We start from the raw sequence: 115,343 nt of genomic DNA, 5'->3' as shown, positions 1-115,343 counted from the left end.
CTCTTCCTGGGTTTCGCCGGTGTGGCTGCCATATTTTATAATTACCTGCCGAGCATGATGAATCCGGATTTCCGCTTTGGTATCCTCTTGTGTGTATTCGCTTCTTTATGTTGGGCGCTGGGTTCTGTGCTCACGGCCAAGTGGGCGCTCGATATAAATTTCCTGTACGGGGCAGGGTATCAGATGTTGTTTAGCGGGGGGGTGATGCTGCTGGTGTCGACCCTGATTATGGGAGAGCCGCTGCATTTTGCCAGCTTCCCTGCCGAACTCTGGGAGAGCCTGTTGTACCTGATATTGTTTGGTTCCCTGCTGGCATACGGCGCCTATGTGTATGTGTTAAATAATATGCCTACTTCACTGGCATCTGTGTATGCATACATCAACCCTATTGTGGCGGTGCTGCTGGGATGGATCTGGCTGAAGGAGAGTCTGACCTGGATGATGGGGATCGGCACGCTGATCACGCTGGCAGGGGTATACCTGGTAAACGGCGCAGTGGCTAAAAACAAGCAGGTGATGGTAACGGAATAATAACGTCTACCTATATACGAAAAATTTTAAGGTAGAAGTATAGTCAGATGCCGCCCCGGTTTTTACCGGATCAGGCATCTGAACTATTTTTTTAAGGAAAAGGGGTTAACTTGAGTACTATTAAAACTATTCAAATGGAAATCATCCAGGCAAGCACTTTGCACCTCAATGAAGTGGCTGTATTATTCGATACTTACCGTTCTTTTTACAAGGCGGCACCTGATTTTGAAGGGGCGCTGAAATTCATTTCCGAGCGTATGGAAAAAGGGGAGAGCCGTATTTACGTGGCGTTGGAATCGGACGAAATCATAGGTTTTATGCAGCTTTATCCGATTTTCACCTCTCTTGGCATGAAACGTGCGTGGGTGCTCAACGATTTATTTGTCCTGGAAGCCCATCGTGGCAAAGGAGCCGGTGGTATGCTCGTGGATGCTGCCCGCCAGCTGGCCATAGATACGGAAGCAGGATATGTAGCGTTACAAACGGAGGTGACAAATGAAACCGCACAGCGGCTGTACGAAGAAAAAGGATTTAAGAAAGATACCGATTTCTATTACTACTATCTGTCCGTTTAATCGTTGATTTTTCATTTTACATTTACAGGATGGATAAGCATCAGAATCCCTGGAAAATACATTCCAGTGAAACGAAGTACGAAAATAACTGGATCAGGATCACACATAACGAAGGGCTGAATCCCGCCGGCAATCCAGGTATCTATGGTGTCGTGCATTTTAAAAATGTGGCCATTGGGGTATTAGCTTTGGATGAGGAGATGAATACCTACCTGGTAGGGCAGTTTCGTTTTCCGCTGAACCGCTTCAGCTGGGAGCTGCCGGAGGGCGGCGGAGCGCTGGACGAGGACCCGCTGGATGCCGCCAAGCGTGAATTACTGGAGGAAACAGGCCTCGTAGCCTCGGAGTGGGAGCTGCTTACCCGCATTGATACCTCCAACTCTGTCACCGACGAAACAGCGGTGGTATTCCTCGCCAGAGGACTGCACCAGGGGGAGTCGGAACCGGAAGAAACCGAACAGCTCACCGTACGGAAGGTGCCTTTTGAGGAAGCCTACCGGATGGTGCAGGACATGGAAATCACGGATTCCATATCCGTAGCGGCTATCCAGCGAATGAAGCTGCGACTCCTGGGGTATTAGATCGCTATTTCCCAAAGGACTAGTATCTTTGTGGCAATGGAAAGGAAATTTAAGAAGCACACGAGCCCGCGTCCGAAGCAGTCCTCGCTGATTATAGGCCGTCAGCCTGTTATAGAAGCTATCAACAGTGGCAAGCCTATCGAACGTATATTCATGCTCCGCAGTGCTACGGGAGACATTATCCCACAGATCAAAGAAGCGGCACAATCTTACAATATACCTGTAAACCTGGTACCGGTGGAAAAGCTCAACGGGTTTACCCAGGCTAATCACCAGGGTGTTATCGCCCTGGCCGGTAATGTTACCTACCTGGATTTGCAGGATGTTATTTCTCACGTAACTGAACAGGGACAAACACCATTGTTCCTCCTCCTGGATGGTATTACGGATGTTCGTAATATCGGCGCCATTGCCCGTAGTGCAGTGTGTTGCGGTGCCCAGGCCATCATCATCCCCGACAAAGGCGTGGCTGCTCTCAACGAAGAAGCCATGAAATCCTCTGCCGGCGCCCTGGAACGCATTGCAGTATGCCGTGTAAACAGTTTGCTCAAAGCCATTGATACCCTGCATCTCAACGGTATCAAAGTGATGACCAGCGAAATGGAAACCGAGGCCGTACTGCATGAATGCGACCTTACCGAACCGGTGGCCATTATCATGGGCTCTGAGGATAAAGGCGTATTCCCGGCCCTGCGTAAAGCATCCGATGTACTGTTCCGCATCCCGATGGCCGGTAAGTTTGAATCATTCAACGTATCCGTTGCCGCAGGCATCATCCTGTACGAAGCCATGAAGCAGCGGATGTAACCGGATCTTATCTGCTTATTCCAAACTATGCATATGCTTAAACTGATAGAATGTCCCAGAGATGCCATGCAAGGATGGCACCGGATCATCAGCACGGAAGAAAAAGTGGAGTACCTCAATGCCCTCCTCAAAGTAGGCTTTGATACGATCGATTTCGGCAGCTTTGTATCGCCGAAAGCGATTCCGCAGATGGCGGATACCGCAAAGGTATTGCCGCAACTGGATCTTTCCGGCTCTAAAAGTAAGCTGCTGGCTATTGTTGCCAATGTAAGAGGAGCGGAGGAAGCAGTGATATTCGATGAAATCAGTTACCTGGGCTTTCCCTTCTCTGTATCTGAAACCTTTCAGCTGAGAAATACCAATAAAACTATTGCAGAGTCCCTGGAGCAGGTGCAAACCATCCAGGAGCTCTGTATTAAGAATAAAAAAGAGCTGGTCGTGTATATTTCCATGGGCTTCGGCAATCCTTACGGGGACGCCTATAGTCCGGAAATAGTGCTGCGCTGGGTCGAAGAAATGGTGAAGATGGAGATCACCACCATTTCACTGGCCGATACCGTAGGCGTTGCAGATCCGGTGGCCATCCGCAACCTGTTTAGCCACCTCATTCCGGCTTATCCCCAGGTGGAGATTGGCGCTCACTTTCATGCGGCGCCCAACAACTGGCAGGAAAAAGTAATGGCAGCCTGGGAACATGGCTGCCGGCGGTTCGACAGCGCGCTGAAAGGTATTGGTGGCTGCCCTATGGCCAAAGATGAGCTGGTGGGCAACCTGGCCACGGAAAACCTGATCGCTTTTTGTGAACAGCACCAGGCCCCATTGCAGCTGGACCACGCAGCCCTGCGCAAAGCACAGGCCCTGGCCGATATCGTTTTTAAGAATTAAGCAGATTACATGCAATTTCACCTGAGCTTTCCGGTAGATACGTTGGAAAACGCCATACAGCACAGCGATAAGCTGCTGCTCATGGGTTCCTGCTTCGCAGAAGAGATAGGCCGCAAACTGGAAGCAAATTATTTTGATACCCTTATCAATCCCCATGGGATACTATTTAATCCACTCAGTATCACCCATGCCCTTACCACTTACCTGGACGGTAAGGTATATACGAAAAATGACCTCTTCCTCCACGATGATCTGTGGCATAGCTGGGATCATCACAGCCGCTTTTCAGGTACTGAGCCTGAGCAGGTTTTGGGAGAGATAAACCGCTACCAGCAACTGGCGGCCGCGCAGCTGGAACAGGCCGACTGGCTGATCCTCACCCTCGGTTCAGCCCACGCATACCACCTGAAAGATGGGAACCGCCTGGTTGCTAACAATCACAAAGTGGCCGGCGCCAATTTCTACAAACGCCTTTGCACGGCGGAAGAAATCATTACCTCGCTGGATAATGTCATGCATCGCCTGTTTTTCAGAAACCGGAAGGTGAACATCCTGTTTACCGTTAGCCCGGTGCGCTATATCCGCGACGGTGTAGTGGAAAACAACCTAAGCAAAGCGGTGCTGCTACAAGCAGTGCATCACCTGGTGAATAAGTTTGCGCGACTCTATTATTTCCCGGCTTATGAGCTGGTGATAGATGATTTGCGGGATTACCGCTTTTATAAGGAAGATATGGTGCACCCGAATGAGCAGGCGATCAGTTATGTGTGGGAGAAGGTAGTGGAGCATTGTATTCATCCGCAGAGTCAGCAACTGCTCAAGCAACTGACCGAACTCAATAAGGCCGCGGCTCACCGGCCATTTAATCCGGACAGTGTCCGGCATCAGCAATTCGTGGCCACCCAGTTGGAAAAGGTCAGGAAGCTGATGCAGGAACATCCGGAACTGCAGCTGCACAAGCTATTGCAACAGCTGCAGTCGCAACAACTATAACGGTTCTCCTTTACGTTCGCGGATCATTACCATGCCAAATACAAAGCAGATCAGCGCTATGGCAATAGGATAAATTAATCCTGCCAGGTGATTGTTGTATTGTGTAACGAGAATGGTGGAAATCGTGGGCAGGAGTCCGCCGAAAACCCCGTTGCCGATATGATACGGCAGCGACATGGATGTGTACCGGATACGTGTGGGGAAGAGTTCTACGAGGAAAGCCGCAATAGGCGCATATACCATCGTTACAAACAGTACCTGGATAAATATCAGCAATACCAGGAATGTCATGTTTTTCGTACTTACGATGATTTCTTTTTTACCGTCAGTTTCATTCATGATGGTAGCATCATCGTAGGTATGTACCCTGGTAGTTACCGTTACCATTTCACCGGCATCCGTGCGGTGGCTTTTGTTTTCAATGCGGAAAGCATCTTTCAGTTCCATTTTTTTGTCTACGTTGCCGATGTTGTCCATGGCAGCATAAATAGGATAATAGGCGAGAGCGGCTATGAGCATGCCTGCCATCATAATCTTCTTGCGGCCGATGCGGTCGGAGAGTCCACCGAAATAAATAAAGAACGGCGTACCCAGCAACAGGCCTATTGCAATAATGATATTCGACTGCACAAACTCTATATTCATCGTTTTTTGGAGGAACGACAGCGCATAGAACTGACCCGTATACCATACCACGCCCTGGCCCATGGTAGCGCCAAACAGCGCGATGAGCACGAGTTTCAGGTTTTCCTTGTTGCCAAAGCTTTCTTTGATGGGATTGGTACTGGTTTTGCCTTCCGACTTCATCTGCGCAAACAGGGGCGATTCCTGGAGGCGGATGCGGATGTAGTACGACATCACCACCAGCAGAATGCTGAGCAGGAAGGGTATTCTCCATCCCCATTCATTAAAAGCCTCAGACGACATGCTGGTGCGTGTGGCGAGAATTACCCCCAGCGATACAAACAAGCCCAGCGTGGCTGTTGTCTGTATAAAACTGGTATAGTATCCTCTTCTTTCTGCCGGTGAATGCTCGGCTACATAGGTGGCTGCACCACCGTATTCACCACCAAGAGCAAGGCCTTGGAGGAGTCGTAGCACCAGGATCAGCGCAGGTGCTACCAACCCCACGGTGGCATAACTCGGAATAAGGCCTATGGCGAAGGTAGAACCACCCATGATCATGAGCGTGAGCAGGAACGTGTATTTGCGTCCGGCTTTATCCCCGAGGTGACCAAACACAATAGCGCCAAAGGGCCGTACGATAAAGCCCACCGCAAAAAAGGCGAGCGTGGCAATGTAAGCCAGTTCGGGATTGCTGGGGGGAAAGAATTTTTCAGAGATAATAGACGATAAGCTACCGAAAATGTAGAAGTCGTACCACTCTATCAGCGTGCCTGCCGACGAGGCGAAGATTACCTGCCAGATGTTCTGCTTAGCAGTTAGTGTTTTCATAAACGTGTAGACGGATTGGATGATAAAAAGTTACCGTAAAAGTTAATGAAACTTTATTATGTTTCATAACCGCATACAATCTTTCTTTATCTTTAGAGAAGAGCTGTTTATATCCATGAGATTCCGTCGTGTTACCTTACTAACCTTATTGTTATGTGGAGCCCTGCTGGTGTCCGCACAAAACGCCCAGCGGCCAAAGATCGGACTTACGCTGAGTGGTGGCGGTGCGCGGGGGCTGGCTCATATCGGCATTCTGCAGGCGATTGACAGTGCCGGCCTCAAGATCGATTACCTAACGGGAACGAGTATGGGCAGTATTATCGGCGGGCTGTATGCCATTGGTTACTCCGGCGATTCCATAGAGTCGGTGGCAAAAAATATGGACTGGAATGTACTTTTCAGTAATCAGCCGAATATCTCCGACATCTCCTATGAAGAAAAGAGCGAGTACAATAAATACATTATAGAGATTCCGTTTGAATATGGTAAGCCCAAACTCGCTTCCGGCGTGATTTCCGGAGAGGCGCTCTGGCTGCAGCTGGCAAAGCTCTGCTGGCCGGCGAAAGATCAGAAAGACTTCACCAAATTCAATATTCCGTTTAAATGTATTGCCACCAATGTGGCCACAGGGGAAATTGTAACGCTCGACAGTGGTGAGCTGGTAACCAGTTTACGCGCCAGTATGGCCATTCCTTCAGTGTTTACCGCGGTAACCATCGATGGCCGTAAGCTCGTGGATGGCGGTGTGGTACGCAATTTTCCTATTATCACCGCTAAGGAGATGGGGGCTAACCTGGTGATAGGTTCCAACGTAAGCGGGGGATTGCAATCGGCGGACAAGCTCATTACGCCCATCGATATCCTTTACCAGCTTGGGTTTTATAAAGATGCGGCCGACTTTGAAGAGGCCAGAAAGCAATGCGACATTTACATCTCCATAAATAAAGAATTAAAAGATTATTCCGCCGCCAGCTTTGGTAGTGTGGATTCCATTATTGCTGCCGGACAAAGGGTGGGCCGGGAAATGTACCCGATGTTTAAGCACCTGGCGGATTCGCTGAATGCTTTATACCCGCCGCAAGACAGCTTTGTAGTGAACCGGCTGCCTTTTACCGCCGATATAGAACTGAGTAGCATCCATGTAAACGGGCTGGTACATTCTGATGAAAAGTTTTTTAAACAGCGTCTGAGACTCAAGCCTGGCGGGTGCTACAGCTCCCAGCAACTGAAAGAGGCCGTGCAGAACGTTTATGGTACCAGGTTTTATAAAATCATTACCTACAATCTTACCCCTGAAGGGTATGGACGGAGTCGCATGGATATTAACGTGGAAGAAAACGCCCTGACGTACGCTAAATTTGCCCTCAACTACAACAGCTTTACCAATGTAATGGCAGTGCTGAACCTTACCCAGCGCAACTTTATCGTGAAAAACTCCCGTAGTTTTGTGACGTTGGGAATCAGTGAAAATCCGCGGCTGGAAGCGCAATACTTCAAATACCTGGGTAGGCGCAGGAATTTTGGCTTCGGTTTGCAGGCCTACTATGAGAATAACGGGCTGAATTTCTACGATGAGGAGTTTGAAAAACTGCAAAACTACCGCAATAAGTATGCGCATGTGGGCATGAATGTACAGTTTACCTTTGGTGGCACCATGGCTATGGGAGCAGCCACCAGGTGGGAGTACATCAAGTACCTGCCACAGTATTCCCCTATGCTGGAGCTGAGGGGGAGTACCAATCAAATGAACAGCTTTGTTTACTTTGGCATTAATTCTCTCGATAGAAAAATATACCCGACACAAGGTATGCTGCTGGATTTCCAGACCGGTTACATTTACAGTCAGCATTCCGGTATTCGTGTGAACATTGATGGTCAGCCGGTGAATCCGGATAGTGTGGGCATCAGTTTCCGCGATTTCCAGCACGCGATGCTGAAAGCGAAATATTACCTGCATGTGAATGATAAGTCGGCCATAGAGCTGAATGCCGCTGGTGCCGTGAATTTTGGTAATCAGCAATCAGGGGTAAATACCTACTTCATTGGCGGTATGACTGATGTAATGCACAACCAGATCCCTTTTGTGGGATTGTTTGAAGGGGAAGCGATTACTACCAGTGTGGCGGCTTTGCAGGTGGCCTGGCAGTGGGAGTTTCTAAGAAATTTGTTTGGGATGCCGAGAGTGGGTGCAGCGGTATACGACCTGAATGCCAGCACTACCGGGAAATATAAGTACCTGAGCGGATATGGGCTGGGCATGGGCTATAGTAGCAGGTTGGGGCCGATTGAGGCTACGATGATGTATAGTGATCAGGTGGGGAGGGTAAGGTTTTATGTGAATATGGGTTTTAATTTTTAATGATTTACGTAGCGTGGAGGGCTGCGCCCTCCACGCTACGCGTCTTTCCAGGCCGAAGGCCCTGGAAAGACGCGTACCAATCAATGCATTCTATCCCCTCTTACTTCAATTTCCTTTAAAATATCCGCTTCGCGCGCCAGCCATTCCTGCCAGCGGTTGCGCACCTTTTCTTCATCAAAATATTCATTGGCAAGATCTATAAACAGGCGGTAGTGGCCGGCTTCGGAGATCATGAATTTGCGGTAGAACTCGCGCAGGTATTCATCTTCGAGGCCTTCGCTGAGCAGGCGGAAGCGCTCACAGCTACGTGCTTCGATGAGGGCGAATATGAGGAGGTTGTCCAGCAGGGCGTCTTCGGCACTGCCACCTTTTACTTTAAATTCCAGGAGCGCATTAACATAATCGTCCTTTCGTTGTTTACCCAGTTGCAGGCCTCTCTTTTTCAATTCGGCCAGCACCTGGCGGAAATGCCCCCATTCTTCCGTAACGATGGGCGCCAGTTCTTCTACCAGGCGGGTCCTGTTCGGATTGCGCTGGATGAGGGAGATGGCGGAGGATGCGGCTTTTTGTTCGCAGTAGGCGTGATCTGTCAGGATATCTGTCAGGGATATAGCTGCCAGGTTCACCCAACGGGGATCTGTTGGGAGTTTCAGGCCTAATATGGAAACTTTACTCATGATATTTTTGAAAATGTAATTTTTGCGAAGATAAGTTTGATTTTTAACTTGACGGGTATTATGGACCACATCTTACAACAACAGCTGCAGGAGCGGCTGGCGCAGCATTCCTTCCGCAGCTTGCGGCAAACGGGCAATCTGGTGGATTTTTGCTCTAATGATTACCTGGGAATGGCCCGCAGCGGGGCTATGCAGGAGGCGGTGCATACACTCCTGCAGGAGCGGCCGCATTGGCAGGGCAGTACCGGTTCCAGGCTGCTGGCTGGTAATTATGCCTGGATAGAAGAGGTGGAGCAGGACCTGGCGGCGTTTCACCAGGCAGCTGCGGGATTGATTTTCAATTCCGGCTATGATGCCAATCTGGGATTTTTTAGTACAGTGCCGCAGCGCGGGGATACGATTGTATATGATCAGCTGATCCATGCCAGTATCCGCGACGGGGTGAGGTTGAGTAAAGCCCAGTCGTTTTCTTTTCAGCATAACGACCTGGTTGATCTAAGGGCGAAAATAGAGCGGGCGGCGGGGCGTGTATTCGTGGCTGTAGAGTCGGTATACAGCATGGATGGCGATATGGCGCCGCTGGTGGCCATGGCTGCTATGTGCCGCGAGCTGAATGCTTTGCTGGTAGTGGACGAAGCACATGCTACAGGTGTGATAGGAGCGAAGGGAGAAGGGCTGGTGCAGCAGCTGGGGCTACAGGAGCAGTGTTATGCAAGAATACATACGTTTGGAAAAGCGGTGGGTTGCCATGGTGCGGTGGTATTGGGTTCCAAAGTGCTGCGTGATTACCTGATCAATTTTTGCAGGGCTTTCATTTATACGACGGCGTTACCACCGGCCTCTATCGCAGCTATACAGGCCGCATATAGTTTATTCCCTTATATGCCTGAGGCGAGGCAGCAGTTACAGGAGCTGGTAGCCTATTTCAGGGCAGGTGCTGCCAGATTGGAATTAATTGCCAGTGATACACCGATACAGGCGGTGGTTACTAAAGGTAACGAATATACGAGAACAGTGGCGGCGGCGTGTCAGTCGGCCGGACTGGATGTACGTGCCATCCTGCATCCTACCGTGCCCAAAGGAGAGGAGCGGTTGCGCATTGTATTACACAGTTACAATACCAAAACGGAGATAGACCAGTTGTTGCAGGTCTTAAAACAGTGATGGTAATAATCTAAAATTGGTGTACTTTAGAAAGTACATTCTGTGAAATCATATGAGAATTATCCCCGCAGTAATCGCAGGCGCTGTCACCTTATCACTGACCTGGGCGCTCAACACCAAAATAGGATCGGTTCCGCCACTAGGTAAGTTATTGAGTCCTCAGCAAGGCTTCTGGATGAACGCCGAGCCAATCGACGCTACCCGCGACCTTGTGCAGCTGCCGGGTTTCAAGGGTATGGCCGAAGTGTGGTTTGATGACCGGATGGTGCCGCACATCTTCGCTAAAACAGAGGCAGATGCGTATTATGTGCAGGGATATATTACTGCCCGTGACAGGCTTTGGCAGATGGAGTTGCAGACTTTTGCAGCGGCTGGCAGGCTGTCGGAGATCCTGGGGCCTTCCATGGTAAATTATGACCGGGAAACGCGCAGGCGTGGGATGGGCTATGGTGCGGAGCAGGCGCTGAAGGAGATGCTGGCGAATCCTGAAACCAAGGTGGTGCTGGAGTCTTATGCCGAAGGTGTGAATGCATATATCGCTACGCTCACGGACGCTACTCTGCCGGTAGAATATAAAATCCTCGACTATCAACCGCAAAAGTGGGAGCTGATTAACTCCGCTTACCTGCTGAAATATATGGCGCACGACCTCGCCGGCTTTGCTAACGATCTCGAATATACGAAGGCGCGTCAGTTGTTTGATATCAAGGACTTCAATCTCTTATATCCTGATTTCCTGGACAGCACAGATCCTATCATTCCGAAAGGGACGGCTTACCAGGCAGCTACGGTAAAGGCGGTAGCGCCGCCGGACAGCGTGCTGGCGCTGGATGCAGCGTTTATGAAATACCGTACCAACAACCCGAACCCTGCCAATGGCAGTAACAACTGGGCAGTGGGCGGAGCTAAAACCAGGCTGGGCGCGCCGATTCTTTGCAGTGATCCGCATCTGGGATTAAGTTTACCATCGCTGTGGTATGAAGTGCAGATCAATACACCGGATATGAATGTGTATGGTGCGAGTTTGCCGGGAGCGCCGGGGGTGATTATTGGCTTCAATGATAATATTGCCTGGGGGGTAACCAATGGAGAGGAAGATGTAAAGGACTTTTACCGCATGGAGTTCCGCAATGGCCGTAAGGAGTACTTGTTCAATGGTGCTTATCGTGCGGCGGACCAGCGGGTGGAAACAATCAAGGTGCGGGGAGGTGCTACGGTGTACGATACAGTTGCTTACACCGTGTGGGGACCGGTGATGTATGATAATACTTTCCCAGAGCACACTGCCAGCCAGCAGTTCCTGGCTATGCGCTGGAAGGCGCTCGATCCATCCAACGAGTTTCTGACCTTTTACAAGCTAAATAAAGCCAAAAATTACGATGATTACCTGCAGGCGCTGAGTACTTACCAGTGTCCGGCCCAAAACTTCGTATTTGCGTCTAAAACGGGCGATATTGCTATCTGGCATAACGGGCAGAATCCGGTGCGCTGGAAGGACCAGGGTAAGCTGATTATGCCTGGCTCCGACAGTATCTATGCCTGGCAGGGCTACATTCCGCATGACCAGCTGCCGCATATCAAGAATCCTGCGCGTGGCTTTGTCAGTTCCGCCAATCAGCGTGCTACTGACAGCACCTATCCTTATCGTTTGTATGGCGAGTTCGATCTTTTCCGCGGCAAGCGCATCAACGAAAAGCTGACGGCGATGTCCGGCATAACACCGCAGGACATGATGACGCTGCAAAACGACAACTACAATGATTTTGCGGCTACGGCGCTGCCGATGCTGCGTAGGCATATAGACACTGCCGCTTTAAATGATCAGCAGCGTGCGTACTGGCGGGAGCTTTCCGGCTGGGATGCGGTGGCTTCGGCGGAGAGTCGCGGCGCTACGCTGTTTAACCAGTTCTGGATGCACTTTGAAGATACCATCTGGCTGGATGAGCTGCATCCGAACGACAGCGTGTACCTGCCGTTTCCGCAGTCGGCCGCCACGTTGATGCTACTGTTAAAAGATACTTCCTTTAAATTCATCGATAACATTCACACCCCGCAGCGGGAAACCTTATCCGACCTGGTGCGCGATGCTTTTGTAGCCACTGCTGCGGACGCCGCTGCGGCTGATAAAGAGGGTAAGTTGGCACTGGGCAAGTACCGCGGTACTGATATTCGTCACCTCACGCGGGTGCTGAAGCCATTCGGTGCTAATAATCTGAACACTGGCGGAGGTACGCACATTGTGAATGCCACCAAGAAAACCCATGGCCCGTCGTGGCGAATGGTGGTGCAGTTGTCGGATAAAACCGAGGCTTATGGCATTTATCCTGGTGGCCAGAGTGGTAACCCCGGCTCTCCTTATTACGAGAACGCTGTTGGCGACTGGGTAACCGGCAAATACTACCTGCTGCACATTTTCCGCCCGGAGGACAAGGATGATCCGGTGATACGCTACAAGGCTGTTTTTGCCGGCAAATAAAAAATCTTAAAGAAAATTTGGTAGGGAATGAATAATTCCTATCTTTGCACTCCCAATTGAAAAGAGGGTGATTGATTCCGTAGCTCAGTTGGTAGAGCAATACACTTTTAATGTATGGGCCCTGGGTTCGAGTCCCAGCGGGATCACAGGAAAGAACGCTTTAGAATGTAATTCTAAAGCGTTTTTTTATTGTTCTTCTTCATATATTAAAAGCGAAATACGTTATTTTTGATATATGCATATTCAAGCACTTCAACTCAAAAACTTCAAGCGATTTACTAACCTTAAAGTTCAGGATATTCCTGAGAATACTAAACTTGTGTTGCTGATTGGAAGCAATGGAAGTGGTAAGAGTTGTGTGTTTGATGCGTTTGCTCATTTGGAAAATCTTTATGGGAAAGATTATAAGGATGCAGCATTGACTATCCAGAAGGATAAAAAGCAGCCCTCTACAGTTTTGATTCATACGCATGACCATGGAAAAAATGGTATTGAAGAAGGTAAAGGAGTGGAAAGTGGGTTGTTGACTGGTTCGAACTTTTATGGCCGTACCAGCTTCAGGCAGGTGCCACGCTTGACCAGGCGACAATTGGGCGCCGCGCAATTTAATATGAAAGGTGATGGTGATCGGGCTGCCTCATTTATAGATCGTGATGAGCGTTTTGAAAATGACCTTGAACATCTTTTTGGTAAGTTGCTGAAAGAGTTTTTTCGCACTAATGAAGATAAGTCGGAAATAAAGGAAAAGATTATAAACCCTATCAATGAAGCGTTATATCGGATTTTTAACAAGGGAAATGGTACCGCCCTTTCCTTGTTAGAAATAATTCCGCCTTTAGAAGGAAATGTAGCAGAGATAAACTTTAAGAAAGGAAACTCTGTATTTCATTATAACTATCTGAGCGCAGGAGAAAAGGAAGTATTTAATATTTTGATTAACCTTATTGCAAGAAGAGAATACTACCAGGATACTGTCTATTATATGGATGAGGTAGATCTACATCTCAACACAAGTCTGCAATATAATTTCATAAAGGAAATATCAGAAAATTGGATTCCCCCTAATTGCCAGTTGTGGACTGCCAGCCATTCCTTAGGGTTTATTGAATATGCAAACAAGGCGTTGGACGCAGTGGTGATTGATTTTGATGATCTGGATTTTGATTTGCCGCAGGTACTGGTTCCGGAAGCAAAAGATAATGCTGAAGTATATGAGATTGCAGTTGGGAAGGATTTTTTACCTTCCTTATTTAAAGATAAAGACATTTATTTCGTAGAAAATAAAGATCGGGACTTCTATGCGCTGATTGGACTTGATAATGCAGTATTTGTATCCGATAACAACAGGAATAATGTGTATCATAAAGTTCGTACATCGAGCTATAAAGGAATAGTGGATAGGGACTTTTTGTCGGATGAAGATATCATTGAAATTCGTAAGGAATATGAGCGACTGTACATTCTCCAGTATTACAGTATTGAAAACTATCTGTACCATCCTGATAACCTGAATGAGTATTATACTGCAAGGAATGTAATGTTTGATAAATCCCAATACATTTCCGATCTAATCGAGGCGAAGAACAAATGCAAAAATGAAATAATTCCTGGGTTAAGCCTTAAGAGAACGGAATATCCTTACTTTGGTGAGCCGGAGTTTAACGGGAAACCGGTGCAGCATCGCTTTAAGAATAAGCAAGAAAACTTAAATGAAGCTACTAAAGTGGCTGGGTATTTAAACAGCGATGATTTTGAGGTGTTTTATAAGTCTTTACCCATGAAGACTTATTGTACCGCATTATCACAACGACAACATATAAATAAGGCAGATTTGGCGAAGACTGTTTGGTTTAAGCAACAGTTGAGCAAGGTTATAGGTGGATAGAGGCACTTTTGATGCACCTATATGCCTTATCGAAATTTGAATTGAAAGAATCAGAAAAGTATTCGGGACTGTCTCACAAAGTGTGTAAACTTTAAAACCGGGGAGTCAAATTGATAATTATATTCTCACCCTTTTATCAAATATAGTTAAGAACTGATTAAGGATCATGCCCCAATTTTTAATGGGCATGGTCCATTTTTTTGAGGCTTCCCGTAAGGCCAGGTATACTGATTTAAGCACCGCCTCGTCTGTAGGGAATGAGAGTTTATTTTTGGTGTATTTTCTGATTTTCCCATTTAAGTTTTCTATGAGATTTGTAGTATAAATGATCTGGCGGATTTCGATGGGGAAGTCAAAAAAGACAGTTAGCTCGTCCCAATTTTCCCGCCAGCTCCTGATTGCATAGGCATATTTTACACTCCATTTGGCATCGAGACTATCAAGAGCGGCCAGTGCAGCCTGTTTTGTTGGTGCACCATATATGTCTTTCATATCCCTGGCAAACTCTTTCTTGTCTTTTCAGACCACATAGCGGCAACTGTTACGGATCTGATGTACAACGCAAACCTGCGTAGAAGACTCCGGGAATACTGATTTGATAGTACCCGTAAAACCATTTAAGTTATCAGTAGCCGTTATGAGTATGTCTTCTACACCACGTGCCTTAAGATCTGTCAGAACGGTCATCCAGTAAGCAACTGATTCATTTTTGCCCAGCCACATTCCCAGGACTTCTTTGAGACCATCCCGCTTCAAGCCCACAGCTATATAAACGGTCTTATTAACTACTTTGCTGTTCTCCCGTACTTTGAATACAATGCCATCCATCCAAACAATGAGATAAATCGGCTCTAGTGGCCGGTTTTGCCAAGCCACAATATCTTCTGTCACCCGGCTGGTAATGCGGCTGATGGTGGCCGTAGAAACATCAAATTTATATGCTTCCCTTATTTGCTCTTCTATGTCAGATACGCTCATTCCCTTGGCATAGAAAGATACGATTATCTCTTCCAGGCCCTGAACCATCCCTTCGCGCTTAGGAACGATCATTGGATTAAAACTGGCGTCACGATCTCTGGGAACTTTTATCTCTGATTCACCATAGCTGGTCTTAATCTTCTTCTTACCGTAGCCATTGCGGCTATTGCCGCTATCATTGGGTTCATGTTTGTCATAGCCTAAATGGCTGTCTAACTCACCCTCCAGCATCTTCTCTATACCCCGTTTCTGAATCTGGGCAAGAAAATCGTTTAGCTGATCGGCGGTCTTAAACTGCTTCAGAAAGTCGTCTGATAAAAAATCCTCTGTCTTCATAAAACTGTATATGCTTTAAAGTTAAAAAATCGGAGACAATCCCCGATTTTTAACATTTACACAGTTTATGAGATAGTGTCAAGTATTCTGAAAATCACCTTCCTGACAATTTGCATAACATAACTTCATGGTACTCCATAAAACATCTATACCATTGATATGGTTTTTAGGGATTAATTGGCAAGGAACTATGAGTCATCCTTGCCAATATACGTTAAATCAAACTTCCAGGAAACACCTCCACCTGTTCAATCATGTTTACAGCTTTCTCAACTTTTGCCAAAATAGAAAGAGTTTCTCGGTATTCCTTTGCCTCCGCCAACTGTGTAAACTCAATTTCTGCATTAGCGTGTTCTTGTACAAACGCCTCAATTTCTGATAATGATACTTTAAAAAATTCTTTTTTGGTGTTGATCCTGTTTAGCCTTCTGTCGGCAAATTTCCTGTGTAACTCATATTCGAGTTGTGGCGCATTTTCTGAGTAGATAATAGCATGGACATCGAACTGAAAAGGGACAGAAGCATCACCTAACTCTTTCACTCTGTCCATTGGGTCTAGACGTCTAGTCATCCCTATCTTATAAATACCATCCCCAAATGATCCCAGGTTGGATATTACATAAATGTGTCCAACTTTGGTAAGCTGTGCTTGCGCAATAGCCCGTTCTTTTCGTTCATGTGCATCCTTAAGCCTCGCTTCTAAGAGCTTTACTTGTTCTGCCAGCTCTACAGCATTTGCCGTACTGGCTCCCTGTAAATCTTTTTGCGCTTTTTCTAAGGCCTTTTGATAGCGGCGCTCTTCATCCTCCGCCTCTTTCTGTGCTTTTTCCAATTCACGCTGCGCTTTTTCCTCTTCTCGCATTTGTTCCCTAATCATTCGTTGTTCTTCTTTTTCGTCGTACTTCTTTTTTTCGTATTCGTAGGTAAGAGAAAGTTCTTCCAGTTTCAGTGTCAGGAACTCATTTGTTATAAATACATTATGGGTTACTCCTAGCTTATTGATTGTTTCAAATGCTTTAATGATTCGTTCACGGGTTTTGACAGCATTATTCCATTTAACTTTGGCAACCAGACCATCTGACTCTCCATTGAATGCAAGTAACATGAGCTTCTTATACTGATTAGTCATTTTCCGCCCTTCAACTTTACTTCCGCCAACAGTCCATTCCATAGTACATACAACAGCCTTATCGTCCTTTATTAATTTCTTCTGTTGATCAAAATTTATATCCAATGCATGTTTGAAATTTTCAGATGTATCAAAAGAATGTTGTGGCTTATGCAGCCCGTAGGAACCGATCTCTAGATTGTCTTGGTAGAGACTTAGTTCTGCCTGTAATGCTTTGTGAAGTTCCAAGCCCACTTGATATTTTTCATTTAGCTTTTTCAGTTTGTCTTGGGCTGTGTCTAATAGAGCCGCTTTTTCTTCAAGCAATACATTCTTGTCTATTACATCTTTGAACTCATTTTCATATGAGTGGATTTTGGTTAAGGCAGATGCGAGTTTAAGCTCTGTCTCTAGCAGTAATTTTTTGGATTTGTTGAAAAACATAGAGGTGCTTCTTTTTAAGTGCAATTAATTTATGAAAATTGAAATGTTGCTGTCAGCGGTTTTATTGGGTGGTGGGATACATCATCTAATGACTGATAGCCCACTTAGGCTTTACGTCATTTGGTATGCCAATTTGGTATAAGTTGAGGAATATATTACATAGTATTTTGAGATGGTAGTTTTTACATAACGTATAACTAAAATACGGATTTTCTAATATTACGTCTGTCCAAAATTTATGAACATTAATTTTACAGGCCAGACAATCCGCTTGTTTGTATTAATCTACGAGATTCCGATACTAACCAGCCTAACCATTGTTATCTAGTCGTAATACGATTAGTTTCTTTCTGATCCACCAATTCTCATATCAATAGCATAATTCTTTATATTTGTCATGTCCTTATAGTTAAAAATTCTAATCCGACGGTCGATGTCAGATATAAACACCATTATTGAGGCGCTTGTCCAGTTTCGCGATGAGCGAGACTGGAAGCAATTTCACGATTCTAAAAACTTGGCTACAGCAATATCTATAGAGGCTGCAGAGCTAAATGAACTATTTCTCTGGAAAAATGGTGATGAAGCAGAAAAGGTAGATGTAAACAGACTTAAGGAAGAGCTTGCTGATGTATTGGCCTATTGTCTTCTCCTTGCAAACAAGCATAATCTCAATGTAAAAGAAATCTTACTGGATAAGATTGCCGCAAACTCGAAAAAGTACCCTGTCGATAAAGCTAAAGGGACAGCAAAAAAATATAATCAACTATAGGATAATCTTGTAAACCACCTCCTAAACTCCCTAAAATATGATTATCTATCGCGAAACCAAAAAAGGCTTCAGTCGTGATATGCTGACCAATAATATAGAGAATATTATTGCAGATCAAATCAAAGAAAAAACTGGAAAATCGGTAGCTGCGAACGAACAGTCAATTTATAAACAATCCCTGGGCTTTATGGATCGGCTGTTAAACGATTCAGAAATCCCTGATGATGCAGGTATCCTTATTGAATATCATTTTCCGCAGAGTTCCATGCGGGCAGATTTTACCATCACCGGGTCCAACGGCGAAAAGGAATGCGTATTAATCATTGAACTCAAGGCATGGACCGAAGCAATGAAAACAAACCGCGATGGTGTTGTTGAAACAAAGTTTCGCGGTAAGTTCACGCCAACAAACCATCCGTCATATCAGGCCTGGTCTTATGCCTCATTGTTGAAATTCTACAGTGCAACAGTAGAAGATGAAGGGATTCTAGTACAGCCATGCGTATATATGCACAACTTTGATGATAAGGATGATGTCATAGGTAGTCAGTTTTACGGACACTATCTTGAAAAGGCACCTGTCTTTTACAAGCATGATGCCTTGAAATTACGTGAATTTATAAAGAAGCATGTAAGGGAGGGCGATAAAACAAATGTTATTTCAAAGATAGAAAACGGCAAAATTAGACCCGGCAAACACCTTGCAGATGCAATTGTGGCTACACTGAAAAATAACGATGAGTTTGTAATGATAGATAACCAAAAGGTCGTATTTGAAGTGGCGAAGGATAAAGCATTACATAGTAATGATCAAAATAAGAATGTAATCATCGTAAAGGGTGGCCCGGGAACCGGCAAATCAGTTGTTGCAATTAATTTGTTGGCAAAGCTCGTTCATAAAGGACGAACAGTGAAGTACGTCACCAAAACAGCAGCGCCTAGAGCCGTTTATTTACGGATGTTAAAAGGGAAAATGGACCAGGCATTCTATAAACCACTTTTTGTAAGTTCAGGTACATTTATCAGGGAACCTGAGAATGCTTATGACTGTCTCATTGTGGATGAAGCACATCGCCTGACAGAAAAATCGGGTATGTACAAGGAAGGAGAAAATCAGATCAAAGAAATTATAAACGCGAGCAAATGTTCTATCTTTTTTATTGATGAAAACCAGCGGATACACCTTGAGGATGCTGGTACAGTCAGTGAAATTGAAAAATTTGCAAAAGAAGCCGGAGCTAAGGTTGAAGTATTCGAACTCGAATCTCAATTCAGGTGCAATGGTTCTGATGGATATCTCAATTGGTTGGACAATGTATTGGCTGTACGATCAACGGCTAATTTTGTGTTCGAGAAAAAGGCGTTCAATTACGATTTTAAAGTATTAACTAGCCCCATCGAGTTGTTCAAACTAATTGAAGAAAAGAATCGTAAGAATAATAAATCCAGAATTGTAGCCGGGTATTGTTGGGAATGGAAAAGTAAAAATGACCCTTCTCAGATGGATATAGTATTTCCTGAATTTGGATTTCAGAAGCAATGGAATCTCACATCATATGGTTCTTCTTGGCTTATCGATTCCAATTCTATTAATGAGATAGGGTGTATTCATACGTGTCAGGGATTAGATCTTGATTATGTTGGCGTGATAATCGGTGATGATCTCAGATTTGAAAATGGACAGGTGCTTACAGATGCAGGTAAAAGATCAAAGGATGATCGGTCAGTCAAAGGATATAAAACTCTGGCAAAGCAAAATCTGGTGGGTGCAAACCAAGTGATGGATGAGATCATCAAAAATACTTATCGCACCTTAATGACGCGCGGTTTAAAGGGGTGTTACATTTACTGCACTGATCCTAACCTTGCTGCCTATTTCAAAGGCATGCTGCAAATAAGGCATCAATCATAAGCTGCACAGATACATTTTAATGAACTTGGAATAGCTGGTTTTATGCCAGCTATTTTCATATATTAATGATTATAAGGGACCAAACCGAAACTAGTGCTATCACTATCTCTCCCCCCATGCCGCTCCCTCAACCCCCTCATCTCCCCCTTCACCCACTCCGTACCAAATACCGGCCCGGGATAAAAATCATAATACACCAACATCTCCACCACATCACCTTCCTTTACCCGCAGATTCGCTACGTTTCGCACATACAGATTATGCTCATACAGTGAAGTAATTGTTGGGTAAGTCTCATACATCTCCGGCAGCCTAGGCTTAATCGTTGAAAGGAAAAAACTATACATCTCCTCCTGGTAATCCAACAACCGTTGCTCCCGGTGCAAAACAAAATCCTGGTAGGTAGCTGCGAATTCATCCAGTAAACAGTAGTCAGGACCCAGAATTGGCTCCAGCGGCTTGTAATATGAGCCCGGATGTGCGGCGATGTATACCGGTGTATGACTGATATCACTATCTCCCAGGTACACAGAGAACTTACGCGTTCCAAAGAAGGGATGACTAAATTGCACAGAAGAGGTAAACCCGTTACCACGACTATCAACAATCTTACCCCAATAAGGTTGAACAATATCAGGCAGTGTTAGCATACCTTGAAGATACAAAAAGGCCGGCTTCACAAAGCCGGCCTTTAAAATATCTTAATTCCTCTTCAACCACCCTGCCACTTCCTCGGCATCCTGTTCCCATCCCGGCTGCCCCAGCACAAAATGGTTCCGTTCTTTCACCACAAAATCCGTTACTGAATTGCGGTCCTTGTAGCTGCTGTATACGCGCTTACACAAATGTGCAGGTATACACTGGTCCTCTGTGCCTGCCATCATTAACAGGGGAGGATGTGGCTTTGCAAAATCTACGTAAGCCGCTTTGGTAAGGCCACCGAGGGCCGCCTTGCGTGACTCCGGAATGACCAGCTGCTCATAGGTTTGTTGCTGTACTTCCAGCGGCATGCCATTGGTAAAGGCAAACTGCCAGCGACTAAACGGCATCAGATAGGTGCTGTTCAACGAAGCCAGTAAAGGCAGGTTCGATTTGAGAAAGTTGAATTCATACGGGATAATGCCTTGCGGCATTACTGCATGAATGGCTACGCCTGCCGCAGCATGACCGCGGTTCAGCAACACCTGGGCAAACAGCCCGCCAAACGAATGGCCGATCACAATCGGTTTCTCCGGTAATTTATTAATAATGCCGATATACTGGTTGATCACGTCATCCATCGAAACGGCTGCCAGTTGCTTGTCGGGGTACCTGCCGCGGAGGGTTTTGGTGTCCGCATCTTTGCCGGGCCATGGCGGCGCCATGGTGTTGTAGCCTTTATGCTGAAAGTAGGTCTGCCATTGGTCCCAGCAGGCATGCGATACATATGCGCCAGTAATAAAGACAATAGTGGAGGAGTTGATCATGGTAATAGTTTTGAAAAACGGTATATTCAAAATTACCCGGTCCCCGTCAGGAATTCAATTGACGAATTTACCTTTTACTTGTACAAATCAGTGGAAAGACTTACCGGTATTTATGCCAAGCTTTTTCATGCGGGCGTTGAGGGTAGAAGGAGGCAGGCCCAATAGCTCCGCGGCACCGCCGGGGCCAGATACCTTTCCATTCACACTCTTTAACACCGTTATGATATGTTCCTTTTCATTCTCTGCCATCGTTTTGATAGTATGGGCGTTGTGAACCGCCGCTGCCACCGGCTGTGGCGTAAGCGCAAACTGCGTGATCTCATCTTCCCTGGTTAAAATAACCGTGCGCTCTGTCACATGATCCAACTCCCGAATGTTGCCCGGCCAGGAATAGGCCAGCAATGTTTGCATGGCTGCAGGGCCAATCTTTTTCACTGGCTTGCCAAATTTTGTGCAATACATGGCTACAAAGTGATTGGCCAGTAGCGCAATATCTCCGCCGCGCTCCCGCAAGGGCGGTATCAACACCGGAAATACATTCAGGCGATAGTAGAGATCCATCCGGAAGCGCTTTTCGCTTACTTCCTGCTCCAGGTTCCGGTTGGTAGCGGCAATCACCCGCACATCCACTTTGATCACATTACCACTGCCTAACCGTTCTATCTCCCGCTCCTGCAATGCCCGCAGCAATTTCGCCTGCATGTCCAACGGCATCTCCCCAATTTCATCCAGAAATAAGGTGCCGCCAATGGCCTGCTCAAACTTACCAATACGACGCTCCGAAGCACCCGTAAAGGCGCCCCGCTCATGCCCAAACAGTACAGATTCAATAAGCGTTGGGGGTAGGGAAGCACAATCTACCTTAACAAGCGGTCCCTTGCTTCGGTTCGATAACTGATGAATTACTTCCGCCATCCGCTCTTTGCCGGTGCCGCTTTCCCCCAGCAGTAATACACTGGTGTCCGTAGGACCCACCACCTCCAGTTGCTCCACCACCTGGTTCAGGGCCTGGCTGTTACCATAAATACCATGGAAGTTGCCGTTGGAAGCTGTCTTTTTCCTGACAGGATTTTTTAATAACGCCTCCCGGCCATTGTTATGCTGATACACCGCTATCTCCAGCATTACCAGCACATCTCTTTCCCGGTAAGGTTTTACCAGAAAGCCGTAGGGGCCCGTTTGCTTTGCCTGCTCCAGTGTGTCGCGGTTGGAGTTGGCCGACAAATACAGAAACGGAATCTCCTGCTTCTTCAGCTCCCAGGCCAGGTCTATCCCCGTTTGCGGCCCCTGGAGAAAAATGTCTATCAGTACAAAATCAGGGCTTTCCCGTTCTATCTCTTTCCTGGCACTGGCAACGGACCGGGCAATGCCGGTCACATAGTAGCCGGCTTTTTCCAGGATCATTTCCAGGTTATTGGCTTCAATAAAAACATCTTCAACAATTAAAACTTTTTTGCTCATCAGGATAAATTATACTAGTTGGGTGGAAGATTGTACAGTATCGGCTTTCAGCGTATGGCTAACGGTAAAGGTCAGCATTACCATAGTGCCATGGTCTGCGCGCATCTCCAGTTGTGCATCTATATCTTTTGCCAGTCCGCGAATAAGTCGTAATCCCAGTCCTTTAGCTTTGGTGTGTAGCAAGGCTTTGTCGATCCCTACACCATTGTCAGCAATGGTAAGCGTGGCCAGCCTGCCCGCCGCCATGGAAAAGTTGACGGTGATGCTGTTGCCCGGCTCCGGATGAGGGAACGCATATTTGATGGCGTTGGTAATCGCCTCATTCACCACCAATCCTAAAGGGATCGCCTGCGAAACATCCAGTTCTACATCTTCTACTTTAGTGTAAAAAAGTATGCGGCTATTTATGTTGTAACTTTCGGACAGATATTCTACTAATTCCGGTAAATAGGTGGCCATGCTCACCGCAGATATATTTTCATCATGATATAATTTCTGGTGGATGAGCGACATCGCATGGATCCTGTTCTGGCTTTCCTGGATGGCTTGCAGCGCCTCGTTCTGCAGGTAGGTGGACTGCGATTCCAGCAGGCTCACAATGGTTTGCAGGTTGTTTTTCACCCGGTGGTGTACCTCCCGGATCAGCCACTCCTTTTCTTCCACCAGCTGCTGCAGTATTTTGTTCCTGGCCTCTGTTTCAGCATTCACTTTTTGTTTCAGGCGATATTGATTATACAGTAATCCCACTACTATCAGCAGCACGGCAATACCTGCCATCGTAATGTTTCCTATCAGCGAGCTGCGATTCAGCCTTGCTTCCTGCAGTTCACCATTCCGTTCCAGCAGCTGAAGCTTTTGATCTTTTTGCTGGGTTTCATATTGTACTGTCAGTTCATCAAATTTCTGCCGTTGTGTGATGCTGAATGTAGAATCGGAATAACGGTGATAATCCTGATAATGCTGAATGGCGGAAACATAATTGCCTGCCATAGAATCCAGTTTGAATAAGGTATGACTTGCCGAAGCGAGGTAAGGTGGTGCTACCTTTCCGATTGGATCGTTTATCACTCTGGTAGCATATTTTCTGGCGAGTACCCCTTCATGCTGGCGCACATAAAAAGCCGCCAGCTGGCAGTAAGCATTCAGTAATTCAGTGTACATAAACTGTGGAGGGTATCGCTCCGAAATCTCCAGGAATTCCAGGTAATACTTTAATGCCTGATCACTTTCCCCTACCTTATCATGCATATAAGCCATGTGGTACAGCAGTTGCATTTGGTCAAAGTCGTTATCCGGCGGGAAATCATGTGCAACCGCTTTAGCAGTGCTCAAGGCTTTGGCATAATCATTATTGGCAGCATAAATTCTGATACGCTGTATCAGGCTTTTGTACCATATTATCTGCGTTTCCTTGGTTTTAGGGATACGTTGTGCACGGTCGTTCCAGTAAATAGCCTCTTCCGGATTGCTGCTGTTGATGGTAAGATCGCCCATTCGGGTATTGTAGAGCACCGACAGTGCAGTATCCCTGGTTTGTGCAGCGCTGGCCAGGGAGGCAACGGCATATTCCCTGCTTTTGACCAGGTCGCCCTGGATAACCTTCCAATAGGAAAGGGAGGAATAGACATATTGATGATGCTCAAACCCAATTTGTTTCTCAAGCTCCAGTACCGCCAGCAGGGCAGCTTCAAATTTCGCAGGATGAAGGCGCATCAGGTCCAGCAGCTGTACAATACTTACGCGGTACTGCATTTGTGGTAGCTTTTCTGCCTTTGCGATATGAATGCCTTCTTCCAGTTCTGCCGCACGCTTCGGATCACTCAGGGGCAGATTTTGGGCATGCAGTAAAAGTCCGTTTATCAGCATTTTTTTATTGGGCGACTTCCGCAGCAACGCGATGGCTTGTGAATAGTAGTCATTACTTCTCTCCATATCACCACCCGCACTACTCCACTCAGCCAATAGCCATAGGCTGGACACCTGCCAGTGTTTATCCTGGCTAAGGGCCACCACTTCTGTTAGTTTTTTCAGGTAGATGCCGGCGTTGTTGATGTCGGAAGGTTCCGTGCCGGGTTTGTGCAAATAGTAGGTCGCCAGTTCCGCCAGGAGCTGCATTTGTGGATCGCCCCGGAGGTCCGTTACCCAGGCGGCAGCTTCGTTGATTTTGCCGGCGTCGATCAATGCCTGTCCCGGATAGTTTTTGCCGCTGCTAAATCCTTCGTTATAGGCGAGCAGGCGACTCAGCCCAAATATATCAGCCGCATAAATAATGGCGCTATCCCTGTCCATTTTGCCCTGGGAAACGCCAAATAAATGGTTGGCCGTCGCAATTACCAATATCCGCTTCATATCCTCTGTGTAAGAGGCTGGGATTGGATTTTGTAATTGTTGGGCGCGGGACGTTGCAGCTATACAAAGTAGTATCAGCAATATTATGAATCGGGGCATGCCGGTAGCAGATTTGTTCAGACTGCTAAAGTACGTATTGTATACGGTTCATCAAAGGAGGCCGGCGGTGTCGCAGATATGTAACAGCCGGAAATTCGTGAAATTCACGCCTGCATTGTTTTTGAAGAATTTACTAAAATGCGCCAGGTCATCAAATCCCAGGGCATAGGAAATCTCTTTCATACTTTTCTTTTCATGCACCACCAACCTTTTGGCTTCCAGTATAATGCACTGCTGGATATGATAGCTGGCCGGAAAGCCGGAAGATTTTTTGATCACATGATTGAGGTAAGTAGGGGAGATGGCCAGCAGTCCTGCATACCAGGATACCTTCCGTTCTGTGATATAGTGCTCAGCCAATAACCTGAAAAATTCGCGGGCTATCTCCTGGTCGCGGCGTGTAGCCTTTTCCGGTACCACACGTTCGCCCCAGTTGCAGTAGGCCAGCAATATTTTTATCCAGCCCAAAATTATATTTTTAGGGAGAGATATATTTCTGGCGCATTCCTCGCGCACCAGGCCCAAAATCGGTTCCAGCGCGGCAGCGGCGTCCTGGTCAAGGAGATGGCAACAGGGCCGGTCTATGAAGTTATATTGGTAACGTGTATCCGTTCCCGTAATAGTCATCTGGAAATAAGCCTCAGCAATGCTGATCCGGTAGCCTTTAACATCTCCCTGAATCATACCCGATTTAAACTGACCTGGAATTAAAAGGCATACCATGCCGGGAGACAATATTACCTCATGCCCATTTATGAATAGGGTGTATACTCCTTCCTGCACCCAGATGATCTCCATGCACGACAACCGGTATTCCGTATCGATGGTATGTTGAAGGGAAACAATAGTTACTGGGTTATGTGAACCGGCTACAGTGATACTCATCATATTTCAATCTCATAATGCAATGATGCTTATACTATAAGTATGCCTTACTTTTAACCTGTTGATTCGCAGTTATTTGAATATAGTATAGGCTTAAGCGTTAGCCATATTTGGCTAAACAGTATCGTAGATTAGCGATATTTAACGAGTAGCTTACAGCACAATAGGTACACCTGGTTCGGGAATGATCGTTTTCTCCCACACTGCTTTGTCCTGCTGTAAGGCATTTCTCAGAACAGGCTCCTTTTCCTTGAAATGCGTCCAGCCTTTAAAGTGAACAGGTATCACATGTGCAGGCTTTAGCTCGTGGATGGTTTTTAATAGCTCCCTGCTGTTGAAGGTATATTTCCCCCAGCCGGTGAGGTACCTGAATTGCACCGCGCCCACGTGAAAAATCCCGATATCAATATGGAAACGCCGGCCAATCTCACCCAGACCTTTAAAGTACACCGTATCGCCGGAAATATACAACGCGCCATCTGGTAACTGCCTGCATTCAATCACAAAGCCAATTACTTCTCCTGCAAAAAACTCAGGTACCCACCATGGGTGATGTTGTGCGGGAGTAGCCGTGATTTTTAAGTCCGGAAGGCGCTGATCGGCAATAGTGAAGCTCTCCCAGGCCTTCAACCCGCGTGCATTGGGTAATATTTTAGCCGCAGCGCGGGTAGATAGCACCAATGGCACCTGCTCAGTGAGTTTCCTGCCCTCCCGGTCAAAATTATCCTTGTGCTGGTGGTGACTCAGCAATACCAGATCGATATCTGCAGCAGATATTGCTGCCGCCGGCACTGACGTCTTCCTGGAAAAACCTCCGGAACCATGATAATACAGCTTGCCCGGGGCATCCAGGGTTGGATCAGTCAGTATTTTATAACCGGCAATATCGATGAGCACACAGGCTGTATCGATGTGGGTGATGGTAATCATGCATTTGGGATCAGGTATTTAAAGATAAGTCAACTTGCGGCAACCCCAATGTATAAATCCTGCATGGCGTGGTATATTTTGTTTAACCCCCGTTTTGCCATGTTCATCGTAATTATTTTCCTACCCCCTGATTTCGTATTTCCTTTACAAAAAACTCAATACCATGAAAGATAAAAAAATATTCCTGGTGGTACTGCTGGCGTTCATTGCGCTTAACGGATGTATCACCTGTTTGCACCCACTCTATACGCTCAACGATCTTGTATTTGACAACCGCCTGCTGGGTACCTGGCAGGAAGCATCCGGAGAAAGTATCTGGAAGCTGGAAAACGTGGGTGAATCAAAGAAAGCCGATGGGAATAAATCCTCGTTGTTGGGTCTCGAAACTAAACTTTCGAGCGATAAATCCTACAAAATGACAGTAACGGAAGGAAAACAGAAGGCCGAATTCTTGTTCAACCTGGTAAAACTCGGCAATAACTATTATATTGATCTTTATCCTTCTGATCAAAGCGAGCAAAACAAATTATTGGAGGGGTCATATATCCCGGTACATATTTTTGCCCGAATAAATATCCAAACCAATAGTTTCGTGCTGCAATTTGTGAATGCGGAATTGATTTATAAGTTGTTGTCGGAGAACAGGATAAGAATAAAACACGAAATGCTGGAATATGCGAGCCTGATTACAGCTTCTACACAAGAGCTGCAGCAATTTGTAATCAAATATGCTGACTACAAGGATTTTTATGGTGAACCAGTGACTTACAGGAAAATAAAATAAGGAATGAAGCGTACCAGCGTACTTTGGCAATTATTTCAAAACAGGATATTTCAACATGTCCTGTTTTGGTGTATATCTTATTACTACCTGTTGTACTTCTTTTCAGTGGAGAGCCCTGAGAAAATTGATGTAATTTATAATACGGTTTTTCATCTGCCACTGGTAATGGGGGTATACCTCAATTTAAGTTTGCTCATTCCCAGGCTGCTGCGGCGTAGCCAGTTTTTCGTTTATGCGATAACGGTAGCGCTACTTATCGCAATGATGGCGGGTTTTAATATGTTGTTGTTCAATAAAGTGGTAGACTATATTTTCCCTGGCTACTTTTTTATTTCCTATTACAGCTTTGCGGAGCTGGTACAGTTTTCTCTCATTTATGTGGGACTGACTACCTTGCTGAAGCTTTCCCGTGGCTGGTTTCAACTGATGGAGTCCGAAAACAGGCTGATGCGGCTACAAAATGAAAAGGCCGATACCGAATTGCTATACCTGAAATCGCAGATCAATCCGCACTTCCTGTTTAACACGCTGAACAGCATTTATTCCTTGTCGCTCCGCAAAGATGAGAAGGTGCCGCCTACCTTGCTGAAACTGGCGGCAGTAATGCGTTATATGATATACGAATCCAATGATACGCTGGTGCCACTGGAAAGTGAAATCAACTACCTCCGTGATTATATTGCACTGCACCAGGTACGCCATGCCGGTAAAGCGGATATCTGCTTTGTGGTAAACGGTGATCCCGGTAAACGGAGGGTGGCGCCTTTTATGTTTATCGTATTTGTAGAAAATGGTTTCAAACACGGGGTGGAAGCGGGAATATCGGATACCTTCCTGCATGTAAGTTTAAATATTTCGGGGAGAGAATTATATCTCTCTGTAAAAAATAACAAGGGGCTGGTAGATGAAACTGAGAACGGCGCATACAAAGGCCTGGGGCTGGAAAACGTAAAGCGCCGGCTGGACATGTTGTACCCCGGCCACCATCAGCTGCAAATAACCGAAGATGCAACCACATATGCTGTAGCATTGCAACTGCAACTACACGACCATCAAAATAACTAATTCATGAAAATCAGATGCCTGATAGTAGATGATGAAATTTTGTCGCAGGACGTAATTGAAGCGTATATAAAAGAATATCCCATACTGGAGCTGGTACGTAAATGCGATAACGCTATTGAAGCGCTGGAAGCCTTGCGGGAGCCGGGGATTCAGCTGATTTTCCTGGATATTAAAATGCCAAATCTCTCAGGGCTCAATATGTTAAAAATGATACCGGTGCCCCCCTGTGTGATTTTCACTACTGCCTATGCAGAACACGCTATCGAAGGATTTGAACTGAATGCGATTGATTACCTGCTCAAACCTTTTTCGTTTGAACGATTTGTGCAGGCGGTCAACAAGGCCCGCCATCAGATTGAGCTGGAGCAGGTAGCAGCCAGCAATCGCAAAGCAGCGACTGAATTCATTGTTATAAAAGCAGATAAAAAACTACATAAAGTAAATTTCGAGGACATCTCTTACTTTACTTCCATCGGTGATTACCAGAAAATTTTCCTGAAAAGCGGTAAAGTAATTGTGACCAACGAAACCATGAGAAGTATTGAAGAAGCGTTGCCAGCAGCAAGGTTTCTTCGGATTCATAAAAGCTACCTGGTAGCGGTGCAGGCCATTCAGTATTTGGAAGGGAATCAACTGGTGGTAGATGGAACGGCGTTGCCGGTTGGGTTGAAGTATAAGGATCAGGTGATGGAGAGGTTTGGAGGGAGGGGGTGAAAAAGAACGTTATAGAAAATCAGTATATTAATTATGTTCCTCATTATCTCTGATTTTTTTTATTTTCTCCAATTCTTCAATATCCATTTTATCCTTAGGCCTATTGATCGTTTTTTTGTTTTGAATGAGGTGATTTATATGAAGGAAGGGGACTTGGACCACTTTCAGGTCTGCTATAGAGGCCAGATTAAGACATTCCTGGAATGATAAGTTATCTAAGCCTTTCATTTCTGTCATAATGTCAAGCTCAATATTATTCCCAATATGGAAGCTAGTCCAACCCGGAACAAATTGCATTGTTTCCAACATATGAAAATCATCTCCGAAGCCTGCTGAAGTAAAAGCTTTTATTAGATTTTTTCTATTTTCTAAAGTATCCTCAAGCCACATATCCAAGTCATCAGTATTTCTATTAAAGCCATGAAAACGTGTTGCAAACCCGCCAACCATAATATATCTAACATTGTTTTCTGCCAAAGCTTTCCAAAAGTCAAGCAATTCTGCACTTAAAATATCCATACTAAGCTTTCTTATGAGTGATTTTAGCCGTTTTAAACAAATTATTTCTACGAATCATTTCAACAAAAAGTTCTAATTTTTCTATATCTGAACGATAGATATCTCTTCTCAAACGAGCATCTTCATCAGTGATAATGAACGCAGGTATTTTATCTTTATTAATAGATTTTTTATTATCTGACATACATTAAGGGTTATTTTTACTACTTACCAAAGATAAGAATTTTCGGCTTAAGAACTCATCACCATAAGGGTATGTAACACCCGGCCATAAACAAAAGCCCCACAGGTACAAACCTGCAGGGACTTCACTTCTTCAATAATGCAAACTATACTAAAAAATAAAGTTCGTACTTAAAAAGTCGGAGCTATGCTCTTTCAGGATGTTTTCCAGCAGCTCTTTATTGGTATCGTTGTTTTTTGTTGCTACCAATGACCTGATGGAGAAAGAACGCAGCGCATCATGCACGGACAAAGTACCTTCCGCACTGTCTTTACGGCCGGTGAATGGAAATACATCCGGTCCGCGCTGACACTGACTGTTAATATTCACGCGACTCACCTGGTTTACCAGCGGATCGATCAGGGAAGCTACTTCTTCAGGATTGTTACTGAAGATGCTCACCTGCTGGCCGTGCGGAGATTCGATCAGGTAGTCGATGGTTTCTTCGATATCGTCGAATGGCACCACTGGAATTACCGGGCCGAACTGCTCTTCGCGGTAGAGTTTCATTTTATCATTTACAGGGTACACCACAGCAGGGAATACGAATGACTCGTTGGTGGCGCCACCGTTTTCGTTGATCACTTGTGCACCGTGAGCAGCTGCATCTTCCAATACCTCGCGGATATAGGCAGGCTTCCCTGGTTCTGCCACCGGGGTGAGCTGTACACCTTTTTCCCAAGGCATGCCGAACTTCATTTTAGCAATCGCTTCGCTGAGACTGGCATTGAATGCATCCGCTATGGAGCGGTGTACAAATACGATTTTGATGGCGGTACAACGTTGACCATTATACGATAATGCGCCGAGGATGGTTTCACTTACTGCCACTTTGATATCCGCATGCTCCGTAACGATGGCCGCATTCTTGGCATCCAGGCTCAGTACTGCACGGAGTCTGTTCAGCTTAGGGTGATGCTTGCGCAGGTCGTTGGCTACTTTGCTGGAGCCGATAAACGCCAGTACGTTGATTTTGCCTGTTTGCATGATGCCTGGGATCACCGCAGCACCGCGGCCGTAGATGGTGTTTACCACTCCTTTAGGGAAGGATTCCATGAACGCACGCAGTAGTGGGTAGTGCAATAAGGTACCGTGTTTCGGCGGTTTGAAGAGGATGGTATTGCCCATCAGCAGCGCCGGAATCAGGGTGGTGAAAGTTTCGTTCAGGGGGTAGTTGAATGGTCCCATGCAGAGTACGACGCCAAGGGGCGAGCGGCGGATCTGTGCGATGGTGCCTTCTTTGATGTCGAAGCGGCTGGAGCTGCGGTCGATTTCCTTGAGGGCATCGATGGTAGCGTTGATATATTCAATGGTACGGTCAAATTCCTTGATGGAATCGGCGTATGACTTACCAATTTCCCACATAATCAGCTTCACGATCAGGGTTCGCTGGTCAACCATTTTGCGGGCAAATACAGACAGGCAGTCGATACGCTGCGCCAGTGGCATGGTAGGCCATTCGCCGCGACCATTATCATACGCTGCCAGTGCTGCGTCCAGGGCTTCAAATGCTTCTTTTTCTGTGCCGAGGGGATAGGTGCCTATCAGCTTGCGTTTAAGTCCTTCAGGGGTAGGAATGTTAACCGGTGAATACACTTCGCTCACAGGACCGTCCCATGGCTTCATTTCCCCGTTTACCAGGTACTCTCTCTGGTGAATTTCTGTAATGCGGAATTCTTCGGGGATTTCATTTTCTGCTACAAATATCTTTTGTAGCGCTTCTTGAAAACTCATGTGTTCATAATTTATGCGTACAAAGTACACAAATTACAACGAATTAATAACATAGAATGTTTTGATACCGATAGAGATAAAAACTATTTCTCCTCGCTACAGATACTTTAATGGGACATAACTTTTTTATTTTCAATGATTAACCTTAATTTGGCGGCTTAATTAGCCGGTAAGAATTAATACATTTATAACAAATACAGCATAACGGAAGTCATCTTATCAAGTTGGCCACATTATTACCGGAACCATTGTAAAACGGATACTTTTTAAAAATTTTTTGCATGCCTTTGACGAAAGTTATGATTACTGTGAAAAGTTACCCCACCTTATCTTCCCACTACGATGAGCAGCTAAGCATAGCAGGTTTCAGGGACGATGGTACCTTCATCAGAATCTACCCCATCTCTTTTTCACAAAAAATATACGAGGAACAATACCAGTTGTACGACTGGATAGAAATAAACCTGGAGCGCAATCCACGCGATTTTCGGCTGGAAAGCTTCCGCCCGGTGGACCCGGAACAGCCCGTGAAGAAACTGGGGCACGTTGGTGCCGGCAACTATTGGCAGGAGCGTAAAGCGCTGGTACAAAAGCATGTTTATCGTAACCTGGAGAACCTGCTCATGGAAGCTAAACACGAAGCATTTTACACCTCCCTGGCTGTATTTAAGCCGCAACGTATCCTGAGCCTGGACATAACGCCGGCAGAAAAGGAATGGGACAGCGAACGCCTCGCCAAAATGCAGCAGGAGAAATATTATCCCCACGTATTTATGCAGGAAGAAGAACCTATGGATGCTTTTAAGAAACTCCCGTTCCGGTTCTCATTCCGCTTTTTAGATGATAGTAATAAAGAGATCAGCCTGCCCGTGGAAGACTTTCAACTGGCATCTCACTATTGGAAACTGCTGAAGAAACAGCAGGGACCCGATAAGGAAGCGAAAGCTGCCAGTGAACTCCGCAAGAAATACCTGCAGGAGTATGTCCGCAATACTGACCTCCACTTCTTCCTGGGCACCACCCAAAACGTACATGCTTCGGCCAAACAGCCTTTTACAATTATCGGTTTGTTTCATCCGGTAGTGTTGCCGGCAGTGGTGCAGGGGAGCCTGTTTTAATAAAGTGTTTTATCTTTAAAGTACCATGATTACTGTACCCGATATCAACACTTTGTTTGACGCCTTCGAGAAGCGAAATCAGCCCATTCGCAACCTGGACAAACTGCGTATAGGCGATGCCGATTACCTGCCTTTTGTTACCAACTATAAAAGCCAGGAACTAGGCGCCGATATTATCCTGCTCGACTATGAAGCCACCCTGCAGGAAAACCGCTACCTGACAGATAACTATCCTGACCTGGCACCTGCCATCTGGCTGTTTGCCCGCTCCGGTCAGGGCGACGAATGGTTCATAGACCGTAAAACTTTACGGGTACTGTATTACGATCATGAAAAAGGGGAATATGCCGACCTGAAAGATTTCCTGGAGATGCCGGTGAAATTTGCCGGCTTCGTACAGCTGGGGTTGGTGATCCAACAGCTGGAAGACAGACTGGATACAGACGACCACCTAAAGTTGCAGGCGGAGTACAAGGCAGCCTTGGATCAAATACATCCGCAACTCTATGGGTTATATCCGTATAAGTATTTTGAGGATTAGTCAAAAAAGGGCTGTACCACACGTTGTGTACAACCCTTTCTTAATTTATGAAATTGTGGTTTTACTTCCACCCACCACCTAAATCCCTATACACATTTACCACCGCCGCAAACTGCTGCTGCTTAGTCTCAATCAGTTCCAGCTTAGATTCCAGCGCATCACGCTGCGTCATCAGCACTTCTAAATAATCCGCACGGGCAGATTTGAATAAGTCATTAGAAATATCGATGGACGTTGTCAGTGCAGCTACCTGCCTGGATTTCAGGCTGTAGCTTTTTTCCAGGTTGTCGATATTGGACAGCTGATTGGATACTTCCAGGAAGGCGTTTAAAATCACGCGCTCATAATTATACATCGCCTGCAGTTGACGGGCATTGGCACTGTTAAACTCCGCTTTGATGGCATTGCGGTTAATCAATGGCCCTGCCAGGTCGCCGGCCAGGTTGTATAATAATGATTCAGGGAGTTTAAAGAGATAGGAAGGATTAAAGGCCTGGAATCCTATGCCGGCGCTAATGCCCAGCGATGGATAAAACTCGGCTCTTGCGACCTTCACATCAAGTTTGGCCGCTGCGAGCTCCAGCTCGGCCTGTTTGATATCGGGCCGGTTAGCCAGCAGCTGCGACGGAATCCCTGCGGTTACCATAGTTGGCACTGCATGCAGGAACTCACCTTTATCGCGGTCAATTTGCTGCGGGTAGCGACCCAGCAGGTAGTTGATCTTGTTCTCTGTTTCCTTGATTTTCTGCGCTATGTCAAACTCCAGACTTTGCGACTTCAGCACTTCCGCCTCAAACTTCTTTACGGCCAGTTCGGTAGCGCGGGTAGCCTCTTTCTGTGCTTTCACTATCTCCAGCGCATTTTTCTGCAGGTCGATGTTTTGCTTAACGATGGTCAGCTGGTTATCCAGCGCCAGCAGCTCGTAGTAGGAGTTGGCAATTTCTGCAACCAGGTTAGTGAGCACAAAGTTCCGGCCTTCCACAGTGGCCAGGTACCTTGTTACTGCTGCTTTTTTAGCATTATGCAGTTTTTTCCAGATGTCAACTTCCCAGTTGGCATAGGCGCCAATACCGAAATCTGCCAGCGGATCAGGGACTTCTTTTCCTGGTGTGATTTCGGTGGATGCATCACCGGCGCCCTGGCTGGTATAGCGTCCCACCTTTTCAAGGCCTACGCCTGCTTTGGCGGTAACCGTTGGTACCAGCGCTCCCTGGCGGAAGCGGATATCGTTTTTGGCGATCTCTATCTCCTGTAACGTGATCATCAGCTCCTGGTTATGCGCCAGGGCACTGTCGATCAGATTTACCAGGTGCGGGTCCGTAAAAAACTTACGCCATTCGATGGTGGCAGCAGTGGTAGTATCCAGCCCGTTTCCATAGGAAGCGGGCGTGGATCTGTTTTCTACCTGCTGCGTGCCTGTTGGCACCTTGCAGGCTGCAAAGGCCAAACCAAGGCCCAATATGCCCAGGTATCTATTATACATTGTGATCAATTTCTTCTGTTAATGGATTTTCTTCTTCATCTTTTACAAACATGCGTTTCTCTGCTATCTTCCCGAAAATGAAATACAATCCCGGGATGATCACCACGCCAAACACGGTACCGAATAACATACCGCCCGCCGCAGCGGTACCAATGGTTCTGTTACCCAATGCACCAGGGCCGGTAGCAATCACCAGTGGAATCAACCCGGCGATAAAGGCGAAGCTGGTCATCAGGATAGGACGGAACCTGACCCTGGCGCCTTCCAGCGCCGCTTCCTTCACGGTGTAACCATCGCGGTGCTTCTGCACGGCAAATTCCACAATCAGTACAGCATTCTTACCCAGCAAACCAATCAGCATTACCATGGCCACCTGCGCATATATGTTGTTTTCCAAACCTAATACCTTCAACAGGAAAAAGGCCCCGAAAATACCCACCGGCAAGGAAAGTATCACGGATAAAGGCAGAATGAAACTTTCGTATTGTGCCGACAAGATCAGGTACACGAAACCTAAACATATCAGGAAGATCCACAGCGCCTGATGGCCCTGTGCTACCTGGTCGGCGGAAATACCCGCCCAGTCAATGCCATAGCCTCTCGGCAGGTCCTTCTTTGCCACCTCGTTGATGGCCAGGATAGCCTGGAAGCTACTGTAGCCGGGCGCAGAGGAACCGCTGATCTCTGATGAGGTGTACATGTTATGCCGCGTGATCTCCGACAAGCCATACACTTTCTCCATCTTCATAAAGGCAGAAAATGGTACCATCTCTTCCTTGTCATTCTTCACATATAATTTCAGGATGTCTTCCGGCAAAGCCCTGTACTGTGGCGATGCCTGCACGATCACCTTATACAGGCGACCGAACTTGATGAAGCTGATTTCGTAGTTACTGCCTATCAGGGTCGATAAGGTATTCATCGCATTATCGATGGTAATACCTTTCTGTTGTGCCAGGTCATTATCCACGCTGAGCAGATACTGTGGGAAGCTGGCACTGTAGAAGCTGAATACGGAGGTCAGCTCCTTTCTTTTCTTCAGCGCTTCCACAAAGTCATTGTTTACCTGCTCCAGCTTTTTATAGTCGCCACTGCCTGTTTTATCCAGGAGTCGCAACTCAAATCCACCAGCGGCACCATAACCCGGTACTGCAGGCGGTTGGAAGAATTCGATGTTGGCGCCGGTAATATCCTTTGCCTTTTCTTCCAGCTCCTCCATGATTTCAGTAACAGAATGTTTACGTTCTTCCCAGCTTTTCAGGTTCACCAGGCAGGTGCCGGAGTTAGAGCCAGTACCTTCTGTGAGGATTTCATAACCTGCCAGGGAAGAAACGGATTGTACCCCTTCTACATCTTCTGCAATTTTTTGCAGTCGCTCTGCAATCTGGTTGGTGCGTTCCAGTGAGGACCCCGGAGGTGTTTGTATAATGGCGTAGAACATACCCTGGTCTTCATTCGGAATGAAGCCGGAAGGCACGCTGTTATTCATGAAGTAGGTACCGATACAGAAGATGATGAGCACCCCGAAGGTGACGATGCGTCTGCTCACGATCTTACCCAGCAGCCCCTGATATTTGCCTGCAATTTTGTTGAAGCCGTTGTTGAACCCACCCAGGAACTTATCTACCGGCGTCTGTTTTTTCTTTTTACCATGATTGTTTTTAAGAATCATGGCGCAGAGTGCAGGCGTGAGCGTTAGTGCCACAATACCCGAGAGGATGATGGAGGTAGCCATGGTGATGGAGAACTGGCGGTAGAACAAGCCTACCGGCCCCGACATAAACGCCACCGGAATAAACACCGCAGCCATCAGGAAAGTGATAGCGATGATGGCGCCTGCAATTTCATGCATGGCTTTTTTGGTGGCCTTCAGTGGCCCTATATGTTCTTCTTCCATTTTGGCGTGCACGGCCTCAATCACCACGATGGCATCATCCACTACCACACCAATCGCCAGCACGAGTGCAAACAGGGTGATCAGGTTGATGGTGATACCAAAGAACTGCATGAACATGAAGGTACCTATCAGGGAAACCGGCACGGCCATGGCAGGGATAATGGTGGAACGGAAGTCGCCCAGGAACAGGAATACCACAATACCCACGAGGATAAACGCTTCCACGAGGGTATGCAACACCTTTTCAATGGAGGCATCCAGGAATTTGGATACGTCATAGCTCACCTCGTAGTGCATTCCTTTAGGGAAGGAGGCGGCCTGGATTTCGGCCATCTTGGCTTTCACGTCTTTGATTACCTGGCTGGCATTACTGCCATAAGATTGTTTCAGTACGATCGCTGCGGATGGTTTGCCATTCAGGTTGGAATAGATGTCGTACATGGAGCTGCCAAATTCAACGTCGGCTACGTCTTTGAGGCGCAGCATTTCACCGTTTGGACTGGAGCGCAGTACTACATTTTCGTATTGTTCCTTGGTGGTGTAACGACCGGAGTATTTGAGTACGTACTCGAATGACTGTGAGCGCTTGCCGGAGCTTTCGCCGGTTTTGCCGGGAGAGGCTTCCAGACTTTGTTCTCCGAGTGATTTCATCACTTCGTCCGCACTGATCTTATAGGCGAGCATGCGGTCGGGCTTGAGCCACACGCGCATGGCGTATTCGCGGTTTCCGAGGATATCGGCCACGCCTACACCGGGTACACGTTTCAGTTCCGCGAGGATGTTGATATCGGCGTAGTTAAAAAGGAATTTCTGATCGGCATGCGGATCATCGCTGTACAGGTTGATATACATCAACATGTTGGATTCCTCTTTGGTAATTTTAACACCTTCACGCACTACCAGTGGCGGCAGCTTGTTTACTACAGAGGCCACGCGGTTCTGTACGTTGAGAGAAGCCTGGTTCGGGTCAGTACCGAGGTTGAAGATGATCTGCAAGGATGCTTCCCCATCGTTACCGGCGTCGGAGGTCATGTACTTCATGCCTGGAACACCGTTCATGGCCCTTTCCAGGGGAATGATTACGGATTTGATCATCAGCTCACCGTTGGCACCCGGATATTCCGCCGTCACGTTCACTTTTGGCGGGGAGATTGCCGGAAATTGTGTTACCGGCAGCTGAGTAATGCCCAGCACTCCCAGAAACACAATGATGAGTGATATTACTATAGAGAGAACGGGTCTCTGAATAAATTTATTAAACATACTTAGTTGGCTTTGCCGCTATTCAGCTTTTAATTTCAGGTGAGAAAGCACTTCTTCCGGTTTTTTGAAATCGTAGTTGATTTTTTGGTCGTCTTTAACCTTCTGAACACCGTCGAGCAGAATTTTATCCGTGATGGCAAGACCGGTTCCAACCACATACACATCCGGCATTTCGCCACTGATGTTGATATTGCGGGATTTTACCTCATTGTTTTTATCCACTACAAATACGTATTTCTTGTCCTGGATTTCGTAGGTGGCTTTTTGCGGGATGATGATGGCGCGACTCATAGGCACGGTCATCATTACCTTGCCGGTTTCACCGTTTTTCAGCAGCTTGTCCGGGTTCGGGAAGCGGGCGCGGAAGGCGATGTTACCGGTTTCGTTGTCGAATTCCCCTTCAATCACTTCCACATCGCCTTTGTAGGCGAGGGGGTGGTTGTTGGCCAGGAGCAGGCTTACCTTGCTGTTGGCGCGACCCTTTACATTCGTTTGGTATTCCAGGTATTCCGGTTCGGAAACGTTGAAATAGGCAAACATCTGGGTATTATCGGAGAGGCTGGTGAGCAGTTCACCTTCATCTACCACACTGCCTATTTTTTTAGGAATGCGGTCGATGACGCCGTCGAATGGCGCTCTGATTTCCGTGTAGGAGAGGTGCAGTTTTGCGAGTGATACTTCTGCATTTGCCTGGTCCAGTTTGGCCTGTGCTACTGCCTGCTCGTTTTTGGAAACGATGTTTTTATCCACCAGGGCTTTGGTGTTTTGCAGTTCAATGGTGGCGGCTTTAGCTTCAGCCTCTGCCTTGAGCAGTTCTGCCTGGAAGGCATTCGGCATCAGCTTAAAGAGGACCTGGCCTGCGTGTACGTACTGACCTTCGTCCACGTATATGGATTGCAGAAACCCTCTTTCCTGGGCGCGGATCTCGATGTTTTTAACAGAGCGGATCTGCGAAACATACTCTTTGGTAAAGGAAGTGTCTACTTCCATAGGACTGGTAACCGTATATTTTTCGGTTTCTTCCTTTTCCACTTTTGCGGGCTGGCAGCTGGTGGCGTATACTACACCCACCAGGCCGGTGAACATGACGATCTTATTCATGATTATATCTGGGTAATTAAGGCGAAAATTTTGGTCAGCAGCGTGCGTAGCGGACGGGTCAGGACCTGACTTGTCCGCGATTTACCAGGTGCCGAAGGCGCCGGATGAATCGCAAAAAGCATATTAGTGACCTAAAGTGAGTGGAAACGGTTACCGCACAGCATGCTGGCTATGCCTGCGAAAAGGGCAGGAGCATACCATTGGCAACCGATAATGGTTGATATCAGATTCTGAGTACGCGTTGTGTAATGTAAATGTTGGAAAGTTGTCCCCAGTCGGGCGGTGGGGTATGGTAGCACTTGTGAAGATCCCGCTCTGCAAAGAAGCTGGCAAGTGACAGGTAATAGCAGGCGATGATGCGGTATTTCCTGGCAAGGAAGGTACTGCAGCTGTCGGACTCCACATCATCCGTCATCATCAGTTTTTCCTCATCTTCGAGGCTGGTATCCTGGATAATGGAAGCGTTGAGTTTGGTGAGTTGTTTGTGCTGGAGATTTTTCAGGGTTACATTCCAGAAACTATGCAGGTGGCTGGCAGCATAGGCACGGTCATCTCCCTTAAAGAGAAAAAAAGATAAACATGCGAAAAATATTGCCACTCTCATTTGGGGACCAAAAATAGTAAAAGTTTGAAATGAAAAAAATAAATTGAAGTGGTAGACCCTTCAAATAGTATTTGTTTATATGCAGATGCTACTGCTGCTGAGTCACATGGCAATATTAAATATTAGTTAATACTTAGGAAATGGAGGACTGTAGAGCCGCAATGCTTGTGGCTATCCTTTTAGAGCCAATTGATCAGTAGGTTTAAGGCGAGGAGCCGCAAGCATTGCGGCTCTACGGGAAATTTAATGTCACAGGGAGGATTCCCTCGTTATCAAACTCGACTTAATCACAATATTCTCCATTTGTGAAATATCAATATTCCCTTTCAGGTGTGCCAGCACATTGCGTGCCGCCACTTCCCCCATTTCAATACCCGGGTAATGGATGGTGCTGAGTGCAGGGGTTACGAGGCGGGAAATGAAGTCGTTGTTAAAACCGGTAAACTTCACTTGTTGGGGTACACGCAGGCCAAGGCGCTGCACTTCATTCATGCAGGCGGCCGCGCAGATGTCGTTGGTGACCACCACACCGTCGGCATGCAAACCCACCACTGCTTTGGCAGCGCGTATGCCAGCTGCCTCCGTGAGGTCGTTGATGATAATATGCTCCTGGTTAAATTTGATTTTGGCAGATGTCAGTGCTTTTTTGTAGCCTGCCAGCCTTTGTTCATAAACGTTCCGGCGGAGACTACCGGCTATAAACATGATTTTCCGGGCGCCCTGGTCCAGCAGGTGGCGCGTGGCCTGGTAGCCTGCCAATTCGTTGTTGATGGTGATGCAGAGCTGATCGGTGTTGGCCGGCACGCGGTCGAAAAACACCAATGGTACGCCTTTGGCTTTGCAGGCTTCAAAGGGAGTGAAATCCACGGTATGCTCCGCCAGGGATACCAGCAGGGCATCTACGCGGCTGTTGAGCATGGATTGCACGCTGCGGGCTTCGTTGGCAGCCACCTCGCGGGACTGACTGATGAGCAGGTTGTAACCCGCCTCGCTGGTAACCTTTTCCATGCCGGCAATGATCTGCGACATCAGGTAGCTGTCCAGCCGGGGCACTATCACCCCTATGGTTTGCGTGCTGTTTGTCCGCAAACTGGCCGCGATACTGTTGGAGCGGTAGCCCATGGCCTCCGCTGTAGCTATAATTTTGCGCTGCGTTTTCTGGCTCACCGTATGATGCCCCTTCAGTCCACGGCTGATGGTAGAGGCTGCCAGGCCCAGCTTTTCCGCAATATCGTATATGGTCGTTTCCCTTTGCTTCATGTAGATAAATAACAATCGGTTGTTAAAGGTACTTGAATATTATGCCCAAGCCGCAGTTATTATCTCCCTAAAATAAAAACAATCGATTGTTATTTTTACTATTTTTATTCCCACGTTTTGAAAATATGTTATAATCATACGATCATGATGAAAGATCTTGAACAAACCCTGCGCTGGTTCGGGCCTTCAGACCCTGTAACGCTGGCAGCCATCCGACAAACAGGCGTTACCGGCGTGGTAACCGCCCTGCATCATATCCCATGCGGCGAAGTATGGACACCGGCAGCTATCCGCGAGCGGCAACAGGAAATTGAAGCCCATGGCCTCACCTGGAGCGTGGTGGAAAGCGTGAATGTACACGAGTCCATAAAAATCGCCGGCCCGCAGCGGGATGTGATGATCGCCAACTATATTAACACACTCACCAACCTGGCAGAAGCAGGCATTAAAACGGTGTGCTATAACTTTATGCCGGTACTCGACTGGACCCGTACCCACCTGGATTTCCGGCTCCCCAATGGCGTATCTGCCCTGCGATTCCATCGCCCGGCGCTCATGGCGTTTGACCTCTACCTGTTGGAACGCCCCGGTGCTTTCGATGACTTTACCCCTGCGGAACAGGCATCTGCCAAAAAATACCTGGACGGACTAAACGAAGAAGAGCAACAAACGCTGATCCGCACCATCCTGGCGGGCCTGCCAGGCACTGATGAAGTGTTTACCATCACCCAGTTTAAGGAGCATTTAGCCCGGTATAAAGACATAGACGCGGTGAAGCTCAAGGAAAACCTCGCGTACTTCCTGCAAAATATCATACCGGCAGCGGAGCGACTGGGCGTGAAAATGTGCATCCACCCGGATGATCCGCCGTTTGCCATACTGGGCCTGCCAAGGGTAGTATGCACAGAAGCGGATTTACGGGAGCTGATCGAGATGTGCCCGTCCCCATCCAACGGAATTACCTTTTGTACGGGTTCGCTGGGAGCTAATACCAGCAATGATTTGCCAGGTATGATTGCCCGCCTCGGCAGTCACATCCACTTCCTGCACCTGCGCAATGTGCAGCATGATACGGAAGGTAGCTTCTACGAGGCAGAGCATCTCAAAGGCAGCACAGATATGGTACAGGTGATGAAGCAGGTAGTGCTGGAACAGCTCAGAAGGCAGCAGCTGGGGCGTGCAGATGTAGCCATCCCCGTACGCCCGGATCATGGCCATAAGATCTGGACCGACTTCGATTTTAACACTTACCCGGGATACTCGCTGATAGGCCGTTTGAAAGGCCTCGCAGAACTGAACGGTTTAGAGAAAGGCATCAAAGGGATGCTGAGTCAGTAAAATAATTTTAGAAAAATATACGCAATGAATCTGAACGGAAACGTAATTGTTGTTACTGGTGGTACTGGTATCTTAGGAAAATCATTTGTAGAAGGTATACATCGTGCAGGCGGCAAAGTGGCCATCCTGGGGCGTAACATCCAGGTGGCGGAAGAAAGAGCAGCCCAAATTAACCAGGACGGAGGCAGCGCCCTCGCTGTACAGGCGGATGTACTCAACGAAGCCGACCTGGTGGCAGCCTGTGAAAAAATAGTCGCACACTTTGGCCGGATCGACGGACTGGTGAACGCTGCCGGCGGCAATATCCCGGAAGCTATCCTGCAACCGGACCAGGACATTTTTTCACTGGATATGAACGGCATGCGCCGCGCCATGGACCTGAACCTCTGGGGCACGCTGCTGCCTACTCAGATTTTTGGTCGCCAGATTGCTGCAAACGGCGGCGGCAGCATCGTCAACATCTCCTCCATGAGTGCAAAACGTGTTATCACCAAAGTAATGGGATACAGCCTGGGTAAGGCTGCTATTGATTGCTACACCCAATGGTTCGCCGTTGAAATGGCAAACCGCTACGGCGATAAGCTCCGCATGAACGCCATCGCACCGGGCTTTTTCCTGACAGAACAAAACCGTGCCCTGCTCACCAATCCTGATGGCAGCTACACCGAAAGAGGTAACCTGGTGCTGCAAAACACACCTTACAAGCGTTTCGGCGAGGCGGAAGAACTCAACGGTGCACTGGTATGGCTGCTAAGTGATGAGTCGCGCTTTGTGACCGGTGCAGTCGTAAACGTAGATGGTGGCTTCTCTGTATTTAGCGGTGTATAATCCTGCCCGGCTCAATTGTAAACCTGGAGGTGGATGTATTCAGCGGTGTGTAATCCTTATTCCGGCCAGTGATGCAGGGCTTTACTGTTGAACGTCCATTCCGGCGTTTCGAGCAGGGAACCAAAATTTTCATCGTACCAGCAGCTGCCATCAGCCGGATTTTTCAGAATATGAATATCCTGCGCAGGCATATAGCTTTGCGCCAGCATAAATTTCTTTTTCCCTGTACGATTGGTAATCACGTCCATCACGATTACCGCATGGCCCGGTGATCCACCCTGGACAAACACATCACCTGGCTGTAACGTACTACCGGCGGCAGGTACCAGTTCTTTTTGTAAAGAAGTGGTACCTGCATAGCTGAAAACCAGCTCCAGGTAAGCCTGAAACCCTGTTTTGCTATTCCCTTGTTCCTGATTACATACTTTTACCAGTCGCTGATTTTTCAGCTGAAACCTGCATCCCTGCTGCCATGCGGCGTAGTCGAGCAGCGTGCCGTCCGTTGCGTGAAACGCAATCTGTTTATACTGCTGATGTGCATATAACCACTCGGCACGCAGGCGCATCACGGCATCCGCACACTGCTGCAAATCCTTTTTACCTACACTGATATTGAGTACGGCGGCCTGCGCCTGCTGATTTTGTTTAGGTTGTCCGTTGTAGAGGTACACCGTTTTATCTTGTTTCAGGGAGATGGTACGCAACCATTGCCCAAAGGAACCGTTGGTAACAGCAGTGCGATCAAACCCGGTGGGAGCCGGTATTTTGCCCACGGTTTGGGCGAAGGAGCTGAAGGGTAACAAGAGGAGAAGCAGTAGTTTCATGCAGGATGCTTTTGATAGATAGATGCTAAAGTTGCAAAATTCCATATTTCGACTGGCCAACGTCGCGGAAGCTGCTCTGCAAGTGACCGCCGGCTTACCGCCTGTAAAAAAAGTCAGACAGTAAATAATTGGGCGTATTATCTTAATGCCCATTCCCAAACGAACTGTTATGACTAAAACCGGTACATTACCGTCTAAACCGCATTTTCCTATTCTGGACGGCCTTCGTGGTGTGGCAGCCCTTACAGTGGTGATATTCCACATTTTGGAGGCCCATGCCACCAGCAGCCTCGATCTGATGATCAACCACGGCTACCTCGCTGTGGACTTCTTTTTCCTGTTGTCAGGCTTTGTGATTGGCTATGCCTACGATGATCGCTGGGGCAAGATGACGATGGGAGGCTTTTTCAAACGCCGGCTGATACGGCTGCAACCTATGGTGGTCATGGGTTCTGTGATTGGAGCTATTTTCTTTTATTTCCAGGATTCGCCCCTGTGGCCTAAAATCCATGAGGTGCCGGTGTGGTACCTGCTGGTGATTATGGTGATTGGTGCTACCATGCTGCCGATTACCATCCGTATGGATGTTCGTGGCTGGAACGAAATGCATCCGCTGAACGGACCTGCCTGGTCCCTGTTTTTTGAATACATCGGTAACTTCCTGTATGCAGCGGGTATACGAAAACTCTCTAAAGCAGCATTGGCGGTACTCGTGGCTATCTGCGGCATCTGGCTGGCTTACTATGCCATTACCAGTGAGCGCGGCGAAATGATTGGCGGCTGGACGCTCAGTGTACAGCAGCTGAAAATCGGTTTTATCCGTTTGCTGTTTCCGTTTTTTGCCGGATTATTATTATTCCGCACCGCCAAACTGGTACAATTTAAAAATGGATTTCTCTGGTGTTCCTTGCTGTTACTGCTGGTACTGGGGATGCCACGCATCGGTGGTGCAGAAAATATGTGGGCTAATGGCGTGTATGAGAGTATCACTATTATCCTGGTGTTTCCGCTGATTGTCTATCTCGGCGCCAGTGGCGTGCTGGAAGGCAAAGCCGCCACAGGTATATGTAAGTTCCTCGGCGATATTTCCTACCCGATTTACATCTCCCATTACCCACTTATTTATACCTATACCGGCTGGGTAAGCAAAAATAAAGGCATTACGCTGGTGGAAGCGGCGCCATATGCCATACTGACTTTTATAAGTGCCGTACTCATTGCGTGGGTATGTTTAAAATATTATGATGAACCGGTAAGAAAATGGTTGCAGCAAAAGCTGATGCCGGTTGCTAAAATGCGCGATGCTGTTGGTGTTTCTGCCAATTAAGGAGGGTGGAAATTAGTGACCACCGGTCACGGTTATACGCAATAAATCGCCCACCATCGGTGGGCGATTTATTGCGTAATATATGTTGAGTGAGAGTAGCTTTTTTTACCTGCCACAGTCAGCCGTCCATGTTTTGCCATCTTTCGTATAGCCGATCACGAGTTTATCTTTGTTGATAGTAATCATACCGGTTCCTGAAGCGCCAACGTTTACCATCGTATTATCATCTTTCTTTTCAAATTCCACACCAGTAAGGTCTGGCAGGCCATCTGAAAATCTGAAGTCATAACGGGAACCAACTTTGGTTACAAACACACTGCCTGCATCAGTGCTGAGATTTTGTTCTGAACTAACATATCCGATTTTACCTTTGAAGGTACCGGCAAACACGTCTACATCGGCAGGATCGGTGTCTTTGCTACAGGATGCGAACACAAATGCAGTTAACAGTAACACCCCGATGAATTTGAGCATAGATTTCATAATGTAAGTTTTGGTTTTAAATAAAGATTGTTACCTGCCTTAAAACAATTTGCATACCATCGGGAAAATTATAGCTTTAAACAGGCTGAACTGCTTGATAATAGGGCTGTTGCGAGCATTCCTCCTGTGTTTGGTTGCCATGGCTGATATATTACAATTATGGGTGGGGTGCTACCCAATTTGGGTAATGCTGTGGCGTATTATTTATATTTCAGGGAGATGAAAGTAGGCTGTAACAGCGGTTGCCGGGGATATCAATGAGTAGGCAGCAGCGGTGCCTTCACCACTTTTCAATAAAAAGACAGTATATAAAAAAATCCGCCTGCAAAGGCGGATTTAAAATATTATTTGCTATCCGGTTCAAAATCCAACGACACCGAATTCATACAAAACCGTTTATGTGTGGGCGGTGGACCATCGTCAAATATATGACCGAGATGGGAATTACACCGGGCGCATTCCACCTCTATTCGTTCCATGCCAAAGGAGTTGTCCGGCTTGTAAATCACGCTGTTTTCCCTCACCGGTTCAAAAAAGCTGGGCCATCCGCATTCGCTGGCGAACTTAGCATCCGAGCGGAAGAGTTCGTTGCCGCAAACAGCACAGTAATAGGTGCCTTTAGGGTTGCCTTCCCAGTATTTGCCGGTGAAAGCTCTTTCGGTGCCCTGCTGCCTCGCTACGTTGTAGAGGTCACGCGGCAGGATTTTTTTCCATTCATCATTACTCACATTCAGATGGGTGGTGTCTGTACGGGAGTAATATGGATTATTAGTGTGTGTAGTTTCCATATTATTATCGGGCTTGTGTGCCTGTCCTTTGCACGCGGTTACAAAAAATAAAAGTACGAGTATGATGGATTGAATTCTCATATGCGAAAGTTGTCTATACAAATTTAAGCAATTGTACCATGCTGCGGATAAGGCAGTATCTAAGGAATTGTTAATTACTATCTTAGCAATCAGCGAGGGCATTTTTTTGTTCGATCGGGTAATTCTTGCTGCTGCAATTATTTTTTTGCTATTTTTAGCCACCCGGCTATTCCGGTTTAAACCAGCGGGTGTGATTTAATGGAGTGTTTCATCAACAGCAGCGACCACGAGCTGCTTACCGGGATTTACGCAGGGAGCGGGGAGGCCTACCGGTACGCCTTTGAGCGCTACTGGGACCGGGTATATGCCGCCGCCCTGTTATTGTCGAAGTCGCCGGAAATTGCCGAAGATATTACGCAGGATGTATTCACCATGCTTTGGGAAAAGCGCGATACGCTTCATGCCGTGAACAACCTTCCCGGCTTTCTCTTTATCTCTGCCCGTAACCTGATTTATAGTAAACTCCGCAAGCTGCATTCCCAGGCTACCTACCTGGAATACCAGGAGCAATATTTCCGCGAAAGTACGCGGATCGAAGGCGCAGAGGAAATTTACTCCCGCGATCTGCTACAGCACCTGCAGCAAGCCATCCTCAAACTGCCACCCCAGCAACAGAAGGCTTTCCGGCTGAGTCGCCTCGAGGGCCTGGGCCACGACGAAATCGCCACGGTGATGGGCATTTCAAAGGTCACCGTTAAAAGCTACATTGTACAATCGCTGGCCACCCTCCGCAAATGGTTACCGGGCTATTTCGTCACTCTTTTGTTTCTGCTGTGTTCCTGAAAAAATATTTTCCTGACCACACCTCCTTTTTTATCAGCTGCGCGTCTTTACCCTTGTAAGGTAATTACGTTATGATGACTCCTGCACAATTTGCCACGTTATTGGATCAATACCTGAATGATACGCTGGATGCCGAAGGTTTGCAGCAATTGCGCGCTGCCCTGGACCAGGAACAGTTCCGGGAGCAGTTCGAAGCTGCCATCGACCGGCAGCTGCAACTGCCTGCTGCGGCAGGTCCGGAAGCGGTAAAGGCGCGACTCTGGGAACGGTTGCAGCCAGCCGCGACAGCTGGTCCTGAGATGGTGAAGGCGCAACTCCGAAATACTCCGGCGCAGCACCGTACCGTTTGGTGGCCACGCCTGGCCGTTGCCGCCTCACTGCTGTTACTGATTTCCGCCGGCGCCCTCTATTGGAAGTTGCGGCAGCCTGCACAAGGGACGGTAGTGGCCCATAAAGCATTGCCTGTGCCCGGGTCCGACAAAGCCATCCTCACCCTCGCTGACGGTACGCAGGTAACGCTGGATTCCGCAAACACCACACTCGCCATGCAGGGCAATTCCCAGGTGCAGCTCAGCGGCGGACAACTGGCCTATAACGGTAACGGCACTACGGGACCGGTACAGTATAATATGCTACAGGTGCCCCGGGGCGGGCAATTTCGTATTGTACTGGCAGATGGCTCACGGGTATGGCTCAACGCCGCTTCCACGCTGCGCTATCCCGCCAGCTTTCAGGGGAGCGACCGCACCGTGGAACTCACCGGCGAAGCCTACTTTGAAATTGCTCCCGCCGCAAACCAGCCCTTTTTCGTAAAAGTGAATAATAATACTATACAGGTGCTGGGTACCAGCTTTAACGTGATGGCCTATACGGAGGAACCCACTATCCGTACCACGCTGCTGGAAGGAGCCATCGCGCTGAAAACGCCGAAAGTGACCACCCGCCTGCAACCCGGACAACTGGCCACCACCACACCCGATGGAAGTACCAACGTGGCCACAGCACCCGATGTAGAAGAAATGGTAGCCTGGAAAAACGGCTACTTTATGTTTAATCATGAAAAAATTCCCGGCGTAATGCGACAGATCGCACGCTGGTATGATGTAGAAATAGAATACGCAGGAAAAATACCGGCCGACAGAGAATTTGGCGGGAAGATCAACCGAAACAGCAGCATAGAAGAGGTTATCAGAATACTCGAGCTTAGTAAGATTCACGTTAAACTATCTAATCACAAAATCATCGTACAACCATGAAACCAATACCGTTATGAAAAAGTAAACTAACCGTTATCCATCCATAAAAAAACCGGAAGTGCTCGAACACCTCCGGTAATAGTGGCGGGTAACCTCCTGAAAATCATTCCACGACCTTCAAACACCTGGCTAACGCCGGGCGGGATTTCTATTACCCAAACCGATCAAATGTATGAATTTTAAAGCTATTCTCCGGCACACGGACAGTCAACCACCGTGGATCGCCCAAACAATTCGCGTTATGAAAATCGCTGCAATCATTTTACTAACAGCATGCTTGCAGGTGAGCGCCAATGGCTACTCACAGGAAATTACCATCTCCAGGAATAATACTTCGCTGGAAAAGGTATGCCGCGCCATTGAAAAGCAGTCGGGCTACGTGTTTTTCTTTGATCACCACCTGCTGGACGGCGCGCCCGCCATCAATATTGATATCAAAGGGGCACCGCTCAAAGAGGCCATGGACATCTGCCTGAAAAACCTGCCGCTTACCTACACCGTGGTGGGAAAAAATATAGTGATCATGGCAAAGGAAAATGCCGCTGATCAGCCGGAGATCCTGCGCCAGGAAGTATCTGGTAAAGTAAAGGGAGAAGACGGTGGCCCCCTGCCGGGAGCAACCGTAAAAGTAAAAAACAGCACCGTTGGTACGGTAACCCAAGCCGATGGCTCCTTCCGCCTCAATGCCCCTGCCAATGCCGTGCTGGTGATTTCTTACCTGGGTTACGAAACACTGGAAGTAACGGTGAGCAACAACACGCCACTGTCTATCCAGCTCAAGCCGGTAGTCAACCGGTCCTCCGAAGTTGTGGTGATCGGCTATGGCGTAGCTAAAAAATCAGACCTCACCGGTGCCGTATCACAAATCCGCTCTGAAGATATTTCTGTACAGCCGCTCACCAACGCCATGCAGGCCCTCGCCGGCCGTGCGCCCGGTGTGCAGGTGATGCAGAATAACGGTGCCCCCGGTGGTAAAATCAGTGTGCGCATCCGCGGTGTCAACTCCATCCTCGGTAGTAATGAACCACTGTATGTGATTGATGGTTTTCCGTTTAACGGCAGCCCCGACTTCCTCCAGCCCTCGGACATCGCTTCTATGGAAGTGCTGAAAGATGCTTCTTCCACCGCTATCTACGGCTCCCGCGGTGCCAACGGTATCGTGATGATCACCACCAAAACAGGAAAGAAAAAAGAAGGCACCACCGTAGATGTAGCCTCCAGCTACAGTATACAGTCGGTGACCAAAAAAATGCGGCTCATGAGCCCATTGCAATACGGTACCCTCTACAATGAACAGGCGAAAAATGATAACGTACCGCTCTACTTCACACAACAGCAGCTGGATGAGTTTGCGAAATCGCCCGGCACAGACTGGCAGGACCTTGTGATGCACAACGCACCACTTTCCAATACAGGCGTTACCGTTAGTGGAGGAGGCGACAAAACCCGCTTCTCTGTTGGCGCTGGTATGTACCTCCAGGATGGGATCGTTCGTAACAGTGATTACAAACGCTACTCTTTGCGCGGTAGCATTGAACATGAAATCAGCAAAGTATTTGCGCTCTCCTATAATGTGGCGCTCACCAAAATAGATACGCGCCTGCAAAATTCACAGCTGGGCAACAGGGGGAGTGATCTCATCTCCGCCATGCTGATGGCGCCGCCTACGTTGTCGCCCTACCTGGAAGACGGCTCCTACCGCCGCCTTACTACCGCTTATCCGTTTATTTCCAACGCTATCATCAACCCGATGATTCCGATTTATGAAGTAAATGAGCGACTTAAAGCCAACCGTGTATTTTCCAATGCAGCGCTTACCATTAAGCCCATGGAGGATTTGAGCATTCGCATTTCCGCCGGTATCAACAACCAGGACGATAGAAGGGATATTTACTCTAACATAGAGCCGAGCACCAATTCAGTGGGAAAGGCGGACGTGAACACCGCACAAACTCAGAGTCTGCTGAATGAAAACGTGATCAACTACAACAAACGTTTAGGCATACACGCTATCAACGCCATGGCAGGTTTTACCTACCAGGATAACGTGCAGACGGTGATGAGAGGCTCCGGCATCGGCTTCCTCAGCGATGTGCTGAATACCGGATCACTGCAAAGTGCCGCCACACCAGGTATACCTAACAGCACCTATGAAAAGTGGGCCCTGCTTTCCTTTATTGGTCGCGTAAACTACACGTTGCTGGAAAAATACCTGTTCACGGTGAGCATGCGCCGTGATGGCTCTTCCCGTTATTCGAAAGATAATAAGTGGGGCAACTTCCCATCGGCAGCAGTGGCCTGGCGTATGTCCAATGAGCCCTGGATCAAACAGTCTAAAGTAATCAGCGACCTGAAGATCCGCAGCAGCTACGGTGCTTCCGGTAGTACCGCCATCAACCCGTATCAAACGCTGAACCTGCTGACACCAGGTATGACCACCTTTGGCGATGCGGCCTTTATCACCTATGCCCCCGGTGAAACACTGCCGAATACACTGAAATGGGAAACTACCTACCAGGTGGATTTCGGGGTGGACCTGGGCCTGTTCCGCGACCGCTTCCACCTGACGGCCGATTTCTATCAGAAACGCACCAAAAATCTCCTGAATAAGGTGCAACTGCCATCTTCTATGGGATATAAAAATACGGTCAGGAATGTAGGCGAAATGCAGAATAAAGGGATGGAGTTTGCCATAGATGTACAGGCCATGGACAATGCCGTGAAATGGAACATTGGCGGTAACATCGCCTTCAACTGCAATAAAGTTTTGAAGCTCTATAACGCACAGGATATTTATGGTACCAACCTGTATACCGGTTCCCTGAACGATTATGTGAACCTGCTCCGCGAAGGCCAGCCATTCGGTATCTTCTACGGTTATGTGGAAAAAGGTTACAGCGCCAGCGGCAACCTGGAGTATGAAGACCTGAACAAGGACGGTAAAATTTCGGCGGCAGATAAAACTTATATCGGTAACCCGAATCCTGATTTTACCTATGGTATCAACTCGGTTACCACCTACAAAGGATTTGAGCTAACGCTGTTTATCCAGGGCTCTCAGGGTAACGATATCTTTAACCTGAACAAGGCTGCTACGCTCGATCTGGGGATGGGCCTCAACCTGCCGGCAGAAGTGGCGGAAAACCACTGGACACCGGAGCATACCGATGCCAAATATCCGAAGATCACCCGCAACCTGGCTGGTAATATGTCCACCCGCTTCGTGGAAAACGGCTCCTACCTGAAACTGAAAAATATTCAGCTGGCCTATAACCTGCCTGTGGAGAGACTTCATACCAAATGGTTCAGAAAGGCACAGGTATATATCAGCGCGCAGAATATGATCACGTTCACGAAGTATTCCTGGTACGATCCGGAAGTGAATGTATACGGCTCTGAAAATTCCGTGGCACAAGGTATTGACTATTCTACGTACCCGGTGAGCAAGTCATTTACGGTAGGAATCCGTTGTGGTTTCTGATTTTAAATTAAACAACAGACTTTTATGAAACAAGCGATATACCTGTTGATAGCCGCTATGCTGGTGACTTCCTGCAGTAAGGTGCTGGAAGAAAAGCCGCAGGCGATAGCAGAAGAGAACTTTTATAATTCGCCGGCAGAAGTGCAGGCAGGGCTGAACGCCATCTACAAGCCTATCCGCCAGGGTGGGAGCATGGGCGCACTGTATCAGTGCCAGCTGGAAATCTATACCGAATACATGTACGGCCGTGGGAGTCATGCCCCGCTCAATGATTACGCAGGCCTTGATAATACAAACATCACCCGCGTGGGCGACATATGGGCGCAGTTTTATGAAGCTATCCGCAATGCGAATATTGTGATTAAGAAGATACCAGGCGCGAAGGCCCTCAATGCGGCCGATTCCGCCCGGTTTATGGCGGAGGCGCGCTTTATGCGCGGGCTGCTGTATTTCCACCTGGTGCGCAACTGGGCAGGTGTGCCCCTGCGCACAGAGCAGAATATGACCGTGCTGGATGTGCCCAGGGCTACTACAGATGCTACCTACCAGTTCCTGCTGGACGACCTGACCTATGCGGCGGACAACCTCACCGAGCAGGCGCGACTGGATGGCGCACCTACCAAAGGCTCTGCCAATGCAGTGCTGGCGGATGTGTATATGAACCTGCACGACTATACGAAAGCCAAAGATGCCGCAGCGGCTGTAGTAAACAGTAACAAATATGCCCTGGTACAGGTAAGTGCAGCCGATGATTACGATAAGATATTCGGGCCGGATGTACAGGCCTCTCCGGAAGAAGTGTTTTACCTGAAGTTTAGCAGAACGCCTGCTGATCAGGGTTTCAGCTATCCAATGTATGCGCACTACCCTAACTCCGGCTATTACAAGCCAGGTGGTTATTATACTTTTTACAGCGATGCAGTACAAAATAAGTTTATGACCCAGTGGGATAAAAACGACCTGCGCTATAAATATAACTGGTACGTACAAACGTTTGGGCTTACCAACACCACCATCCTGAACAAGAAGTTCAGCGATAAAGTAACCAATACCGCTGCCGGCAATGATTTTCCGATGTACCGCTATGCGGATGTGGTGTTGTTTTACGCGGAAAGTGCCGCCAGGGCTGCCGACGCACCTGATGCCAATGCCATGGAAATGCTGAACCGCGTGCATCGCCGGGCCTATGGTAAACCAACTGCTACCCCGGATGCTACAGTAGATTTCAAGCTAAGTGATTACAGTACACTGGATGCCTTTGTAAACCTGGTTGTACGGGAACGTACCTACGAAAACTGTTCGGAAGCCAAACACTGGTTTGATCTGAAGAGACTGGGCACCGTGAAGCAGGTGATCAAAGATATGAAGAACATCACCGTGGCCGATAAGCATTTGCTGTGGCCGATTCCAACGAATGAATATAACTATAACAAAGCCATTGATCCGGTAAAGGATCAGAACCCTGGCTATTAATTTAAAATATTGAACAATGCAATTGAAAACTTTATTGGTTAGCGCGGCCCTGTTGCTCAGCGGGGCAGCAAGGGCACAGGAAGTGGATGTATGCGTGTACGGAGGCACTTCCGCCGGCGTTATTGCAGCATATACTGCTAAAAAACTACATAAATCGGTGATACTGATTTCGCCGGACAAGCACCTGGGCGGCCTCACCACAGGTGGGCTGGGTTATACCGATATCGGCAACAAGTCAGCGATTACCGGTATTTCCAGGGATTTTTACCGGAGAGTCGGAAGCCACTATGGCCGGTTTGAGCAGTGGATATTTGAGCCGCATGTGGCGGAGGCTACTTTCCACCAGTATATCAAGGCGGCTGATGTGCCGGTGATTTACCAGTATCAGTTGGCGGGTGTGGAGATGCAGGGGCAGCGCATCAGCGCCGTTAAGGTAACGGGAGCGGATACACGTACGATTCGTGCGAAAATGTTTATTGACTGCTCCTACGAGGGGGATCTGATGGCGAAAGCCGGCGTGTCCTATACCGTAGGGCGCGAGGCCAACAGTCAGTACAACGAAACCTATAACGGGGTACAGCTGCGCGAAAAGCACCAGTTCCCCGAAGGCGTTGATCCTTACAAAACGCCGGGTAAGCCGGAAAGTGGTTTGCTGTGGGGTATTAGTCCTGCTACTATGGAGCCGCAGGGAAGTGGCGATAAAAAGGTGCAGACCTATAACTTCCGCATTTGCCTGAGCAATGATCCGAAAAACAGCATTGCCATCACCCAACCGGAAGATTACCAGCCGGCCCGTTATGAACTGCTGCTGCGTTTGCTGGAGAAGTTGCAGTCGCCCACACTCAACACCATCCTGAAGGTGGACCGTATGCCTAACAACAAAACGGACATTAACAATAACGGGGCATTTTCAACGGATATGATCGGGAGAAATTATGACTATCCGGAAGCAGATGCTGCGGGCCGCAAACAAATTATCCATGATCATGAGGTGTATACCAAAGGCCTCCTGTACTTCATAGGGCACGACCCGCGCATGCCGCAGCACCTCCGCGAGGCGATGCTGCAATGGGGCTATCCGAAGGATGAGTATACAGATAATGGTAACTGGTCGCCCCAGTTGTACGTGCGTGAAGTACGCCGCATGGTGGGCGAGTACGTGATGACGCAGGCCAACTGCGAAGCCAGGGAAAAAGTACCTGATGGCGTGGGGATGGCAGCTTACACAATGGATTCCCACAACTGTCAGCGTATAGTCGTAAACGGTATGGTGAAAAACGAGGGTGATGTGCAGATAGGAGGTTTTGGTCCTTACCCGGTATCTTACCGCTCCATTATCCCTAAAAAGGGTGAATGCGAAAACCTGCTGGTGCCGGTGTGCTTGTCGGCCTCGCATATTGCCTATGGCTCCATCCGTATGGAACCGGTATTCATGGTGCTGGCGCAATCTGCTGCTACGGCCGCTGTGCTGGCGATCGACAGCAACGTGTCTGTACAGCAGGCCGATGTGGCAAAAATCCAGCAGCTGCTGAAAAACGATCCCCTGGCAGATGGCAGTACACCGGAAATATTGGTAGATGATAACGATGCCGCCTATACGACCAAAACGGGCAACTGGCAAACGGAGAACCGTGGCGGTTACGGACCTACGCTGCTGCTGGATAAAGGCAATGGCAATACCATCCGCTATAGCCCCGCTATTAAGAAAGCCGGCAGCTACCAGGTGTATACCTATGTACCGCGCGTAGCAGACCATGCGCCGGTAACGCCGGTGCAGGTGTTTGACGGCCGTAAACAGCATAGTACCGCTATTAAATCCGGTGAAGTAAAGGTAGAAGGGCAAACCTCCGGAGAATGGGTGGATTTAGGAAAATACGCGTTGCAGCCGGGCGCTTGGGTGGAACTTTCCGGGAAAGGTGCGAAGGGAGTAGTGGTGGCGGATGCGGTGTTGTTTGTGCCGGTGAAGTAATCCAGGGCCGCAATGCTATCGGCTCCTCGCTGCGGTCTTTCACCACAACGGGATAATCCTACCGTAGAGCCGCAATGCTTGCGGCTCCTTGCTGCGATCCTTCTCTAGAGCGGGATTTTAGCGAGGAGCCGCAAGCATTGCGGCTCTACAGGGTTACCTACGGCGCTATTTTTGCAACCATTTGCATCTTTCCTTAATAATTGTTAATTTGACAATTATTTCCACGCCGTATGAAAAAATTACTGATCATAGCTGCTACCCTGTGCAGCAGCGTTACCTATGCGCAATCGCCCAAAGCGGCCGCTTTTCCACTGAGTGCCGTTCACATCACCAACGGGCCTTTCCTCGATGCCCGCCGTACGGATGAACAATACATTTTATCGCTTGATGCCGACCGCCTGCTGGCGCCATTCCTCCGTGAAGCAGGCCTGCCGGTTAAAAAGGAGAGTTATGGTAACTGGGAAAAAGATGGACTGGACGGGCATATTGGCGGCCATTACTTGTCTGCGCTCGCGCTGATGTATGCCAGCACCGGCGATCAGGTATTCCAGCAAAAGTTGCAGCATATGCTGGATCAGCTGGAGCTTTGCCAGCAGGCTAACAAAAACGGCTATATCGGCGGCGTACCCAACGGTATAGCCATGTGGGAGGAAGTGGCCAAAGGCAATGTAGGTGCGGTAAAGCAACGCTGGGTGCCCTGGTACAATGTACATAAAACCTATAGCGGCCTGCTGGATGCCTACCGCGTTACCGGGTCAGTACAAGCCTTGCGCCTGCTCACGGGTATGTGCAAATGGGCGATGGACCTGACCGCCCACCTCTCTGATGCACAAATGCAGGAAATGTTACAGGTGGAACATGGAGGCATGAATGAAATATTTGCCGCCATGGCGCAGGTAACCGGTAACCAGCAGTACATGCAGCTGGCACGGCGTTTTTCTCATAACGCCATTTATGAACCACTGCATCAACATACAGATAAGCTCACCGGGCTGCATGCCAATACACAAATACCAAAAGTAATTGGGTTTATGGAGATAGGCATGGTAGCAGGGGATACGGCCATGTCCAATGCAGCAGCGTTCTTTTGGCACACGGTAGTGGATAAACGAAGTGTAGCCTTCGGCGGCAACAGCGTGCGGGAACACTTTAACCCGGTAAATAATTTCACGACCATGCTGGAAAGCAGGGAAGGCCCTGAAACCTGCAACAGCTATAATATGCTGAAGCTCACAAAAATGCTGTTTCTACAACAACCCCAAAGCAGCTATATGGACTACTACGAGCGTACTTTATACAATCATATTTTATCCTCGCAACATCCAAATGGCGGCTTTGTGTATTTTACCCCAATCCGCCCTATGCATTACCGCGTGCACTCCAAGAGCCAGGAATGCTTCTGGTGCTGTGTAGGCACAGGATTAGAAAACCACGCTAAGTACGGTGAAATGATTTACGCACACGACGCCGGGAACTTGTATGTAAACCTGTTCATCGCCTCCGGCGTAAGCTGGAAGGAAAAAGGTGTGAAGCTGACGCAGCAAACAAATTTCCCATTCGAGGCAAGCACACAGTTTGTAGTTACAGTAGCCAAACGTCAGGCATTCACATTGAAAATCAGGAAACCATCCTGGCTGCGTGAGCAACCAGTGGTACAAATAAACAACCGGCCGGTAGCTGTTACTACAGGGGAAGATGGTTATCTCACTATAAACAGAACCTGGGCAAACAATGACAAAGTTACCATGGCCCTCCCCATGCACACCCGCCTGGAACCCTTGCCGGATGGGAGTCGCTGGGCAGCCCTGGTACATGGACCTATTGTGCTGGCTGCATCCGATACGGCATACCTCAATACCACCTCCGATGACAGCAGATGGGGACATATCGCCAATGGCAAACTGCAGCCGCTGGAAAATGCGCCTATGCTCATGACGGAAAATATCAATGTGGAATTGCAGCCAGGAAAAAATCCGATGGAATTTACCGCCAGCCATCTCATCTGGCAAAATGAATATAAACAACTCCTGCTCAAACCATTTTTCCAGGTGCAGGATGCCCGCTACGTCATGTACTGGCCTTATGGTAACCAGGCCGATATCAATAAACTGCAACAAACACTGGCCGTGAAAAGCGCCGCCAAAGAAGCCATTGAAGCCGCCACCCTCGATGTGGTACACCTGGGCGAACAACAGCCGGAATCGGATCATCAATTGCAAACCGATGGCACAGCGCCCGGATTGTACGAATGGCAACACTACCGCCACGGCAAAGGCTGGTTCAGCATAGTCCTCAACAATAAAAATCAACAGGCTAAAACCTTGCTGGTAAAATACCTCAGTGATGAGAAAGAAAATGTATTCACCATCGCTATCAATGGCCGCAACCTGAAAGAAGTAATGACAGAAAAAGACGAAACGCCCACCCTGCACCAGGTGCAGCTGACCCTACCTGAAAATACTTCACAGGTAAAGGTACAGATCACTGCTGCACGTAAAGGAAATATGGGCAAAATAGGAGAAGTCAGGTTATTGGGAGATATTACGCAAACGGCTATACGTTAAAATGGCACATCAGTTACTGCGGCTCATTTTCACTACGATTTACTAGTTATATTTACGCAATCGTTCCCGATTACGATTGCGTAAATAAATGCTTATCAGGTGTACCAAAGCACCTGATAAGTTTCTTAATTTCTGAGTAAATCTTACGTTATGAAAAATTGTTTACTCGCAGTTATTTGCCTGCTGTTAACCTGCATGGCAAATGCGCAGACGGTGCTATATGTATCACCGTCGGGAAGTGCATCTAACCCGGGCACTTCCATCAGCGCTCCCACCACCCTCGTAAATGCCATTGCCACTATTGGCGCCGGTGGAACCATTTACCTCCGCGGCGGAACCTATAGTATTTCCGCTTCGGTAGTAATTCCTGACACCAACAATGGTACTTCCTCTGCCCGCAAAAGCATTGTCGCCTACAGTGGTGAAGTACCCGTGCTGGACTTCAGCGCCATGGCCACCGCCGATGCCAACCGAGGACTGGTATTGGATGGCGACTACTGGAACATTACCGGCATCACCATCAGCGGTGCAGGTGATAATGGTATGTTGCTGTCCGGTAACAACAACACCATCACTAACTGTATCTTTAAAAAGAACAAGGATACAGGCTTGCAACTGAGTCGCTACAAAACAAGCAACACCACACTGAGCAGCTGGCCGAGCAATAACCTCATCGTTAATTGCGAAGCATTCGACAACCAGGACCCCGGCAACGAAAACGCCGATGGCTTTGCCGCCAAGCTCACCTGCGGCACCGGTAACATCTTCCGCAATTGCATCTCCCACCATAATATTGATGATGGATGGGACTTTTACGCCAAAGATGAAACTGGTCCCATTGGCCCGGTAACATTGGAAGGCTGCATCGCCTACAGCAATGGCGCCCTCAGTACCGGCAGTACTTCCGGCAGCGGTGATAAAAATGGTTTTAAACTGGGCGGCTCCGGTATCGCGGTGAACCACATCGTGCGCCGATGCATCGCTTTCGGAAACGGCCACCATGGCTTCACCGATAACGATAACCCCGGAAATATTGAAGTCACCAACAATACCAGTTACAACAATGCAGAATCCAATTTCAATTTCCGTACCGGCGCCACCGCCACTTTCAGAAACAATATTTCGCTGAGTGCAGGTTCCAGCGATAAATCCAATGGTACTGAAATAGGCAGCACCAATGTGTGGTGGAAAAATAACGTTAGCACCAACAGCGGTGGTAAAGTAATCAGTGCGGCCGACTTTCTCAGTGTATCCGGCACCGTTACCCGTGCTTCCGATGGCACACCGCAGCTGGGCAACCTGTTTGCCCTGGCCAGCGGCAGCGATATGATCGATGCCGGTGTTACCTCCACCGGTATTACCTACAGCGGCTCCGCACCAGATCTGGGGGCACGCGAGTCCAGCGGCGGTACCACTACCAGTTATACACTTACCACCACTGCTACACCTTCTGCAGGCGGGTCGGTAAGCAGGTCGCCCAACAGCAGCAGCTACACTGCCGGTACAGTAGTAACCCTCACTGCCACCCCGGCATCCGGCTATACCTTCACCGGATGGACGGGCAGCACTACTTCTTCTAACGCTACCATCACCGTTACGATGGATGCCAATAAATCACTGACGGCTAACTTTACCACTTCTACCGGTACCACCTATACGCTTACCACCAACGTAACGCCAAGCGGCGGTGGCACCGTAAGCAGGAGCCCTAATGCTTCTTCCTATGCGGCGGGCACGGCAGTAACGTTAACGGCTACACCGGCATCAGGCTACACGTTCTCCGGCTGGAGCGGTGGCGCTTCCGGCAGTTCCGCCACCACTACTGTTACCATTAATGCCAACACTACGGTAACGGCTGCATTTAATACCTCCGGGTCGTCCACTACCTTGCGCATCGACGATGCAGCATCGGCTTCCGGTGGCTATTGCAGCGCGGATGGCAGCAGGCAAAATTCCTATACAGGTGCATACGGTGGTTACTATATTAACTTATCCAACTCCGCTTCCAAAGGCGTAAACTACGCTGTAAATGTGAGTGCAGCAGGTACCTACACGCTGAAATGGGGTTATTCCAATGGCGGCAATACCGTGTCCACCACAGCAAGAGTGCTGGTAAATGGTGCGGTGGCTGTCAGCAATGTGCAGTTCCCGAAAACCATCAGCTGGACTACCTGGAGTACCACTGGTACGGTTAACGTTACACTGGCAGCGGGCAATAATACCATCCGCCTGGAAACGACCGAATCCACTGAGTTTGCAATTATCGACTGGATGGAAGTTACCGGTGCCGGCGTAGCTGCAGGCTCCTGCGGATCTTCACTGGCTAAGCTGAGTACCGATGCTGTTTCCGGCATAAATGCTACCATCTACCCTAATCCGGCAGCATCCAATGCTACACTGAATTATACTAATCCCAAACTGGGATTGGTATGGGTAGGCATATACGGTACCAATGGTGTGCTTATACGGACGGTACAAAATAAAGTAATGCCGGCAGGTCAGCATCAGCTGCCATTACCGGCTGCCAGCCTGCATGCTGGCAGTTATGTAGTGCGGTTGTTAATGCATCAGCAAACGGAAAGCGTTCGGTTGATCAAACAATAAATAAAAGGAGGATGTGTCAATAGAAAAGGAACGTCCTGAAAATTACCTGAACAACTGCCTGAATCCATCAGGTACCCGAATAAAAAGTGGGTGTATCAGACTTTTGATACACCCACTTTTCTTGCTGGTATCGCCTATTGCAGAATAATCTTTCTGGCGATTTTGCTTTTTCGTACTTGTAGTAAAATGAAATAGGTGCCAGCCGGCTGGTTGGCTAAGTTAATCGTAGTTTGCCCTTGCAGGTTACCAAAGTAAACACAGTGCCCCTGTGCATTGTAAATCTGTGCAGGTACAATACCATCCTTAACTTGCAGACCTATAGTTATACGTTTATTTTCTGACGGGTTGGGCCATACTTTTACCTCTTCTCCCAACACAGCTTTATCAGTAGTATAGGCAGGTTTTTGCAGGGAGATGTAAGCGCTGCTGTCGGTAGCGAGCTGCTGTAACTCCGTTACATCCGCTGCCAGCATGTCCGGATACGTAAACGGATAATCGATGCGTGCCTGGTTAAACTGTGCTTCATAATCAGCCGTCCATCCAAAGGCGGTGGTAGCCTGCGACTTCAGATTCACCCCTGCTGCCCCGCTCCAGAAGTGCACAAATTCCCCGAAGTTTAAGTTTCTGCTGTAGATGTCATTGCGTTTGATGAAATACTGCGATAATAACTGGAAATAGTTTTTCAGCGCCGTGCTGTGCCCGTAGTTATTCCAGATAGGATAAAACCAGTCGCGGAACCAGTTGGTGTTAGCTCTCGGATAGCTATCGGTAGTAGCCATGGCGGAGTTATACCAGCGGGTAGCTTCTGCTGTCCATCCCAGGTTGTAATAGAGATCATACTGGTAAATCACGCACCATTTGCTATCGCCCCAGATGGGGAATGCAGGCGAGTTTTTTACACCAAATGCTGCACCTTCCACAATGTGGCCAATCTCATGAATGGTAGCATCCAGGTTCCAGCCGGTGTTGGATGTCCAGGGATTGCTCTGACCCAGGCAAATGGCATTGCGGTAATCCCTGTCAGCATCAATGTATGTAGCGGGACTACCACCACCATACTTATTTTGATGGAATACTGCGTATAGCCGTTTGTCACTGAAGCCGCCATACACCTGTTTGGTATACTTCCAGGCTTTGGATACGGTGGTATCCATCCAGTTGATGCTGCTGTTCATATCACTGTCGAAGTAGATGCCTACATCGCTGTCGGAGTACTTTTTAGTTACCACCTGGTTGTGTTCAAACCAGTGTTCCTGCCAGGTGAGCGGGAAATCGTTTGCTGGTGCGGTGATTTGTGCGCTGGTGGTATAGGCGGAGTTGCCGCTGCTGTTTTCCGCCCGTACGCGGTAATAGTAGCTGCCTCCGTTAAGGCCGGTATCGCGCAGCTGGGTGGTGTTGGCAGGCGCTACACGCAGCAGGCTCCAGGTGGTGTTGTTAGGGGAGCGCTCAATGCGCATGGCAGTTTCAGTGCTGGAGTTATCCGTCCAGTTAAGAATGATCTGGTTGCCGGAAACACCGGTGCCGCTGAGTGCAGAAGGGCCTGCGGGAATAAGCGGAGAGCCGGTACCGGTACCAAAAATTTCCCATTCTGCCAGCTGCACAATGGTGGCGCCGCTGTTGGCGGTAATGTTTAGCCTAAAATACGTGTAGGCGGTACTGTTAGAAAAATTGTACCTGAGCCGCTGCCAGCGATTGATGAAAACCTGGTTGGTGGCGGAGTGCAGTACCGTCCAGTTGGTACCGTCGTTAGAGCCTTCGAAGGTCCAGTTTTTAGGATCGCGGGTAACGGCATCGTTGGCGGAGGTGACTGCATAGGAAGTAACAACGGAGGATACGGGCGATTGATAGCGTACCCAGGTAGTAGCATTGAAGGTAAGGTACTTGCTGTAAATGTTATTGTCCGTGATTTTGGCATTACCTTCTACGCCTGTTACACTGTACTTGTCTGTAATAATGCCACCGGAAAAATCTGTAATGTCAGATTGTGCAAGTGCCGTACCTGTACTGGCTAGTAGCCATGCAAGTAGTGCTCCCGATAGAATTCTGTTCATGGTGTTTATTTTATGGTGAATGGATGAGGGAATATTACCACCCGGTGTTCTGTACCATCTCTTTGTCTATGTCTACTTCTGACTGCGGGATGGGGAACAGATAATGTTTTTTCAGGAACACCCTGGTTTCAAAGGGTACCACCTGGTAAAAGGCAGTGCCGTCAGCGGCTATGTTGAGGCCCATAGCAGGTCCGGCTTCTGTCTGATCTGCGATTTTCCAGCGGCGTACGTCGAAGTAGCGGGAGTTTTCGAAGGCCAGCTCCACGCGTCTTTCCTTGCGGATGGCGGTACGCATGGCTTCCTGTCCTGCAGGTGCTGCCAGTTCGGCCGTACCATAGGCCGGTATGCCTGCTCTGGTTCTTATTTCGTTGAGATAGGTAAGTATATCAGGATGGGCAGGGTCACTTTCATTCAGCGCTTCGATATAGTCGAGGTATACTTCGGCCAGCCGCAGGAGTACAAGTGTTCTGTTGCCTGCGTTTACATTACCTACAAACACATTCTTACGCACAATGTAGCCGGTAGGCGTATAGTCGTTGCCGCCTACTTTTTTGCCGGAGTTACCGGAGTATTCCGTAACAGTTTTAATGTTACCGTAACGGGTATACTGCCATATGCTGCCGTTGAAGGTGATGCCTACATAAAATCTGGGTTCGCGGTTGACCCACTGGTTATAGGTGCCGGCAGGAGCGAAGGTGGTGGCGGTAGCAGAAAAGCCGCTGTTCACATAGCCGGAGGCCGGATCATCGATAGAGCGGCCGTTGGCAGTAAAGTAGGCATCTACGATCGCTTGCGTGGCGCCGAGTCCGCCGCTGCCGCGTGCTTCACCGTTGCTACCACTGTGGTATGGAGTACGCTCGTATTGCAGCCAGGTAACGTTGCCGGGTACACGTGCATAAATCACTTCGGGATTCCAGTCGTCCAGCATCACATCCCGGCAGGAGAGGTAAGGGCTGTAAGTGCCATTTGTTTCATTCTTACGGTATAGTTTAAACTGTCCTGATTTCACAAATTCTTCGATGAACGCTTTTCCTGCATCGGCAGCTGCTTTCCATTTGGCGGGATCTGCCTGCTGACTGATCAGCTGTTTACCATCCTTATTTTTCAGTGCTGCATAGTCGGCATTACCATTGAATTGGGGGCTGGCGGCATACAATAACACTTTCTGTTTAAATGCCATCGCAATGGGGCGGTTGATGCGGCCCAGCTCATCACTGATACTGGTAGAAGGGAGGTCGGCGGCGGCTTTATCGAGTTCTGAAACCACAAATGCCACGCACTCGTCATAGCTGTTCCGGGGAAGCTGGATTTCATTGAATGCGGCATCCGGCGGAAGGATGGTTTCACCCAACAATACCACGGGGCCAAAGGTGCGCATCAGGTAAAAGTAATACATGGCACGCAGTGCTCTGGCTTCTGCACCGTATTGTTTGATATAGTTGGTGCCACAGTCGGCGCACTTATCGATGTTGGCAATAAAGTAGCTGGCGCTGCTGATGCCCTGGTAGTAGCTGGACCAGAAGGACTTCACGAACCCGGAGGTGGGGTCCCACCCGCCGATGTTCATGCTGTTGGAGGTAACAAAGCCCCATACAAATTCCGCTTCATCGCTGGCGCCGGTCCAGGGGCCGGCGTTGTTGTTATTGACATATCGCTGGCTGAATTCATCCGGTATGCGGGAGTATACGTTAGCCAGAAATTTATCGACCGTATTTTTTCTGCTGAAAGTTTCCTGGAGCGTAAGGCGGTCGTCCGGAACCTGGTCCAGGAAGCCTTTCTGGCAGGAGCTGGCCAGTAATGCGCCGGTGATCAGTGTCAGATATATTTTCTTCATAAAATAGTCGCTTTTGAATAATTAAAACTGGAGATTGATGCCGGCGGAAAACGTAGTGATATTCGGATAGGCGCCACCGTTAGATGTACTCATTTCCACATCCCAGAGTTTGAAATCGCTGAATGTAAGCAGGTTGAAGCCGGTCATATAAATCTTTCCGCTGGTGATGCCCACCTTGCGGAGGTATTGCTGTGGCAGCAGGTAGCCCAGTTCGGCGGATTTAAGGCGGATATAACTCATGTCCTTCACCCACCAGCTGCTGGGCAGGGTGTTGTTGTAGTTGTCGGCCTGACCAAAGGCGAGGCGTGGATAAAACACATCCTGGCTGGGGTTTTCCGGCGTCCATCTGTCGGTAGCAATGGCGTAGATGTTGCTCACGCCACCATCGCCGTTAAACGGCATGATGCCTCTGCCGGAGAGTTGTACATCTGCTTTTGCCTGGCCCTGGAAAAAGGCGCTCATATAAAACTGTTTGTAGCTGAGGTTGAGGCCAAAGCCGTACACGATGGCGGGCACGTCGCCACGGCCAATCTGCTGCTGATCGTAGGCATCAATTTTTCCGTCGCCGTTGAGGTCGCGGTAGCGGATATCACCAGGTAATACTTTCGCTCCTTCCGGTTTGGCGCTCTTGGCGATCTCGTCGTCGCTGGTGAACAGGCCTTCGGCTACGTAGCCATAACGGGCAAGGATATTGGTACCACGTTTATCCATCCATGGGTATTTGGGGATGGGCTGATCGTTTTCTATTACTTTGTCTTTGTTGTAGGTGAAGTTGCCCATCAGGCTGATGCCCAGGTTGCCGATTTTGGTAGTGTATTCCAGGTTAGCGTCCAGTCCTTTGTTATCTACTACGCCGAGGTTGCCCCATGGGTTGTTGATAAGGCCTACGAATGATGGTACGGCGCCGCGTTGCAGGAATATACCGGTACGGTGTTCCCGGAAGAGGTCCACGGTGAGCGACAGCTGTTCATTAAACAGGCGGAGGTCCATACCGAGGTCCATTTTACGTGCGGTGGACCAGGTAACATCCACGGCGTAATCGCTCACGTTGATGCCGGTGATGCCGCTGCGGTTGGAACCGAAGGTGTAGCCGGTGGCGCCTTCATTGAGCAGGGTGAGGTAGGCAAAGCGGCGGGCGTTATCGCCACTGCCGAGTAAGCCGCTACCTACGTTACCATCCGAGAAGCGGAACTTCAGGAACGGAATGGTATTTTTTATGCCATTGAAAAATGGTTCGTTGGATACTACCCATCCCAGGCCCCATGCGGGAAACAGGCCGTAACGCTGGGTAGGTGCGAAGTTTTCCGAGCCATTGTAACCGGCATTTCCTTCCACAAAGTAGCGGTCGTTCCAGGAGTAGGTAACCCTTGCGGCTATACCGCGTGTACGATAAGGAATGCTGCGGGTGAAGTCGCCCGCAAACGGGTTCAGGTAATCGCTTTGGTTATAGAGTAACAACCCGCTTACGCGATGTTTACCAAATGCGCTGTCGTAGTTGAGGGATGTTTCCGTATAAAAGCGCCGGTTGCCGGAGCGGTTGGCGTTGTAGCTGAGGTAGTTGGTTCCCTGGTAGGTTCTTACGAGGTTGAGTGAACCATCAGCTTTATATGGTGTGGCAGGATCGGGCACGTAGGTATCTTCCCGTTTGAGTCGCGCCAGTACGTTACCACTGTAGGCGTCAAAAGCAAACATGCTGGTGAAGCTGAGGCCGGGTATAATAAATCGCAGGTCCTGTGTAAGCCTGATATTGGAATAGAGTTGATTTTTGAATTCGTTGGTGTATCCTCTGCGGGTCACGTCTGCATAGGGGTTGCGCTGATCCCCGTTGGGGTTGCGGCCTGGCACAAAGTTGCCGGGGTAGAGGATAGGGTATTCCACCGGTGGTACCAGTAATGCCTGTTCAAAGATATTGGAGGAGCTGATGCTGATGTTGCCGTTACCATCGATGGCGGTGGCGCCGCCGGGATAGTTACCGTTGGAGATGTATCCCTGCAGGCCCAGGTCGATGGTGGTGGTGGGTGTTACCCGCATATTCAGGTTGCTGGTGAAGTTATACCGGCGGTATTTGATGGCCTGGTTATATTTCACGAGGTCGGTGGTTTTGAATAAGCCTTTTTCATCGTAGTATCCGAGGGATACATAGTATTTAGCGTTGTTGCTGCCGCCGCTGATGTTGAGGTTGGCCCTGCGGTTGCGACCTGTGTTGTTAAAGATGGCATCGATCCAGTCTACGTTGGGGTAGAGGTTGGGGTCGGTGTTGTCTTCAGTATTTTTAATATAGTCGGCGGTGTATTTAGGATTATATCCTCTGGTGGTGAGTGCTTCGTTGGCCAGTTTCATATAGGTAACGCCATCGGCCATATCGGGTACTTTGGTAAACCTGGTGATGCCTTCGTTATAGTCGAGGTTGATCCTGGGTTTACCGGATTTTCCGGATCTTGTTTTCACGATGATAACGCCGTTGGCGCCGCGCACGCCATATACGGCGGTGGCGGAGGCATCTTTTAGTATGGTGAAGGATTCCACGTCCTGGGGATCGATGTTGGAGAGCGCACGTTCCACGCCATCCACGAGTACGAGTGGGCGTGTGGAGCCGCTGGTGAAGGTGGAGATGCCTCTGATCCAGATGTCGCCATCGTCGTGACCGGGCTCACCGCTGCGTTGTACGGCTACTATACCGGATATTCTGCCTGCCAGTACGGTGGAGAGGTTGGCGACGGGTTGTTTGAGGTCGGCCACTTTAATGGATGACTGAGCCCCTACGAGACTGATTTTTCTTTGTTGCCCGAAGCCTACTACCACTACTTCGTTCATGTTGCCTTCTTTGGCTTCGAGGATAATTTCCAGTTCCACGGAATTGTTGATGGATACTACCTGCGCGTTAAAGCCGATGTAGGATACTTCCAGGCTGCCTTTGGGGTTGGCGTTGATGGTAAAGTGGCCATCGGCGCCCGAGGTGGTGCCCCTGTTAGTGCCGGCTACACGAATGGTGGCGCCGGGCACCGGCTTACCGGCTTTATCCCTGATGATCCCGTTGATACGTGTATCCGTTTGCGTTACATTTTGCGGGAGCGGGGCGGCAGTTGCAGCATGCAGCTGGCTGGCTGCTACTGTAATGCACAGCGGGGTAAGGCAAAGGGTTACCGCGCGGGAGAGGGCATGCCGCCTCCCGGTACATGATGTGTTATTCATGACGTTACGATTTAGATATGCGATTGATATTGGTTGTGTCTGGGACTGTCTGATGTTTTTCTTACAGGTACAGCACTTTCATACGTTCTATTGCGAATATTGTTTTTTGCGCCAGAGAGAGGGCCATTCGGCCCTCTCTCTGGCGTGAATGAACGGGTGCCGAAGGCACCCGTTCATTCACGCCCTAAAATCAGATATTTGTTGGCCGATCTGGAAATCTGGTTGATATTGAATATACTTATGTAAGTTTTGCTGATTGCTGATCTTCTTTCTTGCTAAATCGATTTTCTAAAGCAGGAAAATAGTTCGTTATTCCAATTGACGGCTAAATTACACAACAGCTGTGATACAAGCTGTTAACAGATATCCAAGGAAATGTAAACAATTGCCAATGAACCTTAAATGAAATGTAAACGCCCTTTTGCCAACAGATTAAAAGCTGCATATTGCTGGCTTTTGAGCAGGCTATTATTGTACCGCAGATATATGTATATCAACCAAATGCGACACCAGTTTAAGATCTACATCATTACCGCTGTCATCTGTTTTGTGGCATTGGTATTAACTCAGTTCCTGCTGCTGTATAATACCTATGAACTACTGAACGACCGCTACTCCATGGATAAAGAGTACGATATACACCAACTGTATACCCGTTCTATTGCCAACGACCTGTTTTTTCCGGGAGGAGAAAAAATCCTGCACGCACACGTGGATACGGCGTTTCCGCGATTGCAGCAATTGTATAAAACGGATACGGTGGCCTTTGCACAGTATGCGGCAGCGTTATCCTATCGCATATTGATAGACCTACATGACGCCGGTACGCGTACCCGGGTATTCGACAGTATCTGTCATCTCCTGAAAATAAAAGAACAGCTGACCTACACGATACTGGTGCATGAACTGGCAGTTACGTTTGACGGGAAAAAATATCTCCCGTTATATAAACCTGCCACCATGCGCCCCCTACTGCCGGCAGGTATGCAAAGTAATACCGGAATCAGGCTGGCAGGTAACATGGAAACAGCTGCCAATAATAATATCATTGCCGCCATCGCCGTGAGTGATCCCAAGCCTAATACCCTGCTGGTCCGTTTTTCCATGCATGCTGACCCGGCCAACAGAAGAGCGATTGTGCTGGGGCAAATGCGCTATACCATCCTGCCATCACTGTGTACTGTGCTGGCCATCGTGATCCTGTTTGTAATCCTGGTAAGGCGTTGGAAGAAACAAAAACGCCTGTCGGAAATGAAATCCGATTTTATCGACAATATCACGCATGAACTGAATACGCCGCTTACCACCATTATCATGGCCACCCTCAACCTCAAACACACTAAAGTACCCGATCCGGGAATCGGCAGTCTGGCCGCAGTAATCGAGCGGCAATCGCGCAGACTCCAACTGCTCGTTGGAAAGATGCTGGAGATGACGGTGGAAAATAAACTGCTCACAGAAAAGATGGTGCAGGATGTAAACACCCTGGTAAGCGATATTGTAGCGAACTATACGGTGCAGCAACACCGCAGTATTCACCTCGACCTGCCGGATCATCCGCTATGCATTGAAACCGATAGCTTTCACTTTACCACCCTCCTCCAAAATCTGATCGACAATGCAATGAAATATAACCTCCAGGATCATAAATTAGTGCACATTAATGTAGCAGAATCTGGTAAAAACGCAATTTTGTCTGTGGCCGACAACGGTATCGGTATGAGCAGAAGTACTATTGAAAAAATATTTGAGAAATATTACCGGGCCAGCACCCCGGATGATTTAAACATCACGGGACTGGGCATAGGCCTTTATTTTGTACAACAGTGCGTGAGAGCACACAACTGGCAAATCGATGTATTCAGCACACCCGGCTATGGCAGCCGGTTTGTGATCACCATTCCGTTAAATTCCTGTCCATGAAAACGCAAATTCTATTAATTGAAGACGAAACAGACCTGGGTAATATGGTGATGCAATACCTGACGCTGTGCAACTTTGCTGTAACCCTTGCCCCGGATGCAACAGCAGCCATGAAATCGGCCGCTGACCATCATTTTCACATGGCCCTCATTGATGTAAACCTCCCCGGCATGGATGGTTTTTCCCTGGCAAAGCAATTGCAAATGCTGCAACCTGCGCTGCCATTTCTTTTTCTTACTGCCCGTAACCAAAAGCAAGACCGGCTTACAGGCCTGCAACTCGGTGCAGACGATTACATCGTAAAACCCTTTGATGCGGAAGAACTGGTGCTGCGGATGCATAACATCATCCGCCGCAGCAACAAAGCTACCATCGAAGAAAAAGTGATCGCTATCGGGCATACCACCTACAATAAAGATACCTACATTCTACAGGTACCCGATGAAGATGAAATACAGCTCACCGCCCGCGAACATGACCTGCTGCTGTATTTTTTTCAGCATCCCAACAAGGTGCTCAACCGGGAAGACATACTGGCCACCGTATGGGGCAGTAACGATTATGTATTGCGCCGTAGCCTGGATGTATTTGTTTCACGCTTCCGAAAGTATTTTGCAAAAAATCCGAATGTGGAAATCAAGAATGTATATGGGGTAGGTTTCCTTTTCAATATCCGTTAGCCACGCTAAAATCCTATCAGTAATTGAACGGATAGTTATACGGCAATGCTGTAGCTTTATCCGCTATACTGATCTGAATTCCATTATGAAAAAACGCGTAACCGCAGCATTGCTGCGGATGATATTACCCTTCCTGTGCATCACTCTACATGCAAATGCACAGCAATGGGTGTCTTTAAATTCCAACGGTAAACTCCAATACGATACTACCTCACGCGGCGACCGCATCATGGATTTTTCCTATGCCGGCTACAAAGGTGGCGGGGTAGCTATCCCGGATGTTCCCGTTCGTATGTTTGTCCGCCCGGGCAATGCCAATGATGCAGCGGCTATACAATCGGCCATCGATGCTGTTTCCAGGCTGCCTCTGGTCAACGGCTTCCGTGGTGCAGTGCTGCTGGCACCCGGTGATTATTACTGCGATCAGACCATTTTATTGCATAGCAGCGGGGTAGTACTCAAAGGCAGCGGAAGCAGCAAGCAAGGCACCAGGCTGCAACTCACCGGACAGCCACATGTGGCGGTAGCCTTGCGGGGAAAACCCGTATATACCAAAACCAGTGTAGCCGTTAAGGTTACCATGGCGTATGTGCCGGCAGGTACTAATCTAATAACGGTGGACCAGCCAGCGATTTTTAATCAGGGAGATACGGTTCGGATTACCAAACCTGTGACACCGGAATGGGTACAGTTCATGGGCATGCACGACCTGGTACGCGATGGTAAGCAACAGACATGGATAAACGGAGAGCTAACGCTTGACCGTATTATTACAGCCATCACTGGTAATACACTATTCCTGGATGTGCCGCTCACCGATAGTTATGATGCGCAATACGGTGCTACTGTGGTAGAACGCATCAGCACCAGTGGTGAAATAGTAAACTGTGGTATTTCCGGTTTCCGCATTATATCCCCTACGCAAACAGGTACCATTAACGACCGCCATCACCAGGCTTTCCATATCAGTGGTATCACAGATGCCTGGGCCAGGGATATCCAGGCTTACAATACCATTAACAGCATCAGTGTAACCGGTCGGCGTGTTACGCTGGACAGGATCAGCATTATGCACGACACAGTAACCACCGGCGCAGCCAAGCCCGCCGATATCAATGCCAGCGGTCCGCAGTTATTGGTACAGCGTTGTTATATCAAAGGCAGCAATGTGTTTTACATCGCTACCGGTGCCAAGGCTACCGGACCTATCGTGATCCTTGATTGCACCTTTGAAGGTGGCGGATGGATACAGCCACATCAGCGTTGGGCCACCGGTATGCTCGTGGATAATTGCAGTGTGCCCGGAGGAGGAATCGAATATATGAACCGTGGTTCCATGGGCTCTGGTCATGGCTGGTCCATCGGATGGTCGGTAGTGTGGAACAGTACAGCTAAAAGTTTTTTGAACCAGCAGCCTCCGGGGAGTATGAACTGGATGATCGGGTGTATCGGGGAGCAGCGGCAGGAAGCCCGTCCGTTTGGCAAGTTTCCGATGTTGCCATCGGGAATAATTGTATCACAAGGTAAGCGTGTGTGGCCTGAAAGTCTTTACCGTGCGCAGTTACAAGAAAGAAATACTACACAAAAAAAACAGCGTCACAAAGCTTTGTGACGCTGTTTTAAAAATGATGGGTTAGTAGTTATGTAGCAAAGGTAACAATTCTAACTGTACACTCACACCTTTATCTTCATTATACCATTGTTGTAATGAAATTTTCATTTGTTCGAAATCGGCTTTCTCGTGTTTTAGCCGGTCGTACAACGTTTGGCATCCTGCCGGGCGAGGTCCCCAAACGGCTAAATCTTTTCCGGCAGCATCGCGCATCACCAGTTTGGGAATTGATTTGGAAGTACCATTGGTGAGATATTGATCTATCAGAAACGGTGGTGCATCGCGCAGCTGATATTCCGTTGTGATCAGCGGATTCAACGCAGCAATCAGGTGGAAGAACGGTACCAGGTGCGATGCATCGCCGCACCAGGGCTCCGTGATAATGATCCAGTGCTGCGGTTGTGTAATGCTTTTCACCGCAGCAATGATATCTTCCGATAGCTTACCTGTTTTGAGCCAGCGCGACTGCCTGGACCAGTTCAGTTTTGTATAATTCAGGTAATCCGGGTTGTCGTATGGCGGCGCAGGTGCCGGGTTGTGTAAAATATTATGAAACTCCTGCTCATAAGCTTGAAAATCCATGACACATTTTCTTTTGTAGGTCAATGGTACTGAATTAATTTGAAATGAGGTGGGAATTTTCAGTAGCGTCGCAATGCTTGCGACTCCTCGCGAAAATTTCCGCTAAAATCAATCGCTTAAATCCTGCTAAGGAGCAGGATTTAAGCGATGAGCCGTAAGCATTACTGCCCTACAGTTTATTATACTTAATCGATAAATGTCCCAACCTGCACGCCGCCGTTGCACTATAGGTACCACCGGTGGCCGCAGTACCGGAGCCCACTATTTTATCCGCCATGCGGATGCGGATATACAACTGATCGAGGTTAGAAGCAGCTGCCGGCAGCTGTATATTCACCTGCTTAAATCCCGCTACCTGCGTGAGCAGGGTGTTGGTCCAGTTGGCTACATCCTGGAAGGTAAAGGTACCTGCTGGCGTCCAGTTACTGTTGTTGGAAGAATATTCTATCACAAAATTACGCGGCCCGCCAGGGTCTACATTACCATCCAGCTGCAGGGAGAGTGGCTGCGTAATTCCTTTGGACGATACTTCTATGGCCCAATATTCACCGCTGTTGGTGGTAGTATTCCACCAGCCTTTGGTACCCCATCCACCATTGGCTACGTTACCTTTATTGGTAGTAGGCTCCTGGAGCAGATTATTGTAATCTACAGTAGTGTAAATGCCGTTGGCGGTAAAGTCCATGCTCTTGCGGGAGCTGTGATATAATCTGCCTGTTCCATTGTCCGGCGTTAATGGATTTTGTGTGGCCGTAGGTGTGGCCTGAAATTCGGTTTTAAAACGGGTCCATTCCACGAGTACATTCGAAAATCCGTTGCTGCGTTCCGCATTCAGCGCTATGTCTTCCAAACGCAAATGACGCAAACTATATTTCCCGATATTACCGCCATAACGGTCGTAGCCCTCGCTTACGAGAATGCCCGCTATCGTTCCGGAGCCCTGTGGCAAACCTTTCCCGTCTCTGCGGTAGGATACATCCAGGTTGGTGAGCAGGTACATGCTGTTGCCCTGTATATCACGAATGCTTGCAGGATAACAATCCATCCGTGCCGTATATCCTTCGTTGATATTCGTATAGGCGCCATAGGGAATGGAGAACTCTACATCTTTCAGTTTCACGTAGGTATACAAATCGTTATCAGTCAGTTCGGAAATATACTTTTCTTTTGGCTTTAACACAGTAACACCCACATCTTTCTGCATCACCTGCGAAATTCCCACACCGGAAATAATACTTCGGCCCGGATTGCTGAGCTTTTGCAGGGTAGTGCCTTTCAGGTGTATTTTCACTTTATCGTTGAAGTTGAAAATGTTTTCACCAGCGGTATTCATTTTGAGATATAAACCGCTGCTGCCATCGGTGCTTTGAACATATACAGCCACGCTGTTGCCGGTTTTATCCACCACGTGTTTGTTCGAAGCTGCGTTCAGATTTTGCGCCACATTAGGATGCCCTTTGTCGGATACTACTACACCTTCCAGATAAATATTTTCATTGATTACACCGGCAGCCAGGCTTTTAATATAGCTGACGTCCTTGCCCACCGCACCTTCGAAACTGATACCCGCCTTCTGTCTGATTTTGATGGAATCTTTGGTGGTGGTACCCAGTGCATCCAGGTAGCTAAGGGTGAGTACGGCTACACGATCTGCGGAGAGCTTGTTGGTGTCGGCATGGAAGTACAGGTAACCCTCCTTAATCTCTAGCTGTGATATCCAGTTGCTGCCGGAGGAGTCGTACCGGTATACTGCTGTTTGCAACTCCAGTGGCACATTGGTAGTGATGCCTGTGCGGTACAGGCCACCGTTGGCAATTGCCTGTGAGGTGGTATCGGCAATGGCGAGGGTAGGCACCAGCCCGCGTTGCTGAATTTGCACGGTATCGGTATGTCCATCGCTTTTGATCAGCAACTTCACCGCACGTGGCAGCGCAGTGCTGTTATCCGTAGCTTCTGCAATAAAATAATTTTTGCCGTGCCCGGAATTTTGTTTCAGCAAAATCCAGGGCGTTTCTGTAACAGGTGTCACCTGCCAGTCGCCATCCGCATACACGATCACTTTGGTGGTGTCGGCAGTGGCGGCAATCCTGACAATGCGACTGTCAACTGCCAGCGGTGTGCTGAACTGCACATTTTCCAGCTTGCGGCAACAGAGGAATAATAAACATCCTAAAAGGATATATAGGTAGCGAGTCATGATTTACTTTTTAATTTCCAGGTAGATGGGCCTGTGGTCAGAATATTTTGCTGTGAAATCATCATAGATGAAATGGCAGCGAAGGATTTTTTTCTCCAGGTTTTTACTCAGGTAGATGTAGTCGATACGACTGTTGCTGCGGATGGTATCAGTGCCACCGCGACTTTTCTCTGCCCTGGCATATTCAAACGGCGCGTCGATGAAGCCGGCGTCCAGCACCTGCTGCTGGGTATTGTAATCGATAAACCTGCCGTTTACCATGTTCTCAATCAGGGGATTTTTTTTCACGGCGGCGAGGTTGCGTTCCAGGATGTGCACGGTATCCAGGCGGTACTGTTCCTGTGGGGTATTGGAATTAAAATCGCCCATCAGTATCCAGTTGCGCTTATTGGCTTCCAGCGCTATATTGTCCATAATAGCCGCTATTTCCTGCCGGCGTTTTTTATAACGGTGCGGGTTCAGGTGCAGCACCACAATATTGTAGTCTTTTATTTTTGCCATAATGAAACCATGGGTCATGTTTTCATTGATCTTGCGGATGCCGGCAATCGGGTATTTGGATGTAAGACCGGTAGGGTAGCCGTTTTCTTTTACAATAACGGCATAAGGATGGCCCCACGTGGCGGCCAGAGCTTCCAGCGATTGCTGTGTAAACCCATTACACTCCTGCAGTGCGAGGATATCCGGATCAAGCTCCTTTATCCAGTTTACAAATACCTGCTTGCCTTTGGTGGTATCGGTAACCATGCCCTCCAGTATATTGTAGCTCAGCACTTTTAAAGGTTGCTGGGCATATACATTTTTTAAGGAGATGGTAGTCAGGAGTAATACGACGGTGATCAGTTTTTTCATGGGTTGAAATTATTTATAGGTTGGATTAGTAAGAATGCCGCCGGAACGCACTACTTCTTTATCCGGAATCGGATAGAACTCATGGTAAGGGCGGAGATTAGCTTTCATTACGGGAAACTCGCTGGCAGCGGTAGCACTTACATCTTCATAAAAAGTACCCCAGCGCACGAGGTCCCATTTACGACCGTATTCTCCCATCAGCTCGCGGGCCCGTTCTTTCTTTACTTCGGCAAAAAACTCGTCTTTGCCGGGATACACGGTAAGTACAGCATCTGCTTCTGCTCTGGCCTTCACCTCATTGAGGCATTGCATGGCCAGCGCGGTGCTACCGGTTTCGTTGGCAGATTCTGCCAGCATCAGCAGCGCATCCGCATAGCGGAATACTTTCTGGTTATTGCCATCGGCAATGTTATCCATACCGGGGCACCAGAACTTAGGTCCCATCCAGGCTTTGCCGGTACCATTGTTCTGCATCGGCCTCTTGAAGTAACTGCCGTTATAGGTGTAGGCTAAAATGATTTCGCGGCGTGGGTCCGTAACCGGGTACAGTGCCATGAAATACTCGGTAGGTGTCAAACTCACAAAAGGATTCGCTTTGCTGCCCAGCTCCGGGATATCCACCCCGTCGTATACACTGGTGCCGGAAGTTTTGGTAGGCGTAAAATAGGCCGCTGTAGAAGTAGTTTTCTTTAAGCCGGTAACTGACCAGGTATACTGTATTTCAAAAATGGACTCCGGGGTATTCTTGTTCCTGAACCAGGTATCGGTAAATGGATACTGCGCCAGTTGCCCGTAAATTTTCCTGATCTCCTCCATAGCCGCACTGCAAATGTCATATTCCTTATTCCACAGGGCCATTTTACCAATCAGCATCCAGGCAAAGGGGGCGGATATTCGATTTTGTGCTACATCCGACGTACGTTGCTGTGGAAGGTATTGCACATAGGCCTGTAATTCATGAATCAGGGAATCGCGGGTAGTTTTGGCATCCATACGACCCACCTTCTTGATTTCATTCAGCGCATTCAAACTATTTACCGGCGTGGTGTAAAAAGGAACATCGTTGAAGGTGCTGGTGAGCACATAATAATATAATGCCCGCAGCGCCACCGCTTCTGCTTTCAGGGCAGGTTTCTTTTCTGCCGCAATGGTTGCGTTTTCAATACCATATACTGCTGCATTACAATACATCACCCCCTGGTAACAGGCCGTCCAGATGTTATCGCCCATGCCGGGATTGGCAGGTGATATTTCATAACGGGCATCAATATGCGAAGAGTTCAGGAAAGCCAGGTCGGTAGCGCCTTCCAGGCTGATCATCAAATCGGGAATATACACGCCGGTGAGCGGAATATAACAACCATTCAATGCTGCCACGCACTGGTTTTCGGTTTCAAAGAAAGTATCAGGGCTTACGAAACTGGCAGGGTCTTCTTCCAGCAGCTTTTTACAACCACTGAACATGGTCGCAGCCAGTATTAATAAGAGAAAAATATTTCGTGTCATGTGAGTACAGTTTAAAATTTCAATTCAGCACCAAAAGTCCAGGTACGGCTGGAAGGGTATGCCCCATTGTCCATCCTGCGGATAGTGGAACCGCTGCTTTGTGTGGATACTTCCGGATCATAACCATTATAGTGCTTCCAAAGCACCATGTTGTTACCTCCTACTGAGAGCGACAGCGACTGTAGTTTCTTATTCGTCACCTTACTCAGGTCAAACGGATAGGCGATAGTAAAATTCTTGAACCGCAGAAAGGAGGCATCGTGCACAAAGCGGTCGTTAGGAATATCATCCTTGGAATCTGCGCGTGGGTAGTCGGATGTAGGGTTGCGTACCGGATGCCAGGCGTTTACCATATAGCGGTATTGATTGCTCAGGTAAGTACCGGTGCCCATAAACAGTTCTGTAGGATTGTAAATTTTTCCACCTATGCTGTAGTTGACATAAAACGATACCTGCAGTTTATGAATCCGGAAGGTATTTTGGATACCACCGTAGAGGTCCGGGTCTGCATTGCCGAGGTATACAAGGTCGTTGTTATCCAGCAGGCCATCGTTGTTCTGATCAATGTAGCGCTGGCGGCCTGGCTGGTAAAAGGCGACGGAGGCAGATGCGTATTTTTTATCTTTTTTGTCCTGGTCGATCTCTGCCTGACTTTTCCACACTCCGGCATACTGCATGCCCCAGAGAGCGTTGAGCGGTTCGCCTTTCACGTAGCCATACATCATATACTGGGAGCCATATGGGTTATCGTATACGGATACACGATCCAGGCCACCGATATCTTCTACCAGCTGTTTGTTATGTGCGAAAGTAAAGGTGGTGCTCCAGGAGAATTTTTTACTGCGGATATTTTCGGTGTTGATGGTCACCTCAAATCCTTTATTCGACGTTTTGCCGATGTTGGCCAACCGGGTGTTGAAGCCGGTATGTGTAGGGAGTTGCACTGTCAGCAGCAGGTCTGACGTCTTACTGCTATACAGGTCCACCGTTACATCTACCCTTTTTTTAAACAGGGAGATATCCAGCCCTGCGTTTAGCGAAGTGGTTTTTTCCCAGGTGAGGCCTTCGTTTTCGATACGCTGGGGATAGTAAGCCACCGGTTGTGCCCCATCAAACAGGTAGCCACCGGAAGTGGAGGCCATTCTGGCCATGGACTGATAACGGGAGATGGCATCGTTGCCGGAAACACCGGCGCTGAGGCGGATACCCAGTTCATCGATGTTGCGGTACTGCTTCATAAAGTTTTCATTCAGCACATTCCACTTAAAAGCGGCAGAAGGGAAGTAAGCCCACTTGTTGTTGCTGGCAAAGTTGGAGGCGCCATCAGCGCGACCCGTAACCGTCAGATAATATTTACTGCGGTAGTTGTAGTTGATACGTGCCAGGTGCGACATGCGGCCCAGGTTTTCCAGCATGGAACCGATTTTGATCGTTTCTTTGGAAGGCAGGGCGGCCAGGTCATTGGTTTCAATATCGTCGATGAAGTAACCGTTACCGCTGGCGGAGAGGTTCACAAACTTTTTCTGCTGCATGGTAAAGCCATACATGGCGTCGAAGTTGTGAATTTTATTCCATGACTTTTTAAAGGTGATGGTGTTTTCGTTTAGCAGGTTGTTTTCCCCGTAGGAACGTTTATAGGCATAGGCGCCGGTGTTGGCGTTAGCCCTGGAAGGCAGGGTGGAAGGGAAGAACTGATCATCATCCTTATTGTAGTCCGTATAGGATACTGTGGAGCGGATCAGCACATTCTTTACCGGCGTGATTTCCAGGTAGGCCATGGAGCTCAGGCTTTTTTCCAGTGCGTTGTTTTTCTTCAGTTCAGCATTGGCCAGTGGGGAGTCAAACAGGGTGCCGGTGTACCATTGTGAGTTCCAGTCGTTGTAGCTGCCATCCGGTTTATAAGCAGCAATGGTAGGCGCCAGGAAAATGGTGGACCGGTACCAGAGTGTGCTCGTACCTACGTCTACGTTATTGAGTTTGCGGGCCAGCTGTGAATAGTTGAAGCGCACGCCTGCTTTCACGTACTGGCTGATGGTACGGTCCAGGTTGAGGCGTGCCTGGTAGCGTTGCATGCCGCTGTTGAGGATGATGCCCTGGTTGTTGTTGTAGTTAAGCGAAAAATAGTATTGTGTGCCTTTGTCGCCCCCGTTGGCAGAAAGCGTGTAGTTCTGATACGGTGCTTTGCGGGTGATTACGTCCGTCCAGTTGGTGCCTTCGCCGAGGCTCAGCGGGTCGGGGTAGGGATATTCTTCCAGCGGTTTCGTTTGGTTAGCGGTGCTGGCGAAGTAGTAGCGATCGTTTTGCAGTTGCGCGAACTCGGTGGCGTTCATCAGATCGAGGAAGCGGGGGAGTTCGGACTGGCCGAGGTCGGCGCGAAAGTTCAGGTTGGTTTTTCCCATACGGTTGGCGCCCGACCTGGTCGTGATGATGATTACCCCGTTGCTGCCGCGCGATCCGTAGATGGCGGTGGAGGAGGCATCTTTCAGCACGTTGATAGTGGCGATATCGGAGGGGTTGAGTTCATTGAGGCTGGTGATACCGTCCATCAGGCCGTCCACGATAAAGAGAGGTTCGTTGCTGGCGCTGATACTACGTGTACCGCGTATACGAATGGTGGTACCGGAGCCGGGTTCGCCGTCGGCAGAAACGATTTCTGCGCCGGCGATGCGGCCTTGCAGCATTTGGTCTACCCGCGGAGCAGGGATGCCTTCGAGATCTGCTGTGCGCACGGTAGAAACGGCGCCAGTCAGGTCTTTTTTAGCGACGGCACCGTAGCCGATTACAACTACCTCGTTCATTTTCTGGTTGGTAGCACTGAGGCGGATTTGTAGTGGGGGTGTGGCGTCGGCGAGGGAAATCATTTTACGGTCGTAGCCGATGTAGGTGATCATCAAAGTGGCTTTGGCCGGTGCTTCGATGGTGAACTCTCCCTTTTCGTTGGTTTGTACACCGCGGGAGGTGCCGGCAACGGATACGGTGGCGCCTGGGAGCGGGTTACCGTCTTCGTCGGTGATTTTTCCTTTTACGGGTGGGTCTTTGTAGGGCGACAAAGGGAGTATGCCCGGTACCGGTTTAGTTTTCTGTTTGATGGTGATGGTGTTGGCATTGATTTCAAAGTCGATGGGCTGGCGCTCCATGATGGTGTGCAGGAATGCGGAAATTTCCATGTTACGGGCATCCACATCTACCGGCGTGGTGTTTTCCAGCAGGGCGGTGTTGTAGAATACGACGTAGTCCGTTTGTTTTTCCAGCAGGCGGAAGATTTCCTTAAAGGAGAGCTTTTTGCCGGACATGCTGACGGGCTGTCCCATGGCGCCTGCCTGTACCTGCAGGCATAGGGCGAGGGCGAGCAGGAGGTTGCCGGCGGCCCTGCATAGCGATCGTGGTGAATAGGTGGTGATTGCAAGCATTATGTTGTGTAGATTTTTAGGTGTTAGTTACAGGCATGGCGGTGGCAGCTACATCTGCAGATGTAGTGTGGCCGGTGCTTTTTCTAAATGATTTTACTGTGTGATAATTAATTTTCTTCCTTCAAGGCGGTAGTGCACATTTGAGATCTCGAGTATGTGCAGTACGTGCTCCAGGGGAAGGTTTCTTTCCAGTTTTCCTTCAAATGTGATGTCGGGAATACCGTTTTCATATGTAACATCTATATCGTACCATCGTTGCAGCTCGTTCATGACCGATTGTATACCGGCGGCGTTGAAGCTGAATTTTCCTGATTTCCACGCAATGGCACTGCTGGTGTCCACAGCGCTGATGCGTATATGCTGACCCGTTATTTGTGCCTGCTGGCCGGGGTGCAGCAGTGCCTGCTCAGTGCCGGTCACTACGTTTACGGCTCCGTGTAGCAGGGTGGTGATTGGTTTGTTATTATTCGTATATGCGTTTACGTTAAATGCGGTGCCCAGTACTTTTATTTCGCTTGCTGCTGTTTTCACTGCGAAAGGTTTACCTGCCATGGCGGCGACGTCGAAGTAGGCTTCTCCTTCCAATTGTACTATGCGGCTGTTGCCTTCGAAGCGGGTAGGATAGGTGAGGGTGCTGGCGGCGTTGAGCCATACCACTGTACCATCGGGCAGGCGCAGTTGAAACGTTTTGCCACGTGGCGTGGCGAGGGTGTTGAAGGTATTGGCGGCGGTACTGCCGTGGTAGGCAATGCTGCCGGTAGTGAGGCGGAAGCTGGTGCCGGCGGTATCTACGGCGCCTGGTTGCAGGCTGTCGAGTACAATACGGCGGCCATCGCCGGTGATGAGCACGGCGCTGTTATGCGGTGCGGTAATGGGTGTATGTTGTGCCAGTTCTTTTTTATGGTGGGCAGCGTTGCGTGGGAGCAGCCACCAGGCAGCGCCTGCCAGCAGCACTATGGCAGCAGCGGCAGCCCAGCGTTGCATACGGCGGATATTGTGGCGGCGTTTGGCTTTGGTGTGCAGGATGGCCTCCAGGATTTCGGCGGCGGTATCATCCGGGACTATTAGTTCATCGCCGGGTTCGGCCATCACGGTTGTCAGCAGCTCCAGCAGCTGTTCATCATGGTGTCCGGCAGCAATCAGTGCCATCAGCTCCTGCTTTTCGGTGCTGGTTTGCTGCGGCGTGAGTGATTTACGAAATAGTGATTCAAAATGATCCATACATATCGGGTCTATAGAAAGAAAGCCCTGGATTTAAAAAATGGGTCAGTGCCCGCAGGAAAAAAAATGACTCATAACAATTCCTTAATAATCAGGATGGCGGCGTAGGTGCCCAGGTGGTAGCTACAGTAGTTACGGATGGCTTGCATGGCCTCTGCCAGATGGCGTTTCACCGTTTCCGGGGAGAGGTTGAGCGCGGCTGCTGCCTCTTCGCGCTTAAGTCCGTTTTCTTTGATCAGGTGATATACCTTCTTTTGTTGCGGTGATAACTGCTCCACGGCGGCATGCAGTACCTGGCGGTATTCTTTTTCTACCAGCACTACGCCAGGGTGGTGGGTATGGGAGAGAAGGATGTCATCTTCATCGGTAATGGCTTCGCCGCTGGCATGCTGCGCCTGTTGCTTCAGTGTTTTAAATACGCGGTTGCGGGTAACGGTAAACAGCCACGCGGTGAAGTGTTCGATATGGGGGAGCTGAGCCCTTTTGATCCATACTTTCAGGAATACATCCAGCAACACCTCTTCGGCCAGCTGCTGTGAGCCGGTGATTTTAAAGGCAATGGTATATACTTTATTACGGTAGCCGGAAAACAGCTGTTCAAAGGCTTTTTCATTGCCGGCAGCAATTGCCTGGAATAGTTCGGTGTCGGTATGTAGCCCGTGGGCGCTCATCCATATAGATTTTGGTCACAAATATAATATCGTGGATAGTGTTCAGTCAACGCAGGCGCTTTGCCGCAGGCGGATTTCATAATTTTATAACATTCCTCCCGGTAATTATTATTTTAGTCGCGGCATTACCATCTCCCTGAAATTAAAAATAGAAATAAAAAATCAATGTTCAAATGAATCCAGGATACCATATAGCTCCGCTGGTGTACGAGCCGGAGATCATCAACGCGCTGGCCGGCTTATTAATCGAAACCGTGGCACATGGCGGCTCGGTGAGTTTCATGCATCCGCTGCAGGAAAATGTGGCGCAGGCGTTCTGGCGATCGTCTATCAACGCAGTAATTGCGGGTGAGCGGGTGGTGCTGGGCGCCTTTGATGGTGCTCAGCTCATAGGCACGGTTACGCTTATACTGAATTCGCCTCCTAACCAGCCCCACCGTGCGGAGGTGGCCAAGATGATGGTGCGGGTGGCCTACAGGGGCCAGGGCATTGGCCGGGCGCTGATGAATGCGGCTGAAGCGATTGCGCTGCAGAAAAACCGTACCCTCATAACATTGGATACTGCGGAAGATGAAGGTGCGGCAGGACTGTACGAAGCGCTGGGTTTTCAGAAAGTAGGCGTAATTCCTGATTTTGCGTTGAAACCGCATGGGGGATTGTCCGGAACGATTATTTATTATAAGCAGTTGGTGCACGCCGGCTAAGATCAGATGGAAGCAATAGCATCATAAAAAGGTATTGTCCTAATAAAACGTTGAGCCGTATGCTAGCACTTAGTATGCGACTCAACGTTTTATTATCGTCCTAACACACTGACACTCCTGCCAATTCACGCTGCATACGTAGTATAGCACTTTCATCATTGCTACTAACAAGCCAATAAGAAGAATCTACCAACTCAAACACATAATCGCACCTTAAATTCATTTCTTCATCGTATTCATATCTCCGCAAAGACATTGGATGCTGATCTCCACACACTAATAGCTCTATTATTTGATAAAAGCGATTTGCTAAATCAAGCAATTCACGCCAACTATATAAAAGTCCAATGGAAGATCTGTTTACTGATTTCTCGAAGGATAAAACTTCTTCATCCCCAGGCTTACCTATAGCAGTAATCCATTGCAGCGACCACAAAAAAAGATCACCATTTTCAATGCAATTCAATATATCAGACAATTGAACATCCAAGACCTGAGAGGATGATCCTCGTATAATTATTTTTGTAGTAGTCAGGGTAAATTTCTTTGATAATCTGCGTTATGATCAATAAAGTCAATATCTTTCACACCATTAAACCTACAATATCATCAACTCCTTCGCCTTATACGCCTGCAACTCCTTACTATCCGCCGGCAGTTCCGTAATCAGGTAATGTATATCCGACAGGTCCGCGATCTTCATTTTCATTGACGAATTCAGCTTTTCAGAAATTGCAAGAATTGCAACTTTGTCTGCGGCTTTTATCATCGCTTTTTTCACTTGTATAGTTTCCCAGTCTGCATCCGTGAGGCCGTTTACCGGGTCGATGGCGTTGGTGCCGATGATGCAGAGGTCTGCTTTGATATTGGATAAATATTCAAATACTTCTCCGCTGACAGTCATCTGCGAATACGCGGAGATCTGGCCTCCTATTACGATTGTTTTGATCATGGGCTTGTCCAGCAGCTCTACGGCGCTGAGTACATTCACCGTGATAAAGGTGGCTTTGAGGTTGTTCGGGATTTTTTTGATGAACTCACGGATGGTGGTTCCGCCGCCGATGAGCACGATCATGTCGTCCCGCAATAATTGCAGTGTTTTATCCGCAATTACCAGCTTATTTGTTTGTGCGTAGGTCTCGGATTCATGCCCGTAGTGATAGGCAATAGACATGGCGCCACCCTTGATCTTCACCACTTCTCCGTCGTCTGCCAGTTCATTGACATCGCGACGAATGGTATCCTCTGATACGTTGATCAGGTTCACCAGTTCCGTATATGTAATGCGGGTGTGGATATTCACCTGTTGAATGATGAGCTGCTTCCTGGCTTTTTTGGTAAGCGTTACCGGGGGCAGCTGGTCTTGGGTATTTGCACTATCCATAGCGTGTCGACAATTCTGAGTTTAGATGAAAGTATTATAGCTCGGTTATCTTTTTGAGTATAAGATTTACAACTAATATAATACATACAACAAAAATAATTCTTATAGAATGATTTTTTGCATTTTTATTATTGCAAATTCGATTTTTGCGAGAATTGAGAATTCATTAACTATTAATTATCAATAATTTAATAAGACATATAGGTCATGTATTAAATGTGATTGCGGTAATATTGCAGAAATATTTGCAAATAATTTGCAGAAATCAAATCTTTTCCTACTTTTAACCACGTATTTCCGCATTATTTGAAGAATTATCAACCAAACCACTAACATGAAAAATGTCTTAAACCTGGCAACTTTCACGAAATTGCTACTATGCCTGTACTGTATCTGTAGCAGTGTGGTCAGCTTCGCCCAAAACAAAGCCGCCCAGATCTCAGGTACCGTTGCCGGTACCGACGGACAAAAAATTATCGGCGCCAACGTATCCCTGCTCAACGCTAAAGGTATCGGCGCCACCACCAACCTGGAAGGGCAGTTCACCGTTAAACTGCCCGAAAGCCTCCAGGGAACCAACATCACCTTACTGGTATCCTTTATCGGTTACGATAAAAAAGAAGTGAGCGTAGCCGCCGGACAATCCAACATCCAGATACAGCTCGAACTCTCCTCCAAAGCACTCAACGAACTCGTTGTAACCGCACTCGGTATCAAAAAAGAGAAAAAAGCTACGGCATACGCCATCACGGAAGTGAAAGGCTCCGACTTTACCAAAGCCCGCGCCATGAACCTCGGCGACGCGCTCACCGGTAAAGTGGCCGGCGTAAACGCCGCCTCCCTCGCCGGTGGACCAGGCGCCTCCTCACGTGTAGTCATTCGCGGTACCGGCTCGCTCAACGGCGATGACCAGCCCCTCTACGTGATCAACGGTATGCCCATCGATAACACCACCGCCGCACGCCCCTCCAACGGTAACGGCTCTATTGGCCTCAACCAGGACCGTGGCGACGGTATCGGCGGTATCAACCCGGATGATATCGAATCCATCACCGTACTCAAAGGTGGACCCGCCGCCGCCCTCTACGGCTCCCGCGCCGCCAACGGCGTCATCCTCATCACCACCAAAAAAGGCGTGAAACAAAAAGGTATCGGCGTCGACTATAACGGCACCTTCACCCTGGAATCACCTTCCATCACCCCCGACTGGCAATATGATTACGGCTCCGGCGTAAACGGTAATAAACCAACTACGCAGAATGAAGCTATCAGCGCAGGGCGACTCTCATGGGGACCTAAAATCGACGGCAGCCCGGTAATCCAGTTCGATGGCGTGGCACGCCCGTACGCAGCGCAGAAAAATAATATCAAAAACTTCTATAACCTCGGTAACACCTTCACCAACACAGTAGGCTTTTCCGGTGGTAACGAAGCGGCCTCTTTCCGCGCCTCCCTCTCCGATATGAACAACAGAGGCCTGGTACCTAACCAGCACCTCAACAAAAAAATATTTAACCTCGGTGTAAACGCCAACCTCAGCAAACGCCTCAGCGTAGAAGGTTACGCGCAATACAATATCGAGAAATCACAAAACAGATCCGGCGTAGGCGATGCCACCGGCAACCCTAACTGGGGAACCTACATGATCGCCAACACAGTAGATATCCGCAACCTGGAACCTGGCTACGATAAAAATGGAAACGAGGTGAAATGGAACCCTTCCGAATTCGCTACCAACCCATACTTCGCGGTAAACAAATTCCAAAACCACGACGATCGTAACCGCTTCATCGGTAACCTCGGTATCAAATACAACCTGCTCGATAACTTCTTCGTACGCGGCCGCGTAACTACCGACCGCACCAGCAGCACCTTCGTGGGTATCGTGCCCTCCGGTACTGCCTATTACACGGATGGCTACTACCTGCAAACAGATGCCGCCATCACTGAAACCAATGCTGAACTGACTTTCAACTATAATACGAAAATCAGTCGCGACATCCAGCTCACCGCCCTCGCCGGTGGTAACCGCCGCAAAAGCATCAACGACGCCACCACCATGCAAGGCCGTACCTTCTTCCAGCCAGGATTTTACGACCCTTCCAATGTGCTCGGCCTAACCACCACTGTGTTGAACCAGAAACTGGCCACCAACTCGGTATTCGGGTCCGTGGACCTCAGCTTCAGGGACTACCTGTATCTCTCTGTAACAGGAAGAAATGACTGGTTCTCCACCCTGGCAGCCACCAGCAATAATATTTTCTACCCTTCCGTAGGCGCCAGCTTCCTGCTGTCAGAAGCAGTAGCCATGCCTAAATGGGTCGACTACGCAAAAATCAGGACCTCCTGGGCACAGGTAGGCGGCGGCGCCCCCATGCCTTACGCACTCAGTCAAACCTATAGCATGGTGCCAGGCGGCGGCCATAACAACCAGCCCCTCCAAACACCTACGCAAACAACAGGTACCACCTCAGGTGAGCTGATTGCTCCAAACCCTAACCTGAAGCCATATACGTCCACCACCGCGGAACTTGGTCTGGAAGGCCGCTTTGCCAACAACCGCATCGGCTTCGACGTTACCCTCTACCAACGCAGAACCGTGAACGATATCATGCGCGTAGCCATCAGCCAGTCGGCCGGATACAACTACGCCTACCTCAACGTAGGTGAAATGAGTAACAAAGGAGTGGAAGTACTCATCAACGGTACACCCTACAAAAACAAAAATTTCAGCTGGGAGGTAAGCCTCAATATGGCGTATAACCGTAACCGTGTGGAATCACTTAACGGCCTCAACAGCCTGGAACTGGATAAAACGGTGAACTCCTATGCATTCCTCTATGCCCAGGTAGGTAAGCCTTACAGCTCCATCATGGGTTATGGCGTGAAAAAAGATGCCAACGGTAATACCATGTACGACAAAAACACCGGCTACGAATTAAGAACAGACCTGCAGGATTATGGTACGGGTATCGCCCCTACCACCGGTGGTATCACCAACAGCTTCCGCTACAAGCGCTTCGACCTGAGTTTCCTCATCGACGGTCGCTTCGGTGGTAAAGTATACTCCGGTACTAACTTGTACGGCACCCGCTTCGGCCTCACCAAAATCACGCTGCCTGGTCGTACCGAAGGCCTCCCGGTTGCCGGTGTAGATGCGGATGGTAAACCGTTTACCAAAACATTCAACTACAGCAACGGTATCCAGCAGTACTATGATAACTGGAAAAATATCTCGGAGAAATTTATCTACGACGCCAGCTTTATCAAACTGCGCCAGGTAGTGCTTTCTTACAATATTCCTGCGCAGCTGCTTTCCTTCGCCAAAGTACAGAACGCCTCTGTATCCTTTGTGGCCAGGAACCTGCTGATCCTGTATAAAAATGCGCCGAATATCGATCCGGAATCAACCTTCAGCAATGGTAGCGCACAAGGCTTTGAGATGTTTGGTGTGCCGCCAACAAGAAGCTATGGTCTTAACCTGAATGTGAAATTTTAAAATCTAACCGCATGCAATTTTTCTCAAAATATAAATATAGCCTGCTCCTGGCAGCTGCGCTTGGACTGGCTTCCTGCGATAAAGGCTTCGAAGAACTGAATACTAACCCAAACGCCTCTACGAATATGAACGTGGACTACATGTTCTCGCAGGCGCTCCTCAAAGGTAGTTATGTGTATGACCGCGCTTACTACTATTCTTCCTACCTGCACTGCGGTACCTATGTACAGCACTTTGCAGTAGCCAAGGAAATCGGTGGCTCCGGCTCCGGTGATAAATATGCAGTCAACGATTTTTACCAGGGCTTTTACTTCCGTTACGCCTATACGAATTCTATCCTGAACGTACAGGATATTATTGACGCCAACAAATCGCAGAAAGTAGCCGGTACATCGGTGAATAAGCTGTCGGCCGCCCGTATCTGGAAAGTGCTGCTCATGCAGCGTATTACGGATTTATATGGAGATGTACCGTATACGCAGGCTGCACAGGCGCGTAATGGCGTATTTGCACCGGCGTATGATGAGCAGGCAAATATTTATGCGGACATGCTCAAGGAACTGGACGAGGCTATCGCGGCATTTGACCCCACCCAGCCTACGTTTGGCGGTGCTGATTATATCTTTAAAGGAGATGTGAACAAATGGAAGAAATTCGGTTATTCCCTCATGCTGCGCGTAGCCATGCGCCTCACGAAAGTAACCGACGGTAAAATCCCGGTGAAAGACTGGGTGCAGAAAGCAGCCACCGGTGGTGTAATCCTGGATGCTGCGGACAACGCGGTCGTAACCTATGCCAGCGGCCCACAGCCGTATAACCAGAATCCCGTTGCCGTAGAACTCATCAACCAGGATTACACCATCAATTCAAAAGGTGCCAACAATCTGGAGTGGAGTAAATTCAGTAAAACGTTTATCGACTACCTGAAAACCAATACCGACCCGCGTTTGCCGGTGCTGTCAGTGGTGTGGAATAATGATAAGGCAGACACCAGCGCAGCTTTGCAGAAAGGTATGCCGAATGGCCTGGACACCAAACCAAACGATTTCGTCACTTATTCCGAGCCGAATCCTAATACGATTTTGAAATACGCAGCGCCTTTATTAATATTAACGAATGCAGAAACCAACCTACTGCTCAGCGAAGCCGCTGTCCGCGGATGGGTAGCCGGCGATGCCGCCCAGTATTACCGGGATGGCGTTGCAGGTGCAATGCGTAGCCTTGCCTTGTTTGGTGAAGGCGGTGTAATAGGTCAGGCAAAAATTGATGCGTACCTCGCTGCACATCCGTTCAATACTGCCGGTACACTCGAACAAAAAATGGATCAGATTCACTCCCAGTATTGGGTAGCGCATCTGCTGGATGAAATGGAAGCATATGCCAACTGGCGTCGCACAGGTTATCCGGTACTGGTGCCCGTTAACTACCGTAGTAATGCTACCGGTGGTACTATTCCACGTCGACTCCCATATTCCGGCCAGGAACAAAGTATCAACGCCATCAATTACAAAACAGCTGTGAACCGCCAGGGTCCTGATCTCTTAACAACAAGAATGTGGTGGGATAAATAACCATGAAAAAACTACTGACTGTAATTTTATTGGCGGCTCTCGGGCAAAATGCCGCTGCTCAAAGGAATCAGGCTGCTACGGCAGCCTTGATTCCTTTGCCTGTGCAAACACAATGGACCAACGAAACGGTCGCTATCACCCATCATACTGCTATTGAAACAGATGCGGCTACCGCAGGGCTGGCAGTACTCCTCCATACCTATATAGAAGAGCAACTGGGTATTTCCCCATCGGCACAAGCAAAAAATCGTATAGTCCTCCACGTGGATACCACGCTGCAGCTACCACCGGAAGGTTACCAGCTACAGGCTGCCAACAACGAGGTGCGCATCACCGCTTACAGTACTGACGGTATTGTACACGGTATTGCCACCCTGCGGCAGTTATGGCAACTGAAGCAAAAGGAGCTAATCGTGCCGGGAGTGGTGATTAAAGACTATCCCCGCTTCGCCTACCGCGGCATGCACCTGGATGTAAGCCGTCATTTTTTTACGGTAGACTATCTCAAAACACTGATTGATCAGCTGGCTTTATATAAGATCAACAATTTCCACTGGCATCTTACCGATGACCAGGGCTGGAGAATAGAAATTAAAAAATATCCCAAATTGCAGTCCATCGCAGCCTGGCGCGACCAAACACTTATCGGCCACAAGAAAGAACTACCGCATCAGTTCGACGGTCGTAAGTATGGTGGTTTCTATACGCAGGATGAAATACGGGAGGTGGTAGCTTACGCCACTGCCCGGCACATCAATGTGATTCCTGAAATAGAAATGCCGGGTCATGCGCTGGCCGCCCTGGCTGCCTATCCGGAGCTGGGCTGTACCAAAGGGCCTTACAAGGCAGCACAATTCTGGGGGGTGTTTGATGATGTTTTTTGTGCAGGCTCGGATAGTACGTTTACTTTTCTGGAAGATGTTTTGGACGAGGTGTTTGCACTGTTTCCATCCCAATATATTCACCTCGGCGGGGACGAATGTCCGAAGGTGCGCTGGGCAAAATGTCCTGCCTGCCAGCAGCGCATGAAAACAGAACAGTTGAAAAATGAAGATGAACTGCAAAGCTATTTTGTAAAACGCATAGCTAAATATATACAGTCCAAAGGTCGCAAGGTAGTGGGCTGGGATGAAATCCTGGAAGGCGGCCTGGCACATGGTGCTACCGTCATGAGCTGGCGCGGCGTGGAAGGCGCTGTGGAAGCGGCTAAGCAACAGCATCACGTGATCATGACGCCGGAAGATGAACTTTATTTTGATCATTATCAGTCGCTATATGCGGTAGAACCTACAGCTGCCGGCGGGTACACGCCGCTGCGGGAAGTCTACACCTATGATCCGCTGCATGCCGCCGGCGACACAGCTTTGCTGCCTTACATCTCCGGTATGCAGGGGCAAATGTGGAGCGAATACCTGCCTACCACACAACAGGCTAACTACATGATTTACCCGCGTATGCTGGCCATGGCGGAAAGGGCATGGTCTACCCAGCAAACCCGCAACTATAACGATTTTTTACAGCGTGTAGCCGTGCATCAGCAACTGCTGAAAAGCAAGGGCATAATAGGCGCCGATGTACATCACGAGATTACTTACCGCCTCGATAGCCTGGAGAGGGGCGCCATTAACATCTCCCTGCAAACTACCGCTCCAAAGGCAGCTATACGATATACTACTAACGGTATCGCCCCTACGGCAACTAGTCCGTTGTATGAAGGTCCTTTGCGTTTCACGGGTACGACTACACTCCGTGCTGCCTTGTTTGCGGACGGAAAGCAGCAGTACCGGGAATTTCAGCAGATATACACCATAAGTAAAGCAACCGGTGCGCGGATCAGCTTAAAACAGGAGCCTAATACAAAATATAACGCCAACGCCTCAACGCTGGTGAATGGCATTGCCGGCACTCACCGCTTCAATGATGGTCAGTGGCTGGGTTTCAGCAAGCGCGATCTGGATGCGGTGATTGACCTCGGCACGCCGCAGCTGGTGAAAGTGGTGGCTGCCAATGTGCTGAACTACCACTGGCAGAAGATGTGGGCGCCAGTGATCCTGGAATTCCAATATTCCAACGATGGAGTGCACTACTTCCCGATGACGAAAACAAAAACTTTTATTCTCAACGGAATCAATAACGTACGCATACAGGTGAAGCCTGTAAAAGCCCGGTATATCAGGGTTTACGCCAAAAATAAAGGTGTAATTCCGGCAGGGGAGTACGGTGCCGGTGGCAACGCAATGTTGCTGATGGATGAGATTTCAATTAACTGATGCCATTCACCTATGTCGTTTTTGATCGTATTTGCCTGCCTGCTGCTCCTGATTCTCCTGCTCACCTGGGGAAAGCTGAATGCGTTTATCGCTTTCATGCTCGTATCTGTGGTGGCGGGCTTGTTACTGGGCATACCACCGGAAAAAATTCCCGGCAGTTTGCAAAAGGGGATAGGGGATACTATTGGTGGCTTGCTGGCTATCATTGTGCTGGGGGCCATGCTGGGCAAGCTGGTGGCAGAAAGCGGGGCTGCCAGGGAAATAGCCAATTCGCTGATGCAGTTGTTTGGTGAAAAGTACCTGCAATGGGCATTGCTGATTGCAGGGTTCATCATCGGCATACCTTTGTTTTACGGCGTAGGCTTTGTGCTGATGGTGCCGCTGATATTTTCGGTGGTCTATCAATACAAACTGCCGGCAGTATATATCGGCCTGCCTACGCTGGCGGCGCTGAGCATCACCCATGGCTTTTTACCGCCACACCCTTCGCCGGCGGCGCTGGTAACGCAGTTTCACGCAAACATGGGGCTTACATTATTATACGGCCTGCTGGTAGCCATTCCGGCTTTGATGCTCGCGGGGCCTGTATTCTCCAGGTTTTTAAGAAAGATGCCATCTGCCCCTAATCCCATGTTCCGTCAGGCGGATAATAGTAACAGCCAGGTTTTACCGGGGAGATGTAATAGCTTTCTGACAGCGCTGTTACCCGTAATTTTACTGATGGTTACCACTGCCTGCACACATATCCTTGGCGCTACCCCCTGGCTTACGCTGGCCGGAGATGCGCCCATGGTAATGCTGTTCTGTGTGATAGTAGCTACTTTTACACTAGGCCTGGCGCAGGGGCGCGATATGAAACAGCTGATGCTGATCTATGGCGACGCCGTGAAAGATGTAGCCATGATTGTGCTCATCATAGCCGGCGCCGGCGCCCTGAAGCAGGTGCTGGCAGATAGCGGTGTGAGCAACGAGATTGCAGCTGCCATGCAAACCTGGCAGGTGCCCGTATTGGTGCTGGGATGGCTGATGGCCGCCCTGATAAGAGCCTGTGTAGGCTCTGCTACCATTGCCGGACTCACCGCCGCAGGCATGATAGCGCCGCTGATGGTACAGGCAGGCACCAACCCCAACCTGATGGTGCTATCGATTGGCGCGGGTAGCTTAATGTTTTCCCATGTGAACGATGCCGGCTTCTGGATGTTTAAAGAATATTTTAACCTGAGCATAAAAAATACCCTGCTGTCGTGGTCCGTTATGGAAACCATCGTGGGCACAGCAGGGCTGACAGGCGTTTTATTGCTAAATGCTTTTATCTGACGCTTTAACTAAAACAACATAAAAACTGATAATCTATGGAAAACAATCATGCAGACGAGCGATTTGAAGCACTGGGATTGAACCTGCCGCCGGCACCGGCGCCATTGGGCGTTTATAAACCCTGCCTGATAGATGGTAAATACCTCTACCTCTCCGGTCACGGCCCGGTGCAGGACGATAAATCACTGATCATTGGTCGCATCGGTGCAGCACTGGATATGGAGCAGGGCAAACTGGCAGCACGCCAGGTAGGCCTTACCATGCTCTCTACCATTGTGGCTAACCTCGGTAGCCTCAATAAAGTGAAACGTGTGGTCAAAGTGCTGGGCATGGTCAACTGTACCCCTGATTTCGAACGTCATCCTTATATCATCAACGGTTGCTCTGAACTGTTTGCTGCCGTTTGGGGCGAAGAAAACGGTATCGGTGTACGTAGTGCAGTAGGCTTTGGCTCCCTGCCTGATAACATCCCCGTGGAAATTGAAGCATTATTTGAACTATACTAACCGCAAAAGTCATCCGTTTACCTTGATATGCTACCAGGAGAATCTATGCAATTTTCCTATCGGGGGTAGCGTATCAGGGTAAACAGATGTCTGTAATCAAATACGCTATGTTTACAATAGATGCGCATCTCGACCTTAGCATGAACGCGCTGGAGTGGAACCGCGACCTGCAGCAAACGGTGCCGGCTATACGTGCCCGCGAAAACGGGCTGCACGATAAGCCGGACAGGGCTAAAGGAGTTGTAGCCTTTCCGGAACTGAGAAAAGGAAATATTGGGCTGGTAGTAGCCACACAGATAGGCCGCTACGTAGCGCCGGATAATCCGCTTCCCGGCTGGCATTCGCCGCAACAAGCCTGGGCCCAGACGCAGGGCCAGCTGGCCTGGTACAAAGCCATGGAAGATGCCGGTGAAATGGTGATGATCAAAGACCGCGCTTCCCTTGAAGCCCACCTGGCGCTTTGGAATGACGGCACGCCTAACGACAAAAAACCAATTGGGTATATCCTCAGTCTCGAAGGCGCGGACTCTATCATTGACCTTCGCTACCTCGAACGTGCCTACAATAAAGGGCTGCGCGCCATCGGGCCTGCACATTACGGCCCTGGCAGGTATGCCAATGGTACCGATGCTACCGGTCACCTCAACGAGCAGGGCCGGGAGCTGATCCGCAAAATGGAGGAACTCAATATCATCCTCGATGCTACGCATCTGTGCGATGATGCGTTTTGGGATGCGATGGACATCTTTAACGGTAACGTATGGGCCAGTCATAATAATTGTCGCGCCCTGGTAAACCACAACCGCCAGTTCAGCGATGACATGATACAGGCCCTGATCAGCAAGGGCGCGGTGATAGGCGCCGCGCTGGATGCCTGGATGATGGTGCCGGGCTGGGTACGTGGTACATCCACACCGGAAAGTATGGACTGCAACCTGGATAAAATGATAGATCATATTGATCATATCTGCCAGCTGGCGGGAAATAGCTTGCATGTGGGCATCGGTACGGATCTGGATGGGGCTTTCGGAAAAGAGCAATGTCCGTATGACCTGGAAACAATAGCTGATCTGCAGCTGCTGCCGGCAAAGTTTGCTGCCAGAGGTTACAGCGCTGCTGACATAGAAAATATTATGCACGGAAACTGGTTACGGTTTTTGCGCAAAGCCTGGAAAGACTAATAGTGATTCAATTTGTTGTATGCGGGAGTACCGGGGACGCTGCCCCGGTACTCCCGCATTTGTCTTTAGGAGAAAGGCAAATGCGGGCTTTTATCAAGGTACTTGGAAATTTACAATTGATGAAAATCTTTTAAATGTGAAAAAAAGCTTAACCTTTTGTGGATTTGTGTTGTTATAAAATCGTTAGTTAAACTCCCAGGCATATCCAGTAGCATCATCATCACCGCCCACCAGCGGATCATAATATTAATTTCTATTCCCAAACGAAAAAGAGCACTGCTGCTAATCGAACATGGCGATGAAATCCTTATATATCCTCCTTGCAGGCTTACTGTGCAGCGGGCAACTGCTGGCACAGGCCGGTGCCGGTATGAAAATAGGACCCGGTGATAAGGCGTATGATGATAGTTTGCGCCGCGCAGGCTATCCGTACCGATTTCCCATTTGGGGCGCAAAAGCAGTTCAGAAAGGCATTAACCTGCAATACCCGGTAGGCGCTATGCTGAACCTGCAAGGCGGTAGCCAGTTGGTGAATGTTACGGACCTTCAGGTTGGCTTTAATGATAACCCCATGGTGCCAATGGACTTTGTAAAATTTGGACAGGTAAAGGCGGACCTGCAAAGCGCCACCGCAAGAGTGGACCTCTGGGTGTTACCTTTCCTGGATGTATATGCCATCGGTGGGGCAGTAAGGGCAAAGACGCATGTGAACGTAGTAGAACCATTTAAATTTTCAGGGGAGGCAGATTTTAAAGGCACCACCTTTGGCCTTGGAACTACGATTGCCGGCGGGTATCACGGATGGATCACCATCACAGATATCAATCATACCTGGTCACGCCTTGATAATATAGAAGGGAGTATTAAAACGTGGATGATCACCCCGCGAATCGGTTATAATTTCCTGTTTAAGAATAAGCCGAATCGCTCTGTTGCTGCATGGGTAGGAGCTACTGCACTTCTTATCGACCGGGGTACGGATGGTACCATTAACCTTTCCGATTTGAATCCATCAGCAGATAAAGACCAGTTGGAAAAAATAATAGCTGAAACGGAACAATGGTATCAATCACTGTCCAGGCCACAACAGAAAGTGGTAAAAGAACTGGCACAGGCGATTCTGAACCGGATTAACGGACTACCAGATGATATTACTATTCGTTATCACCTTAAAAAAGAACCGACTTCCCAATGGAGTATGATTGCGGGGGCGCAATACCAGTTCAATCATCGCTGGCAGGTGCGTACGGAAGTTGGATTCCTGGGAGGGCGTAAATCACTATTGATTTCTGGAAATTACAGATGGCGCTGGTAAAATGGTTAGTCACGATACTCCTGTTGTGCAGCGGCTGGCAAGCTATGGCGCAACACCTGGAACCTGACGTTCTGGATGAGATTGAATTGTATAATGGTGATAAGATTACCGGTAAGCTAAAGCAGATACAAAGAGGAGAGCTCACTTTTGATGGCGATAAATTGGGTGATCTTGTCACCATCAAGCTGAGAGATATTAAATACATCGCCGCACGAAGGAAGGAATACCTGATAGAAACAGTGCAAACCTTACGATATGTGGGCATTCTGTTACATGGCATTTCGCCCGGATGGGTAAGGGTGGTTGGTAAGACTGATACCATTGCACTCGCTATCCAGGACCTGGACCAGATTGAAAATCTGGATCAGCGCTTCTGGACAAGGTTAGACGGGAATGCAAGTTTAGGCTATTCGTACTCCCGTTCCAGTAATATCGGGCGTATTAATGAAAGTCACAGTATGACCTACAGTACCCGCAAATGGTTATTTGTTACCACCGGCGATCTGATGTATACCATGGATGAGGGATACAGAGGTATAGAGAAGGCGGACCTGGCGTTGCAGGGTTATTTCGAGTTTTGGAAACGCTTGTTCGCTATCACCAATGCCCAGTATCAGCGTAGTACCGAATTAGGTTTGAATGCGCGTTACCAGATTGCAGAAGCCGTAGGTCCCATCGTGTTAAAGAACAGAAGGCATGATCTGAGGGTAGCATCTGGTATCTCTGGTCAAAAGGAATATAGCACGGATACAACCAACAGAGGAAAATCCATTACTGCCGAAATTCCGGTTTTCGTGAGTTACTATCTGTATAGGCTGGGAAAGCCGGAAATCAAGCTGCAATTTTCAAACGGAATGTATTTCAGTCTGACAGACAAAGGACGTTTTCGTTTAGACCAGAACGTTACACTGTATTGGAAAATTATTTCGCACCTGAGTGCCAATGTGCAGGTATATGTGGACTACGACACTAAGCCTCCGAATGTGGATGCGCAAAAGGTGGATTACGGCACGGTGTTCAGTATCGGTTATTCATTTTAATTACCACTATGATTCAGTATCCATTCAATAAAACATATAATATGAAAAGGCTACTCATTTTCGCATTCCCGCTGCTGGCAATGGCTGCCTGCGGTCCAACCCTGAAAGTGACGCATGATGTCAATAGTCAGGCTAATTTCACAAACTATAAAACATTCGCGGTGTACAACCCGGGTACACGTGGGAATGCCAGAGCATCTGTCAGTGAACTAAACCGTAACCGCGTTGATCAGGGTATTATCGCTGCCATGACTGCCAAAGGTTACACCCAGGCTGATACCAGCACGGCTGATCTGCTGGTAAATCCTATTACCGTGGCTAAGCAAGGCCAAAGCGTAACTGCTAATACGGATTACTACGGATATGGTGGCTTCTACCGTCCTTATGGTTACTGGGGTGGCGGTATGGGTATGGCCAGTAGCAATACCACCTACAACGTAGATAAATACATTGATGGTTCGCTGATCATCGACGTGGTAGACAGAAGTGATCGTAAACTGCTATGGCAGGGAGTAGGTAATAGCCAGATTGATGGCCCTATCAAAGATCCTGATACCAAAATTCCGGAAGCAGTAAGCAAGATTATGGAAAGCTTCCCTAAGAAAATGTAAGTTGGTGAATAGGTTAAATAGTAAAGGTGATCTTCCGAAAGGAAGGTCACCTTTTTTAATGGCTTTGTTTTTTGCACGCATAATAGGACGACCTTCGGTCGTCCTATTATGCGTGGAGATCCCTCGCCGCTGGCGACGGATCTCCACCAGATCTTACCTGGCATCAAACCACAAGTCTTAGTTATTTTGCTTCTTATACTGCTTTGCGGGAAACAAAAAGGCCATGTCTTAAAAAAGACACGGCCGTTCCTAAGCATAAACAAATTAGCAATCATCAAATCTTTACCTGCTGAGGAAGAACCCCACATTAAAGCCGAAGCTTTTCAGGCTGTTCTGATCGAACAAATCATTTTTATTGGTAGCATACTGGTAGTGTGCTCCTGCGAGGATACCCCAGTTGCCGTTGTTTGGTCTGATTAATACGCCTACTTCAGGCCGTACTACAAATCCCCATCCGTAAGTGTTATCCTCGAAGATGTTGTAGTAGATCGTTTGTTCCGCATACATGGCTCCCAGTCCTACGCCAACGTAAGGCATTACCGGTTTCCAGCTGTTGAAGTAGTAGTGTGCGGTAGCTGTTACCGGTACAGTATAGATAACTCTGTCCATATCGGTAGTGATAGCGGAATTGCCGTCTTTATAATATACCGTTTGGGTAGGGGTGTACTGCTCGTAAGAGTTCCAGCTTAAACCCAAACCAAAAGATACCGGTGCACTTTTTAAGAAATGTCTGTACTCGAATCTGCCGCCGGCGAGACTGGTTTTATCGAGAAACTCGTTATTGGTGGGTATACTGATCTCCCATGACAGACCAAACAGATTGGTCATTTTATTATTGCTCTGCGCAATTGCACTTAAGCCAGAGGTCAACAGTATAGCACCCAGGAGAATATATTTTTTCATAAGAATCATTTTGGTGTGAACTATTGGGCTTTAACATAAGGTGACTGTACAAATGCCTGGTTGATACCATCAACCGCACGCTGTATGTTGGTGGCATCAGAACCCAGCGCACCATTAAGATTTACCGTCCATAGTACATTGAATTTCTGCTCAGCAGATGCATTTTTTACATCTATCATTTCCACAATTACACTGCCTGTAGTAATGGAGTAAGCAGTTGCCCACGGATAATAATATGGATAGTACCAGCCCCAGTACCAAGGGTCCCAATAACCAGGATAGCCCCACCACCAGCCAGGGTATACCACGCCTACGTATACATCTTTAACGGCAACAGTATTAATCCCCAGATCCGGTTTTGCTGACTTGGGCACAAAGGTGTACCCCCTCGCATTCAGGTTGTCTTTAATCGTATTTACAATCTGTTTTGCTCCATCTCCTACAAGAATTGAGTCATTCTTATTGGTAGACAGGTAAGCAATCGTATCAGAAATGTAATAAGTTTTGTAGGACGTAAACTGAGCGGCGGGGTCTTTGTCAGTTTGTACCACAAAATTGGAGGAAAGCTTGGAAAGGTCCGGCTCCTTACGGCAGGAAGCAAACAGACCCAGTCCCAGTAAAAGGAGTACTGTTAGTCTTTTCATAGCGACAATTTTATTTTTCCAATATATTATACAATACGTAACGTAAACAGGAGGACCTGTAATGGAGATGATGACAATGCTGCTATGCTTAGGACAGGTTTTGCTAATTCTTCTTCTTTTCGAAGTGGTTATATGAAGGATATAACGGCCTCAAATTGAAAAAGTTCAAACAAATAAAAAAATTATTACGATTGAAGATAATTTTTTATCCCAACCAAAACTATTTGTGTGTCAGGACTGTTTATTGTTTACCTATAGCATAAATTTCTGCAACTCATCAGTCGATTCCCGGATTCATACGAAAAAGAATATCCGTTACATGAATACGTCATGCTTTCTTATCCGTATCCTGGCTGCTGTGCAGTTAACCATATTGCTATCCGGCGTATGCATTCCAACTTTTGGTCAGGATAGTTCCAGAACCAAGGAAAAATGGAAATTTTCGCTCAGGGACTCGCTGGATAATGCGATTGATTTTAGCGATTGGATCATAAATGCCCATGGTGTAATCCCGGTTCCTAACATCATTACCGAGCCTGCGCTTGGCTTTGGTGGCATGCTCGCGCCTATTGCTTTACATAAGCATGAGCAACCTGTTTATGCGCCCGGGCAAAAGCAGCTGGCACCAATCCGTCCGGATATTACAGGGGCCGCCGGCTTCTACACAGATAGTAAAAGCTGGGGTGCAGCGGCTTTCCGCACGGGTACTGTGGTGAAATGGGGATTGCGCTACGCCATTTTTGCAGGATATGCCGACTTAAATCTAAATTTTTATAAAACTTTACCGCTGCTGGGAGAGGTTAAGTATGGTACTAATATTAAAAGCATTCCGGCATTCCTGCGGTTAAGAAAGCAATTAGGATACAGTAACTGGCTGGGGGGGGTGCAATACACTTTTGTATCCACAAAGGCCCGGTTAACCGATCCGGTATTGCCCGATTCCTTGTTTAAACCGAAGGAGTTTAAGAATTTAACCAGCATGCCAGGGCTCCTGATCGAGTTTGACAACCGGGACAATATGTTTACGCCGAACAAAGGCATCAAAATGCATATAGACGGGAATTTTTCTTATAATGTTTTTGGCAGTGACATGGAATACACGCACCTCAGTGGCTTTGTCTTTGATTATATTCCTATTGGTAAAAGAAATAAATGGGTATCTGGCCTGCGCGCCGACTACCAGCAGGTAATCGGGGACATCCCATTTTACTTTAAACCGTCTATAGACCTCAGAGGTATACCTCGCGGAAGATACCAGGGCAATACAATTGCCGTGGTTGAAACCGAACAACGATGGAATGTATTCAGCAGGTGGAGTGCCGTATTTTTCACCGGGGTAGGCAAGGCATTTGACGATTATGCCGACTTTGGTTCTGCAGCCTGGAATTATAATTACGGTACCGGGTTCAGGTATTTATTAGCAAGAAAATTTGGTTTGTATATGGGCGCTGATGTAGCCAGAGGCCCTGAACAATGGGGTTTTTACGTTCAATTTGGTTCCTCATGGGTAAGATAAAGACAACTGTTCTGTTAACGATTGTATCATTTTTCATGACAGTGCCCGCAGTTTCAGGCCAGGCACTGATTGCGCTGCTCTTCGGAAAAAAAATAACTTCCACCAGGTTACACGTAGGCATCATAGTAGGAGCCTCCGGTAGTTACCTGGAGAATGCCAGCGGCCAGCAGCCGCGCTATGGCTTCGCCATCGGCGCCTATACCACCTACGACCTGAAAGGTAAATGGCAGCTGGCCATGGATATTATTATGAAATCACCCAAAGGAGCTAACGCGATTTACTACGACAATTCCTTCAAGGCGCCGGATGCACCGGAACTGGTGGGAGAAGAGTTTACACGGAAAATTGTGTACATGTCATTTTCGCCAATGATACGTTATCGCTTTACTCCCTCATTCGGGATCGCTGTTGGGCCTTATGGTGCTATCCGCACCGTGGCAAAAGATATCTATGAAAAGGGAACGGATAACGGTAAACTTAGTTATACCTACAATGCCAAAGATGATATTCACCGGATCGACGGGGGAGCCACCTTCGATGTGCAATATACGCTCATGAAAGGCAAAGGCATCCGGCTTAACGCGCAGTATAACCTGGGGTTGGCCAATATTTACAAGGGCGATATGCAGGGTAAGAACCGCCAGTTCCTGGTGGCAGTAGGGATTCCCATCGGGGCACACTAAAAAAAACGTTTAAATAATACCATTCATTCATCTTAAATCCTACTAGTATGAAAACGTTGAAAAAAGGTTTCACTCTTGTTATGTTACTGGTGGCAGTTGCGCTCGGTGCCACCGCACAGGATCAGGAAACCCTGTTGAAAGCAGAGCGTATTAAATCCGATCAGCTGCCACCTGAAGTAGTAGCAGCTTACAAAAAGAAATTTCCCAGTGCAAATTTGAAAGACATTGTGAAAATTCCTACCAAAACCTATAAGAAAGACTGGGAGATAGACGAACTCCAAAAACCTACTGGCGACGAGCAGTATTATACGCTGTATCTTTCCGGTACCGGGATGAACCTGGAGGCACTGTACGATAAAAAAGGTAACCTTATCCGGGCCAATGAAGTAGCTACAAACGTAGCGCTGCCCCGCACCATCACTACCTATATTGTCACAAACTATAAAGGGTATAATATTACCAAAGACAAAGTAAAAAGATTTATAGAGCCTACTAAAATCAATGCAGACTGGGAGGTGACTATTGCAAAAGCAAAAGATACCAAACGTTTGTTCTTTGATAAAAATGGTTCGTTTATTAAATCTAAGTAACTATTCATTCATTTGTTGAAGTGCCTGCGGCACTTCAACAAATGAAAATGCCCGCGCCGAAGGCGTGGGCATTTTCAAAACCATCGTATCTTATGAAAACGCTGTTGCTTTACGCAGGATTAACTGCCCTATTGCTCGTTAGCGGAAACATATCCGCACAGGAACCCAATCCCGCCATGACCGTTAGCCAGAACCCTCCAGAATACCAGCACCAGGCCCCCTGGTTTGTACAACGCTTCAAAGTTACTGCAGGGCTGTTTTTTGTAGTGAACAACACCGATGTAACACTGGAAAATGCCGCCGGCACCACCGGCACCAACATCAACTTTGAGGATGACCTGGGATTCAATAAAAATACAGCCACTTTTATTGGAGATTTCCAATGGCGTATCTCCAGGAGGTCACGGCTGGATTTCAAATTTGCGAGCATACGCCGTACATCTGACTATACCCTGAAAAAAGATATTCAATTCGGCGACCAGATTTACAACATTAACTCCTCCGTTCATGCCTGGTTTAATACCGACATCTACCGCATTTCCTACGGCTTTGCTTTTCTGCAAAGTTCAAAATATGAAGTAGGTGTATTGGTAGGTGCTCACATGGTTGGCCTCGGCATTGGTATGGAACTGGCTGGCAATAACATCAACAGCAGGACAGAACGGTTCTCTATCACAGCACCACTACCGGATGTGGGTCTGTGGGGCGGATATGCCATCACTGATCGTATAGCCGTTAACGGTGAGTTCAGCTGGCTGAAGCTTACCATCGATGATATTGAAGGTCGTATCCTTAGCGGGAACCTGATGGTGAGTTACCGCATTATTCCGCGCCTGGAAGCAGCCATCGGTTATACCGGATTTAACTTTAATGTGGATGCTACCCGCGAACACCTGCAGGGCAAACTCAAATGGGGATACAACGGTCCGTCGCTGACCGTTTCCTATGCTTTTGGAAAGAAGAGATGGCTGTAAAACTATACCGCCACCGCACTGAAATAAACCCATAAGATAAACAGTACCTGCAACGGAATCCTGAACCAGAGGTAACTGATGCCATTACCCTGGTGGGTACCTTTCTGGTAATCCACCTGCTTCAGCGCTGCATATATATTAGCCGGCAACACTGCCAGGAAGAATACAATCAGGCAGATGCCTGTCAGGTGCATCCATCCGGAAATCAGCAGGCCGATGCCGCCCAAAATTTCCAATATCCCCGTCAGATAAACGAGCCCTTTCTTAAACGGTATGCCGGGCGGCATCATCATCTCCATACCCCTGGTAAAAGCAAAATGAGCGCTGGCCGTAAAAAACAACATGACGGCCATGGCTATACGACCGGCAAAAGCCCATTCATACCCGCCGTGGAAGAAATGTAATGCCACCAGGGCTAACAAAAAAGTAACGATCAGAACAATAAGTGGTTTCATAGTAAATTGATAAAACAAGTATTAAAGATATATTTTTTTTCATATGCCGGCACTCCCGTTAAAATGCAGTGACTTGTCGTAATTTATAGCAATCGTATTTCCGCTGTTCCACTAAACCCCAAGCATATGCCACTACCACGACTACAGCGCACCATCAACGGCCTGCGACAACTGGCAGCTCACTCCCGTGCAGGTAATTTCCTGGAAGTACTCCCTGATACTGTCCTCATCCGGCCACTGGGTGATGAGCGATTATTTGTAAAAGCAGTATGGATGGTACTCTATTTTGTGCCGCTGGCATATGGAGCCTATGTACTTTACTATGGGCTCGACTCCTGGCTGGCACCACCACTGGTACTGCTGTTTTGTATACTCACCGGTCGCGATTTCTACCTGGTAACCGTAGGACAACAATATGTGGATATAGACCTGAAAGCAAAGGTTTTCAGGCTGCAACGGCTACATCCGTTTTATAATACCCCCCATGCATGCGAAATCCCTTTTGCCGCAGTGCAGCAGGTAACGCTTACGCATGTATCCGTACACCGGCTGGTGAAATTATACCGCATCAGTTTTTTGGATCACGACGATCAGGTAATTAGTTACTTTGATTTACGTCCTGATATATTTAGTTTCTACCTGGCAGGTAAACTTCGTTTACTCCTGACCGTAGTGGTCAAGTCCTGCTAATGTTTTTTACTCAGGGAAGCAAAGGCCGCAGGTGCTTACTTCCCTGAGCATGCTGTAGCCTGTGGTGACGGAATCCACTGTTAATGCAGGCGGGCAGAGCAATTTTTTCAAAAATAAATCTCTCAAAAAATTATGAACCCTGCATATTAATTTCTACTTTCAGTTGGTAGGTGTTCCATGTGAATGTTAACGATATTTTAAACCAGTGAGCAACGGTTTCCAACAAGACTATTTTTATTCCACGCTGCTTATCAATCAAATCAAGCCATATGAAAGCTGTATGTAGTGTTGCCTTATCATTCGTATTATCCTGTTTTTTTTCACTGCACCTGTATGCCCAAACAACACAGGCTTCAGTGGCCGGTACCGTATCAGATGATGCCAAACAGCTGATACCGGGAGCCTCGGTACTGATTCGTAATGAATCTACCGGCTTCACCAGCAGAACGGTCACCAACGCCAAAGGTGAATTCAATTTTAAGGAATTACCGTTGGGCGGCCCGTATTCCATCAGTATTACCTCTGTGGGATATGGTGCCCAGAAGCTAACCGGCTATACCCTCAACCAGGGGGATCTGGTGCGTATCAAAGCGGTATTGCAATCGTCGTCCGTTAACATCAATGAAGTGAAAGTAACAGCCTCCGGATTGAAAAACAAGACGGAGAACTTTGGCGCAGCCACTACTGTTACCGGGCGCGACATCGCCCGGCTACCGGTAAATGGCCGTAATTTTTCTTCGCTGATCGATTTATCGCCGCTGAGCAGCGGCTCCAACCTGGCCGGGCAGCTGGGATCTTCCACCAACATCACTATCGATGGTACTTCGGCAAAAAATCCTACTTCCAGCAGCGGTACCAATGCCAGGATTGGCGGCCCGTACGCTCTGTCCATGGAAACTATCCGCGAGTTTAAAGTGGTGACCAACCAATATGATGTTACCTACGGTCGAAGCGGCGGTGGTACCATCAGTGCGGTAACCAAAGCAGGTACCAACGAACTGCACGGCAGCGCTTTCATGTATATGAGAAACGACTGGTTGTCCAGCAACTACGATGCACGCGGCGCCAGGCGTACCAACGATTTTTCTACCTACCAGTACGGCGCCACCCTTTCCGGCCCGCTGATCAAAGATAAACTGCACTTCTTTATAGGCTGGGATCACCAGGCAGATGCAAGGCCGCTGCTGATCGCTGATATTAAGTCGCCCGCTGATGAAGCGCGACTCGGCATCAACCAGGCTACCCTGGACCAGTACCTCGGTATCGCACGTACGAAATATGGCGTGGCCAGCTCCCAGCAAACAGGCTCTTTCAATAAAAAGCGCGGTACCGATGCCGGCTTTGCGCGCCTCGACTGGCAGATTAATGAAAAGAACCTGCTGACCATCCGCGATAATTACGTTAACGACCGCGCTCCGCTGGGCCGGGATGATAATACTTCCATCAATTTGTATGAAGTATATGCAGATGCACAGGCGATTAATAACAGCCTCCTCGCTACCTTGCGCACCGTAGTGAATCCGAAGTTCACCAACGAATTGAAATTTCAGCACCTGTACACCTATGAAAAAAGCTCGCCCGGTAGCGAACTGCCTGCCGCTAACATCCCACGTGCCATAGTGGAAAGAGTGGAAACGCCCCGCGCCGGCGCCTCATCTCTCTTTACAAATATCCAGCTTGGTGGACAACGCTTTTCTCCTGAGCATTTTTATAACAACGTATTTCAGCTGGTGGATAACGTGTACTACAGCACCAATAAAGCGAATTTTACTTTTGGTACTGATATCATGTACAGCCACATGAACTCATTATACGGTTCTGAAATGAATGGCCGTTTCTACTTCACCGGTATGGATAATTTCAACAACATGACGCCATACCGCTATGCCCGAGAAGTAGCGCTGTCCGATGACCCAAGTGTAAAGCAAAGTATTGTGGCAGCTGCATTGTACGCACAGATGCAAACCAAGCTGGCGCCGGGTTTTGAAATGACCGCCGGTATCCGTGCCGACTATACGACGTATCTCAACAAACCCAACTACAACCCCACTGTTGATAAAGAACTGGGCCTGCAAACCAATCGTGGTTTAAATACTTTCCAAGTACAGCCGCGCCTGCAGTTTAACTGGGATATCAATGAAAAGCATACGGACTATCTCCGCTTCGGCGCAGCTATTTTCGGCTCCGACATCAACAACTACGCTATGATCAATAACATGTTGTTTGATGGCACCAAGGTTTGGACCGTAGACATCACCGGTGCCGGGGTACCATCTCCCAACTTCATTGGTTACAGAAAAGATCCCTCCACCGCACCGGGTAAAGAACTGTTTGATCAGCTGGGCCTGGCCAAACAAGGTACCATCAACATGAATGGTAAGGAAGCGAGAATTCCGGTGGTGTATAAAGCTAACATCTCCTATAATCACTTCTTTACGGAAAACTTCAAGGCGGGGTTGACTTTCTTCACCACCATTGCACGGCATAACTATATGTATGTGGACCGTAACATGGTGGATCAGCCATTCTTTACGCTGGCGCAGGAAGGCAACAGGGGCGTGTATGTGCCGGCTGCTTCTATCATCACCAGCAATGGTGCTACCGACTGGCAGAAAGGCCGTAAGAGCACTGCTGTGGGCCGCGTGCTGGAGTTAAACAGCGATGGGAAGGTAAACCAGTTTGCATTTGTGGTTGACGCTACTTACCGTTACTGGAAAGATGGAGAGGTTTCTTTCAGCTATACCTGGAACGATGCGAAAGATAACACTTCCTACAATGGTGACGTGGCCAATACGGCTACTTTATCCGTGATGGTGAAGGATGATCCGCGTGATCTCAGCAATATGACATACAGCGATAATCAGTTCCGTAATAAGGTAGTGTTCTATGGCACTTCGCCTACATTTGCGGGTTTCAACGTAGGGCTGCGTTTTTCCGGTATAGGCGGTACACGTTATTCCCTGGCGGTGTCGGGGAATGTAAATGGTGATTTCGTAAATTCCAACGACCTGGCTTATGTATTTGATGTGAATAATACATCCGTGCCAGAGGCCTACCGTAAAGGCGTTCAGGCTATCCTTGATAATCCTGCCATCAGTTCCGGATATAAGGATTACGTACGCTCCAGCATGGGTAAAATTGCAGAGAGAAACGGTGGGGTCAATCCTTTCTATGGGGTATGGGATGTGCGTATCTCCAAGAAATTCAATTTCACTAAAAAGCAGCGGATGGAGCTATCCTGCGATATCTTCAACCTGGCTAATATCTTTAACAAGTCCTGGGGTACCAGCAAAAATCTGGGTAAGCAAAATATCTATTCCCTCGGAGGATTTGACTACGCTAACCTGGCGTATAAATACAACGTGAATACAAACAGTGGTACGGTATCGCCGGGTGGTAACCCATGGCAGATACAGGTGGGTGCCAGGTATGAGTTTTAATTTTGTTAAGCGTGAGGGGCAGGGCCAGTCGGCCCTGTCCCTCACGTATTTTACGGATCACCGCAGGTGATTTAACCCTGCATACTTACCCACTGCTGCATATCCTGTTTACCCAGCGCCGCGGCCATCATATCGGGAAACTGGTCCGGGGTACAGGCAAACACCGGCACGCCCAGGTCGGCCAGGAACTGTGCATTTTCGTGGTCATAGGAGGGAGCCCCATCATCATTGAGCGCCAGCAGAACAATCAGCTGTACGCCGGCACTAACCAGCTCGGCTGCACGCTTACGCATGTTGGCCGGGTTACCGCCTTCGTACAGGTCGGTGATGAGTATCATGACGGTATCGGCAGGGCGGGTGATCTGTTGCTGGCAATAAGTGAGGGCAAGCTGAATATCTGTGCCGCCACCAAGTTGCACGCCAAAAAGCAGGTCTACCGGATCAGTGAGTTGTTCCGTAAGGTCAGCCACGGCGGTATCAAATACCACCATCTTTGTTTGCAGTGCAGGGATGGAAGCCATTACAGCCCCAAAGATGCCGCTGTACACGACGGAAGTGCCCATGGAGCCGCTCTGATCCAGGCAAAGGATGACATCTTTGAGGGCGCTGCGTTTGCGGCCATACCCGATTTTAGTTTCGGGGATGATGGTTTGATAGGCGGGCTGATAGTGCCGCAGGTTTTTGCGGATGGTCAGTGACCAGTTTATTTCGTTGTGGCGTGGGCGTGTGTTGCGGATGCTGCGACTCAGGGCCCCGCTGATAGCCTGCTGCATGGGTTGCTGGAGTTTGCGCAGCAGTTCGTCCACTACCTTTTGTACTACCATTCTGGCGGTGGACTTTGTTTTTTCCGGTATCACCTTGCTGAGGGAAAGCAGGGTAGCCACCAGGTGTACATCCGCATCGGCATTTTCCAGTATTTCCTTTTCGAGCAGCAGCTGGGTGAGGTTCAAACGTTTCAGTGCATCCTGTTGCATTACTTTCACTACCGACGAAGGGAAGAAGCTGCGTATATCCCCCAGCCAGCGGCTCACATTAGGTGAGGACGGCCCCAGGCCGCCCTGGCGTTGGTTGTCGTACAGGGCTTCCAGCGTTTGATCGATGCGCATATCACCGGCGCTCAGCTGGCAGCCGGTGCCGTCATTTTTATCGCTGCCCAGTATCATTCTCCACTTTCTTAATTCGTTGTCGTTATGCATTTTCAGGTTTTTTTTGGGTGAGATGATACCCCAGCATTTGCATTACCACCGGGATACCTTTTACAGCCCGCTCGGTGTGGAGGTATGTATCGTGATTGGTGACGGTGGTGCTGGTACTTCCCTGTTTTATCTTTTCTCCTATCTGCCTGCGTTCCGGGGTGGAGAAGGCGGAGAATGCGCGGCGCAGCAGGGGTAGTGCCTGCATAAAATGTTCTTCTTCCAGCTGCTGCATCCAGTTGCGGAGCAGGGCAAAAAGGCTGTCGTCCACGAGGAGCAGGGTGCCGCTGCCTTTGAGGAAACCTTCCAGCCACATGGCTGCGGCAGTAGGATCATTACTAACGGACATGGCTACACTAAATGTCTGTAATAATGTTTCGGCGGATAATTCCCGGCTGTCGTTCAACAGGCGGGTGGCGTAGCCTGCGAGGCAGCTGGCGGATTGTACATCGTTCATCACCTTATGTAATGCCTGCTGCCATTGGGTAATCAGCCTGGGATTGGACAGCGTTTGTACCGCGTCGTTCATGGCATAGTATTGATCGAGGAGTGCTGTGGCAGCGTCTTCCGACAGGTGGGTGCTGGCGGCGGGCAGGTTGATGCAGATGCGGGTGATGATGCTTTCCAGTATATCCAGCACCAGGCCGGCATCTGTTTTCCGTACGTTACCATAGCGGGTGATGCTCACCAGTGGTGGTAGTACATCGATGAGTTGCACTACATCGTGATTGGTGGCGGCCATGTTGTTAACGCTGTGGATGAGCGTGGCGGTGGCTTCCGGTAAATCGGCAGGGATGCAGTTTTCCAGGAGGCGGCAGCAATCTTTGAGTTGCCGGTTACGTGTAGCCATATGCGTTACATAGGCATTGGCGGCATCGGTGATGGTGTTACCCCAGCAGCTTTTGTCGATGACGTCTACTGCCAGCGCCGGCTCCCATTGCAGGCGCCATTGCTCTTTGAAGGTACCTTTTCCTTCGGCATGGCGTTGCTCTCCCCAGTTGATATCCAGCAGTTGCAGGCGATGCAGAAGTATGCTGCGTTGCAGGTCGTTGGTTTCGCGGAGGTCCAGCTGGTAGTCCTTATAATCCGCGGTGAGTGGCAGGCGCAGCCTTTTCTGGTGTTTTTCGATGTCGGCCTGCAGCGGTGCTTTAGGTACATCATCGGGTACGGCGCCTATGTTGTTACTCACGATGAGCTGTTGGCGGATCAGCTGCATGGGCAGCGTATCTCCGTTGCATAGCACCGAAACGGTGGCTTCATTGAGTTCCTCCAAAGCGGGCATAGGCAATGCTCTCATGGCTGCCAATGCATTGCTGAGCCGTACTGCTTCCATTACATGCGCTGTGGAGATATCCATTTGTTTCTCCCTGAAAAGTCGGGCTACATTGGTAAGCCAGCGGGTGCCGTTATCTTCCGGGTGTTCCCATTTATGCATGTACCAGCCGGGGGAGGTGATGCCGGCGCGGTAGCCACTTTGTGTACTCAGCCGCTCAAAGGTCCAGGGTGTCCAGCTGCAGGCCACCTTGGTTTTAGGAAGGCCTTTCATCAATTCATTATCTGCTTTTGCCGGTGGCATGTGCTTTAATGCCGGTGCATGCCAGGCGCCGCATACAACGGCTATCTCCGTATACATTTCTTTTTCGGCCTGGCGAATGAGTTTGCGCATCCATGCTTCGCGGAGCTGGTTCATGGAGTCGTTTCTGCTGCTGAGTTCTTCGCGCAGCAGTTCCATGGATTCCATCACCGCGTCGAAGATATCTTCGTTGTGGCGGCGGTATTCGAACATATGATCCCACCAGGCCTCCGCATCTTCGTAGCCATCGGCGGTGGCCAGCAGTGCGGTGGGGTCGAAGTGGTGCGCGTCAGTAGCAGGGGGCACTTCGGGTTCCGGTTGCTTTTCATTTTCCAGCGCAAACACGTGGGTGAGAGGCAGGTCCATAAATTTCACCGGTATATTACGGCTACGGGCATACGAAATTGCCTGCCATTCGGGCGAGTAGGTGGCAAAAGGGTAGAAGGCGCTATGGGCAGGTGTTTCCGGCTCATAGGCGAGGATGGCCACCGGTGGCTGAAGTTGGTCGTGGCCTACCCACTGCAAGAGGGGATCGGCTTCCGGCGGACCTTCTACCAATACAATATCCGGCTGTAGGGCTTCCAGGTATGCGCGTACATTTCTTGCGGAGCCCGGGCCATGGTGCCTGATACCGAGTATATGAACTGACATATTGCGATTACTTTAACAGGTTCAGGCGCCCAGGTCTCTGCAGGCACGGTAAATATCTTTCCACTCTTCCCTTGGTTTCACTACTGTTTCCAGGTATTCCTGCCACACCAGTTTATCCTGCACGGGATCTTTTATTACGGCGCCGATGATGCCTGCGGCGAGGTCGGCAGCGTTGAGGCGGCCATCCCCGAAATAGGCGGCCAGGGCCAGTCCGTTGTTGACAACCGAAATGGCTTCGGCGGTGCTGAGCGTGCCGGTGGGCGATTTTAGTTTTGTTTTACCATCGTTGGTGATGCCGCTGCGCAGCTCGCGGAAGATGGTTACGATGCGGCGTATTTCCTGCAGGGCAGGCTTTTCTGCCGGTAGTTCCATTACTTTTTCAAAGCTTTCTACCCTGCGGGTTACGATGTCTATTTCCTCGTCAATGGAGGTTGGCACCGGCAGTATAACGGTATTGAACCTACGCTTTAGTGCCGATGAAAGGTCGTTTACGCCTTTGTCGCGGTTGTTGGCGGTGGCAATCATGTTAAACCCACGGGTGGCCTGTACTTCGGTGTTGAGTTCCGGTATAGGGAGTGATTTCTCAGAGAGGATAGTAATCAGGGTATCCTGCACGTCGGCGCCTATACGGGTGAGTTCTTCTATTCGGGCGATTTTACCGTCGCGCATGGCCCGCATCACCGGTGTTTCTACGATAGCCCTTTCCGAAGGCCCTTCAGACAGCAGGCGGGCATAGTTCCAGCCGTAGCGGATACTCTCTTCACTGGTGCCGGCGGTGCCCTGAACGATGAGGGTGGAGTCGCCGCTGATGGCTGCTGCCAGGTGTTCGCTCACCCAGCTTTTGGCGGTACCCGGGAGGCCGTAGAGCAGCAGTGCGCGGTCGGTGGCGAGGGTGGCCACTGCGATTTCCATGAGGCGGCGGCTGCCGATGTATTTAGGCGTTATTTCCAGCCCATTTTTGAGCGTGCCGCCGGTGAGGTAAGTCACCACCGATTGGGGCGACATGCTCCAGTTAAAAGGACGTTTATCATGGTCCTGTGTACGGAGTGCTTCCAGTTCGGTGGCGTAGAGCACTTCCGCGTGCTGGCGAAGAATATCAGACATATAAATGATTTTTTATTGAGGAGATAAATGTTGTTGTATGGCAGCTTTGCAGGCGATGAGTTCAAAGAGTTTTTCCCGGAGGCTTTTCCAGGCCTGCTGGTTGTAGAGTATATCGCCGAAATAGTTTTTTTCGTCGGTTTGCAGGATATCTACTGGCAGCAGGTGTGCCAGTTCCAGGAAGTAGTTCCTGTTGTAGCTGTATGGATGCATAGCGATGAACTTAAAGATCTGCTGGGTGATGGCGAGTCCCCAGGTGGTGGTGCCGGTGCCCATACGGAGGATCACGGCGCTGCCTTCTTTTTCTGCGAACCGCATGGCATAGGCTTCCAGCACATCGGATGGTACCAGGTGAAATACCTCCGGGTAGAAAGTATTGGTTTGTTCCAGTATATATCCTATCCAGTCTGTTTCCCGGAAGTTAATGGCGGCTTTGAGCAGGGCGGCTTCCATACCGGCGGCGGCCAGCTGGGTTACGCAGGAGGTGGGTGCGAGTTCCAGGTGTGTACTTAAAAAAGAGCAGGGAACCTGCGCTACTAGTTGCTGCAACTGATAGGTTTCATCACTCATATGAAGGGCGGAAGGAGGAAGTTTATCAATGCCGGACTGGTAAATAATTGCCGGCAGGGGCAGTTGCAGTTCGGTAAGGAGAATGGCGCCGTCGATACTGTTGATGGCAGCAGCTACCAGCTGCTGGTATGATTGCACAATTTCACTTGCCGGTAGTTTGCGCAGGAGTTCCCATGCTTTTTCTTTTACTTTTCCACTTTTGTCGGCCGTTACTTGTTGCAGCCAGGGTATATCATTGGGGTTTAGTTCTGTTTGGAGGCATTCCAGCAGGGCGGCTCTGGTGGCGGCATTTTCCTGCTTCCATGTTTCCATGAGCATAGTGAGTGCGGCTTCCGGATCGGCGGCGCGTTTTTGCGTGAGCACTTCACAGCGCTGTGGCAGGGTGCCTGTTTCCCAGGTATCGGTGTTGATGTTGATTTCATGACCTGGCAGCAGCAGGTGCCAGTCGGGGTTCAGTTGCGCGAGCCACATTCCTCTGTTGCCGCAGCATTTCATCAGTGGTGTGCGCAGCTGTTTGCTGCCGGTGGCTTTGTCCATCAGGATGGGGAGCAGGGCAGGGGGCAGGATGTAACCAGCGTCTGCACAGAGTTCCAGCCAGTGTTTGGTGAGGGCATTGGAGCCGAGGTCCATTGCTTCCTGCAGGCTGGCCACCGCTTCGGGACTACAGTAGGTGCGTGTTTCACTTGCTGCGGTATGGATGGGCAGGTGGTCGCCGGGCAGGGTGGTAGTTCCTGCCTGCCGGTAGTTGAGCAGGATGGCGCCGGTTTTCAGCAGTACATCTTCGCGATCATTCGTTGCATCGTGGCGGATAACGGCGAGTGCGGTGCCTGGTTCATCATCGGCGGGGATGGCGGGCAATGCCTGCTTGCCGGTGCCGAGTAATGCGATATTGATTAATTGTTGCCAGTGTTCCATGGTAATTACTTTTATCAGAGGGCTTGATAGTGTTCATTGGACCATACGCCAATGGGTTCGTAGTAGTTGCCGGCGCCTGTAACAGCCATGGGCATGGCATGGCCGCCGGTGATGGCGAGCAGTTTCCATAGCTTGTTGCTGCCGGGTTTTAGGGCCATGAGCTGGCGCTGCTGGTCCATCAGCAGCCATTGCTGTTGTTGTGGCACCAGCTGGAGCGACTGCACGGTATATAACTGTTCCGGATATACGGGCATACTGCTGCAAAGGTCTGTTTGATGCGCCAGCACATCCGACCATTGATGCATGCCATGAAAATGCATGGGCGAAGCGGTGAGCTTATATTCCTTCAGAACCGCGCGCAGCGGCTTTACGGAAGGGAAATACACCAGTTCTGCTTTAATGGCGGTACCGGGTTGGAGGGTAAAGGCCGGCGTAGAAAAGTGCCGGGCGTAAAATTGCAGGATGAGTGCTGTTTGCCCGGAGCTTTCTCCGTATAGCCAGTACCGTTCGGTGATGAGTTTATCCTGTTCCGTTATTTGTTTGCCGAGCACCTGCCAGGTGTCTGTTATACCGGGGAGAGATTTAAGGTATTCCTGGTTAACGGTGAATCCGCATTGCTGGCGGATATCCTGTTGCAGGAGTTCCGGCAGCAGTTCCAGATGCAGGTATCCCTGAACGGTGGTATATAGTTTCAGGAGGTGTACCATAAATTGTTGCTGCCATCCTTCCTGGTAGTAGTGTATATCCTGCAGGTTACGGACCATGCCGGCCAGGCCGGGGGCCTGTGCGTCTATGAGCCGGCGTGCGGTATTTTCCCAGTAGGTCTGGTTTTTTTCAGGGAGATGTATGATGCCGTTACGCAGCATATCTTTCATCCACCGGAGTAGTTCTTCAATACCCTCATTTACCCGGGAGGCTCTGACAGCAGGGCTTTTAGCGGAGGAGGTACTGGTGGTAACCGGTGCGGCGGCTTTTTTTTCCTGTGTGGCCTGGCGTTTTTCTATCCATTCGTTTACCCATGCAGGTGAGGCGGTTTCGGGGATATTATCTGTACTGCGGGAATAGAGCAGTAGCAGTGCGATA

The 115,343-nt window shown here is 48.7% G+C and carries 86 protein-coding genes, 1 tRNA gene and 1 pseudogene (2 of these 88 cut by a window edge); 47 read left to right on the top strand and 41 right to left on the bottom strand.

Annotated features, from left to right (window positions below; genetic code table 11):
- The 6 genes from KW844_RS06855 to KW844_RS06830 form a co-directional block, all read left to right on the top strand.
- Positions 1-531, top strand: partial view of an EamA family transporter gene (locus KW844_RS06855; protein ID WP_218375967.1) — the 3' portion only. 384 nt of this gene lie to the left of the window's left edge; the window shows 531 of its 915 coding nt (coding positions 385-915); its start codon lies beyond the left edge, outside the window; it ends in the stop codon at positions 529-531.
- A gap of 134 nt (positions 532-665) precedes the next feature.
- A complete protein-coding gene (locus tag KW844_RS06850) occupies positions 666-1,106 on the top strand; it encodes an N-acetyltransferase (protein WP_218375966.1) in 441 nt (146 codons plus the stop codon).
- Between the two features lie 29 nt (positions 1,107-1,135).
- Entirely contained in the window at positions 1,136-1,687 is a 552-nt protein-coding gene (locus KW844_RS06845; RefSeq protein WP_218375965.1) for an NUDIX hydrolase, read from the top strand.
- 36 nt (positions 1,688-1,723) lie between these two features.
- The gene (rlmB, locus tag KW844_RS06840; RefSeq protein ID WP_218375964.1) at positions 1,724-2,494 is read left to right on the top strand and encodes a 23S rRNA (guanosine(2251)-2'-O)-methyltransferase RlmB; all 771 of its coding nucleotides are present in this window, start codon (positions 1,724-1,726) and stop codon (positions 2,492-2,494) included.
- Between the two features lie 33 nt (positions 2,495-2,527).
- Positions 2,528-3,379 carry a hydroxymethylglutaryl-CoA lyase gene (locus tag KW844_RS06835; protein ID WP_255578258.1) on the top strand — a complete coding sequence of 284 codons (852 nt, stop codon included), beginning with the start codon at positions 2,528-2,530 and terminating at the stop codon, positions 3,377-3,379.
- A gap of 9 nt (positions 3,380-3,388) precedes the next feature.
- The gene (locus KW844_RS06830) at positions 3,389-4,372 is read left to right on the top strand and encodes a GSCFA domain-containing protein (protein WP_218375962.1); all 984 of its coding nucleotides are present in this window, start codon (positions 3,389-3,391) and stop codon (positions 4,370-4,372) included.
- Here KW844_RS06830 and KW844_RS06825 read toward each other — a convergent pair.
- A complete protein-coding gene (locus tag KW844_RS06825; protein ID WP_218375961.1) occupies positions 4,367-5,827 on the bottom strand; it encodes an MFS transporter in 1,461 nt (486 codons plus the stop codon). The genes KW844_RS06830 and KW844_RS06825 overlap by 6 nt on opposite strands.
- Positions 5,828-5,942: 115 nt before the next feature.
- Between KW844_RS06825 and KW844_RS06820 the strand changes: the two genes are divergently transcribed.
- Complete coding sequence (locus KW844_RS06820; protein WP_218375960.1) at positions 5,943-8,186, top strand: patatin-like phospholipase family protein; 2,244 nt, start codon at positions 5,943-5,945, stop codon at positions 8,184-8,186.
- Between the two features lie 80 nt (positions 8,187-8,266).
- Here the strand turns inward: KW844_RS06820 and KW844_RS06815 are convergent, their stop codons facing one another.
- Positions 8,267-8,863, bottom strand: a complete 597-nt coding sequence (locus KW844_RS06815) for a tRNA-(ms[2]io[6]A)-hydroxylase (protein ID WP_218375959.1) — start codon at positions 8,861-8,863, stop codon at positions 8,267-8,269.
- Positions 8,864-8,923: 60 nt separating this feature from the next.
- Between KW844_RS06815 and KW844_RS06810 the strand changes: the two genes are divergently transcribed.
- The 4 genes from KW844_RS06810 (at position 8,924) to KW844_RS06795 (ending at position 14,388) form a co-directional block, all read left to right on the top strand.
- The gene (locus KW844_RS06810; RefSeq protein WP_255578257.1) at positions 8,924-10,027 is read left to right on the top strand and encodes an 8-amino-7-oxononanoate synthase; all 1,104 of its coding nucleotides are present in this window, start codon (positions 8,924-8,926) and stop codon (positions 10,025-10,027) included.
- A gap of 52 nt (positions 10,028-10,079) precedes the next feature.
- On the top strand, positions 10,080-12,503 hold the full coding sequence (locus KW844_RS06805; protein WP_218375958.1) for a penicillin acylase family protein: 2,424 nt from the start codon (positions 10,080-10,082) through the stop codon (positions 12,501-12,503).
- A 73-nt stretch (positions 12,504-12,576) separates the two neighbouring features.
- Positions 12,577-12,649 (top strand) — tRNA-Lys (locus tag KW844_RS06800).
- Positions 12,650-12,738: 89 nt separating this feature from the next.
- Positions 12,739-14,388 (top strand): AAA family ATPase, encoded by a 1,650-nt coding sequence (locus KW844_RS06795; RefSeq protein ID WP_218375957.1) that lies wholly within the window; start codon positions 12,739-12,741, stop codon positions 14,386-14,388.
- A 117-nt stretch (positions 14,389-14,505) separates the two neighbouring features.
- Here KW844_RS06795 and KW844_RS06790 read toward each other — a convergent pair.
- Together KW844_RS06790 and KW844_RS06785 are read right to left on the bottom strand one after the other, a co-directional pair.
- Positions 14,506-15,702: pseudogene (locus tag KW844_RS06790) on the bottom strand (IS256 family transposase).
- A gap of 214 nt (positions 15,703-15,916) precedes the next feature.
- Positions 15,917-17,254, bottom strand: a complete 1,338-nt coding sequence (locus KW844_RS06785) for a DUF4041 domain-containing protein (RefSeq protein ID WP_218375956.1) — start codon at positions 17,252-17,254, stop codon at positions 15,917-15,919.
- A gap of 433 nt (positions 17,255-17,687) precedes the next feature.
- On the opposite strand from KW844_RS06785, the gene KW844_RS06780 reads away from it, so the two are divergent.
- Both KW844_RS06780 and KW844_RS06775 read left to right on the top strand, forming a co-directional pair.
- Entirely contained in the window at positions 17,688-18,026 is a 339-nt protein-coding gene (locus tag KW844_RS06780; RefSeq protein ID WP_218375955.1) for a nucleotide pyrophosphohydrolase, read from the top strand.
- Between the two features lie 37 nt (positions 18,027-18,063).
- Complete coding sequence (locus KW844_RS06775; RefSeq protein ID WP_218375954.1) at positions 18,064-19,938, top strand: DUF2075 domain-containing protein; 1,875 nt, start codon at positions 18,064-18,066, stop codon at positions 19,936-19,938.
- Between the two features lie 62 nt (positions 19,939-20,000).
- On the opposite strand, the gene KW844_RS06770 is transcribed toward KW844_RS06775, so the two are convergent.
- The 6 genes from KW844_RS06770 to KW844_RS06745 form a co-directional block, all read right to left on the bottom strand.
- Positions 20,001-20,588, bottom strand: coding sequence for a hypothetical protein (locus KW844_RS06770; RefSeq protein ID WP_218375953.1), 588 nt, complete (start codon positions 20,586-20,588; stop codon positions 20,001-20,003).
- A 51-nt stretch (positions 20,589-20,639) separates the two neighbouring features.
- Positions 20,640-21,404 carry an alpha/beta hydrolase gene (locus KW844_RS06765; RefSeq protein WP_255578256.1) on the bottom strand — a complete coding sequence of 255 codons (765 nt, stop codon included), beginning with the start codon at positions 21,402-21,404 and terminating at the stop codon, positions 20,640-20,642.
- Positions 21,405-21,491: 87 nt separating this feature from the next.
- Entirely contained in the window at positions 21,492-22,865 is a 1,374-nt protein-coding gene (locus KW844_RS06760) for a sigma-54 dependent transcriptional regulator (protein WP_218375952.1), read from the bottom strand.
- Between the two features lie 9 nt (positions 22,866-22,874).
- Entirely contained in the window at positions 22,875-25,214 is a 2,340-nt protein-coding gene (locus KW844_RS06755; protein WP_218375951.1) for a histidine kinase dimerization/phosphoacceptor domain -containing protein, read from the bottom strand.
- A 150-nt stretch (positions 25,215-25,364) separates the two neighbouring features.
- Complete coding sequence (locus KW844_RS06750) at positions 25,365-26,201, bottom strand: AraC family transcriptional regulator (protein ID WP_218375950.1); 837 nt, start codon at positions 26,199-26,201, stop codon at positions 25,365-25,367.
- A 150-nt stretch (positions 26,202-26,351) separates the two neighbouring features.
- Positions 26,352-27,128 (bottom strand): MBL fold metallo-hydrolase, encoded by a 777-nt coding sequence (locus KW844_RS06745; protein WP_218375949.1) that lies wholly within the window; start codon positions 27,126-27,128, stop codon positions 26,352-26,354.
- Positions 27,129-27,291: 163 nt separating this feature from the next.
- Here KW844_RS06745 and KW844_RS06740 point away from each other — a divergent pair, with 163 nt between their 5' ends.
- Genes KW844_RS06740 through KW844_RS06730 form a run of 3 tightly spaced genes read left to right on the top strand, consistent with a single transcriptional unit; the run spans position 27,292 to position 29,691 of the window.
- On the top strand, positions 27,292-27,912 hold the full coding sequence (locus tag KW844_RS06740; protein ID WP_218375948.1) for a hypothetical protein: 621 nt from the start codon (positions 27,292-27,294) through the stop codon (positions 27,910-27,912).
- A gap of 3 nt (positions 27,913-27,915) precedes the next feature.
- Positions 27,916-28,977 carry a sensor histidine kinase gene (locus tag KW844_RS06735; protein ID WP_218375947.1) on the top strand — a complete coding sequence of 354 codons (1,062 nt, stop codon included), beginning with the start codon at positions 27,916-27,918 and terminating at the stop codon, positions 28,975-28,977.
- A gap of 3 nt (positions 28,978-28,980) precedes the next feature.
- Positions 28,981-29,691 (top strand): LytTR family DNA-binding domain-containing protein, encoded by a 711-nt coding sequence (locus tag KW844_RS06730; RefSeq protein WP_218375946.1) that lies wholly within the window; start codon positions 28,981-28,983, stop codon positions 29,689-29,691.
- 27 nt (positions 29,692-29,718) lie between these two features.
- Here the strand turns inward: KW844_RS06730 and KW844_RS06725 are convergent, their stop codons facing one another.
- The 3 genes from KW844_RS06725 to KW844_RS06715 all read right to left on the bottom strand — a co-directional run bounded on the left by KW844_RS06725 (position 29,719) and on the right by KW844_RS06715 (position 32,167).
- Complete coding sequence (locus KW844_RS06725; RefSeq protein ID WP_218375945.1) at positions 29,719-30,210, bottom strand: hypothetical protein; 492 nt, start codon at positions 30,208-30,210, stop codon at positions 29,719-29,721.
- Position 30,211: 1 nt separating this feature from the next.
- Entirely contained in the window at positions 30,212-30,394 is a 183-nt protein-coding gene (locus tag KW844_RS06720) for a hypothetical protein (RefSeq protein ID WP_218375944.1), read from the bottom strand.
- Positions 30,395-30,544: 150 nt separating this feature from the next.
- The gene (locus KW844_RS06715; protein WP_218375943.1) at positions 30,545-32,167 is read right to left on the bottom strand and encodes an NADP-dependent glyceraldehyde-3-phosphate dehydrogenase; all 1,623 of its coding nucleotides are present in this window, start codon (positions 32,165-32,167) and stop codon (positions 30,545-30,547) included.
- 281 nt (positions 32,168-32,448) lie between these two features.
- Here KW844_RS06715 and KW844_RS06710 point away from each other — a divergent pair, with 281 nt between their 5' ends.
- Complete coding sequence (locus KW844_RS06710; protein ID WP_218375942.1) at positions 32,449-33,285, top strand: hypothetical protein; 837 nt, start codon at positions 32,449-32,451, stop codon at positions 33,283-33,285.
- Positions 33,286-33,310: 25 nt separating this feature from the next.
- Complete coding sequence (locus KW844_RS06705; protein ID WP_218375941.1) at positions 33,311-33,826, top strand: hypothetical protein; 516 nt, start codon at positions 33,311-33,313, stop codon at positions 33,824-33,826.
- Between the two features lie 61 nt (positions 33,827-33,887).
- Here the strand turns inward: KW844_RS06705 and KW844_RS06700 are convergent, their stop codons facing one another.
- From KW844_RS06700 to KW844_RS06680, 5 genes are all read right to left on the bottom strand, one after another.
- Positions 33,888-35,309 carry a TolC family protein gene (locus KW844_RS06700; RefSeq protein WP_218375940.1) on the bottom strand — a complete coding sequence of 474 codons (1,422 nt, stop codon included), beginning with the start codon at positions 35,307-35,309 and terminating at the stop codon, positions 33,888-33,890.
- Positions 35,302-38,469, bottom strand: a complete 3,168-nt coding sequence (locus tag KW844_RS06695; protein ID WP_218375939.1) for an efflux RND transporter permease subunit — start codon at positions 38,467-38,469, stop codon at positions 35,302-35,304. The genes KW844_RS06700 and KW844_RS06695 overlap by 8 nt, the downstream gene beginning before the upstream one ends.
- An 18-nt stretch (positions 38,470-38,487) precedes the next feature.
- Positions 38,488-39,570, bottom strand: a complete 1,083-nt coding sequence (locus tag KW844_RS06690) for an efflux RND transporter periplasmic adaptor subunit (RefSeq protein WP_218375938.1) — start codon at positions 39,568-39,570, stop codon at positions 38,488-38,490.
- 223 nt (positions 39,571-39,793) lie between these two features.
- Complete coding sequence (locus KW844_RS06685) at positions 39,794-40,174, bottom strand: hypothetical protein (RefSeq protein ID WP_218375937.1); 381 nt, start codon at positions 40,172-40,174, stop codon at positions 39,794-39,796.
- A gap of 249 nt (positions 40,175-40,423) precedes the next feature.
- Positions 40,424-41,434 (bottom strand): LacI family DNA-binding transcriptional regulator, encoded by a 1,011-nt coding sequence (locus KW844_RS06680; RefSeq protein ID WP_218375936.1) that lies wholly within the window; start codon positions 41,432-41,434, stop codon positions 40,424-40,426.
- 144 nt (positions 41,435-41,578) lie between these two features.
- Here KW844_RS06680 and uxuA point away from each other — a divergent pair, with 144 nt between their 5' ends.
- Both uxuA and KW844_RS06670 read left to right on the top strand, forming a co-directional pair.
- Positions 41,579-42,772, top strand: a complete 1,194-nt coding sequence (gene uxuA / locus KW844_RS06675) for a mannonate dehydratase (RefSeq protein ID WP_370626485.1) — start codon at positions 41,579-41,581, stop codon at positions 42,770-42,772.
- A gap of 24 nt (positions 42,773-42,796) precedes the next feature.
- Complete coding sequence (locus KW844_RS06670; RefSeq protein WP_255578255.1) at positions 42,797-43,600, top strand: SDR family oxidoreductase; 804 nt, start codon at positions 42,797-42,799, stop codon at positions 43,598-43,600.
- Between the two features lie 56 nt (positions 43,601-43,656).
- On the opposite strand, the gene KW844_RS06665 is transcribed toward KW844_RS06670, so the two are convergent.
- Positions 43,657-44,424 carry a DUF4846 domain-containing protein gene (locus KW844_RS06665; RefSeq protein WP_218375935.1) on the bottom strand — a complete coding sequence of 256 codons (768 nt, stop codon included), beginning with the start codon at positions 44,422-44,424 and terminating at the stop codon, positions 43,657-43,659.
- Between the two features lie 169 nt (positions 44,425-44,593).
- Here KW844_RS06665 and KW844_RS06660 point away from each other — a divergent pair, with 169 nt between their 5' ends.
- A complete protein-coding gene (locus KW844_RS06660) occupies positions 44,594-45,751 on the top strand; it encodes an acyltransferase (protein ID WP_218375934.1) in 1,158 nt (385 codons plus the stop codon).
- A 105-nt stretch (positions 45,752-45,856) separates the two neighbouring features.
- Here the strand turns inward: KW844_RS06660 and KW844_RS06655 are convergent, their stop codons facing one another.
- Positions 45,857-46,234: a hypothetical protein gene (locus KW844_RS06655; protein ID WP_218375933.1), complete on the bottom strand. Its 378-nt coding sequence runs from the start codon at positions 46,232-46,234 to the stop codon at positions 45,857-45,859.
- A 344-nt stretch (positions 46,235-46,578) separates the two neighbouring features.
- Entirely contained in the window at positions 46,579-47,103 is a 525-nt protein-coding gene (gene msrB, locus KW844_RS06650) for a peptide-methionine (R)-S-oxide reductase MsrB (RefSeq protein ID WP_218375932.1), read from the bottom strand.
- Between the two features lie 198 nt (positions 47,104-47,301).
- On the opposite strand from msrB, the gene KW844_RS06645 reads away from it, so the two are divergent.
- The 7 genes from KW844_RS06645 to KW844_RS06615 all read left to right on the top strand — a co-directional run bounded on the left by KW844_RS06645 (position 47,302) and on the right by KW844_RS06615 (position 61,233).
- Positions 47,302-47,886 (top strand): RNA polymerase sigma-70 factor, encoded by a 585-nt coding sequence (locus KW844_RS06645; protein ID WP_218375931.1) that lies wholly within the window; start codon positions 47,302-47,304, stop codon positions 47,884-47,886.
- Between the two features lie 71 nt (positions 47,887-47,957).
- Entirely contained in the window at positions 47,958-49,142 is a 1,185-nt protein-coding gene (locus tag KW844_RS06640; protein ID WP_218375930.1) for a FecR family protein, read from the top strand.
- Between the two features lie 241 nt (positions 49,143-49,383).
- A complete protein-coding gene (locus KW844_RS06635; RefSeq protein ID WP_218375929.1) occupies positions 49,384-52,623 on the top strand; it encodes a TonB-dependent receptor in 3,240 nt (1,079 codons plus the stop codon).
- A gap of 24 nt (positions 52,624-52,647) precedes the next feature.
- Entirely contained in the window at positions 52,648-54,096 is a 1,449-nt protein-coding gene (locus KW844_RS06630; RefSeq protein ID WP_218375928.1) for a RagB/SusD family nutrient uptake outer membrane protein, read from the top strand.
- 16 nt (positions 54,097-54,112) lie between these two features.
- The gene (locus KW844_RS06625; RefSeq protein WP_218375927.1) at positions 54,113-56,065 is read left to right on the top strand and encodes an FAD-dependent oxidoreductase; all 1,953 of its coding nucleotides are present in this window, start codon (positions 54,113-54,115) and stop codon (positions 56,063-56,065) included.
- A 230-nt stretch (positions 56,066-56,295) separates the two neighbouring features.
- Entirely contained in the window at positions 56,296-58,629 is a 2,334-nt protein-coding gene (locus KW844_RS06620) for a glycoside hydrolase family 127 protein (RefSeq protein WP_218375926.1), read from the top strand.
- Between the two features lie 150 nt (positions 58,630-58,779).
- The gene (locus KW844_RS06615) at positions 58,780-61,233 is read left to right on the top strand and encodes a right-handed parallel beta-helix repeat-containing protein (RefSeq protein ID WP_218375925.1); all 2,454 of its coding nucleotides are present in this window, start codon (positions 58,780-58,782) and stop codon (positions 61,231-61,233) included.
- Positions 61,234-61,367: 134 nt separating this feature from the next.
- Here the strand turns inward: KW844_RS06615 and KW844_RS06610 are convergent, their stop codons facing one another.
- From KW844_RS06610 to KW844_RS06600, 3 genes are read right to left on the bottom strand one after another with little or no spacing between them, the layout of a single operon-like run.
- On the bottom strand, positions 61,368-63,284 hold the full coding sequence (locus KW844_RS06610) for a T9SS type A sorting domain-containing protein (protein ID WP_218375924.1): 1,917 nt from the start codon (positions 63,282-63,284) through the stop codon (positions 61,368-61,370).
- 34 nt (positions 63,285-63,318) lie between these two features.
- Positions 63,319-65,118 carry a RagB/SusD family nutrient uptake outer membrane protein gene (locus KW844_RS06605; RefSeq protein WP_218375923.1) on the bottom strand — a complete coding sequence of 600 codons (1,800 nt, stop codon included), beginning with the start codon at positions 65,116-65,118 and terminating at the stop codon, positions 63,319-63,321.
- Between the two features lie 21 nt (positions 65,119-65,139).
- Positions 65,140-68,310 (bottom strand): TonB-dependent receptor, encoded by a 3,171-nt coding sequence (locus tag KW844_RS06600; protein ID WP_218375922.1) that lies wholly within the window; start codon positions 68,308-68,310, stop codon positions 65,140-65,142.
- 486 nt (positions 68,311-68,796) lie between these two features.
- Here KW844_RS06600 and KW844_RS06595 point away from each other — a divergent pair, with 486 nt between their 5' ends.
- From KW844_RS06595 to KW844_RS06585, 3 genes are all read left to right on the top strand, one after another.
- Positions 68,797-70,233 carry a sensor histidine kinase KdpD gene (locus KW844_RS06595; RefSeq protein WP_218375921.1) on the top strand — a complete coding sequence of 479 codons (1,437 nt, stop codon included), beginning with the start codon at positions 68,797-68,799 and terminating at the stop codon, positions 70,231-70,233.
- Positions 70,230-70,913, top strand: a complete 684-nt coding sequence (locus KW844_RS06590; protein ID WP_218375920.1) for a response regulator transcription factor — start codon at positions 70,230-70,232, stop codon at positions 70,911-70,913. Before KW844_RS06595 ends, KW844_RS06590 begins: the two co-directional genes overlap by 4 nt.
- A gap of 85 nt (positions 70,914-70,998) precedes the next feature.
- Positions 70,999-72,525, top strand: a complete 1,527-nt coding sequence (locus KW844_RS06585; RefSeq protein ID WP_218375919.1) for a hypothetical protein — start codon at positions 70,999-71,001, stop codon at positions 72,523-72,525.
- Between the two features lie 21 nt (positions 72,526-72,546).
- On the opposite strand, the gene KW844_RS06580 is transcribed toward KW844_RS06585, so the two are convergent.
- The 7 genes from KW844_RS06580 to KW844_RS06550 form a co-directional block, all read right to left on the bottom strand.
- The gene (locus tag KW844_RS06580; RefSeq protein ID WP_218375918.1) at positions 72,547-73,107 is read right to left on the bottom strand and encodes a thioredoxin family protein; all 561 of its coding nucleotides are present in this window, start codon (positions 73,105-73,107) and stop codon (positions 72,547-72,549) included.
- A gap of 169 nt (positions 73,108-73,276) precedes the next feature.
- Positions 73,277-75,304 carry a DUF5689 domain-containing protein gene (locus KW844_RS06575; RefSeq protein WP_218375917.1) on the bottom strand — a complete coding sequence of 676 codons (2,028 nt, stop codon included), beginning with the start codon at positions 75,302-75,304 and terminating at the stop codon, positions 73,277-73,279.
- 3 nt (positions 75,305-75,307) lie between these two features.
- On the bottom strand, positions 75,308-76,156 hold the full coding sequence (locus KW844_RS06570) for an endonuclease/exonuclease/phosphatase family protein (RefSeq protein ID WP_218375916.1): 849 nt from the start codon (positions 76,154-76,156) through the stop codon (positions 75,308-75,310).
- Between the two features lie 9 nt (positions 76,157-76,165).
- Entirely contained in the window at positions 76,166-77,662 is a 1,497-nt protein-coding gene (locus tag KW844_RS06565) for a RagB/SusD family nutrient uptake outer membrane protein (RefSeq protein ID WP_218375915.1), read from the bottom strand.
- A gap of 11 nt (positions 77,663-77,673) precedes the next feature.
- The gene (locus tag KW844_RS06560; RefSeq protein ID WP_218375914.1) at positions 77,674-81,072 is read right to left on the bottom strand and encodes a TonB-dependent receptor; all 3,399 of its coding nucleotides are present in this window, start codon (positions 81,070-81,072) and stop codon (positions 77,674-77,676) included.
- A 93-nt stretch (positions 81,073-81,165) separates the two neighbouring features.
- The gene (locus KW844_RS06555) at positions 81,166-82,293 is read right to left on the bottom strand and encodes a FecR family protein (protein WP_218375913.1); all 1,128 of its coding nucleotides are present in this window, start codon (positions 82,291-82,293) and stop codon (positions 81,166-81,168) included.
- Positions 82,294-82,364: 71 nt separating this feature from the next.
- Positions 82,365-82,964, bottom strand: coding sequence for an RNA polymerase sigma factor (locus KW844_RS06550; RefSeq protein WP_218375912.1), 600 nt, complete (start codon positions 82,962-82,964; stop codon positions 82,365-82,367).
- A gap of 173 nt (positions 82,965-83,137) precedes the next feature.
- Between KW844_RS06550 and KW844_RS06545 the strand changes: the two genes are divergently transcribed.
- Complete coding sequence (locus tag KW844_RS06545) at positions 83,138-83,668, top strand: GNAT family N-acetyltransferase (RefSeq protein WP_218375911.1); 531 nt, start codon at positions 83,138-83,140, stop codon at positions 83,666-83,668.
- Between the two features lie 100 nt (positions 83,669-83,768).
- Here the strand turns inward: KW844_RS06545 and KW844_RS06540 are convergent, their stop codons facing one another.
- The gene (locus KW844_RS06540; protein ID WP_218375910.1) at positions 83,769-84,158 is read right to left on the bottom strand and encodes a hypothetical protein; all 390 of its coding nucleotides are present in this window, start codon (positions 84,156-84,158) and stop codon (positions 83,769-83,771) included.
- 108 nt (positions 84,159-84,266) lie between these two features.
- Positions 84,267-85,052 carry a DeoR/GlpR family DNA-binding transcription regulator gene (locus KW844_RS06535; protein WP_218375909.1) on the bottom strand — a complete coding sequence of 262 codons (786 nt, stop codon included), beginning with the start codon at positions 85,050-85,052 and terminating at the stop codon, positions 84,267-84,269.
- Between the two features lie 334 nt (positions 85,053-85,386).
- Between KW844_RS06535 and KW844_RS06530 the strand changes: the two genes are divergently transcribed.
- The 9 genes from KW844_RS06530 to KW844_RS06490 all read left to right on the top strand — a co-directional run bounded on the left by KW844_RS06530 (position 85,387) and on the right by KW844_RS06490 (position 98,362).
- Positions 85,387-88,551 carry a SusC/RagA family TonB-linked outer membrane protein gene (locus tag KW844_RS06530; protein ID WP_218375908.1) on the top strand — a complete coding sequence of 1,055 codons (3,165 nt, stop codon included), beginning with the start codon at positions 85,387-85,389 and terminating at the stop codon, positions 88,549-88,551.
- A gap of 11 nt (positions 88,552-88,562) precedes the next feature.
- On the top strand, positions 88,563-90,122 hold the full coding sequence (locus tag KW844_RS06525) for a SusD/RagB family nutrient-binding outer membrane lipoprotein (RefSeq protein ID WP_218375907.1): 1,560 nt from the start codon (positions 88,563-88,565) through the stop codon (positions 90,120-90,122).
- Positions 90,123-90,124: 2 nt separating this feature from the next.
- A complete protein-coding gene (locus KW844_RS06520) occupies positions 90,125-92,392 on the top strand; it encodes a family 20 glycosylhydrolase (RefSeq protein ID WP_218375906.1) in 2,268 nt (755 codons plus the stop codon).
- A 12-nt stretch (positions 92,393-92,404) separates the two neighbouring features.
- A complete protein-coding gene (locus KW844_RS06515) occupies positions 92,405-93,709 on the top strand; it encodes a gluconate:H+ symporter (RefSeq protein ID WP_218375905.1) in 1,305 nt (434 codons plus the stop codon).
- Between the two features lie 35 nt (positions 93,710-93,744).
- On the top strand, positions 93,745-94,215 hold the full coding sequence (locus KW844_RS06510) for a RidA family protein (RefSeq protein WP_218375904.1): 471 nt from the start codon (positions 93,745-93,747) through the stop codon (positions 94,213-94,215).
- 107 nt (positions 94,216-94,322) lie between these two features.
- On the top strand, positions 94,323-95,396 hold the full coding sequence (locus KW844_RS06505) for a dipeptidase (protein WP_218375903.1): 1,074 nt from the start codon (positions 94,323-94,325) through the stop codon (positions 95,394-95,396).
- 298 nt (positions 95,397-95,694) lie between these two features.
- Complete coding sequence (locus KW844_RS06500; protein WP_218375902.1) at positions 95,695-96,711, top strand: hypothetical protein; 1,017 nt, start codon at positions 95,695-95,697, stop codon at positions 96,709-96,711.
- The gene (locus KW844_RS06495; RefSeq protein ID WP_218375901.1) at positions 96,699-97,751 is read left to right on the top strand and encodes a DUF481 domain-containing protein; all 1,053 of its coding nucleotides are present in this window, start codon (positions 96,699-96,701) and stop codon (positions 97,749-97,751) included. Before KW844_RS06500 ends, KW844_RS06495 begins: the two co-directional genes overlap by 13 nt.
- 41 nt (positions 97,752-97,792) lie before the next feature.
- On the top strand, positions 97,793-98,362 hold the full coding sequence (locus tag KW844_RS06490) for a DUF4136 domain-containing protein (RefSeq protein ID WP_218375900.1): 570 nt from the start codon (positions 97,793-97,795) through the stop codon (positions 98,360-98,362).
- Between the two features lie 282 nt (positions 98,363-98,644).
- Here the strand turns inward: KW844_RS06490 and KW844_RS06485 are convergent, their stop codons facing one another.
- Together KW844_RS06485 and KW844_RS06480 are read right to left on the bottom strand one after the other, a co-directional pair.
- A complete protein-coding gene (locus KW844_RS06485; RefSeq protein ID WP_218375899.1) occupies positions 98,645-99,265 on the bottom strand; it encodes an outer membrane beta-barrel protein in 621 nt (206 codons plus the stop codon).
- A 20-nt stretch (positions 99,266-99,285) separates the two neighbouring features.
- On the bottom strand, positions 99,286-99,909 hold the full coding sequence (locus tag KW844_RS06480) for a DUF4136 domain-containing protein (RefSeq protein WP_218375898.1): 624 nt from the start codon (positions 99,907-99,909) through the stop codon (positions 99,286-99,288).
- A 319-nt stretch (positions 99,910-100,228) separates the two neighbouring features.
- Between KW844_RS06480 and KW844_RS06475 the strand changes: the two genes are divergently transcribed.
- The 4 genes from KW844_RS06475 to KW844_RS06460 all read left to right on the top strand — a co-directional run bounded on the left by KW844_RS06475 (position 100,229) and on the right by KW844_RS06460 (position 103,672).
- Positions 100,229-101,425 (top strand): BamA/TamA family outer membrane protein, encoded by a 1,197-nt coding sequence (locus KW844_RS06475; protein WP_218375897.1) that lies wholly within the window; start codon positions 100,229-100,231, stop codon positions 101,423-101,425.
- Positions 101,413-102,108, top strand: a complete 696-nt coding sequence (locus KW844_RS06470) for an outer membrane beta-barrel protein (protein ID WP_218375896.1) — start codon at positions 101,413-101,415, stop codon at positions 102,106-102,108. Before KW844_RS06475 ends, KW844_RS06470 begins: the two co-directional genes overlap by 13 nt.
- 47 nt (positions 102,109-102,155) lie before the next feature.
- Entirely contained in the window at positions 102,156-102,698 is a 543-nt protein-coding gene (locus KW844_RS06465; RefSeq protein WP_218375895.1) for a PepSY-like domain-containing protein, read from the top strand.
- Between the two features lie 92 nt (positions 102,699-102,790).
- Positions 102,791-103,672 carry a hypothetical protein gene (locus tag KW844_RS06460; protein WP_218375894.1) on the top strand — a complete coding sequence of 294 codons (882 nt, stop codon included), beginning with the start codon at positions 102,791-102,793 and terminating at the stop codon, positions 103,670-103,672.
- Between the two features lie 2 nt (positions 103,673-103,674).
- On the opposite strand, the gene KW844_RS06455 is transcribed toward KW844_RS06460, so the two are convergent.
- Positions 103,675-104,127 carry a DoxX family membrane protein gene (locus KW844_RS06455; RefSeq protein ID WP_218375893.1) on the bottom strand — a complete coding sequence of 151 codons (453 nt, stop codon included), beginning with the start codon at positions 104,125-104,127 and terminating at the stop codon, positions 103,675-103,677.
- A gap of 126 nt (positions 104,128-104,253) precedes the next feature.
- Here KW844_RS06455 and KW844_RS06450 point away from each other — a divergent pair, with 126 nt between their 5' ends.
- On the top strand, positions 104,254-104,817 hold the full coding sequence (locus tag KW844_RS06450; RefSeq protein WP_218375892.1) for a hypothetical protein: 564 nt from the start codon (positions 104,254-104,256) through the stop codon (positions 104,815-104,817).
- Positions 104,818-105,086: 269 nt separating this feature from the next.
- Positions 105,087-108,257, top strand: coding sequence for a TonB-dependent receptor (locus KW844_RS06445; protein ID WP_218375891.1), 3,171 nt, complete (start codon positions 105,087-105,089; stop codon positions 108,255-108,257).
- Between the two features lie 71 nt (positions 108,258-108,328).
- Here the strand turns inward: KW844_RS06445 and KW844_RS06440 are convergent, their stop codons facing one another.
- The 5 genes in view from KW844_RS06440 to KW844_RS06420 are tightly spaced (at most 21 nt apart) and all read right to left on the bottom strand, a layout consistent with a single transcriptional unit that may run on beyond the window.
- Positions 108,329-109,453 carry a VWA domain-containing protein gene (locus tag KW844_RS06440; protein ID WP_218375890.1) on the bottom strand — a complete coding sequence of 375 codons (1,125 nt, stop codon included), beginning with the start codon at positions 109,451-109,453 and terminating at the stop codon, positions 108,329-108,331.
- Positions 109,446-111,674 (bottom strand): DUF5682 family protein, encoded by a 2,229-nt coding sequence (locus KW844_RS06435; RefSeq protein ID WP_218375889.1) that lies wholly within the window; start codon positions 111,672-111,674, stop codon positions 109,446-109,448. Before KW844_RS06435 ends, KW844_RS06440 begins: the two co-directional genes overlap by 8 nt.
- Before the next feature lie 21 nt (positions 111,675-111,695).
- On the bottom strand, positions 111,696-112,778 hold the full coding sequence (locus KW844_RS06430; protein ID WP_218375888.1) for an AAA family ATPase: 1,083 nt from the start codon (positions 112,776-112,778) through the stop codon (positions 111,696-111,698).
- A 12-nt stretch (positions 112,779-112,790) separates the two neighbouring features.
- Positions 112,791-114,260, bottom strand: a complete 1,470-nt coding sequence (locus KW844_RS06425; RefSeq protein ID WP_218375887.1) for a DUF5691 domain-containing protein — start codon at positions 114,258-114,260, stop codon at positions 112,791-112,793.
- Between the two features lie 14 nt (positions 114,261-114,274).
- On the bottom strand, positions 114,275-115,343 hold the 3' portion of the coding sequence (locus KW844_RS06420; protein WP_255578251.1) for an SWIM zinc finger domain-containing protein. It continues 236 nt past the right edge of the window; only the last 1,069 of its 1,305 coding nucleotides appear in the window; its start codon lies beyond the right edge, outside the window; its stop codon occupies positions 114,275-114,277.

This window comes from Chitinophaga sp. sic0106 (assembly GCF_019219075.1).
Lineage (GTDB): Bacteria > Bacteroidota > Bacteroidia > Chitinophagales > Chitinophagaceae > Chitinophaga.
This window is presented reverse-complemented; position numbering and strand designations above follow the sequence as displayed.

Coding starts and splice junctions, on each gene's coding strand:
- KW844_RS06565 (WP_218375915.1), bottom strand. CDS start 77,662: ATGACACGAAATATTTTTCTCTTATTAATACTGGCTGCGACCATGTTC.
- KW844_RS06680 (WP_218375936.1), bottom strand. CDS start 41,434: ATGAAGCAAAGGGAAACGACCATATACGATATTGCGGAAAAGCTGGGC.
- KW844_RS06760 (WP_218375952.1), bottom strand. CDS start 22,865: ATGAGCAAAAAAGTTTTAATTGTTGAAGATGTTTTTATTGAAGCCAAT.
- KW844_RS06480 (WP_218375898.1), bottom strand. CDS start 99,909: ATGAAAAGACTAACAGTACTCCTTTTACTGGGACTGGGTCTGTTTGCT.
- KW844_RS06670 (WP_255578255.1), top strand. CDS start 42,797: ATGAATCTGAACGGAAACGTAATTGTTGTTACTGGTGGTACTGGTATC.
- KW844_RS06785 (WP_218375956.1), bottom strand. CDS start 17,254: ATGTTTTTCAACAAATCCAAAAAATTACTGCTAGAGACAGAGCTTAAA.
- KW844_RS06470 (WP_218375896.1), top strand. CDS start 101,413: ATGGGTAAGATAAAGACAACTGTTCTGTTAACGATTGTATCATTTTTC.
- KW844_RS06525 (WP_218375907.1), top strand. CDS start 88,563: ATGCAATTTTTCTCAAAATATAAATATAGCCTGCTCCTGGCAGCTGCG.
- KW844_RS06810 (WP_255578257.1), top strand. CDS start 8,924: ATGGACCACATCTTACAACAACAGCTGCAGGAGCGGCTGGCGCAGCAT.
- KW844_RS06620 (WP_218375926.1), top strand. CDS start 56,296: ATGAAAAAATTACTGATCATAGCTGCTACCCTGTGCAGCAGCGTTACC.
- KW844_RS06610 (WP_218375924.1), bottom strand. CDS start 63,284: ATGAACAGAATTCTATCGGGAGCACTACTTGCATGGCTACTAGCCAGT.
- KW844_RS06820 (WP_218375960.1), top strand. CDS start 5,943: ATGAGATTCCGTCGTGTTACCTTACTAACCTTATTGTTATGTGGAGCC.
- KW844_RS06695 (WP_218375939.1), bottom strand. CDS start 38,469: ATGTTTAATAAATTTATTCAGAGACCCGTTCTCTCTATAGTAATATCA.
- KW844_RS06435 (WP_218375889.1), bottom strand. CDS start 111,674: ATGTCAGTTCATATACTCGGTATCAGGCACCATGGCCCGGGCTCCGCA.
- KW844_RS06725 (WP_218375945.1), bottom strand. CDS start 30,210: ATGGATATTTTAAGTGCAGAATTGCTTGACTTTTGGAAAGCTTTGGCA.
- KW844_RS06445 (WP_218375891.1), top strand. CDS start 105,087: ATGAAAGCTGTATGTAGTGTTGCCTTATCATTCGTATTATCCTGTTTT.
- KW844_RS06775 (WP_218375954.1), top strand. CDS start 18,064: ATGATTATCTATCGCGAAACCAAAAAAGGCTTCAGTCGTGATATGCTG.
- KW844_RS06850 (WP_218375966.1), top strand. CDS start 666: ATGGAAATCATCCAGGCAAGCACTTTGCACCTCAATGAAGTGGCTGTA.
- KW844_RS06460 (WP_218375894.1), top strand. CDS start 102,791: ATGAAAACGCTGTTGCTTTACGCAGGATTAACTGCCCTATTGCTCGTT.
- KW844_RS06560 (WP_218375914.1), bottom strand. CDS start 81,072: ATGCTTGCAATCACCACCTATTCACCACGATCGCTATGCAGGGCCGCC.
- KW844_RS06520 (WP_218375906.1), top strand. CDS start 90,125: ATGAAAAAACTACTGACTGTAATTTTATTGGCGGCTCTCGGGCAAAAT.
- KW844_RS06465 (WP_218375895.1), top strand. CDS start 102,156: ATGAAAACGTTGAAAAAAGGTTTCACTCTTGTTATGTTACTGGTGGCA.
- KW844_RS06625 (WP_218375927.1), top strand. CDS start 54,113: ATGCAATTGAAAACTTTATTGGTTAGCGCGGCCCTGTTGCTCAGCGGG.
- KW844_RS06730 (WP_218375946.1), top strand. CDS start 28,981: ATGAAAATCAGATGCCTGATAGTAGATGATGAAATTTTGTCGCAGGAC.
- KW844_RS06475 (WP_218375897.1), top strand. CDS start 100,229: ATGAATACGTCATGCTTTCTTATCCGTATCCTGGCTGCTGTGCAGTTA.
- KW844_RS06530 (WP_218375908.1), top strand. CDS start 85,387: ATGAAAAATGTCTTAAACCTGGCAACTTTCACGAAATTGCTACTATGC.
- KW844_RS06505 (WP_218375903.1), top strand. CDS start 94,323: ATGTTTACAATAGATGCGCATCTCGACCTTAGCATGAACGCGCTGGAG.
- KW844_RS06750 (WP_218375950.1), bottom strand. CDS start 26,201: ATGATGAGTATCACTGTAGCCGGTTCACATAACCCAGTAACTATTGTT.
- KW844_RS06535 (WP_218375909.1), bottom strand. CDS start 85,052: ATGGATAGTGCAAATACCCAAGACCAGCTGCCCCCGGTAACGCTTACC.
- KW844_RS06745 (WP_218375949.1), bottom strand. CDS start 27,128: ATGATTACCATCACCCACATCGATACAGCCTGTGTGCTCATCGATATT.
- KW844_RS06580 (WP_218375918.1), bottom strand. CDS start 73,107: ATGGATTTTCAAGCTTATGAGCAGGAGTTTCATAATATTTTACACAAC.
- KW844_RS06495 (WP_218375901.1), top strand. CDS start 96,699: ATGGCGCTGGTAAAATGGTTAGTCACGATACTCCTGTTGTGCAGCGGC.
- KW844_RS06510 (WP_218375904.1), top strand. CDS start 93,745: ATGGAAAACAATCATGCAGACGAGCGATTTGAAGCACTGGGATTGAAC.
- KW844_RS06600 (WP_218375922.1), bottom strand. CDS start 68,310: ATGAATAACACATCATGTACCGGGAGGCGGCATGCCCTCTCCCGCGCG.
- KW844_RS06645 (WP_218375931.1), top strand. CDS start 47,302: ATGGAGTGTTTCATCAACAGCAGCGACCACGAGCTGCTTACCGGGATT.
- KW844_RS06630 (WP_218375928.1), top strand. CDS start 52,648: ATGAAACAAGCGATATACCTGTTGATAGCCGCTATGCTGGTGACTTCC.
- KW844_RS06660 (WP_218375934.1), top strand. CDS start 44,594: ATGACTAAAACCGGTACATTACCGTCTAAACCGCATTTTCCTATTCTG.
- KW844_RS06780 (WP_218375955.1), top strand. CDS start 17,688: ATGTCAGATATAAACACCATTATTGAGGCGCTTGTCCAGTTTCGCGAT.
- KW844_RS06740 (WP_218375948.1), top strand. CDS start 27,292: ATGAAAGATAAAAAAATATTCCTGGTGGTACTGCTGGCGTTCATTGCG.
- KW844_RS06635 (WP_218375929.1), top strand. CDS start 49,384: ATGAAAATCGCTGCAATCATTTTACTAACAGCATGCTTGCAGGTGAGC.
- KW844_RS06795 (WP_218375957.1), top strand. CDS start 12,739: ATGCATATTCAAGCACTTCAACTCAAAAACTTCAAGCGATTTACTAAC.
- KW844_RS06515 (WP_218375905.1), top strand. CDS start 92,405: ATGTCGTTTTTGATCGTATTTGCCTGCCTGCTGCTCCTGATTCTCCTG.
- KW844_RS06655 (WP_218375933.1), bottom strand. CDS start 46,234: ATGAAATCTATGCTCAAATTCATCGGGGTGTTACTGTTAACTGCATTT.
- KW844_RS06705 (WP_218375941.1), top strand. CDS start 33,311: ATGATTACTGTACCCGATATCAACACTTTGTTTGACGCCTTCGAGAAG.
- KW844_RS06770 (WP_218375953.1), bottom strand. CDS start 20,588: ATGCTAACACTGCCTGATATTGTTCAACCTTATTGGGGTAAGATTGTT.
- KW844_RS06765 (WP_255578256.1), bottom strand. CDS start 21,404: ATGATCAACTCCTCCACTATTGTCTTTATTACTGGCGCATATGTATCG.
- KW844_RS06665 (WP_218375935.1), bottom strand. CDS start 44,424: ATGAAACTACTGCTTCTCCTCTTGTTACCCTTCAGCTCCTTCGCCCAA.
- KW844_RS06715 (WP_218375943.1), bottom strand. CDS start 32,167: ATGAGTTTTCAAGAAGCGCTACAAAAGATATTTGTAGCAGAAAATGAA.
- KW844_RS06440 (WP_218375890.1), bottom strand. CDS start 109,453: ATGCATAACGACAACGAATTAAGAAAGTGGAGAATGATACTGGGCAGC.
- KW844_RS06590 (WP_218375920.1), top strand. CDS start 70,230: ATGAAAACGCAAATTCTATTAATTGAAGACGAAACAGACCTGGGTAAT.
- KW844_RS06755 (WP_218375951.1), bottom strand. CDS start 25,214: ATGAAGCGGATATTGGTAATTGCGACGGCCAACCATTTATTTGGCGTT.
- KW844_RS06425 (WP_218375887.1), bottom strand. CDS start 114,260: ATGGAACACTGGCAACAATTAATCAATATCGCATTACTCGGCACCGGC.
- KW844_RS06735 (WP_218375947.1), top strand. CDS start 27,916: ATGAAGCGTACCAGCGTACTTTGGCAATTATTTCAAAACAGGATATTT.
- KW844_RS06555 (WP_218375913.1), bottom strand. CDS start 82,293: ATGGATCATTTTGAATCACTATTTCGTAAATCACTCACGCCGCAGCAA.
- KW844_RS06700 (WP_218375940.1), bottom strand. CDS start 35,309: ATGTATAATAGATACCTGGGCATATTGGGCCTTGGTTTGGCCTTTGCA.
- KW844_RS06595 (WP_218375921.1), top strand. CDS start 68,797: ATGTATATCAACCAAATGCGACACCAGTTTAAGATCTACATCATTACC.
- KW844_RS06450 (WP_218375892.1), top strand. CDS start 104,254: ATGCCACTACCACGACTACAGCGCACCATCAACGGCCTGCGACAACTG.
- KW844_RS06545 (WP_218375911.1), top strand. CDS start 83,138: ATGAATCCAGGATACCATATAGCTCCGCTGGTGTACGAGCCGGAGATC.
- KW844_RS06575 (WP_218375917.1), bottom strand. CDS start 75,304: ATGACTCGCTACCTATATATCCTTTTAGGATGTTTATTATTCCTCTGT.
- KW844_RS06605 (WP_218375923.1), bottom strand. CDS start 65,118: ATGAAGAAAATATATCTGACACTGATCACCGGCGCATTACTGGCCAGC.
- msrB (WP_218375932.1), bottom strand. CDS start 47,103: ATGAGAATTCAATCCATCATACTCGTACTTTTATTTTTTGTAACCGCG.
- KW844_RS06690 (WP_218375938.1), bottom strand. CDS start 39,570: ATGAATAAGATCGTCATGTTCACCGGCCTGGTGGGTGTAGTATACGCC.
- KW844_RS06430 (WP_218375888.1), bottom strand. CDS start 112,778: ATGTCTGATATTCTTCGCCAGCACGCGGAAGTGCTCTACGCCACCGAA.
- KW844_RS06615 (WP_218375925.1), top strand. CDS start 58,780: ATGAAAAATTGTTTACTCGCAGTTATTTGCCTGCTGTTAACCTGCATG.
- KW844_RS06500 (WP_218375902.1), top strand. CDS start 95,695: ATGAAATCCTTATATATCCTCCTTGCAGGCTTACTGTGCAGCGGGCAA.
- KW844_RS06815 (WP_218375959.1), bottom strand. CDS start 8,863: ATGAGTAAAGTTTCCATATTAGGCCTGAAACTCCCAACAGATCCCCGT.
- uxuA (WP_370626485.1), top strand. CDS start 41,579: ATGATGAAAGATCTTGAACAAACCCTGCGCTGGTTCGGGCCTTCAGAC.
- KW844_RS06640 (WP_218375930.1), top strand. CDS start 47,958: ATGATGACTCCTGCACAATTTGCCACGTTATTGGATCAATACCTGAAT.
- KW844_RS06455 (WP_218375893.1), bottom strand. CDS start 104,127: ATGAAACCACTTATTGTTCTGATCGTTACTTTTTTGTTAGCCCTGGTG.
- KW844_RS06805 (WP_218375958.1), top strand. CDS start 10,080: ATGAGAATTATCCCCGCAGTAATCGCAGGCGCTGTCACCTTATCACTG.
- KW844_RS06845 (WP_218375965.1), top strand. CDS start 1,136: ATGGATAAGCATCAGAATCCCTGGAAAATACATTCCAGTGAAACGAAG.
- KW844_RS06720 (WP_218375944.1), bottom strand. CDS start 30,394: ATGTCAGATAATAAAAAATCTATTAATAAAGATAAAATACCTGCGTTC.
- KW844_RS06550 (WP_218375912.1), bottom strand. CDS start 82,964: ATGAGCGCCCACGGGCTACATACCGACACCGAACTATTCCAGGCAATT.
- KW844_RS06710 (WP_218375942.1), top strand. CDS start 32,449: ATGCCTTTGACGAAAGTTATGATTACTGTGAAAAGTTACCCCACCTTA.
- KW844_RS06490 (WP_218375900.1), top strand. CDS start 97,793: ATGAAAAGGCTACTCATTTTCGCATTCCCGCTGCTGGCAATGGCTGCC.
- KW844_RS06830 (WP_218375962.1), top strand. CDS start 3,389: ATGCAATTTCACCTGAGCTTTCCGGTAGATACGTTGGAAAACGCCATA.
- KW844_RS06585 (WP_218375919.1), top strand. CDS start 70,999: ATGAAAAAACGCGTAACCGCAGCATTGCTGCGGATGATATTACCCTTC.
- KW844_RS06685 (WP_218375937.1), bottom strand. CDS start 40,174: ATGAGAGTGGCAATATTTTTCGCATGTTTATCTTTTTTTCTCTTTAAG.
- KW844_RS06570 (WP_218375916.1), bottom strand. CDS start 76,156: ATGAAAAAACTGATCACCGTCGTATTACTCCTGACTACCATCTCCTTA.
- KW844_RS06835 (WP_255578258.1), top strand. CDS start 2,528: ATGCTTAAACTGATAGAATGTCCCAGAGATGCCATGCAAGGATGGCAC.
- rlmB (WP_218375964.1), top strand. CDS start 1,724: ATGGAAAGGAAATTTAAGAAGCACACGAGCCCGCGTCCGAAGCAGTCC.
- KW844_RS06825 (WP_218375961.1), bottom strand. CDS start 5,827: ATGAAAACACTAACTGCTAAGCAGAACATCTGGCAGGTAATCTTCGCC.
- KW844_RS06485 (WP_218375899.1), bottom strand. CDS start 99,265: ATGAAAAAATATATTCTCCTGGGTGCTATACTGTTGACCTCTGGCTTA.